This is a genomic window from Superficieibacter electus (assembly GCF_002915575.1).
Classification (GTDB): Bacteria; Pseudomonadota; Gammaproteobacteria; order Enterobacterales; family Enterobacteriaceae; genus Superficieibacter; species Superficieibacter electus.
In genome coordinates, this window is record NZ_PQGD01000007.1 from 113,878 (window position 1) to 229,220 (window position 115,343).

Here is a 115,343-nt window from a genome sequence, read left to right on the forward strand (position 1 = left end):
TGGCAATCCCTGTGCAAATCCAGATGATGACCCACTCTACCTGGCAGGTCGGGCTGTCCGTCACCTTAACCGGCAGCGCGATGTTTGTCGGGCTGATGGCAGGCGGCGTGCTGGCCGACCGCTATGAACGTAAAAAAGTGATCCTGCTGGCGCGGGGTACCTGCGGTATCGGCTTTATCGGCTTATGTCTGAACGCACTGTTGCCGGAGCCGTCACTGATCGCGATCTATTTATTAGGTTTATGGGATGGCTTCTTTGCGTCGCTTGGCGTGACGGCGCTGCTGGCGGCGACGCCCACGCTGGTCGGGCGCGAGAATCTGATGCAGGCCGGCGCGATTACCATGCTCACCGTGCGCCTGGGATCGGTGATTTCGCCGATGCTCGGCGGCATCTTACTGGCGGGCGGTGGCGTGGCGTGGAACTACGGACTGGCGGCGGCAGGCACTTTTATTACCCTGCTGCCGCTGCTGAGTCTGCCTGCGCTGCCGCCGCCGCCGCAGCCGCGTGAACACCCGCTGACCTCGCTGGTTGCCGGTTTTCAGTTTTTGCTGCGCAGCCCGCTCATCGGCGGTATTGCGCTGCTCGGCGGATTGTTAACGATGGCAAGCGCGGTACGAGTGTTGTACCCGGCGCTGGCTATCAACTGGCACATGTCTGCCACCCAGATTGGGATACTGTATGCCGCCATTCCGCTCGGTGCGGCGCTGGGGGCGCTGACCAGCGGTCGGCTGGCGCAGCGTGAACGACCGGGACTGATTATGCTCGCCACCACCGTCGGATCGTTTTTCGCTATCGGACTGTTTGCCCTGATGCCGATCTGGATAGCAGGTGCTTTATGTCTGGCGCTGTTTGGCTGGCTAAGTGCCATCAGTTCGCTGCTGCAATATACCCTGATCCAGACCCAGACGCCGGAAGCTATGCTGGGACGCATCAACGGATTGTGGACGGCGCAAAACGTCACCGGGGATGCGATTGGCGCGGCATTACTCGGGGGACTGGGAGCGGTTATGACGCCGGTAACGTCGGCCAGCGTCAGCGGATTTACGCTGGTGGCGGTGGGGGGCGTGCTGATGCTGGCGCTGAACGAACTGCGGCGCTTTCGCCAGCCGCCTCCTTCCGTGGAAGCGTGCGAAAACTAGCCGTTATTTGAACTGTGACGCCAGCCGTTGCAGGACCAGCATGGCGCTGTAGTAGTCGAGTCGGAAGGTTTCCGTGCCCAGCGCCCAGACCTGCTTATGCTGTACCGCTGGCAGGTGGGACAGTAGCGGATTGGCGTAGATCGCTTCAACATCGTTCTGGTCGCCGGCAAACAGGAACAGCGACTGACCGTTAAGCCCGGCTGCAAGGTTTTCACCGCCGAGCTGGATAATATCGTGGCGCTTACCCTGGCTCTGACTGGTGTGCAGCCCGGCAGGCAATGTTGCCAGGGTAAAGCCGAGTTGCTCCAGCAGCTTGCCTTGCGCTGAGTCGGCGGTCCACAGGTTAGCGCTGTGGGCGGCGGACGTATAAACCAGCGCGCTGACCGGTTGCGGCGGCAGTGTCATCTGCTGCTTCACGGTCGCAAGCTGGCGATCGAAGTCGGCAATGCGTGCCGCCGCCTGTTTTTCCTGACCGGTAATGTTGCCGAGTTCAGTTAACAGCGCCTGCCAGCTTTTATCGTCGTAATTAATGACCAGCGTCGGGGCAATGGCCGAGAGCTGATCGTAAAGTGCCAGCGCCGAGTCGCCGCCGGTCGCGCTGATCAAAATGAGATCCGGCATTTGCGCCGCGACGGCTTCAGCGCTGGGTTCACCAATATACAGCCGGGCGAGCTGGCGTTGTTTTGCTATCTCGCCCCACTGGCGCAGGAATCCCTGGCCGTCGGCGACGCGGTTATTCGGGGTGGTGGCTCCGCTGGCAATCACCGGCGCGTCGATCGCCAGCAGTGAGCCGGTGAGGGTGACGCTGGTAGACACAATACGCAGCGGTTTGTGATCCAGCGTCTGCGTGCCGTGACTGTCGGTTACCTGGCGTGGCCAGTCTGCCGCCAGCGCTGAGGTTACTCCGAAAAGAAAAAGGCACAGCGTCAGAAGCGCGTTGCGGCGTAAAGAGAGAAAATTCACGGAGTGGTATCCTGTATTATTGTGGTGAATGCTTCTCATTTTCAGCTTTGCATCACGTGGATGCAAGCCTTACCCGCACAAGATGCTATCCCCGGCGGTTGACACAGGGCAGTTTTGCTTTTAGGTTAGCGAGCCAAAATATAATGATAATTATTATCTTTATGGTTTTTGGAGAGGAATATGGAAACGTCACTGGCTGAAGAGCTTCAGCAGGAAAAGGCAACGCTGAGTGCCGATCGCTTTCTTTTTATGTCGCCGTTCCGCAGCTTTACGACGGCAGGCTGTGTTGCGCGGGTAAGTGAGCCTGCCGACGGGGGCGACCAGCCAGACAGCGCATTTCAGCAGGCGCTGAAGGACGCGTTTGCCAGTGCTAAGACGGCGGGAATTGAAAAACCGGTACTGGTCGGGGCGATCCCGTTTGATACCACGCAGCCGAGCGAGTTGTTCATTCCCGAGCGATACGAGAGTTTCTCCCGCAAAGAGAAACAGCACTCCGCGCGTTACGTGACGCCGCAGCAGGCGCTGAACGTGACCGATCGCCGTGAGATCCCGGAGCAGGAGGCATTTATGGCGATGGTGGCCCGCGCCGCCGCCCTGACCGCCACGCCGGAGGTGGATAAAGTCGTCTTATCCCGCCTGATTGACATTGCCACCGACGCGCCGGTGGACAGCGGCGAATTACTGGAGCGACTGATCGCCCAGAATCCGGCCAGCTATAACTTCCACCTGCCGTTGAGCGATGGCGGCGTATTGTTAGGTGCCAGTCCGGAACTGCTGCTGCGTAAAGAAGGCACGCAGTTCAGCTCGCTGCCGCTGGCGGGGTCGGCGCGCCGCCAGCCGGATGACGTGCTGGATCGCGAAGCGGGCAACAAACTGCTGGCCTCGGAAAAAGATCGCCATGAGCATGATCTGGTAACGCAGGCGATGAAAACCGTGCTGGCACCGCGCAGTCGCCATTTGACGCTCCCGGGGTCCCCGCAACTGATCACTACGCCGACGCTATGGCATCTGGGCACACCGATTACCGGCGAGTGCGACACCCGGGAAAATGCGCTGTCGCTGGCCTGTCTGCTACACCCGACTCCTGCGCTGAGCGGGTTCCCGCATCAGGTAGCAAAAAAAATCATTGCTGAGCTTGAGCCATTTAACCGTGAACTGTTTGGCGGCATCGTCGGCTGGTGTGACGATGAGGGCAACGGCGAGTGGGTCGTCACTATTCGCTGCGCCCGCCTGCATCAAAATCATATCCGTTTGTTTGCCGGGGCCGGTATTGTTCCCGCCTCGTCTCCCGTGGCGGAGTGGCGTGAAACCGGCACCAAACTGTCCACCATGCTGAACGTCTTTGGCTTACAGTAAGGAGCGATGATGAGCATTCCCTTTACCCGCTGGCCTGAAGATTTCGCCCGCCGCTATCGCGAGAAAGGCTACTGGCAGGATCTGCCGCTGACCGACATTCTGACCCGCCATGCGCACAGCGATCGCATTGCGGTCATCGACGGCGAGCGTCATGTCAGCTATCGCGAACTGAATCAGGCTTCCGATAATCTGGCCGCAGCACTCCAGGAGCAGGGGATCAAGCCGGGAGAAACCGCGCTGGTGCAGCTTGGCAACGTGGTGGAACTTTATATCACCTTCTTTGCGCTACTGAAGCTGGGCGTGGCACCGGTCATGGCCCTGTTCAGCCATCAGCGTTCGGAACTGACCGCTTACGCCGCGCAAATCAAACCGGCACTGATCGTGGCCGACCGCGAGCATGCGCTGTTTGCCAGCGAGGAATTTCTCAATCAGTTTGTAGCCGCACACGGCTCGGTTCGCGTCGTGCTGCTGCGTCAGCATCAGGGTGAGCACGATCTTAACGCGGCGATTTCTCGCCAGGCGGAAGGATTTATCGCCACGCCATCGCCTGCCGATGAGGTAGCGTATTTCCAGCTCTCCGGCGGCACCACCGGTACGCCGAAACTCATTCCGCGCACTCATAACGACTACTACTACAGCGTGCGACGCAGTAATGAGATTTGTCAGTTTAGCGAACGCACCCGCTTTTTGTGCGCGCTTCCGGCCGCGCATAACTACGCCATCAGCTCTCCTGGCGCGCTTGGCGTGTTTCTGGCGCAGGGGACCGTGGTGCTTGCCGCCGATCCCAGCGCCACGCTGTGTTTTCCGCTGATTGAAAAGCATCAGGTAACGGTTGCGCCGCTGGTGCCGCCAGCGGTGAGCCTGTGGCTACAGGCGCTTCAGGAAGGCGGCAGTAAAGCGCAGCTTGCCTCGCTGGAACTGCTTCAGGTCGGCGGCGCACGTCTGCCTTCAACCCTTGCTGCGCGCATTCCTCAGGAAATCGGCTGTCAGCTCCAGCAGGTTTTCGGCATGGCGGAAGGACTGGTCAATTATACCCGGCTGGACGATCCGCTGGATCGCATTCTTCACACCCAGGGCCGCCCGATGTGCCCGGATGACGAAGTATGGGTGGCGGATGCCGACGGCAACCCGTTGCCGCGTGGCGAAGTGGGACGGCTGATGACGCGCGGCCCGTATACCTTTCGCGGCTATTTTAACAGCCCGGAGCACAATGCCAGCGCGTTTGATGAGAACGGCTTTTACTGTTCAGGCGATTTAATCACCATTGATGATCAGGGCTACATTACCGTGCAGGGCCGGGAAAAAGATCAGATCAATCGTGGCGGTGAAAAAATCGCGGCGGAAGAGATTGAGAACCTGTTGCTGCGCCACGAGTCGGTGATCCAGGCGGCGCTGGTCAGTATGGAAGACGAATTGATGGGCGAAAAAAGCTGCGCGTGGCTGGTGGTCAACGCGCCGCTGCGGGCGGTACAGGTCCGCCGCTTCCTGCGCGAGCAGGGCGTTGCCGAATATAAACTGCCGGATCGTGTGGAGTGCATTGAAGCGCTACCGCTCACCCCGGTTGGTAAAGTCGATAAAAAACAGTTGCGTCAATGGCTGGCGTCCCGTTCGCCGGTGTGAAGGAGAAAGAAATGGCAATCCCAAAATTACAGGCCTACGCGCTGCCCACCGCCAGCGACATGCCGGATAATAAAGTTTCCTGGACCGTCGATCCCGCGCGTGCCGCGCTGCTGATCCACGATATGCAGGACTATTTCATCGGCTTCTGGGGCGAAAACTGCCCGATGATGGAGCAGGTGATCGCGAACATCGCCGCCCTGCGCCAGTACTGCAAACAGCATAATATTCCGGTGTATTACACCGCGCAGCCGAAAGAGCAAAGCGATGACGATCGCGCCTTACTCAACGATATGTGGGGGCCGGGCTTAACCCGCTCTCCGGAACAGCAAAAAATTGTCGACGCCCTTACGCCGGATGAAAGCGATACCGTGCTGGTAAAATGGCGCTACAGCGCGTTTCACCGCTCGCCGCTGGAAGAACAGCTTAAGGCCACAGGTCGCAACCAGCTCATCATTACCGGCGTTTATGCCCACATCGGCTGTATGACCACCGCTACCGATGCGTTTATGCGCGATATTCAGCCGTTTATGGTGGCCGATGCGCTGGCGGATTTCAGCCGTGAAGAGCATCTGATGGCGCTCAACTACGTCGCGGGTCGTTCAGGACGGGTCGTAATGACCGAAGAACTGCTACCTGCACCGGTGCCGAAAAGCAAAGATGCGCTGCGGGCGCTGATCCTGCCGCTACTGGATGAATCCGATGAACCGCTGGATGATGAAAACCTGATCGACTACGGCCTGGATTCTGTACGCATGATGGCGCTGGCGGCCCGCTGGCGCAAAGTGCACGGCGATATTGATTTTGTGATGCTGGCGAAAAACCCGACCCTGGATGCCTGGTGGACGCTGCTTTCCCGCGAGGTGAAGTGATGTCTGGTTTCGACTTTCACGGTAAAACGGTGTGGGTCACCGGGGCAGGCAAGGGCATTGGTTATGCCACCGCGCAGGCGTTTGTTGAGGCTGGCGCGACAGTGACCGGTTTTGACGTGGCGTTTGCGCGGGATGAGTATCCCTTTGCCACGGAAATACTGGACGTGGCGGAGGCGACGCAGGTGGCGGAGGTTTGTCAGCGTCTGCTTGCCACTCATCAGCGGCTGGACGTCCTGGTGAATGCGGCGGGTATTTTGCGCATGGGGGCCACGGAGGCGCTCAGCATTGAAGACTGGCAACAGACGTTCGCAGTCAACGTCGGCGGCGCGTTTAACTTTTTCCAGCAGACCATACCGCAGTTTCGCCGTCAGCAGGGCGGGGCCATCGTCACCGTAGCGTCGGATGCCGCTCACACGCCGCGCCTCGGCATGAGCGCCTACGGTGCCTCGAAAGCCGCGCTGAAAAGCCTGGCCCTGACGGTCGGGCTGGAGCTGGCGGCAAGCGGTGTACGTTGTAACATTGTCTCGCCAGGCTCCACCGACACCGATATGCAGCGTACGCTATGGACGAGCGACGATGCGGAAAAGCAGCGCATTCGTGGATTTGGCGAGCAGTTCAAGCTTGGTATCCCGCTGGGCAAAATTGCCCGCCCGCAGGACATCGCCAGTACTATTCTCTTTCTCGCCTCCGATCACGCCTGTCATATCACGCTTCAGGATATCGTGGTAGACGGCGGTTCAACCCTGGGAGCCTGAGGATGATCTGGAAACGCCATTTGAGCCTGGATGAACTCAACGCCACCAGTCAGAACACGATGGTGGCCCATCTCGGCATCATCTATACCCGCCTCGGCGATGATATTCTGGAAGCCGAAATGCCGGTCGACGCCCGCACTCACCAGCCGTTTGGCCTGCTGCACGGCGGAGCGTCAGCGGCGCTGGCGGAAACGCTGGGGTCGATGGCGGGATATCTGATGCCACGCGACGGTCAGTGCGTGGTCGGGATGGAGCTTAACGCCTCCCACCACCGGGCAGTGTCGCAGGGGAAGGTACGCGGGGTTTGTCAGCCTCTGCACCTCGGCCGCCAGAATCAGAGCTGGGAAATCGTGGTCTTCGATGAGCAGGGAAGACGCTGCTGCACCTGCCGGTTAAGTACGGCGGTGCTGGGGTAGGAGACTGTCGTCTTCAGGAAAACCACCCTCACCCTGGTCCTCTCCCTGAGGGAGAGGGGGAAGGGCGGAGCCGGGTTGTGCGCTTTTGCTTGATGCGGGCGTGGATTTCTCCTTCACCCCGGCCCTCTCCCTGAGGGAACGGGCGGTGAGCGGAGCCGGACTTGTGCGCTTTCGTGATGCTAACGAGGGTGAACGGCCTCTTTCCCGACGGTGGACTACCCCCTCTCCCTCTGGGAGAGGGCTGGGGTGAGGGGGAGCCGCGCGAACACAGCCTGACCCAGACTCCCCCCTCAATTTCACGCCGTTACCGTCCTAAAGTGATCCCCTTAACATTGTCATGTAAAAAAACGGTTCTACCTCCGATCTGCAAAGTTTCTTAGTTGTTAAATTCCCTCCAATGCTCTAGAAACAAAATGTAACATCTCTCTGGCTGAGGCAGCGGAATCCAATTATGAATAATTCAGGGAAATACATCATCTGGGCAGTGCTCTGCGTCGTAGCGGCATTTGCGCTGGGCTTCATCGCCCTCAATCGCGGTGAACAGATTAACGCGCTGTGGATTGTCGTCGCGTCCGTATGCATTTATCTGATCGCTTATCGTTTTTACGGCCTATACATTGCCAGAAAGGTGCTGGCGGTAGACCCTACGCGTATGACGCCTGCAGTGCGGCATAACGACGGGCTGGACTATGTACCAACAGATAAAAAAGTGCTGTTTGGTCACCATTTTGCAGCCATAGCCGGTGCCGGCCCGCTGGTAGGACCGGTACTGGCGGCGCAAATGGGCTACCTGCCGGGAATGATTTGGATACTCGCGGGCGTGGTGCTGGCAGGAGCGGTGCAGGACTTTATGGTGCTGTTTGTGTCCACCCGCCGCGACGGACGTTCGTTGGGTGAACTGGTGAAAGAGGAAATGGGCGCAACGGCGGGAATTATCGCGCTGGTGGCCTGTTTTATGATCATGGTGATTATCCTCGCCGTGCTGGCGATGATTGTGGTTAAAGCCCTGACCCACAGCCCGTGGGGGACGTACACCGTCGCCTTTACCATTCCACTGGCGCTATTTATGGGCGTGTATATTCGTTATTTGCGCCCCGGTCGAATTGGCGAAGTCTCAATTATCGGCCTGTTTTTCCTTATTTTTGCCATTATCTCCGGCGGCTGGGTGGCTGAAAGCGAAACCTGGGCACCCTATTTCGATTTTACCGGAATTCAGCTCACCTGGATGCTGGTGGGCTATGGCTTCGTGGCGGCTGTACTGCCGGTCTGGCTGTTACTGGCTCCACGTGATTACCTCTCCACCTTTCTCAAAATCGGTACCATTATTGGCCTGGCAATCGGCATTTTAATTATGCGCCCGACGCTGACCATGCCTGCCATGACCAAATTCATTGACGGCACCGGCCCGGTATGGACAGGGAATCTGTTCCCGTTCCTGTTTATTACCATTGCCTGTGGCGCGGTATCAGGCTTCCACGCGCTGATTTCCTCCGGTACTACGCCGAAGATGCTGGCCAACGAAAGCCAGGCCTGTTTTATTGGCTATGGTGGAATGCTGATGGAGTCGTTTGTGGCGATCATGGCGCTGGTCTCCGCCTGTATTATCGATCCGGGCGTGTACTTCGCCATGAACAGTCCGATGGCGGTGCTGGCACCGGCAGGAACGGCGGATGTGGTGGCTTCTGCTGCACAGGTCGTTAGTAGCTGGGGCTTTAGTATTACCCCGGAAACGCTGGCGCATATTGCTAATGAGGTAGGGGAGCAGTCCATTATCTCCAGGGCAGGCGGAGCACCCACCCTGGCGGTGGGGATGGCCTATATTCTCCACGGCGCACTGGGTGGCCTGATGGATGTTTCCTTCTGGTATCATTTTGCTATTCTGTTTGAAGCGCTGTTTATTCTGACGGCGGTCGATGCGGGAACGCGCGCGGCACGTTTTATGTTGCAGGATTTGCTGGGGGTCGTGGCTCCGGGTCTGAAGCGTACCGATTCGCTTCCGGCCAACCTGCTGGCAACCGCGCTGTGCGTGCTGGCGTGGGGGTATTTCCTCCATCAGGGCGTGGTCGATCCGCTCGGTGGTATCAACACTCTGTGGCCACTGTTCGGTATTGCCAACCAGATGCTGGCCGGTATGGCATTGATGCTGTGCGCGGTAGTATTGTTTAAGATGAAGCGTCAGCGGTATGCCTGGGTGGCACTGGTGCCTACCGCGTGGCTGCTGATTTGTACCCTCACCGCAGGGTGGCAGAAATCTTTCAGTCCGGATGCAAAAGTCGGCTTCCTCGCCATCGCCAATAAATTCCAGGCAATGATAGACAGCGGTAATATCCCGTCGCAGTATACGGAATCGCAGCTGGCACAACTGGTGTTTAACAACCGCCTGGATGCAGGCCTGACCATCTTCTTTATGGTGGTGGTCGTGGTTCTGGCGCTGTTCTCCATCAAAACCGCCATGACGGCGCTGAGGCAGAATGGCGTGACGGCGAAAGAAACGCCATATCAGGCGATGCCGGACAATCTGGATCAGATTGTCGCGCAGTCAAAAGGCGCACACTGATTGCTTTTAAACAGTCCCTCCCTTACAAAAGGGAGGGACACATAATGGAATCGCTATGTTTGATACGCTTTCAAAAGCCGGGAAATACCTGGGGCAGGCAGCGAAGATGATGATCGGCGTGCCGGATTATGACAATTACGTTGAGCACATCCGTATCACGCACCCGGAGCAGACACCGATGACGTATGAAGAGTTTTTCCGCGAACGCCAGGACGCGCGTTATGGTGGGAAAGGCGGCATGAAGTGCTGCTAAATACGCAGGCTGATTTGCTCCTGAGTACAGCCATACAGGGCTGCCAGCTTTTCGCGGGTGCGCTTTTGTGGCCGGGAGTCCGGTGATTCAAGCTGAGAAACCGCAGACTGGCTGATGCCCAGCTTTTCTGCCACCTCTTGCTGCGACAGACCTTTATAAATACGCCAGGCGGCCTGTAAGCTCACTTTCTCTTCGCTCATCAACGTGATGATGTCATCGGGAATACCGACATCGTCATATTTATCATGTTCATACGGAATATCTTCCCAGCCTTCCGCCTCGCTTTGCGTTTCGGTCTCTGCGCTGTGCAGACGCATTTGAAAATAAACATCGTAGGGGATCACCACGTACTGCGGGTTTCCTTTCTCGTCTTTAATATATTGAATGCTCATAGGGTGCACATTCCTCATGCAAATAAGTGGTGGACGTTCTGCGCTTAACCGCCACGACACATAAAATTCAAGTCGACCTCCACTGTACGCGCTGTCATGATATAAGTAAATAATAAGATAATTAGATTTTTTAACTTATCTTATGCCGGACAAGCGTAGAGCGGATCGATTGCCACAAAAAGCAGCAAAAGCAGGTTTTACGAGCAGGATCGCACCGGCCTCCGTCCCGTGACAGAGGCAGGCAAAAAACGTGGATTAATGGCCGAAAAACTCGACTTTTTCGATGGCGGCGCGCAGGGTTTCTGGCGTGAGAGTGACGGGCAGGAAGTGAATGGATTCCCCCGGGCGCAGGGTATGCGTTATCACCCGCGCGAGTTCTTCATGATTATTAATATCCACGTCAAGCTCAGCCAGACGGGTGGGCAGATGAAAACGCTGATAGGCGGCATTAAGCTGCGCCAGCACCTCATCCTGGCCGAGCAGGGCACTCTGTACCAGAATGCCGTAAGCGACTTTAGTGCCATGAAGGAATTTTTCAGTTTGCGGCAGCACCGTCAGGCCGTTATGTACGGAGTGCGCTGCGGCGACGCGGGTATAGCGCTCGCCCAGTCCGCCCACCATGCCGCCACCGGCAATAATGGCGTCCACAACGTCACGAAAATCCTGGGTTAGCTCACCACGTTGCTGATCGACCAGCGCCTGTTCGCTTTGCGCCAGTAGCACGTCGCGAATGGCCAGCGCGCCGTTAATGCCAAGACGCACCGTCAGCGGCAGTTCCTCCGGGCGCGGGGCCAGTACGACCGCTTCATACCACTTCGCCAGCGTATCGCCGATGCCCGCCAGCAGGTATTCCGCCGGGGCATTAAGGATAATCTGCGGCTCGACCAGCACCAGAAAATTGGCATCGTCGAAAATCTCAAAATGCAGTGCCTGCCCGGCGTCGTTGTACCACACCGACAGCGGCGTCCAGGCCGCGCAGGTGGCAGCAATGGTGGGGATGGCGACAAAAGGCAGGCCAAGGCGGCGGGCCAGCGCTTTTGCGGTATCCAGCAGCGCGCCGCCGCCAACACCAATCACCACCGCGCGATCGTCGCCTGCGCGTTGCGCCAGCTCGGCTACGTCCGTTTCGCTACAGTGACCGGTAAACAGGCAGTGTTTCGCGCCAGCGGCATTAAACGCCTCCGGCAGAAACGGACGTGCACCGGCGATGGCCCGCTCCCCGTAAACCCATATCGCCCGTGAAAGTTGTTCAGCGCTGTAGAAATCCGCCAGCCGCGCAAGGCTTCCGCTGTGGGAGTAGTAGTTGGCCGGGCCGGGCACAACGCGAATATCGGTATTGCTCATGTGTGTTGTCCTTATGCGTAATCGCTAACCCGATGTTATGTCTGGACATCCGGATGGCTAATAATATTTTGTTTTATGTTATGCCTTTTCTGTCGTTGCCAGTCAAGGTGTTCACAGGAAATATACGCTAAATCAAAACATTAATATCAGGAGGCCGCAGCCGATGAAAGCCAATCGCCTTGAGATGCGCGGGATTGGGCTGGCCTTTGCAGGCGTTAAGGCACTCAGCCAGGTGAATTTCAGCCTGACAGGAGGATCGGTTCATGCCTTAACCGGTGCCAACGGTGCGGGCAAGTCGACGCTGATGGCGGTGCTGTCGGGGACGTTCGATCATTATGAGGGCGAGATCGCCATTAATAACTCGGTAGTGACGATTCGCTCGCCGCTGGAGGCAAAGCGGCTGGGTATTCACCTGGTGCAGCAGGAAGTGGATGTGGCACTGGTTCCCGGCCTGAGCATTGCGGAAAATATTATGCTGGATGCGCTGGCAGAGCCAGGGCATCGCTATCGCTGGGGCGAGATCCGCCGTCAGGCGCGCGCGGCGCTGGCGCAGCTTGATGTGATGATGGACGTCCGACGTTCCATTGACCGCTGTACGCTGGCGGAAAAACAGCAAATTCTGCTGGCGCGTGCGCTTTCCCACCACTGTCGCTTTTTAATTCTTGATGAGCCAACCGCGCCGCTGGACCGTCATGAAAGCGAACGGCTTTTTACCGTGGTCAGACGTTTACAGCAGCAGGGAATTGCGGTGGTGTTTATTTCCCATCGTATCCACGAACTCAAAGCGATTTGTGACACCCTCACCGTGCTACGCGACGGCAAACTGATTGAGAGCGGGCCAATGGCGGCACTCAGCGCGGATGCCATCGTCGAGAAAATGCTCGGCCATGAGCTTAACGATATTTATCCGCCGCGCCGTCCGCCGTGTGGTGAGGAAATCCTGCTGAGCGTCGATGGTCTGCATGATGCCACACGGTTAAATGATATCTCGCTGCGTCTGCGCAAAGGGGAAATTCTCGGCATTGCAGGTCTTGCGGGAGCCGGAAAAACCGAACTGTGTAAGGCGCTGTTTGGGGCAACAAAAAGCCGTAGCGAGCGGGGCGAACTCAACGGCCAGCCCTGGCGTCCTCGCGATCCGGCAGATTCGGTGACGCGCGGCCTGGCGCTGGTGCCGGAGGAACGGCGCAAAGAAGGCATCTTTATTGATGAATCCATTGCCATGAATTTGGCCGTCAGCGCGGATAACAGCTTCTCGCGCTGGAGCCTGTTTGGGCATCGTCAGGCGTGGCGCTGGGCGCAGGAAACCATTGCCCGTGTCGGGGTGCGCACCACCGGGCCGGGGCAGCAGTTACGCCGTCTGTCCGGCGGCAACCAGCAAAAAGTGGCCATCGGAAAATGGCTGCGCGGCAACGCCAGCGTGCTGATTTTTGACGAGCCGACCAAGGGGGTGGACGTCAAAGCGAAAACCGAGCTTTTCCAGCTTATCGACGGTCTGGCGCGCGAAGGTCGGGGCGTAATTTACGCCTCAGGCGAATTTAGCGAACTGGTCGGCCTGTGCGATCGCATTTGCGTGCTGTGGGACGGGCGCATTGTGGCGGAAATTCAGGGTGAGGATGCCCGCGAAGAGACCTTACTTTATTACTCGACCGGAGGAACGGCGGCGTGAGCAAAGCCCTTTCAGTAAACGCGACGGCTTCACCCCGTCAGCACTTTTTCGATTTTCTTTACAAGTGGGGCATGCTGCTGACCGTGGTGGCGCTGATCGCCATTTTTGGTCTGGCGTCAGATAATTTCCTCGACCCCTTTAACATCATCAATATTCTGCGCTCCATTGCGATTGTCACGGTGATTGCGGTTGGCGTGTCCATCTCGCTGACCGTCGGCGGCTTCGATCTCTCGGTCGGTTCAACGGCCTCGCTGGCAAACTCGCTGGTCATTTCGCTGTTTGTCTGGCACGGCTTCGGCACCAGCGAAGCGATCCTGTTGACGCTGGCGCTGTGTCTGCTGGTGGGGCTGTTTAACGCCTTTCTGATTGTGGTGCTGCGCATTCCTGACATGCTCGCCACCCTCGGCAGTCTGTTTGTCATTCAGGGCGTGGCGATGACCTATAGCTACGGGGGGTCTATCACCGAAAACATGGTGCTGCCGAGCGGAGAGATGGCGGAAGGCACCATCCCGGCCGCGTTTAGTCTGCTCGGGCAGGTGCCGACCATCGTGATCATTATGCTGGTGGTAACGGTACTGGCGCAGCTTGGCCTGTCGTTGACCACCCACGGGCGGCGGATGTACGCGATTGGCGGCAATGCCGAAGCGGCACGCCTGTCAGGCATTCGTACCACGCGCTATAAAGTGGCGGCGTATCTGATTGCCTCCTTACTCGCAGGGCTGGGCGGTATTCTGCTGGCTTCTCGCATTGGCTCCTCGCAGGTCAACGCCGGGGGCGGTTATTTGATGGACGCCGTGGCCGCCGCGTGGATTGGCTTCTCGCTCGCCGGGTCCGGCAAACCTAACGCGCTGGGCACGCTGGTGGGGGCGGTCATTCTGGGTGTGCTTTCCAACGGGCTGGTGATGCTTTCCGTACCGTATTACGCCATGGACATTATTAAGGGGCTGGTGCTGGCTGGTGCGCTTGCTTTGACTTACTTCCAGCGACGTTAACTCTTCAGGGGAACAGAAATATGAAAAAAATGACGCTTTCACTGCTGGCGCTGGGGTTGCTCAGCGCGATCCCGGGCTATGCCGCCACGCCTGCGCCAGTTCCGGCGGCGATTGCTGAGCATCAGGGGCCGATCCGTATTGCGATTATCCGCAACCTCGGGTCGGATGATAACACCACGCAGTTTGTCTCCGGGGCCATTCTTGAAGGCAAAAAGCTCGGTTTTAAAGTCAGCACCTTTCTGAGTAATGGTGACGACGCGAAATTTCAGGATTTTGTGAATCAGGCGATCAGCCAGAAATATGACGGCATCATCCTTTCGCAGGGGCGCGATCCGTACTCCACGGCGCTGGTGAAAAAAGCGGTCGATGCCGGAATTAAAGTGTCGGTGTTTGATACAGCGGTTAACGGCGAGATCCCGGGCGTAACGGTGACGCAGCAGGACGATAAATCGCTGACGAATTTGTCGTTTGGTGAACTGGTGAAAGATTTCAACGGCAAGGCGAATATCATCAAGCTGTGGGTTGCGGGCTTCCCGCCGATGGAGCGGCGTCAGGCGGCCTACAAAGAACTGCTGAAACAGAATCCGGGCATTAAAGAGCTGGAATCGATTGGCGCGGTGTCCTCTGACGTTCAGGGCGATACGGCCAATAAAGTTGGCGCGGTGCTGGCGAAGTATCCGAAAGGGCAGATTGACGCTATCTGGGGAACCTGGGATGCGTTCAGCCAGGGCGCGTATAAAGCGCTGAAGGAGAATGGCCGCACCGAAATCAAACTCTACAGCATTGATATCTCCAATCAGGATCTGCAATTGATGCGTGAATCAGGCAGCCCCTGGAAGGTCAGCGTGGCGGTCGATCCGAAACTGATAGGGGCCACTAACGTGCGCCTGATTGCCAATAAAATCGCCGGGGAGCAGACGCCTGCCACCTATGATTTTAAAGCGGCAACCATTCCGCAGGCGCTGCTGGCAAGCCAGCCGGGCGCAGTGAATGTCGCAGGCTTAGGTAAGATCATTCCGGGATGGGGGCAGACCCAGGACTTTATCGCCCCGTGGTTTGCGACGCTGGAAGCGAAGAATAAATAACCTCCGGCAGATGCGCTGGCCGGACAGCCAGGCCGGGCAAGGCGAAGCGACCGCCCGGCAGGTGGAACACCGTTGTCAAAAGGAGCCTCTATGGCAAATACGTTACCCCGTCCCGATTACAGCCGTAACATGCGGCTTATCGGCCATAGCGATCAGGGCGGGCGTCCTGACGGTGTGCAGCTTATGGTGCATCGTGGCTTTGCGTACATCGGTCATATGGTGTCGCAGGGATTTTCGATAGTCGATGTGCGTGATCCCAAAAATCCGCAGGCGGTGGGCTATATCCCCGCGCCGCCGGGTACCTGGAATGTGCATCTTCAGGCGCATGACGATTTGCTGTTGGTCATTAACGCCCGCGACCTGTTCGCCGATGCCCGCTTTGCCGATGAAAAGGTCTACTACACCCGTCAGGTAGGCGAAACGGTCAGCGACGTGCAGGACAAAGGCTGGAGCGCCGGGCTGCGGGTGTTTGATATTTCTGTGCCGGATAAACCCCGTGAGATAGGCTTCCTGTCACTCAACGGTATCGGCATTCACCGTATCTGGTACGTTGGCGGGCGGTGGGCCTACGTCTCTGCGCTGATTGATGGTTTTACCGATTATATCTTTCTCACCATCGATCTGGCCGATCCGCGTAAGCCGGAAGTGGCCGGGCGCTGGTGGTTACCCGGTATGAATCAGGCGGCCGGTGAGCAACCCGCGTGGCCGGAAGGCAAACGCTATGCTCTCCATCATGCGATCATCGCAGGCGATACCGCCTATGGGAGCTGGCGCGATGGCGGACTGACGCTGCTGGATGTGAAAGATCGCACCCGGCCGACGCTGATTAGCCACCGTAACTGGAGCCCACCGTTTGGCGGTGGAACGCATACAGCATTGCCGCTACCGGACCGCAACCTGCTGGTGGTGCTGGATGAAGCGGTGCTGGATAATCAGGAAGATGGCGAGAAACTGATCTGGCTGTTTGATATCCGCGATCCGTCGAATCCGGTGAGTATTTCCACCTTTCCACAGCCGAAGGAAGCCGATTACGTGGCGAAGGGGGCGCATTTCGGTCCGCATAATCTGCATGAAAACCGGCCCGGCAGTTTTATCAGCTCGACGCTGATTTTTGCCACGTATCAAAATGCGGGCGTGCGGGCATATGATATTTCCGATCCGTATCATCCGGTGGAAACCGGGGCATTGGTGCCTGCCGCACCTGAGAGGATGATGGATACCCGGCCCGGCAGACCACAGATTATTCAGTCCTGCGATGTGTTTGTGGATGCCCAGGGGATCATCTACAGCACGGACTATAACGGCGGGTTGTCGGTGATCGAATACCGGGGGTAAACCACCCTCACCCTAACCCTCTCCCTGAGGGAGAGGGAACCGTCCGGCGACCGGCGCTGACAGGCGGAGTGCAGGATAAATCGCGTGCGGGGAAGAGTATAAAGCCAGACACTGTGGCGGGTTTGCTCCCTCCCTGAGGTAACCGTCCGGCGACCGGCGCTGACTGGGGGCGAGCAGGATAAGGAGAAAGAGAACTCACACTGGCGCAAACTGATATAGGGTGCGGGGAAGAACATAAAGCCAGACACCGTGGCGGGTTTGCTCCCTCTCCCTGAGGGAGAGGGCTGGGGTGAGGGGGGAGGGCGTACCCAAATCAGCTGTACTGCCTCACGCGCGCAATCAGCGCATCGACATTCTCAATCCGATCGGCAATCACAATCAGTGCTTTCCCGAGCGTAATGGCATGACGCAGACAGGCGTGACGCATTTCCTCATCGGGGATGGTATCAATATCTGCAACATGAGATAATCCAACGCTGCGACGAATGAGCTCGGTGCCGCAAAAGCCCACCGCATCGTGCCAGATTTTTTGCAGAAACTGTGAAATATAACCGGGATAACCCAGCGCGGCATCCTGTGTTTTCTCCGCCGCCAGCGCCTGAAAACGCTCGGCGAAGGTCGTCCATACTTCACGAATATCCGCCAGTCGCTGTTCGCGTGCGGCGGCGGCATCGCGAATGCCTAAGTGGCCTGGCGCGCCGCAGAAATTAAGCAGCAGATTGCCCAGTGCGGTGCCAACATCAAAACCAATAGGGCCAAAAAAGCCAAACTCAGCGTCAATCGCCTTCAGGCTTCCTTCGGCAACAAAAATTGAGCCACTATGGATATCACCGTGCAGCAGGGCTTCAGCATGGGAGAAAAAGCGGTGCTTTAACGCGGCGACGGCGAGCTTCAGTTGCGCATCGTCGCGCAGGGCGGCGACCTCCTGCTCAAGCGTGGCCGGATAATTATTTCGTTCGTGAATTTGGTAGGGATCGTTAAAGAATAAATCCTCGGTGATCTCACACATTTCCGGGTTAATAAAGCTGGCCACCTGCGCCTTTTTTTGCTGCGGTTGTAGCCAGAAATCACTGGTATGGAACAGCACCTGTGCCAGATATTCGCCCAGTTGACGGGGAGCCTGCGGATAGCTCACATTGTTGATAAGCTCGCCGCGCCAGATCCGGTGATCGGAAAGATCCTCCATCACCATGACCGCCAGCGCCGGGTCAAAATGTAGAATATTCACCGTATGTTGCGGGCAGTGCTGATAATGCTCGCGCAGCGTTTGCGCCTCCAGCCTTGCGCGGTCGAGGGTCAGCGGCCAGGATTCACCTACGCAACGCACATAAGGCAGTGCCTGTTTAACGACAATGCGGCTGACGCCCTGAGTATCAAAAATTTTAAACACCAGATTGAGGTTACCGTCGCCCACTTCCTGCGCCCTGACCAGCACTGACGGATTATCCAGCCCGCCAAATTTCTGTGCCCAGGCCACGGCATCTTCGGCGGTGAACGTTCGGTATTGCGACATTGCCTCACTCCTTCATTCTTTTCAATTAAAGCCATTCAGACGTCTATACATCTGTGATTCATCCTGACACAATGTGATACATCAACGCAACAGAGATTTAACGAGATGCAGACACTACAGACAACCAGCCTGCGGGTTAGCCAGAATCAACTTTTTATCCTTGACCAGCAGGCACTACCGCAGCAGAAAATCTGGCTGCCCGCCGACAGTGTTGAGGCGCTGGTTGACCACATCCATGCGCTTCGCGTGCGTGGTGCGCCGCTGATCGGTCTGTCAGCCAGCCTGCTGCTGGCATTGCTGGCGGAGAACGGGGCCGGGCGGGATGAACTGTCTGACGCGCTTCGCACGCTGCGCGCTTCGCGCCCGACGGCCGTTAACCTGATGAATAATCTCGATCGTATGAAACAGGCCCTGACGCAGGAGGATTTTGCCCCGGCGCTGGTCGCTGAAGCAGTACGGCTGGTTGCGGAGGATAAACAACTTTGCGAACGTATTGCCTGCGCCGGCAGTGCACTGGTAAAGCCGCAAAGCCGATTGCTGACGCACTGCAACACAGGGGGACTGGCGACCGCAGGCGTAGGCACTGCGCTGGGGGTTATTGCGCGGGCGCACGAGGCGGGAAAGGTAGTAAATGTGTGGGTTGATGAGACGCGTCCGCTGCTGCAGGGCGGGCGGCTCACCGCGTGGGAGTTGGGTGAACTGGGTATTCCTTATCAGTTGATTACCGACTCGATGGCTGCCAGCCTGATGGCACAAGGTCAGGTTGACGCCGTATGGGTCGGCGCGGATCGTATTGCAGCGAATGGCGATGTAGCGAACAAAATTGGGACTTATTCACTGGCAGTACTGGCGAAATATCATGGTATTCCCTTTTACGTCGCCGCGCCGCACACTACGCTGGACAGGTACTGTGCTGATGGTAACGCCATTCCCATTGAACAGCGAGCAGCCAGCGAAGTAACCGGCGTGGCGGGCAGTTTTGGCGCAGTACAATGGGCCGCGCAGGATGCCAAAGTCTATAATCCGGCGTTTGACGTAACGCCTGCCGCGCTGATTAGCGGCTGGGTACTGGATACCGGCGTTGTCACATCACAGGCCGTTAAAGCGGGTGTCTTCAGGCCGACAGCGTAGGCTGCCTCTGAAATATGTCTGGACGTCTAAGCGTCTTGATTGCTAAATGATGTTGGCATGTTATAGTGGCTTTAATCGTCTATGAAAAGCGGATACAAAGCATGAGCAGCAATCCATTGATCCCACAAAGTAAATTGCCAAATCTTGGCACCACAATCTTCACGCAAATGAGCGCGCTGGCGCAACAGCATCAGGCGATCAATTTGTCACAGGGGTTTCCTGACTTTGACGGTCCGCGTTATTTGCAGGAGCGGCTGGCGTATCATGTTGCGCAGGGCGCGAACCAGTACGCCCCGATGACCGGCGCTCTGGCGCTGCGCGAAGCCATTGCTGATAAAACCGCTGAGCTTTATGACTATCGTGTGAATGTGGACAGCGATATTACCGTAACGGCTGGTGCGACTGAGGCGCTGTACGCGGCGATAACCGCCCTGGTGCGCGAAGGCGATGAGGTTATTTGCTTCGATCCCAGCTATGACAGTTATGCCCCGGCGGTTGCGTTGTCCGGCGGGGTGGTTAAACGCCTGGCACTGCAACCGCCGCATTTTCGCGTGGACTGGCAGGCATTCGCCGGTTTACTCACTGAACGCACCCGGCTGGTGATCCTGAATACGCCGCATAATCCTTCGGCGACTGTCTGGCGCAATGACGATTTTAGCGCGCTGTGGCAGGCGATTCACGATCGGGAAATTTATGTCGTCAGTGATGAAGTTTATGAGCATATCTGTTTTGCCCGTGAAGGACATGCCAGCGTGCTGACGCACCCGCAGTTGCGTGAACGCGCCATTGCCGTGTCGTCATTTGGTAAAACCTACCATATGACCGGATGGAAAATTGGTTATTGCGTCGCTCCGGCAGCCATTAGTGCGGAGTTACGTAAGGTGCATCAGTACTTAACTTTCGCCGTAAACACGCCGGCGCAGTTGGCACTGGCTGACATGTTGCGTGCCGAACCTGAGCATTATCGTTATCTGCCGGAGTTTTACCGTCAGCGGCGCGATGTATTTATTAACGCGTTGAGTGACAGTCGTCTGGAGCTTCTGCCCTGCGAAGGAACTTATTTTCTGCTGGCTGATTATAGCGCGATCTCCGATCTGGATGATGTTAGCTTCTGTCGCTGGCTGACGACCGACGTCGGCGTTGCGGCAATTCCTCTGTCGGTATTTTGCGCCGATCCTTTCCCGCATAAGCTAATTCGCCTGTGCTTTGCGAAGCAGGAATCGACGCTGCTGGCCGCCGCAGAGCGGCTATGTAAACTGTAATTACTTAACGGTCCAGCCTTCGGAGTATTGACGGTCGCTAAACAGTTCCAGCAGACCATTTACCTGTTTCAGGCGCAGTACTTCGTCGGCATCCATTCCCAGCTCTTTGCCTATTTTTATATTATCCCAGCCCAGCTGTACCAGCTCGCGGACAATTTCCGACATCGCATTAATTTGATGGCGGCCCCTGGCACGATTATGACGTATAGTGGACGCCATGCGGGAAGAACGTTTGTCTGCGCTCTCCTTCAGGCGTGCAATGGGCAGGTACCCTTTGAGCTTTCGCACCAGCGAGCTTTTACATTGCGCCAGCTGCTGGCGATGAAAACCATCGATGATTTCATAGCCGCCGCGCTCGCTCTCAGCAACCACGACGGGTTGGGTAAAACCATCCGCTTCAAGAGAACGCAAGAGAAGCCGGTTTTCTGGTGGCGCGACATTATTGGGGTTGTAATTATTAGCGGCGAGCTTCTCATTTTTTACCCATAATACACAGTCGACAGGGTTGTCATTAAAAGGGCTAAACTCGTGTAACACCCGGCGAAAATTATTGATTGCTTCAATACGTTCTGCCTCTGGCAACTTGTCCAGATAACAAGCCAGAACCAACATTATTCGCTCTTGCATAAAATATTCCACTCCTTGCGTTTATTTTTTATCCGTTCATTGTAGCGGTGGTAATGCGCTGGTTTATTTGGGCTAAATGATAGCATTCGACACCAGTAGTCGTTATTGAGTAAAACCTTGCATATACGTCGCCAGGAGGGGATATCTTTTGAACCAATATCTCCCGCCTGAGTATCTGGAATATCCGCCATCCCCTTATTTTGGTACCAGCGCAAATAAACGGCAATTTTATTGCGATAATGTTCAGCGGTCTTCTGCGGCATGCTCTCAAGCAACAATAGTGCGTAGCTTTTCCAGGTGTGATTATTCGGCTTCATCAACTGGCGATGGCCGTAGAATTTACTGTCCTGGCCGGCATAAATCCCGCCGCTGTGCACCCCGCTCACACGCTGACACATACGGCCCCAACGCTCAGGCTCCAGCACATGATACAGCCAGAGCCCCTGACGCTGCTCGGGGCCAAAAGGTTCACAAATGCGCATATAGCGTGGCGGCACTCCCGCCTGATACATCAAATTATACAAAGGATTATAGGGTTTATTGCTTTTAGCAAACCATGTCCAGATATCTGCGGTCTTCCAGTCATAGATAGGATACACATACCAGGTATGAGCGCCCGGGGCGAGCGTGGTCCAGGGTTTGTCATCAGAAAAACGATGTTTACTGCGCGAGGCGATACTGAGAAACCGATTGTAGGATTCATCAGCGCGGATACCAATCATCACCGCCGCCGGACGCTGCTGTGAGAACCATTCAGCAAATTCCTGAACAAACACCTCAAACGACATGCCATGTTGATAAAAGGGAAAAAATTCGGGATCGGTAATCGCATCCTCCGGCGGCTGCCGCACCCATTCTGTACCCGGCTCCCAGCATTGCCATTCAGGGTTAAACTGCGTTAACGAATTCTGCGTGGTGAGCGGCAGGGCTACCCAGTAAAACGTATCAATGACATCCTGATAATAATCACGCAGGTATTCACAATGCGAGATGGTACAGGAGAATTGGGCTTCCCAGTCAATAAAAAGAACGCTGATTTTTTTTCCTGATTCACGCGCCAACTGGGCGGCGAGATGAAGCATTAACGTTGAATCTTTGCCCCCGGAAAAAGAAATACATACGCGAGTGAAATTTTGCAGCGTCCATTGGATACGCTCCCGACTGGCTTCCAGAACATTCTGGACCAGGGGTAATTTATGTAGAGACATTTTACTACCTTATTTTAAATGTTCAAAAGGTTAAAGTAAATTCTCAGGGAGATAAACCCCGTGCTGTTAATTTCGGGGTTATTATTACGCATCTTTTTAAAGTAGTAAATTAATTTGTTTTATTAGTCAGGTGAATAATATTTTTGGGGGCAATATTAATTTTCGGTGATCGTATTAATGAATTCTGAAAAGGTCTGATTGTTAAGCGAGGCCCGATTATACATAATGTAGATATTAAAGGGCGAGAATGTGATGGGAAGTGTGATTTTTTTCAGATTAAGAGAGTGCTTAAAAGCCTCATAAGTATTCTCTGTCATTAAACCTACCAGGTCGGAGGCACTGAGTATATTCATAATGCTAATAAATGAATCACTGCGAAAAGCAATTTTTCGTCCAGGGAGTAAGGCTTCTACTTCTGCCTGGAACTGACGTAAACCAGGGTCTTTGTTATCAAGGAAAGTGAAATCTTCATTAAGTAACGCTTCGAGGTTACTACTGTTACCCAGCCGGGGATGATCTTTACGGCATACCGCGACGACCGGTAGCTGCTTGTAAAGTGAGCAGCAAATGGAACGATTTGCGGTAGGGGAAACCGAAAAAATAAGATCGGCTTTGCGGTAGGCCAGCAGATCTTCAGCTGACTCAGACGACATCAGCAGATCGTGGTGCTCAATTTCGAACTGGGTGCTGCGCAGTAATAGTTGCAGGGGGTTGATTAACCCGGCCGTGAGCAATAATTGTGGACAGTAAATAACGAAATGTTTGCGCAGCGACGAACTGTGGGTGATGTTGATGGTTTGTTCAATTTGGTTAAGGTTTTGTTCCAGATGGAGATGCAGGTTAATGCCCACGGTGGTGGGGGTAATGCCTTTGCCGGATCGGATAAACAAAGGATCGTCCAGTTGAACACGCAGACGTTGTAACGACTGGCTAACCGCTGATGGGGTAATATATAGGGTGGCCGCTGCTTTACTGATACTCAAATGTTGATAGATGCACTCAAAAATAACCAGTAAATTGAGATCGAACTTTTTAAGGTCATAGAGATTAGCCATAACTCAGCCTTATGTATTGCGGTTTGTCCAGGAATGTTATATAGATTATAACAATGGTTTTTTCGTATTCATTCACAAACCGCGTGATCAATTATATCTACTAACGATTTGACTTAAAATAAAGATATCATAAAAAGCAAGCATTAACCAGACGATTTATGATAGTGATATGGATGACAACGATTACTTACATTTCTGGCATGAATTCACTTTTCAGGCATGAGAGAAATCTGTAGCAATGCCAAATAAATTAATTATTCATGTAATTAATGAAAATAAGTATCGGTTACACAGGGAAGCTAATTTACCGGCAGCGGACAGTCATCTTAATTGATAGTCTTAGTGATTAAATGGTGTAGGCTATCAGAGCCATAGGCAGGGCCTCTTAAATCCTGATTGCCCTTTTAACTATAGGGTGATGTAATCCCGCACGCTGGGACCCGGTCATTACTCGTCAGTCCATCGCTTCAGGCAGTATTGAGTCTGTTAACTTGTTCTTAACATTTATTGTGACTCTCTGCTACACGATTGCATTTATGCCCGGAGTTCACAACATCGTCATACGATGGTTGTTAGCTAACGCTTATTGATTTGATAATGGAAACGCATTAGCCGAATCACAAAAATTTCGTTAACTTACACCTCAACGAAAACACGGAGGAAGTATAGATGTCCTTGATTAACACTAAAATCAAACCTTTTAAAAACCAGGCGTTCAAAAACGGTGAATTCATCGAAGTTACCGAAAAAGATACCGAAGGCCGCTGGAGCGTCTTCTTCTTCTATCCGGCAGACTTCACCTTCGTCTGCCCGACTGAACTGGGTGACGTAGCGGATCACTACGACGAACTGCAGAAACTGGGCGTGGACGTTTACTCCGTTTCCACTGACACCCATTTCACCCATAAAGCATGGCACAGCAGCTCTGAAACTATCGCCAAAATCAAATACGCGATGATCGGCGACCCGACCGCTGCGCTGGCACGCAACTTTGAAGTGCTGCGTGAAGATGAAGGCCTGGCTGACCGTGGTACTTTCATCGTTGACCCGCAGGGCATCATCCAGGCAGTTGAAGTGACCGCTGAAGGTATTGGCCGCGATGCGTCTGACCTGCTGCGTAAAATCAAAGCCGCTCAGTATGTTGCTTCCCACCCAGGCGAAGTGTGCCCGGCTAAGTGGAAAGAAGGCGAAGCGACCCTGGCTCCTTCCCTCGACCTGGTCGGCAAAATCTAAATTTCCGTCGTCTTTCACGCCATAGCGGCGTTGGCGTCGCCTGCTCACCCCGGTCACTTACTCATGTAAGCTCCCGGGGATTCACAGGCTAGCCGCCTTGCTCTGACGCGAAATACTCAGGAAATTACTTCGGAACGGGTGCGTTGTGCCCGTTTCTTTTCTAACACCATGATTCAAGTTGCATTCAGGTAGCCTCACAAGGCGGCTTGCATGATGATGTTTTAAGCCCAGGAGATATCCATGCTCGACACAAACATGAAAACCCAGCTCAAGGCCTATCTTGAGAAGCTGACAAAACCTGTTGAGCTGATTGCCACGCTGGACGACAGCGCCAAATCGGCAGAAATCAAGGAATTGCTGGCTGAAATTTCAACGCTGTCAGAAAAAGTTTCATATAAAGAAGACAACACACTGGCGGTGCGTAAACCTTCTTTCCTGATCACTAATCCGGGCTCTGCGCATGGTCCGCGCTTTGCTGGCTCACCGTTAGGGCATGAGTTTACCTCACTGGTACTGGCGCTGCTGTGGACTGGCGGTCATCCCTCGAAAGAAGCGCAGGCGCTGCTGGAGCAGATCCGCGATCTGGACGGCGATTTTGAGTTTGAAACCTATTATTCACTCTCCTGCCATAACTGCCCGGATGTCGTGCAGGCGCTGAACCTGATGGCAGTACTGAATCCGCGTGTCAAACACACGGCTATCGACGGCGGCACGTTCCAGAACGAGATCACCGATCGCAATGTAATGGGCGTCCCGGCAGTATTCGTCAACGGTAAAGAGTTCGGTCAGGGCCGGATGACGCTGGCTGAAATCGTCGCCAAAGTGGACAGCGGCGCAGAAAAACGCGCGGCACAGGAGCTGAATGCGCGTGAAGCCTATGATGTGCTGATTGTTGGCTCCGGCCCGGCGGGCGCGGCGGCGGCAGTGTACTCGGCGCGTAAAGGTATTCGTACTGGCCTGATGGGCGAACGCTTCGGCGGTCAGGTGCTGGACACCGTGGATATTGAAAACTACATTTCCGTGCCGAAGACCGAAGGTCAGAAGCTGGCGGGTGCATTAAAAGCGCACGTTAGTGAGTACGCGGTGGATGTGATTGATTCGCAAAGCGCCTCCCGTCTGGTGCCTGCGGCGCAGGAAGGTGGCTTACACCAGATTGAAACGGCCTCTGGTGCCGTCTTAAAAGCGCGTAGCGTGATCATTGCGACCGGCGCGAAATGGCGCAATATGAACGTGCCGGGTGAAGATCAGTACCGTACCAAAGGGGTGACTTACTGCCCACACTGCGACGGCCCGCTGTTCAAAGGGAAACGCGTTGCGGTGATCGGTGGCGGTAACTCCGGTGTGGAAGCGGCTATCGATCTCGCGGGTATTGTTGAGCACGTCACCCTGCTGGAATTTGCACCTGAAATGAAAGCGGATCAGGTTCTGCAGGATAAAGTGCGCAGCCTGAAGAATGTTGACATCATCCTCAACGCGCAGACCACCGAGGTGAAAGGCGACGGTGCAAAACTGACCGGCCTGGAATACCGCGACCGCGTCAGCGGCGATGTTCATCACGTTGAACTCGCGGGTATTTTTGTGCAGATTGGCCTGCTGCCGAACACGACCTGGCTGGAAGGCGCAATTGAGCGTAACCGGATGGGCGAAATCATTATTGATGCGAAGTGTGAAACCAGCGTTAAAGGTGTTTTCGCTGCGGGCGACTGCACTACCGTGCCGTACAAGCAGATCATCATTGCTACCGGTGAAGGGGCAAAAGCTTCGCTCAGCGCGTTCGACCATTTGATCCGCACTAAAACCGCATAATTAAAAAGTAAGATAATACCTGCACTGTGAGCGGGCCACCTTAGGGTGGCCCTTTTTATTGGCCGCGATTAACGCACGACCAGTACCGGAATGGTCGCGTGCCGGATGACGTTTGAGGCATTGGACCCCAGCAGATGGGTGGCAATAGACGGGTTACGCGATCCGATCACCACGACATCGGCGTTTAACTCTTCGGCCAGTTCATTCACCGCATCGCGCACGCTGCCCATTCGGACATGTACCTTAATCCGCGAAGGATCGAGGGTGAAATGTTCAACCATGGTTTTTAAACGGGCTTCAGCTTCCTGCTGTAAATGCTCCTCAAAGCGACGTAAATCGGCAGCAAAACGCTGCATCGTCATGCTCGCAGAGCCTGGAAGGACATGCAGCAGATGAATGATCCCTTTCTGCTGCGCCAGAAATTCGGCATGGCGCACGGCTTTATCGCTCAGCGCCATTTCAAAAACGTCAACCGGCATAATGATGGTGTTATACATATCCATTCCTCCTTGTGATCATTGCTGATATCAAAGCATATTTTACTCCGGAGAGATGTTTGCAGGTTCGCAAAAATGGGTTGCTGGCGCGTGAGGAGGTGTAAAGTTTTGTATCCGAAGAAGGCGGAAAGAGGATGCGAATACATCCTCTGAAAAGCGACGGTGCGCTTAAGGCAGAAAGTTAACGCTGATAGTCACCGGCAGCTTCAGGCTGGTATAACAGCTCCAACACCTCAAGGTGTGCCGAGGTGCCGCCGGGCAATTCCCAGTGGATTGAACTGCCTACTTCAAGACCCAGTAGCGCCGCGCCTACCGGGGCGAGGACAGAAAGTTGAGTGCTGCTGTCGGTCATCTGCGCCGGGAACACCAGCGTTCTTGTACGTTCTTCACCGGTGGTCAAATCGCGAAATTTGACCGTGCTGTTCATACTCACCACATTACCTGGCAGTGATTCAGGAGGGCACATCTGCGCACGATCCAGTTCTGCATTCAGCGCGTCGGCAACCGGCAGCGCGGCATAAGCAGGTTTCTCCAGCAGACGGTCAATTCGCTCGGCATCAAACTCATTGATGATAATCGCAGGTCTGGACATTTTTTACTCCGTGTTATTGTTGAAAGCTATACGCTGCAAAATCCAAAAGAAAACCCCCACCTTCAGAGGTGAGGGTTAGCAGACCCCATCATACTGAGAGTTGGCCCGACTTTGAAGTGACCTGGCGCACAGAAGTCAGCGCCTGTGTCGCAGGCATTTTTTGCGACGGCCATCGCTTTTCATCATTCTGGCTTATGCTTTTAAACATCGTTGCATAGTGCAGCGCCCGGACACAACAGGAGTGCTCATGAGTCATTTTGATAAACTTACCCTGAAAGATGGCAGTTACCTTTATTTTAAAGACTGGGGAAGCGGTCAACCTGTCGTGTTCAGCCACGGCTGGCCGTTAACGGCGGATGCCTTTGAAGATCAGATGCTTTATCTGGCCTCGAAAGGGTTTCGCGTTATCGCGCACGATCGTCGGGGTCACGGTCGCTCCGCGCAGCCCTGGGAGGGGCATAACATGGATCAGTATGCCGATGACCTGGCAGAACTGACTGCGCACCTTAATTTACAGAACGCCGTTCATGTCGGACATTCGACCGGCGGGGGCGAAGTGGCGCGTTATATTGGCCGCCACGGCGCAGATCGTGTCGCCAAAGCCGTACTGATTGGGGCAGTGACGCCAATTATGATCAAGACGGATTTCAACCCGGATGGCGTTGAGAAGGCGGTTTTTGACGGCATCCGCGAAGGCGTGATTAACGATCGGGCGGCATTTTTCTACGAACTGACAAAAGCGTTTTACGGCTATAACCGCTTCGGTACAAAAGAATCAAAAGAAGTGCGCCGCAACTTTGTCCGTCAGGGGTTGCAGGGGTCGATCAAAGCGCTTTATGACTGTGTCTCCGCCTTTTCAGAAACCGATTTTCGCCAGGATCTTCAGAAAATGACCATGCCTGTGCTGGTGATCCACGGCGATGACGACCAGATTGTGCCATTTGAGACCTGTGGCAAGGCGGCAGCGGAACTATTGCCGAATGCTGAACTGAAAGTCTATAAAGGCGGTTCGCACGGGATTTGCACTACCCATAAGCAGGATATTAATGTCGATCTGCTGACGTTTATTCAGTCTTAATATTCGGCCCGGCGTCACAGGATGGTCGCCGGGGCAAAAATCAGGGCAATTCCAGGGTAATATAGAGCATCTGTTTTTACCGGAATGCTCCCCATGCCTGTGCTGTCGCTGCCTGCCGATCAACAATTTTTTGCCGATCTACTCAGTGGTCTGGTGCTCAATCCACAGCGGCTGGGGCATGTCTGGTTTGCCGGCGCGCCAAAAATGGCAGCGGGAGAGCTGTTTATTGATTTTCCGCGCCTGGAAGTCGTGCTGCGCGGCGAATATGGCAACCGCCTGGAGCCAGACCAGCGGCGTATCGGGCAGGGGGAAATGCTGTTTATTCCTCCGCGTGCCGCCAATGCGCCATGCTTTGACAAGCCGGTGATGGTGCTGAGTCTGGTATTCGCCACGGCCTGGCTGGGTCTGGCGTTTTATGATAACCGCAGCGGCATAACCCCTGTTCCGCTGCGCAAAATTGAACTACCTCATCTCCAGCGTGGTGAGGGCGAGGCGATCCTGACCGCGCTTACCCTGCTCAGCCGTTCCCCGCAGGATCAGGATATCATCCGGCCATTGACCCTGAGTCTGCTGCACTTATGCCGAAAGGTCGTCAATACCGAGCCGGAGCGCACCCAGTCGCGTCCGGCGTTTTTATACCAGAGCATCTGTAACTGGTTACAGGAGAATTACGCTGAGCCGTTAACCCGCACCAGCGTGGCAGAATTTTTCACCATTACGCCAAATCATCTTTCCCGTCTGTTCAGCGAGCAGGGGACTATGAGCTTTGTCGATTATCTGCGCTGGGTGAGGATGGCGAAGGCGCGGATCATGTTGCAGAAGTATTCGTTTACGGTGGGAGAGGTGGCGCGGCGCTGCGGCTATCCGGACAGCGACTATTTTTGTCGGCTGTTCCGGCGTCAGTTTGGGCTGACGCCGGGAGAGTACCAGGCGCGCTTCCAGTAACGGTCAGAACGTCAGTTCTGCGTTGAGCAAATCAAGAATCGCCTGCGCGTCGCGCGCCGAGAACAGCGACTCGCGAAAGGCTTTATTAACCAGCTTACGCGCCAGTTGCGAAAATACTTTTACGTGATTGATCGCTTCATGTTCACCCAGGGTCAGCATAATCACCAGTTCGACCTCACCCATCTCCGACTCCCAGTCGATTGGGGCGGGCAGGCGGGCAATGCTGATGCTGGAATGGCGTATCCACGGCGATTTCGTATGCGGGATCGCCACGCCAAAACCGACGCCGGTGGTAACGATTTCTTCCCGCTGCCAGATATCCTCCTCCAGCTCAACCGGCCGGTCGGTGCGCCCGTTAACGGCCAGATTGCCGCACAGATACTGAATCACCTGCTCCTTGCGCGTGAGATTATCCAAAAAGCAGATATTTTCCAGTGCCAGCAGCGGACGCGCATCTTCCTGCGGGGCAAAATCCGCCAGCAGCGTTTCAATGTCGTCGGCACTGCGGCATTCACAGGCGTTATCGGCCAGTTGACGACAGGCCTGGCTATCAAGCTGGCGCAGCAGACTTTTAATTGCCGGAATGCGCGGGCCGCTCATGCTAAGCTCATCCAGCTCCATGCCGAGCAGCAGCGGCAGATAACGCGGTTCACCGCCCAGCTCGCCGCAGATGCCCACCCATTTGCCGTGGCGATGAGCCACGCTTACGATCTGGCGCAGCATGCGTAGGAAGGAAGGGGTAATCGGGTTGTACAGCGGTGAGACGCGCGGATTATTGCGATCGACCGCGTACAAATACTGCGTCATGTCGTTTGAGCCGATGCTGAAAAAATCCACCTCGTCACAGAAATGGTCGATGATATAGCAGACCGACGGCACCTCAACCATGATCCCCAGTGGCAGGCTGGCGGCGTAGCGTAGCCCCTGCGACTGGAGCTGGGCACGCACCCGCTCCAGCTCCTGTTTCACCCACAGGATCTGATCCAGGCTGTGCACCATCGGGATCATCAGCAGCGCATTGCCAAATGCCCCGGCACGCAGAATCGCCCGCAGTTGTGTGCGGAAAAGATCGGCAAATTCCGGATAAATACGCACCGCCCGATAGCCGAGGAAGGGATTCTCTTCCTGCGGAATGTTCAGGTAAGGAAGCGGTTTGTCTCCACCGATATCCATGGTGCGGAAAATTACCGGTTTGCCGTTTGCGGCCAGCAGTACCTGCTGGTAGGCTTCAAACTGCTCCTGTTCATCCGGCGCTCGTTCCCTGTCCATATACAGCATTTCGCTGCGAAACAGCCCCACGCCCTCCGCGCCGAGCGAAAATGCCCCCGGTGCTTCCAGTGCGCTACCGATATTGGCCGCGACTTCGAGACGTTTGCCGTCGAGAGAAAGCGCCGGAAGGGCGGCCGCCTGTGCCTGCTGACGGGCCTGATTGTCGGCAAGCTGACGCGCAATGGCATAATAGCCTTTGATTGCTTCGTCAGGCTGCATGACCAGCACGCCGCACTGACCATCAAGTACCGCTTCACGGCCTGCCAGCGGGGCAAGTTGCGCCACGCTGATACCGCTGAGCACTGGCACCGAGGAGGCGCGCGCCAGAATTAAGGTGTGTGACGTGCGCCCGGTTTTTTCCAGTACCATGCCGTTGAGCTGGCTAAGGTCAAGACTTAAAAACTGGCTTGGCGTCAGGTCTTCGGCAATCAGCAGCGTTGGCCGGGTCAGCGTCTGGCTGACCTTCTTGCACCGATCCGGCCAGGTGATATGCAGGAGCTGTTCGCTAATATCACGGATGTCACTTACCCGCTCGCGCAGATATTCACTGCTGGAGGCGGAGAGTTTTTCGCTGATCTGCTCCATGTTAACGATAATGGCCGCTGCCAGCCCCAGCCTGCTTTCCCGCATCAGACGACGAATGTTGCTGGCAAACTCTTCGTCCTGAATTAGCGACAAATGGGCGCTGACGATAGTTTTACTTTCGCCGCCTAACACCTGAAGCTGCTGGTTGAACTGCTCGGCGAGCGCGGCGAGGCTGTGCTCAAGCCGGGTATTGTCTTCCGGGCTGGCGGCGATGGCGCGGTAACTTTCAAGGCTGTCGCTTTGCCAGAGGGTCAGGACGCCGCTGCCAATCCCGCCAGCGAGGACGTTACCGACGAGAAGATCGGGATTGAGCCGTGAGAGCGAACGGGGCAGCGGCTGGACGAGCGGGGCGGCATTAACTGGCTGCTCGCTGTCACTGTCAATAAACCGGTGTTCAAGATAGTTTTCCAGCGCCCGGCGCGCCTGTTCTTCATCGCTGCCAGTGATTTCAAGGCTACAGCTATCGTTAAAGAGCGTACCGGTACCAATCAGCGCCAGCGAGCTTTTCGCATCCGCCTGACTGTTCAGCCGGTGGTTAATAAAGCGGATATCGCTCTGCCACTGGCTGCACTGCTCTTTCAGTTCCCAGGCGGGACGCGCATGCAAACCGTTCGGCAACGGGCAGAGAAATGGGATAGTTAACATAACGGCTCCTGTAAACGCAAAATCAGCATCTGAAATCCGTCAGATGCGCTACGGTTTCGGCGTTAATGTGAGTAAGCAGCGCCACCAGAAGCTGGTGGGTAAGGGCAATATCATTACCGTCGGCAATTGAGGCGGCGCAGTGGCCGTGTCGCGTCGGCGTGCCAAGCACGATGGTTGGCACGCCGGTGCCGCTCAGATGCACTGCGCCGCCATCGGTGCCGCCGTTGCTGAACATATCGTGCTGAAGCGGTATGGCTGCGCCAGCGGCAATATCGTCTACCCAGGCGGCCAGTTTCGGCGGGGCCATCATGGATTTATCATGCAGCACCAGCATCGGCCCTGCGCCGGTTTGACGGTGGTTATCACGCCCGTAGTCAAAATTCTTCGCCCAGCAGGCGGTGTCGAGAACAATCGCCAGGTCCGGGTTAACTTTGCGGGTGGCGGTGTGGCCCCCGCGCAGACCGACCTCCTCACTGGAGCTGGCGACCAGCCAGATTTCCGCATCCAGCAGGGTGTGGTGTAATTCGCGCAGCAGTGATATCAACAGATAACAGCCGAGGCGGTCGTCAAACGCTTTACCCAGAAACTGATTGCGCGGCAGGGCGCTGAAGGCGGTGGCGAAAGTAACGCGATCGCCAGGCGCAATGCCGGCATTTTCCACCTCTTCAGCGCTGCGCGCGCCAATATCCACGCGCAGTTTTCCAACCTCATTACCCTGACGTTCTCCTTCCAGTAGCCCGCTGATTTTTTGGCCGTCGTGGGTGGTGATACGTACCGTCTGTAGCTCGCGTGCGGCCATGCGAACGTTGCCAACAGGCAGAACATCAATGGCTCCGGTGCCGGAAATACTGCGCACAATAAAGCCCACTTCATCCATATGTGCGCAGACCATCACCTTCGGCCCGCGGCTTTCATTCAGACGAATAAGTACCGAACCCAGGCCGTCAAACAGCACCTCTTTGCCGTGCTTATCTGCTTCGGCGAGGATAATTTGCCGCACTTCCTGCTCGGCGGCGGCAATGGCGTCCGCCTCGCTTAATGCTTTGAGTAATGCTACATCCATGATCCTTCTCCTGTCGGCAGCAGCGTTTTGGGCAGGGTGTAAAGTACCTCCGCGCCGTCTGCCGTAACCAGTACAACATCTTCTATGCGCACGCCGCCTTCACCCGCAAGATAAATACCTGGCTCCACTGTCAATAGCATGCCGGGCTGTAAGCGCGTGGCGTCAGTGGGTGAGAACCGGGGATTTTCATGCACATCAATACCAATGGCATGGCCAGTGTTATGGCCGAATTGCGGACCATAGCCTGCCGTGGTAATGACATTGCGCGCGGCGGCATCAACCTCGCAGCAGGCAACGCCGGGACGGATGGCGGCAATTGCCGCCAGTTGCGCGGCAAGCACGGTGTGATAAACCGACCAGAGCGGCATGTTTTCCGGGTCGGAATAGCGCCCCGCCACCAGAAACGTGCGCGTCATATCAGAACAATACCCCTGGTATTGGGCACCAAAATCGAGCGTTATCAGTTCACCTGCCACGATAACCTTCTCTGAGGCTTTACCGTGTGGCAGCGCACCACGCGGGCCGCTGGCAACGATGGTATCAAAGGACGGTTTTTCCGCCCCCTGTTGTTTCATAAACCATTCCAGCTCGGCGGCGACCTCGCGCTCGCGCATTCCCGGCTGGATAAAGCGGCGGATATGGTCGGCGCTGCAATCGGCAATCCGGCAGGCTTCGCGGATGACCGCGATTTCCTGCGGCGTTTTGACCTGCCGGAGTGCATCCAGCGAGACGGTGACCAGCGTGGCATTGAGCAGTTGTTGCCATTGACTGCCGGTTTGCCAGCTGACCTGCTCGCCTTCAAAACCCACCCGCAAAAGATTTTCTCTAGCAATAACCTGATTAACGATCGCCGGCATCGGCTTACTGCTTTCCATCAGATGCAACTGATAGCCGCTGGTCTGCTCCGCTACCTGCGCGTAGTAGCGAAAATCCGCCAGGATATGCGCCGTGTGCCGGGTGACCAGCACATAGCCTGAGCTGGTGGCAAAACCCAAATGCGGCTGCTTGTTTTGCCTTGATGAGATCAGTACCGCATCAAGCTGTTGTGCTTCAAGCCAGGCGCGAAGTGTCGCGAGCAGCGTCATGCTATGTCTCCTTATCTTACAGCGAGTCGATCAGCAGCTTGCCCTGGCGATAGCGCATATTGCGCAGGAAAATGACCATCAGTGCGGTGATCAGCGCGCCAATTAAAATGCCGAGCATATAGACCCCAAGGTTGGTGACTAATGGCCACGCCCAGATGGCGGATTCCGGGAACCACTGTACCGCCCCGAGCCACACTGCGGTGGTCGAACCGACTATTGCGCCAGTCATATAGGATGGAATAGCGGTGATTGGGCTTTCCAGCGCAAACGGGATTGCCCCTTCGCTGATCCCCATAAAGGCGAGGAACATGGCGGTTTTACCCTGCGGATAAAGCTGGGCATTGAACAGACGTTTGCCGGTTAAGCGGCGATCGAGGATCGTTGCCAGACCCAGGCCAATGGGCGGGATCACAATCGCAATAGAGCGCGCAGTGACGGGCAACACATGATCGGTTGTAAAGCTGAAGGCAACGAAACCGGCGGCTTTATTAATCGGGCCACCGAGGTCGATGGCTGTCGCGGCAGAGATACCGGCGGCATACATTAACACGCCTTTCTCTCCGGCGGCGGTAAGCAGGGTGCGAATACCGCCGTTGATCCAGCCGCCAAACGGCGTGATGACATAATACATTGCCAGCATCACAAAAATAGCGGAAAGGATGGGTAGCAGAAAAGTCGTTTTAAAAGCCAGCAGGAAATCCGGCAACTGGATTTTCTGGTTCATCCACTTCACCAGATAGCCCGCTACGATGGAGATAATCAGCGCGCCGATAAACGTCGAAGGCACGGGTGCCGTGGTGACCCATTGCAACGTTGAAGGATCGAAATTGAGCACCTGGGTCGGCTGGGTGGACATCAGGCCGCCAATAAATCCGGCCGGGAAGGCCAGCTTGCCGCCGATGGAGTTCGCCACAAATGCCGCAAACATGGGAATGGCAAAGCCGAACAGCACACCGCCAAACGACTGCGACAGCCAGGCAAATTTCAGCAGTGACAGGTCAAAGCCAGTGAATTTGCCTGAGTTAAGCGCGTCCATGATGCCGGTGTCAGCCGGAATATGCAGCCAGCTGTAAGCAATAAGCTGTGAAAATGCGAGGATTACCCCACCCATGATCAGGGTGGGAACCATCCGCGAAATACCCGACATCACATGCTGGGGCAGTTCGCCCCAGAAACTCGTGCGGGTGGCCGACGTGTTTTTAATTGCCGCAGCCCCGGAGGAGCCGGGGGCTACGGTGGCACTGCGTTTTTTAATGGCCATAGAGGTATCCCTGGAAACGATTATTGTTGTTCAGCGGCAATTAATTCTTCGATTTCTTTAATAATGCCCGCCGCGTTTTTAATGGCGTCCTGAAGGGTGATTTCATAAACGTCACGGGTCTCAAAACGTTCGTTATCTTCCGGGGTGACGGCGACGGAGTGGATGATAATATCGGCCTCGGCAATATCCTGTGCCGTTAGCCGATTCTGAATACCGTCCGCGCCCTGAGTTTCAATTTTGATCTCATCGTAACCCGCTTCCTGCGCGGCCTCTTCAAGCGCCTGAGCTGCCATAAATGTGTGTGCAAGGCCCATGGGACAGGCGCACAGTGCAATAAATTTCTTAGCCATGATGAACTCCTTTTAATAAAGACTGAGCGGATTATGGTCAGGAAAAAGGAGGTGAGTTAGCGGACAAATGATGCATTCACTGTAAAATTAATGCACAAAATCTGAAATGTGACGTGCATCCGCTTATAAGCAAACAGCATGAAAACCCGCCGAGCGGAACGCCAGCGGGAGAACGGTCAGTAACCGACAGCGTCGAGAACGAACGATTGACTACAGTTGCCGGGATGCGGCTGCGGCAGAAAAGAGGTGGCGCTGAGCGGGGCGTTGATGGCGGACGATTTAATGGTTATTTGAATTTCTGTCAAATAAGCCGGATTACCGTTACAGGTGAGCTTAAAGGCATTGACATTCCTGACACCCCAGGCGCGGGCAATAGCGTAATTAAACGTCGCCCGGTCAATCGTTTTTCCGTAGTTTTCTGCGATAAACGCGCCCAGTGGGCTTTGTCTGACCTCCTGATTAAGGCGCACCATCGTGGCGACCCAGGCATCGGGATCGAAACCAAAGCAGACGCCGTGTTTGGCATACTCATAACGTTCCAGGCAGGAGGTACCGCCCGCGCCTGGCATGACGCCGTTAAGTTTATCGGCCATTTCCAGCGAAATGCCGGTCTCAGCCGCCTGGCATTTACGGTTAGCTCTGGCTTCCGGCATGTTCGGGACGGGGCGTGAAGCGCAGCCAAACCGCATCCAGCGCCGGTCGTCAACGCCGCGCGAGGCTATTGATTTGGGCAGGCCCGGCCACAGGCCGTGAACGGTAAGAAACGTGGCTTTATCGTCACTCTCTTTTTGCAAACGACACTCGTCAGGCTCGTTACGCTGCCTGTCGTGCTGGCTCTGACAAAAGCCGGTCTGCCAGGAAAGCGCCAGTACGTAGCGGTCAAAATCAGCATAGCGGGTGGCGACAAGCGGTGTTGCACCCGCGCTGGCCGCGCACAGCAGCGTGACACAGGCGATACTCTTCCTGAACATTTGTGATCCTGATGGTCTGACTCAATTAATTTCTGAAGATTATTAAAGCACAAAATGACGGCATAAGGCGTGCCGGGAGGGAAAAAGCCCGGCGACGTGCGCCGCCGGGCAAACAATCAGGGCGTGGGCAAACCGGGAACGAGGATTTCTGTGGCCACAATCACCACAATCAGACCGACGATAACCGGCACAGACGTGCGTTTCACCACTTCAAAAGGTGAAATTTTCGCCATCCCGGCCACCGCAACCACGACGCCGGAAACCGGGGAAATGGTGCGCCCGAGGTTAGATGCCTGCAGCATCGGAATCGACAGGTACGCCGGGTTGATGCCTGACTGGTGCGCCAGTTTGGGGATCATCTCTACAAAGGCGTAAAAAGGCGCGTTACCGGAGCCAGTGGTCATGGCCGCCAGCATGGTGAGTACCACCAGTACCAGCATCAGGATAATACTGGCTGAACCAAAGGAGGTGGCAATGGAGATCAGACTCTGAATAAAGCCGATAGTGCTCAGCCCCTGTGCAAACACGCCCGCAGCGACCAGCAGCATGACCACGCTGGCAAAGGCATCCGCCATACCGCGCCAGGCAACATCCAGCCCGGAGAAGACCTTCTGAATATTAAAGCCGCGCAGGAATTCCAGTACCGCCGCCAGCAGCATGCAGATCACCAGAATGGCGATAATATGCAGTTCCGGCCCCCATTTACCGTCGAAAATCAGTACGCCGATAATCGGTGTAAACGGCAGAATGGCGTAGAAGGACGGGGCGGTGGTGGTAATTTCGTTGACATCAAGCATCTCGTGAGTGATGTGCTCTTTCTTATCCAGATAACGCTGCCAGAAGAAATGGGCAATCGCCATACTGATAATGGCAGCGATCGAAATAGGAAGCGTGGTTTTAAAGGCAAAATCAATCAGCGGCATTTCGGCGGCTTTTGCCGCCAGTACTACGTCACCCGAGGTCGGAGAGAGAATAATCGCGGCCGGAGAGGCGCAAATAGCGGCGGCAGCACCGCGGCTAATGCCAACGTTGACCATCACCGGGAACAGTGTTGCCATCAGCAGCACACCCAGCCCGGTGGCAGAGGAGACGGCAAGCGACATCAGGCAGGCAACGAAATAGGCGGCAATCATTAAAATATAGGGGGAGTTGATATAGCGTAGCGGTTTAGAGGCCAGCTTAACCACCATATCATTGGCACCAATATGCGTCATGTAGGCGGCAAATCCGCACAGCATCATGATCATCATCCCGAGGTCGCCACCCCGGCTCATCAACAGGATTTTGATATATTCGACGATATCGGTAGCGGAATAGCCCGTGCTGGGATTAGCTGCGGGTAAAATTTGATGTCCCAGAATGGCGCTGAGGATCAGCAACAACAGGCCACCGACAAACAGTACGCCGGTAGCAGAATAACCTTTGATGATGTATCGGGCGACGCCGACAATCACCACTACTCCGATAAGGAGTTCAATAAACGTTAACATTATTATCACCTGTGACGTGGTAACCCAGAGAAAATCCTGCCTGAACAGTAATATGTAAATAATCTGCGGGAAATGTGCCGAAAAAATGGACGAAATGTGCTGATAAAAATCAATAAACGCGTGATTAGAAAGCGCGGTGAGTATAATTCATTCGTGTCGTCAGTGGCAGATGAAATATTCATTTTGTGAATATGCATATGCTGCAAATATGATATTGATATGCTAAATAAAAGTTAATATTGGTTGAAATGTGGTCTTAATTAAATCGAAACGTAAATAAGCTAAAAATTGCTTTAATTTAAAAAAGCAGGCTGCGTATACTCGCCTCACCATTCATTGATTTGTGAAATGATATGCACGCCTGCTGGAGCAACCGTCTGCGCTTTGTGAAAAAGCATCTGCTGATGCTTTTACTGGCGTTTGGCTGGCTGCTGCTCCAGAGCCAGATGGCGCTTGCATCACATGATTGTGCCATTACCCCACAGGGTGAAACGGTCATGATGCAGCATCTTGATCACCAGATGACGCATTCCCAGGTCGCGAAAGCACCGCTGTGTGATAAACATTGCATTCCTGACACGGCGCAAAAAATCGATCATCCGCCGCTGGTTGCGCTGCCAGTCGCGATCGTGCTTGCGGTGACACCGCTGCCGTGTCAGACCGCGCCGTACGGCGAGTGGTCGTTAACGCCACCCGCGGTTGGTCCTCCCGCCACCATCCGTTTCTGCCGCTTTAGAGAGTAAGCAACTGATAACACGTAATTTTTTATCTTAAATTCACGATTATCAGGAGTTGCTATGTCTATTTTTTTCCGCGCGCTGGCTGGCGTGCTGCTCGGTTTGTCCCTTCTCAGTGCGCAGGCGCACGATCATCAGCATGCCGCCGCCGCAGGTCCGGTGTATCACGCCCAGGGCATCATCAAAAAAATTACCCCTCAAACGGTGACTATCGCGCATCAGGCGATTACCGATCTTCACTGGCCGCCCATGACCATGCAGTTTGCCCTGCCGTCCAGTGGCGAAGGTACCTCACTGCATCCCGGTGATAACGTCGATTTCACTTTTGTGCAGGGTGAGGCATGCTACCAGATTGTTTCACTGACCGCGCTGCGCTGATCCGGAGGCCATATGAAAATCCCTGCGCTGAGCCTGTGGCTCGGCGGGGTCTTGCTCGGTCTGGTTCACGTCACTGCCCTGGCAGAGTCGTGGACCCTCGCGCAAACCCAGGCCGCTGCCCGGCGCGATTATGCCGGACTTTCCGCCAGTCATAACGAAGCCCGCGCGCTGACGTCGATGGCGACTTCTGCCCGCGAATTGCCGGACCCTAAGCTGAAATTTGGTATTGAAAACCTGCCCGTGCAGGGCAGTAACGATCGCCGCTTTACCCGCGAAGGCATGACGATGCAGCGCATTGGTGTGATGCAGCGCTATGTCAGCAGCGAGAAGCGTGAACGCAAGGCGCTGACCCTGGAGGCGCAGGCGCAAAGCGTGACGGCCCAGTCAGCGGCGATTGAGGCAGCGCTTCAGCGCGACGCTGCCCGGGCGTGGCTGGATCTGGCGCTGTCAGAAAAGGCATTGGCGACGGCGCAGCGGGTGGTGGCGGAAACTACCCGCCAGCAGTCGGCGCAAACGGTGAGCGTCGGTACCGGTGGCGCGATGCCCGATAGCGTACCGGCGCTACAAATGACGCTCAGTGCGATGCGCGATGAGGTCACGCTGGCGGAACGCGACGTGCAGCTTGCCCGCGCCCAATTAGTGCAGCTCACCGGCGAGCCGGTGACGGCCATCGCCGGGGCGCTCCCGCCTTATCAGCGTTTACCCGCCGATGAAAAATCGCTTCTGGAGGGCATTACGCTGCATCCGGAAGTGATCGCCGCCGCCCGCGAGGCGGATACCGCCACATCACGCTCGGCACAGTCGGCGATTGCGGCTATTCCGGATGTCGAGGTGGAGCTGTACTACGCCCACCGTGCCGAAGGATACGACGATATGGCCGGAGTGATGTTTACCGTGGACCTGCCGTTGTTCCAGTCGCGCCGTCAGGATAACGATCATGCCGCAGATGTGGCGCTTTCGATGCAAGCGAACGATCGCATGGCGCAGACCGTGCGGGAACATACCGCCCAACTTAGCGCGCTGATTGCCGGGTATCAGGCGGCGCAAACCCTCTGGTTGCGCCAGCGTGATGACATTCTCCCCTTACAGCAGCGCCGGCTGGCGTTGTTAACCGCACAGTATCACGCCGGGCAATCATCGCTTTCTGCACTGCTGTCAGCGCGTCGCGACCTGCTTACCAGCGAACTGGCCGCCAATAAAGCGGAAAAAGAGGTTGCCCGTAACTGGGCGGCGATCCGCTGGTTGATCCCTCAGGAGATAACACAATGAAAAAAGGAATACTGGCGGCGCTAATCCTCGCCGCTTTCGCCTCCGGCGCGGGATATTACGCAGGGAAAAAAGCATCACCCTCTGATGCGCAACCCGCAGCGCAGACAGAACGAAAAGTGCTCTACTGGTACGATCCTATGGTTCCCGACCGACGTTTTGATAAACCCGGCAAGTCGCCGTTTATGGATATGCCGCTGGTGGCCCGCTATGCCGATGAAGCCCCCGCCGAAGGCGGCGTGACGATCAGCGCCCAGCAGCAGCAGAATCTCGGTATGAAAGTCGCGATGGTCGAAAAACGGCAACTAACGGCGGATTTCTCCGCGTTTGCCACCGTCACCACCGACGAACGTAGTCTGCGTATCATCCCGTCCCCCGCCTCCGGGGTGGTGGAAAAACTGTATGTGCGTGCGCCGCAACAGTGGGTAAAAGCGGGCGAGCCGCTGGCACGGTTGTGGATACCAGACTGGACGGTGGCGCAGCAGGAATATCTGGCGATACGGCAGCTTGGCGATGCCGCCCTGACCCGCGCCGCGCGCGAGCGGCTGGGTTTGCAGTTTATGCCTGCGGCCATTATTCGTGAGCTGGAACGCAGCGGCCAGCCGCAAACGCGCATGACCCTGCGCGCAGAGCGGGCCGGTTTTGTGGCAAAACTGGAAACCCGTGAAGGCGCACAGGTCACCGCTACTGCGCCACTGTTTGAACTGGCTTCGCTCGATCCGGTATGGCTGATTGTTGATTACCCACAACATCAGGCTGCCTTGCTAACGCCGGGACGCGAGGTTATTGCAGTTTCTGATAGCTGGCCCGGCGAGCAATTTCACGGAAAAGTGAGTGAACTGTTGCCCCAGCTTGAAACCACCACCCGCACGTTGCGGGCGCGTATCGTGCTGGAGAATCCGCAGCAAAAACTCAAACCCGGCATGTTTTTAACCGTCAAGGGTGAATCCGCGACGCGGGGATCAGCCGTGCTGGCGGTACCGGAGGAGTCGATTATTGCCACCGGGAAGACGACCCGCGTGCTGCTGGCCGATGATAAAGGACACTTCAGGCCCGTGAGTGTCACCGTCGGTACCACCGCCGATGGCTGGACGGAGATCGTAGACGGTCTGCAGGAAGGCCAACGGGTGGTCACCTCCGGCCAGTTCCTGATCGATTCTGAAGCCAGCCTGCGTAGTGCGCTACCGGAACAGGCTGCGGTTAAAACCTATGAAACCACGGGCGTTGTTCAGGCGCTGGACGGCAACACCATTACCCTTGCACATCAGCCGGTGCCTGAACTCAACTGGAGGGCGATGACCATGGACTTTACGCTTAGTCAGCCCGCCACCGCGATCAGGGTGGGTGACAGCGTGATGTTTAGTTTTACGCTGGATGATGCGCAGGGCGCAACGATCGTCCACCTGATGCCGGCCGGGGAGGGGATGAAATGATTGCTGCCGTTATTCGTGCCTCGCTGCGCAACCGCCTGCTGGTCATCCTCGCCGCCATTGGGATGGCTATCTGGGGATTATGGGCAGTCCAGCGCGCGCCGCTGGATGCGCTACCGGATCTCTCGGATGTTCAGGTCATTGTGCGCGCCAGCTATCCGGGCAAAGCGCCGCAGATTATTGAAGATCAGGTGACATGGCCGTTGACCACCTCAATGCTGTCGGTGCCGGGGGCAAAAACCGTGCGCGGCTATTCCATGTTTGGCGATGCTTATGTTTACGTGCTGTTTGCGGATGGGGTTGATGTGTACTGGGCGCGCTCGCGGGTGCTGGAATACTTAAGCCAGATTCAGTCGCAACTGCCGGAAGGTGTATCAGTGACGCTGGGACCGGATGCTACCGGTGTTGGATGGATATATGAATATACGCTGGTGGATAGCACAGGTGCTCACAGCCTGGCCGAGTTACGTGCGCTTCAGGACTGGACGCTGCGCTACGAATTAAAAACGGTACCCAACGTTTCTGAAGTGGCAAGCGTGGGCGGGATGGTGAAACAGTATCAGGTGATCCCCGATCCGACGCGAATGCGGGCACTGAATATTACCCATCAACAACTGATTGACGCACTGAAAGCGGCGAATCAGGAGAGCGGTGGCGCACTGCTGGAGATGGGCGAAGCTGAGTATATGGTACGAACCACCGGTTATCTGCAAAGCATGCAGGCGTTCCGCCAGGTCGTGATCGCCAGTCGGGAGGGGGTGCCAGTGATGCTCTCTGATGTAGCAGATGTGCGTACTGGTCCGGAGATTCGCCGTGGCGTGGCGGAATTAAACGGCGAGGGCGAAGTGGCGGGCGGGATTATCGTTATGCGCTACGGGCAGAACGCACTGGAGACGATCCGCGCAGTAAAAAGTAAACTTAAGTCGCTGCAGCAAACGTTACCGGCCGGGGTAAAAATCGTGCCGGTTTACGATCGCTCGACGCTGATTGAGCACGCCGTTGAGACCCTCAGTCATAAACTGCTCGAAGAGTTCATCGTGGTAGCTGCCGTCTGTACGCTGTTTCTGTTTCACTTCCGCTCGGCGCTGGTGGCCATCGTCTCACTGCCGTTGGGTGTCCTTGGCGCATTTGTGGTAATGCATTATCAGGGAGTAAACGCCAATATTATGTCGCTTGGCGGCATTGCCATAGCCATTGGCGCGATGGTGGATGCGGCGATTGTAATGATCGAAAACATGCATAAGACGCTGGAGCAATGGCGGCACGATAATCCCGGCCGTCAGCCGGATAGCGCCGACTACTGGCGCATTTCAGAGCAGGCGGCAGTGGAAGTTGGTCCGGCGCTGTTTTGTAGTTTGCTGATTATTACGCTGTCGTTTATTCCGGTTTTCTCCCTTGAGGCCCAGGAAGGAAAAATGTTTTCGCCGCTGGCGTTTACCAAAACCTGGTCAATGGCGGTGGCCGCCGGGCTTGGCATCACCCTGGTGCCGGTGCTGATGGGCTATTTTATTCGCGGTAAGATCCCCGATGAAAAAGCCAATCCGCTTAACCGCTGGCTGATCCGCGCCTATGAACCGCTGTTGGATCGCGTTCTTCAGTGGCCGAAAGCCACGCTGGCACTGGCCTTTGTTCTGCTGATTGTCACCCTCTGGCCGCTCAGCCGCCTCGGCAGTGAATTTATGCCGCCGCTGGACGAAGGGGATTTGCTTTATATGCCCTCAACGCTGCCGGGGATTTCTGTGCGCGAGGCGACGCGGCTGTTGCAGCAGACCGACAGGCTGATTAAAAGCGTGCCGGAAGTGGAAAGCGTGTTCGGTAAGGCCGGACGCGCGGAATCGGCTACCGACCCTGCGCCGTTAACGATGCTGGAAACCACGATTCGTTTTAAACCCCGCGACCAGTGGCGTAGCGGTATGACGCCCGACAAGCTGGTGGCTGAGCTTGATCGCACGGTGACTATTCCGGGCATTGCCAACGTCTGGGTGCCGCCGATCCGTAACCGTCTCGACATGCTGGCGACGGGGATCAAAAGCCCGGTAGGTATTAAGGTGAACGGCAATAATATCGCTGATATTGAGCGTGTCGCCCGGCAGATTGAGGGCGTGGTAAAAGGGGTGCCTGGCGTGACATCGGCGCTGGCCGAGCGGTTATCCGGCGGACGCTATGTGGATATTAACATCAACCGTCTGGCGGCGGCACGCTATGGCGTCTCGGTACAGGAGTTGCAATCGCTGGTGGCTACGCTTGTAGGCGGCGATAATATCGGACAAACCATTGAAGGGCGCGAGCGTTATCCCATCAATGTACGCTATCCGCGTGAGCTGCGTGATAACGTTGATAAACTCCGTAACCTGCCGGTGCTTACCGCCAGCGGCGGACAAATCGCGCTGGGTGAGCTGGCAGAGATTGCGATCAACGAAGGCCCGCCAATGCTGAAAAGCGAAAATGCCCGTTTGTCGAACTGGATCTATGTTGATCTACGTGGGCGGGATTTAAAATCAGCCGTCGATGAGATGCAGCAGCAGGTGGCCCGGCAAGTCAAACTTCCTCAGGGGGTCTCACTTTCCTGGTCGGGGCAGTTTGAATATCTGGAGCGCGCCACCGCGAAGCTGAAAATAGTCCTTCCGGTGACGCTAATGATTATTTTCGTGCTGTTATGGCTGACGTTCAGACGTATTTCCGACGTTCTGCTAATAATGGGCACGCTACCCTTTTCACTTATTGGCGGAGTCTGGTTACTGTGGCTGCTGGGGTATAATCTGTCGGTGGCCGGGGCGGTCGGGTTTATTGCGCTGGCAGGGGTGGCTGCGGAATTCGGCGTCATTATGGTGCTGTATCTGAATCATGCTATTGAGAAATATCGGCGTCTTGAACCTGGTGGAGGAAATACCACGCTGTTGCGTGCCATCCATGAAGGCGCGGTATTGCGGGTACGCCCCAAGGTGATGACGGTCGCCACTATTATGACCGGTTTACTGCCGGTCATGTGGGGCAGCGGCGCAGGCTCAGAGGTAATGAGCCGCATCGCCGCGCCGATGATTGGTGGCATGATCACCGCGCCATTGCTTTCTATGTTGGTGATCCCGGCAGTATATAAATTGCTGCATCGGGCGAAATAAACTGTGTGCGCTCGTGAGGGCGCACTATAGTAATAATTAGAGAACTATCTGCTTTCGTTAAACCTTTATTTAGCTATCTTGTGTTAGTTTGCCGGGCAATTGAATAGAGTGATTATTAACGTGAAATATTTTAAAAATCTTGTTTTTATCCTGTTTTTTATCCTGCCGGTGGCTTCGGCAGCACCCATCGGCGCTATGATGCGCGATGGGTATAATATCCTCAGCGATAACGTTGCCACCACCTGGCAAGAGCCGCAGCATTACGATCTGTATATTCCGGCGATCACCTGGCATGCGCGTTTTGCCTATGACAAAGAGAAAACCGATCGTTATAACGAACGTCCCTGGGGGGCGGGGTTTGGCCAGTCACGCTGGGACGAGAAGGGCAACTGGCACGGCCTCTATTTTATGGCATTCAAAGATTCGAATAACAAGATTGAACCTATCGGCGGCTACGGCTGGGAGAAAACCTGGCGACCACTGACGGATGATAACTTCAGGCTGGGGTTGGGCTATACCGTGGGGGCGACGGCGCGCGATAACTGGTATTACATTCCCGTACCGGTGCTGCTGCCGCTGGCATCGGTCGGCTATGGCCCGGCGACCTTCCAGATGACGTATATTCCCGGCACCTACAATAACGGCAATGTCTACTTTGCGTGGCTGCGTTTTCAGTTTTAAGTTCGGTAAAAATTGTTAACCACGTGTGTAATCGTGTTACTGAGCGAAAAAGGGCGAATTATGTGATGCGCTTAAAAAAGTTAGCGCTTTTTATCACTTTTTCGCATGCCTGGACTGGACAAATGGCATCACAATTGTTGTACTGGTAGCCGACACAGCATTTGTGTCCTTTTTTCATGTAAAGGTAATTTTGATGTCTAAGATTAAAGGTAACGTTAAGTGGTTTAATGAGTCCAAAGGATTCGGTTTCATTACTCCTGAAGATGGTAGCAAAGATGTGTTCGTACACTTCTCCGCTATCCAGACCAATGGTTTCAAAACTCTGGCTGAAGGTCAGCGTGTAGAGTTCGAAATCACTAACGGTGCCAAAGGCCCTTCTGCTGCAAACGTAACTGCTCTGTAAGTTCAACGACAGCACGAATTCAAAACCCGCTCATGAGCGGGTTTTTTTCATTCTGCGAATCTCAGCGGCTTGCTACCGTGGAAAACAACCAGAAAGCCAGAGCAGTCATAGCAAAAGAACCCAGCAGGTTGACGGCTATGTTTACCAGCGCCCAGCTCAGGCGTCCTTCCTGAAGCAGAAAAACGACTTCGGCAGAAAACGTCGAAAAGGTCGTCAGGCCACCGCAAAAGCCAGTGGTAATAAGTAGTTTCCAGACCGGGTCAATATCCGTCAGACGATTAAACCATGCCAGCCCTGCACCTATAATGAACGCTCCCAGCAGGTTTGCTGTTAGCGTACCCAGTGGAATAGCATGATGCAGCGGGTTAAATTTCATTCCCAGCCACCAGCGCAGTACGCTGCCGGTGCCCCCGCCAATAAATACCGCTATCAGGACTTGTAACACGGTGATTACCTGCTATTTCATAATAAAGACGATAGTGTAACGTTAGCGTTGCGTTACCGGAATAACCGGAGTGTATATGATTATTGCCGCAGGACAATTTGCCGTTACGCCTCATCCTGAAACTAATGCGCGCGTGTGCGTGAATTTAATGGCGCAGGCAGCCGGGAAGGGCGCGGCGCTGCTGGTATTACCCGAGGCTCTGCTGGCACGGCATGATGACGATCCGGATTTGTCGGTGAAATCCGCACAGCCGCTGGACGGCACGTTTCTGGCCCTGCTGCGCGCTGAAAGTCGAAACAACACCATGACGACCGTTCTGACGTTGCACGTTCCCTCCGGGCCGGGCAGAGCCGTGAATACGCTGGTCGCACTGCGAGGCGGGGACATTGTGGCCCGCTACGCCAAACTGCATCTTTACGATGCTTTTAGCATTCAGGAGTCGCGCAGGGTGGACGCAGGCAGCATTATACCGTCACTCATTGAGGTGGCGGGGATGAGGGTCGGGCTAATGACCTGCTACGACCTGCGCTTTCCTGAGCTGGCTATCGCCCATGCCTTACAGGGAGCGGAGATCCTGGTCCTGCCAGCCGCCTGGGTACGTGGCCCGCTGAAGGAACATCACTGGGCAACGTTATTGGCCGCGAGAGCGCTGGATACAACCTGTTATATCGTGGCGGCCGGTGAGTGCGGTAACAAAAACATCGGCCAGAGTCGAATCATCAGCCCCTCCGGCATGACACTCGCGGGGGCCGACGATACTCCTCAGCTCATCATGGCGGAGGCAGACCCGGCTGCGCTGCAACAGTTTCGCGAAAAACTTCCGGTATTACGCAACCGTAAATTTGCGCCGCCGCAACTATTGTGACGTTTTTTTAAACAATGCTTGATTCACCTTGTTACAGATTGCTATTGTGTCTGCGCTGCAAATGTCCGTTAATAGACTCTGGTTTTTGTGGCGTATTATGCAGCCTGTTTTTTTGAAGAAGGTATCTATGGGTGAGATAAGTATTACCAAACTGCTGGTCGTGGCAGCACTGATTATTCTGGTGTTTGGTACGAAGAAACTACGTACGCTGGGCGGCGACCTGGGCACGGCAATCAAGGGCTTCAAGAAAGCCATGAATGACGACGATGCTGCTGCGAAGAAAAGCGCGGAAAGTGATATTCCGGCAGAACGGATCACGCATAAAGAGTAACGGCAACGCGAAGACTTGCAAAAAAACCGGCACATCAGATGGCCGGTTTTTTTATGGCAAATGTAAGCGGTTGTATCTCGCTTATTTCACTTCAATCCCTTTCGCCTGCAGATCAGCGTGGTAGGACGAACGAACAAACGGACCACAGGCGGCATGGGTAAAGCCCATTGCCAGCGCTTCGGCTTTCATCTCATCAAATTCATCGGGGCTCACATAACGCTGCACCGGCAGGTGATGACGGCTGGGCTGCAGATATTGACCCAGCGTCAGCATAGTGACCCCGTGGCGACGTAAATCGCGCATGACCTCAATAATTTCGGCATTGGTTTCACCAAGACCAACCATCAGGCCGGATTTAGTCGGGATTTCCGGGTGCGCTTCTTTAAAACGCTCCAGCAGCTTCAGTGACCAGTTGTAATCCGCGCCGGGACGTACCTGGCGATACACGCGCGGCACGTTTTCCAGATTATGGTTGAACACATCCGGCGGCGTGGCGTTGAGGATCTCCAGCGCACGATCCATACGGCCACGGAAATCCGGAACCAGCGTTTCGATACGAATAGAGGGGCTTTTTTCACGGATAGCCGTAATGCAATCGGCAAAGTGTTGAGCACCACCATCGCGCAAATCATCACGATCCACCGAGGTGATCACCACATAACGCAGCGCCATATCGGCAATCGTCTGCGCCAGTTTCTGCGGTTCACCCGCATCCGGCGTGACCGGACGACCGTGAGCCACGTCGCAGAATGGACAACGACGGGTACAGATTGCACCGAGGATCATAAAGGTGGCGGTACCGTGGTTGAAACATTCCGCCAGGTTAGGGCAGGAGGCCTCTTCGCAGACGGAATGTAAACCGTTTTTGCGCATTGCCGCTTTGATACCCTGGATGCGGGAGGAGTCAGCCGGAAGCTTAATTTTCATCCATTCCGGTTTTCTCAACATCTCCGTGCGCTCGGTAGCGACGTTTTTAACCGGGATAAGGGCCATTTTATCGGCGTCGCGGTACTTAACGCCGCGTTCCATCACAATGGGTTTACTCATAGCATGCGTGTTCCAGTTGCGGATAACGGGGGAAAGCGTTTCTATTCAATGAAATGTCGTATTTATCAACTATTTTTGAATGAACTCCACGCAGTATACCATTGATGAAGGGAGGAAAGCAGCCTGCCAGGACAGCTATTTGTGAAATAGTTGTTGTTTTTGTTCACATGCCCTGGCGAAACTTGACGATGTTTTTTAACCAAGAAAGATCAGAATGCCTGACGAATCACTTTAATCACGTTCTGCAAAACAGGATCGCGCAGGCTCAGTTTATTGTAGTGTAATGAAAAATCAATGAGCTCCTCATTTAGCGGCGGGTAATCCAGCGTACAGAGTGGCCAGCAGGAAGCGAATAGCGCATGAATACGCGCCGGCATCAGACCAATAAGGTCGCTGTCAGCAAGCAGTGCCGCGATAGTGAACAAATTATAACTGCTAAAACTGACTTGCCGGTCCGGAAAGAGTTCAAAAATGCGTTTACGCAGGTCGCTGTGACTCTGACCATCTACCATCAGCAGTGTATGCTCGTATTGCCGTAGCGTATCGGCATTCAATGGCTGCGCCAGCGCCGGATGCCCCTTGCGGCAGACTAAAACCAGTTTGTCAGTGTAAAGCACATGGTGAGCCAGAGCGCGGGCAGTGATCACGTAGCTGTCGATAACCAGGTCTGCCTGAAACTGACTGAGTTTATTGATGGCGTCGGTCACCGGAATGTTGCGCAGTAGCAACTGAGGAAATTCGTCCCGCACCGCTTTATAAATGGTCGGCATGACCAGCGCGCCTACAGAAGAGGAGGTGGCTATGGTAATGGTGCGCTGTTTATCATAGCTGCCGGTTAAATCGAGTGCCCCCAGAATCGACTCCATGCCCTGACTAATATACTCATGAAGATGGCTGGCATAAGCGGTCGGCGTGACGCCCTGACCTTTACGAATAAAAAGCGGGTCGGGAAATATCGCTCTCAGCTTCTGAATCGACTGGCTAATAGCCGAAGGCGTCAGGTTCAGAATTTTGGCTGCGTTAACAATCCCTTTATGCACATAAACTGCCTCAAAAATAGTCAATAAATTGAGGTCAATATTGCGGAGCGTGCGAAAAATTTGCGGGTTATCGTCCTCACGCAATGGTTTTATTCGTTTTTCTGGCAGATCGTTGTAATCCACGCTTAGGCTCCATTTTTCATCCACAATATGAATGATAGTTGATGCAAATTTTTTGTTATTATCGTCTCAATTATCGCGAGGGAGAATGATCTTTATCTTAATTATTAAAAAGTTACCTTCGTTTCAGTACGACACATCTTCCCCGCGTAAAAAAATCGCCGCGCTCTTCTCTTTGCCAACTCATTCATAATTAAAGCAAAACAAGCGAAATGAAAATATAGAAAGTTCAGGAGGTTGTAAAGAAAAAAGGGGATAAAGCGGGGGCGGACGCCAAATTAACGCCCCGCCGCGCTTAACCAGTTAAGTAGGAATATATTCATGCTGCGGATTGTTTAGCAGCGCTAAAAAATGGCTGACTAATACGGGCGAAATAGAATCAGTGCTGGCATCCTTCACCCACTCACACATTTGCGTCATTTCCATCCCGGCGTAGCCACAAGGGTTTATGCGTAAAAAAGGCGAGAGATCCATGGCAATATTCAGCGCGAGGCCATGAAATGAACAGCCTTTACGTATGCGCAGACCGAGCGAGCAAATCTTTTTCTCGCCAACGTACACCCCTGGCGCATCGGCGCGGGCATGGGCCTCAATGGCAAATTGCGCCAGCGTATTAACCACCGTTTGCTCAAGTAACGTCACCAGTTCGCGCACACCTGTCTTGCGGCGCTTCAGGTTGAGCAGAACGTACATGATTTGTTGCCCTGGCCCGTGATAGGTCACCTGGCCGCCTCTGTCGCTCTGGATCACCGGAATATCACCGGGCACCAGCAGATGTTCAGCTTTACCAGCCTGACCCTGGGTAAAAACCGGAAAATGTTCAACCAGCCAGATCTCATCCGGCGTGTTTTCATCACGGGTATCGGTAAACTCGTGCATCGCCCGGGAGACAGCTTCATAAGGCTGTAAACCGAGGCGGCGAATAAGGATGGTGTCCTGAGACAAAACGGGATCTCCGGGAAAAGCAGTGTCGGGATGCCGGGGATTATATCATAGCGAGGAATGAGTTACCCGACGGACGTCGGGTAACTGAATGACTTACAGCACCATTCTAACAATGTCGATATTGCCCAGTTCTTCGTACAGCGTTTCGACCTGCTCAATATGAGTGGCGGTAATGGTGATGGATACCGAGTGGTAATTGCCTTTGCTGCTCGGTTTTATCTGCGGAGAGTAGTCACCAGGCGCATGGCGCTGTACCACTTCGACCACCTGATCAACCAGCTCCGGTTTCGCCAGGCCCATCACCTTGTAGGTAAAAGGCGTTGGGAATTCCAGCAGTTCGTTCAGTTTGGTTTTCATGTCAGCTCCGGCGTTACAAAAAAGAATAACTCCCACCGTAATGGGAGTTATCAGGATGAATAGTATATGGGGATGCAATCCCGATTTTCAATAGGCTAAATATTAACCAAACCAGTGATGGAACATTAGCTTGATGTAATCAATGATTTTACCGAAGAAATTGCCTTCCGGGATCTCCTGAAGCACCACCAGCGGACGCTGTTCAATGATCTTACCGTCCAGCTGGAAATTGATGGTGCCGACAACCTGATTCTTTTGCATTGGTGCATGCAGTTCAGGCGTCGTTAACACATAGCTGGCTTTCAGATCTTTCATCCGCCCGCGGGGAATGGTCAGATACACGTCTTTATCAACGCCGAGAGAGGCGCGATCGCTGTCGCCAAACCAGGCCGGTTCTGAGGCAAACTCTTTACCGGCTTTCAGCGGGTTAACCGTTTCAAAGAAGCGGAAGCCCCAGGTCAGCAGTTTTTTGCTTTCCGTTTCGCGACCTTTAAAGGTCCGGCCGCCCATCACGGCAGAAATTAAACGCATCTGACCTTCGGTAGCCGAGGCGACGAGGTTATAGCCCGCTTTATCAGTATGGCCGGTTTTAATGCCGTCAACGTTCAGGCTATTATCCCACAGCAGGCCATTACGGTTAGTCTGGCGAATGCCGTTGAAGGTGAATTCTTTTTCTTTATAGATGCTGTATTCATTCGGTACGTCACGAATCAGCGCCTGGCCGATCAGTGCCATATCACGCGCGGAGCTGTACTGCCCGTCGGCATCCAGGCCATGAACGGTCTGGAAGTGGGTATTTTTCAGACCCAGCGCTCCAACATAGCTGTTCATCAGACCGACAAAAGCGTCCTGACTACCCGCGGCAAAATCGGCCATGGCCACGCAGGCATCGTTACCTGACTGTAGGTTGATCCCACGGATAAGCTGTGAAACCGGCACCTGCATACCGGGTTTCAGGAACATCAGGGAAGACCCTTTAAATACCGGGTTTCCAGTCGCCCACGCGTCATTATTGATGGTGACCAGATCGCTCTCTTTGAACTTACCGGCTTTCATCGCCTGTCCAATAACGTAGCTGGTCATCATTTTGGTCAGACTTGCCGGATCGCGGCGGGCATCTGCGTTTTGTTCTGCCAGGACCTTACCGGAGTTGTAATCGATCAGGATGTAGGATTCAGCGTCAATCTGCGGAACACCCGGGATCATGGTTTTAATATTCAGATCTTCAGCATGCGCGGCAGAGGTGAGCGTGGCAATGGACAGAACTGAGGTGAGCGCCAGGCGCTGCACGGAACGAACGGAAAAAGTGGTCTTCATGGTCAGAAAAACGACATCCGTGATGGAGTTAAAAAAGTGCCCTACTATAGCAAAAGCTATACGGACCGGCATCTGACATTGCGCATGACTTTGTTAATGTCATTTACATAAGCTGACAAAGTCAGATGCCACTGAAATTAATTCGCGCCAGCGATAAACGACTGAAGCTGTGCTTCATTCTGCAAACGCTGCTGTAGGGCGCTGGCCTCGGCCTTACTACTAAAGGGGCCAAGTTGAATACGCCATACGGCACCGTTTTGCACCACCCGACCCGGCACGGAAAACTGCTGGCCCAGACGCTGCTGATACTGCTGTGCACGGCCCTGATCGCTGACTGCGCCTACCTGCACGACATAATTGCCGTTGGCAGCAGCGGATGGCGCAGCGGCCGCTGGAGCCGGTGTGGCTGGTGTTGCGACATTACCAGGCGCGCTAACCGGTGCCGTCTGCGTGGCAGGGGCGGCGGCTGGCGGGGCGCTGACCGGCTGAGCCGCCGGTTCGCTGCTCTCCAGCACGCCGGAACTTAGAGTGGTTGGCGCGCCGATGAAGCCGCTACTTTTTACCGGCGCACCGGCAGCACCGTCTTCCGGCTGCAAGGTATCGTTACTGATAGCGCGCACATCGCCGTCTGACGGCTGCATAGCCTGCGGCGCACCAGAGGCGCTGCCCATGCCACCACTAAGATCGGGGCGATCGGGAAGGGCGTAGGTTTGTTTCGCCACGGTAGTACAGGCCATGCCTGGACCCGAAAGCGAACCATCCTGGGCGACGATGATCGGATCGATGCGCACTTTGGTATTATTTGAGGTATTCAGGCGGTCGGCCGCTGCGCGAGAAAGCGAAATGACCCGATCGTTACCATAGGGGCCACGATCGTTAATACGCACTACGATCATCCGGCCATTGGCCATATTAGTAATGCGCGCATAGCTGGGCACAGGAAGCGTCGGGTGCGCCGCCGTGAGCTGCATGGGGTCAAATTCTTCCCCCGAGGCGGTCAGATTACTGCCCGGTTCGGCGTCATAAATGGCGGCCAGACCCACCTGGCTAAAGCGTGAGGGATCCTGAACGATTTGGTATTTTTTGCCGTCGCGTTCATAGTCCTGATTGACCGTGGCGTTCAGCGGTTCATAGCGCGGATCGGCCCCGCTAATCTCTGTTGTCGGCCCATTACAGACCGCTGGCTGCGGCGCAGCGACATTTTGCTGCTGCTGATTACTTGTATCCGTACAGGCCGCCAGTAGTCCTGCTGCTATGCAGATCCCAAGCCATTGCTTACGCATTGCGCACCCCTTAAACGCTTTTTGACAACATTTTTCTGTGAGTATGGATCGACATAACGATACCAAACCCGGCCATGAGTACAATCAGGGCAGACCCCCCATAGCTCACCAGCGGCAGCGGAACGCCTACTACCGGTAAGATACCACTCACCATACCAATATTTACAAACACATATACGAATAAAATCAGCATCAGCCCACCGGCCATAACCCGGCCAAAAGTGGTTTGCGCCCGTGCGGCAATCCACAGCCCACGCATGATCAGCAGGACATAGAGCGCCAGCAGGACCAGGAAACCCACCAGGCCCAGCTCTTCGGCCAGCACCGCAAAGATAAAGTCGGTGTGACGCTCGGGCAGAAACTCAAGCTGGGACTGAGTACCGTGCAGCCAGCCTTTCCCGCGCAGCCCGCCGGAGCCGATAGCAATTTTCGACTGTATAATATGATAGCCTGCGCCGAGTGGATCGGTTTCCGGATCGAGCAGCATCATTACGCGCTGGCGCTGATAATCATGCATCAGGAAGAACCACAGGATCGGGATAAATGCCGCAATCAGCAGCACGGCAATGCCAATCAGCCGCCAGCTTAAACCGGACAGGAACAACACAAACAGGCCGGAGAGGGCAATAAGAATGGAGGTTCCGAGATCGGGCTGCGCCGCCACCAGTAAGGTGGGCATAAAAATAAGCACCAGCGCGATAGCGGTGTTCTTCAGCGACGGCGGACACACATCGCGGTTGATAAAGCGGGCTACCATCAGCGGTACGGCGATTTTGGCGATTTCCGACGGCTGAAAACGCACTACGCCTAAATCCAGCCAGCGCTGTGCCCCTTTAGAAATCGCGCCGAAAGCATCGACCGCGACCAGTAAAATAACGCAAAAGATATAGAGATAAGGTGCCCAGCCTTCGTAAACGCGGGGCGGGATCTGCGCCATCACCACCATCATTACCAGACCCATGGCGATCTGGCCGATTTTTCGCTCCATCATGCCGATGTCCTGACCGCTGGCGCTCCAGATAACGAGTGAGCTGTAAACCAGTAGGGCCAGGATGATTAGCATCATTGCCGGATCGATATGGATTTTATCCCAGAAGGACTTTTTATTTGGATTGTCGGTCATGATTACTGGTCCTCCGCCGCCGCTGACGCCGGGTTTTCTGCTGGCAGATCGGTGTTATTATCACCAAGCATAATATGGTCGAGGATCTGGCGCATAATCGTCCCGACAGCCGGGCCTGCGCCACCGTTTTCAAGGATCATCGCCACCGCCACACGGGGATTATCATACGGTGCGAAGGCTGTCATGAGCTTGTGGTCACGCAGGCGCTCCGCAATTTTGTGCGCGTTATAGGTTTCATTTGCCTTCAGGCCGAAGACCTGTGCAGTCCCGGATTTTGCTGCCACCTTATAAGGCGCGCCCATAAAGTATTTGTGGCCGGTGCCGTTAGGCCGGTTGGCAACACCGTACATGCCGTCTTTAGCAATTTCCCAATAGCCGGAATGAATATCGCCTACCGGCGGTTGTTGTGGCTGGACCCACGGAACCTGCTTACCGTTCTCCATCGTGCTCATCAGAAAGTGGGGCACTTTCACTACGCCGTCATTAATCAGGATCATCATGGCTTTGTTCATCTGGATTGGTGTCGCCGTCCAGTAACCCTGACCGATACCGACCGGAATGGTGTCACCCTGATACCACGGTTTTTTGAAACGCTTCATTTTCCATTCGCGGGTGGGCATATTCCCCGAGCGTTCTTCCGCGAGATCGATACCGGTGTAATGGCCATAACCAAATTTGCCCATCCATTCTGACAGACGATCGATGCCCATGTCATAGGCCACCTGATAGAAGAAGGTATCCGCCGATTCTTCCAGCGATTTAGTGACGTTCAGGCGGCCGTGGCCCCATTTTTTCCAGTCACGATAGCGTTTCTCCGAGCCGGGTAACTGCCACCAGCCGGGGTCGAAAAGCGAGGTATTACGCGTAATGACGCCCGCGCTTAGCGCTGATACCGCCACATACGGTTTTACCGTTGAGGCTGGAGGGTAAACCCCTTGCGTGGCGCGGTTCACCAGCGGCGTATTAGGATCGTTGAGCAGCGAGGTGTAGTCTTTGCTGGAAATGCCGTCAACAAACAGGTTCGGGTTGTAGCTTGGCGTGGAAACCAGCGCCAGAATATCGCCGTTGCGTGGATCGGTCACCACCACCGCTGCGCGGCTGCCCGCCAGCAGGGTTTCGATGTAGCTTTGTAGTTTAAGGTCAATGGTCAGATAGATATCATGCCCGGCCTGCGGCGACACTTCTTTAAGCTGGCGGATCACACGGCCACGGTTGTTAACCTCAACCTCTTCATAGCCGGTCTGGCCGTGCAGCACGTCTTCATAGTAACGCTCAATGCCGAGCTTGCCGATATCGTGCGTGGCGGCGTAGTTCGCCAGTTTGTCTTCTTTATCCAGCCGTTCAACGTCTTTATCGTTAATTTTCGACACGTAGCCAATAACATGCGTCAGCGCGGAGCCGTAGGGATAGTAGCGACGTTTATAGCCTTTTACCTCTACACCCGGGAAGCGATACTGATTGACCGCGAAACGCGCAACCTGAACTTCCGTCAGGTTAGTTTTCACCGGAATAGAGGTAAAACGATGCGAGCGGCTGCGCTCTTTTTTAAAGTTAGCGATATCTTCATCGTTCAGATCGACCACCTCGCGCAACGCATCCAGCGTCTGCTGCACGTTGTCGACTTTTTCCGGCATCATCTCAATCTGATAAATGGTGCGGTTCAGCGCCAGCGGGGTGCCGTTGCGATCGTAAATAATGCCGCGGCTGGGCGCGATAGGCACCAGCTTAATGCGGTTTTCGTTGGAACGAGTCTGATAATCGGTAAACCGATTAATTTGTAGATTATAGAGATTGGCAACCAGCACGCCGGAAAGCAGCAAAATCCCCGTAAAGGCGACCAGCGCCCGGCGCACAAACAGCGCGGACTCAGCCGAATAGTCGCGAAAAGAATTCTGTAATTTCATTCGCTGCTTAGTCTACCCTTATCATCATTACTCGCGGTGGTAGGGGTGGTTGGTGGTAATGCTCCACGCCCGATAAAGGCTCTCAGCGACCAGTACCCGAACCAGGGGATGGGGCAGGGTCAGTGCAGAGAGGGACCAGCTCTGTTCCGCCGCCGCTTTACAGGCGGGAGACAGACCTTCCGGCCCGCCGATCAACAGGCTGACGTCGCGACCATCCTGCTTCCAGCGTTCAAGCTCCACGGCTAACTGTGGCGTATCCCAGGGCTTGCCGGGAATATCAAGCGTCACGATGCGATTTTTGCCCGCCGCCGCCAGCATCAGCTCGCCCTCTTTATCGAGGATACGCTTGATATCAGCATTTTTGCCGCGTTTACCGGCGGGGATCTCCACCAGTTCAAACGGCATATCTTTCGGGAAGCGGCGAAGATATTCTGTAAATCCGGCCTGCACCCAGTCCGGCATTTTGGTGCCGACGGCTACCAGTTGCAGCTTCACCCATTAACCCCAGAGTTTTTCCAGTTCATACAGGCGACGGCTCTCTTCCTGCATCACGTGGACAATCACATCGCCCAGATCAACCACAATCCAGTCGGCGGAGTTTTCGCCTTCGACACCCAGCGGCAGCATGCCAGCCGCGCGCGATTCCTGCACCACGTGGTCGGCGATCGACATCACGTGACGGCTGGAGGTGCCGGTACAAATAATCATGCAATCCGTAATACTGGATTTACCCTGAACATCCAGTGAAAGGATGTCCTGACCTTTAAGGTCGTCAATTTTATCGATGACAAAATCCTGAAGTGCTTTACCCTGCAAGAGTTCCCCCTGGGGTTGAAATAGTAAACAATAATAAACAGCCTGCCAGTATACCTGAAACGCAGACATAATCGGGACAAATGTCGCCGGGCAGACTTTTGAAAGTGGGCTATCATCCCACCCCTTGCACGGGAATGCATCGCCATTTTTGTAAAACAATTTTCAGGCGGGCGTGAGGGCAGGAAAAGTCTGGCGCGGAGAATAGCAGTCTGCGGTAGTGTGTCAATGGGCAGGTTGCTGAGAACACAGAAAAATTACTGGTACAGGCCCTGCTGCTGGATATACTCCTCCACCGCAAACGGCAGGAGATCGTGGCAGGATTGCTGACGCGCCAGCCGTTCACGGATCTGGGTGGAAGAAATGTCATACCACGGCGTTTCTGCCAGATAGATTTTTCCGCCAGGGAGACTATGCAGCGCTTCAGGATCGTGGGTCAGGTGGCGCTCAAGCCATGCCTGACGATCGGGGTCAGGCAGGGTGGAGGGATAGCCAGGACGTCGGCAGACCAGCACATGGGCGTAGTCGAGGATGGTTTCGTAGCGATGCCAGGTATGAAAGGTCAACAAAGAATCCTGACCAATAATAAATGCCAGCGGTTTATCTGCGCCTTGCTCCTCGCGCCATTCCTGCAAGGTTTGCGACGTCCATGAGGGCGTATCACGGCGCAGTTCCCGCTCATCAAGGCCAAACAGCGGTTTATCGGCAATCGCCAGTTCGAGCATTTTTTTGCGTTGCGCGCTGCTGGCAACAGGCTGCGGGCGATGCGGCGGAACATTATTAGGCATCAAAATGGTACGATCCAGCCCCACCAGATTAGCCAGCGTTTCCACCGGTTTTAGATGCCCGTAATGGACAGGATCGAACGTGCCGCCAAATAAGGCCTGTAATCGGGTCATATCACTCGTCAATGAAAACGTCTGCCAGGGCTTTATGACAGAGTAGCAGAGAAAGGCTTTCCAGGTGGGTCCACACCGACTGGTTATAGTCTTGCTTAAGCGTTAACTCGGCACGGCTTAACAAAGTAACGGCCTGGCGCAGTTGGCTCTCGCTAAGGCGGTTAAGCGCCTCGCCGACCATCGCGCGGCGGTTTTGCCAGACGCGATACTTATCAAACAGTGAACGCAGCGGCGTATGCGCCATCTGCCGTTTGAGGTTGACCAGCATCAGCAGTTCCCGTTGCAGCGTTCGCAAAAGGATCGCCGGTTCGCTGCCTTCAAGCTGAAGCTGATGCAAAATATGCAGCGCGCGTTTACTTTTGCCCGCCAGTAGCGCATCAACCCAGTGAAAAGGGGTAAAATGTGCGGCATCATTCACCGCCTGCTCAACCCGGGGCAGGGTGAGTTTTCCGTCCGGCCACAGCAATGCAAGCCGCTCCAGCGCCTGCGCCAGCGCCAGTAAATTGCCTTCATAGCAGTAACACAGTAGCTGGCTGGCCGCATCGTCTATCTGCACATTATTCTGTTTAGCGCGCGCAGCAAGCCAGCGCGGTAGCTGGGCCTGCTCCGGCGTCTGACAGGTTACCATGACCGAACGGTTTGCCAGCGCCGCAATCCACGGGGCATTCTCCTGAGCTTTGGTGAGTTTGTTCCCGCGTACAACCAGCAGCAGATCGTCGTGTAACAGGCTGATCAGGGTAGATAACGGCTCATTAAACGGTGCACCAGGACCATTTTCCGGCAGCAGCAGCGTCAGAGTCTGACGGCTGGCAAACAGGCTCATGGCCTGGCAGAGTGAATAAAGGGCGTTCCAGTCAGTGCTGGCGTCCAGGGTGAAGGTATGATGTTCTTCAAATCCTTGCGCCACAGCGGCCTGGCGCACGGCGTCCTGGCTTTCCTGCAGCAGCAGCGGATCGTTTCCAAGCAGCAGATACGCCGCGCGCAGCCCTTCAGAGAGCTGCGCGCGGAGTTGTTCAGGGTACAACCGAATCATCAGTTGCTCAGCGTGGTGCTGACGCGGCCTGACGCCGGGGCGGCAGACGTAGCAGAAGCCTCATTCTCCTGCTCATCGGCCGCCTTGACGCTTGGCAGCTTACGAATCAGCTGTTCAGCGGCTTTATCGTACATTTCATTGATAATCATGCTCTGCTCGGCATCTTTCGCCAGCGCGCGCTGTGGGTTGTCAAAGAATGAACGATAAACCCGGGTGTTGATAGGATAAATATCATGGCCCGGGATCAGCACCGAAGCACTAACCTCCATTACCATCTGATACTCTGCCGTTTGACCGTTCTGGAATACCGACGCGGTATCCTGTGAAACAGACGCCGCTCCCAGACGCAGAGACGGTATATCTTTCCGCGTTGTTTCTTTTTGCTCCACAACTTCAATACCGTTCAGGCGTAATTGATTACGTACCGCACGGCTTAGCGGACCGTTCGGATCGCCTGAGTCCAGGATCATCGTTTTCATCGTGGTGGGGACCTGCGTCGTACTACGCAGGTGCCAGCCACAACCGGCGGTAACAAGTACCGCCAAAGATAACAACAGAGTAACCAGATGTCGCACGCTTCCTCCCGCGTTTAACCCACAACCAAATTGAGCAGTTTACCCGGCACGTAAATCACTTTACGCACGGTGACGCCGTCAAGGTATTTTGCGACCAGATGTTCCTGACCCGCACGTTCACGAACCTGTTCTTCGGTAGCATCTACCGCAACAGTAATTTTACCGCGGACTTTGCCGTTCACCTGCACGACAACCAGGGTGCTGTTTTCAACCATGGCTTTTTCATCAGCCACCGGCCACGGCGCGTTATCAATGTCGCCTTCGCCTTTCAGCTCCTGCCACAGGGTAAAGCACATATGCGGGGTGAATGGGTTAAGCATACGCACCACCGCCAGCAGCGCTTCCTGCATCAGGGCGCGATCCTGGTCATCTTCCAGCGGGGCTTTCGCCAGCTTGTTCATCAGCTCCATAATTGCCGCAATGGCGGTATTGAAGGTCTGACGACGGCCGATATCATCCGTCACTTTGGCGATAGTTTTATGTACGTCACGGCGCAGCGTCTGTTGATCGTCGCTCAGTGCATCAACGTTCAACGCGGCAGCCTCACCTTTTGCAGTGTGTTCGTACACCAGACGCCAGACGCGTTTCAGGAAGCGGTTCGCGCCTTCTACGCCGGATTCTTGCCATTCCAGGGTCATATCTGCCGGTGAGGCAAACATCATAAACAGGCGCACGGTATCTGCGCCGTAGCGCTCAACCATTTCCTGTGGGTCAATGCCGTTGTTTTTCGACTTCGACATTTTGCTCATGCCGGTATACACCAGCTCATGACCCGCCGCATCTTTGGCTTTCACAATGCGGCCTTTCTCGTCACGCTCAACAATGGCGTCTTTCGGCGATACCCAGTTGCGCTCGCCGTTTTCGCCGGTGTAGTAGAACGCATCAGCCAGCACCATGCCCTGACACAGCAGCTGCTTCGCGGGCTCGTCAGAGTTGACCATACCCGCGTCGCGCATCAGCTTGTGGAAGAAGCGGAAGTAAAGCAGGTGCATAATGGCGTGTTCAATACCGCCGATGTAAATGTCTACTGGCAGCCAGTAGTTGGCGGCTTCCGGGTCCAGCATGCCGTCGTTGTACTGCGGGCAGGTATAACGCGCGTAATACCAGGAAGACTCCATAAAGGTGTCGAAGGTGTCGGTTTCACGCAGCGCGGGCTGGCCGTTGATGGTGGTCTTCGCCCACTCAGGGTCGGCTTTGATTGGGCTGGTGATACCGTCCATGACGACGTCTTCCGGCAGGATCACCGGCAGTTGATCTTCCGGCGTCGGCAGTACGGTGCCGTCTTCCAGCGTGACCATCGGGATCGGCGCGCCCCAGTAGCGCTGACGCGATACACCCCAGTCGCGCAGGCGATAGTTGATTTTACGCACGCCAACGCCTTTAGCGGCCAGCTTGTCAGCAATCGCGTTAAACGCATCTTCAAACGGCAGGCCGTCAAATTCACCGGAGTTAAACAACACGCCTTTATCGGTCAGCGCCTGCTCAGACAGATCTGGCTCAGTTCCGTCAGCGGCCAGGATCACCGGTTTGATGGTCAAACCGTATTTAGTGGCAAATTCGTAGTCACGCTGATCGTGGCCCGGCACGGCCATCACGGCACCGGTACCGTATTCCATCAGCACGAAGTTTGCTGCCCAGACCGGGATTTCCTCGCCGGTTAACGGGTGAACGGCTTTATAACCGGTATCGACGCCTTTTTTCTCCATCGTCGCCATATCGGCTTCGGCAACTTTAGTGTTGCGGCATTCGTCGATAAACGCAGCCAGTTGCGGGTTGTTCGCCGCCGCTTTTTGCGCCAGCGGATGACCTGCTGCCACGGCAAGGTAGGTAGCCCCCATAAAGGTGTCCGGGCGAGTAGTGTAAACGGTCAGCGTGTTGTCATCGCCAGTCACGTCGAAGGTGATTTCTACACCTTCAGAACGACCGATCCAGTTACGCTGCATGGTTTTCACGGTATCCGGCCACTGATCCATATGATCCAGATCGTTAAGCAGCTCGTCAGCGTAGGCGGTGATTTTAATAAACCACTGCGGGATCTCTTTACGCTCGACTTTGGTGTCACAGCGCCAGCAGCAGCCGTCAATCACCTGTTCGTTTGCCAGCACCGTCTGGTCGTTCGGGCACCAGTTCACCGCTGAGGTTTTTTTGTATACCAGGCCTTTTTTATACAGCTCGGTAAAGAATTTCTGCTCCCAGCGGTAATATTCCGGGGTGCAAGTCGCAATTTCACGACTCCAGTCATAGCCAAAACCCAGCGTTTTCAACTGGTTTTTCATGTACGCGATATTTTCGTAGGTCCACGGTGCAGGCGCAGTATTGTTTTTCACCGCCGCGCCTTCGGCTGGCAGACCGAAGGCGTCCCAGCCAATCGGCTGAAGCACATTTTTACCCAGCATGCGCTGGTAACGGGAGATCACATCACCAATGGTGTAGTTACGCACGTGGCCCATATGTAGTCGGCCAGAAGGATAGGGAAGCATCGACAGGCAGTAATACTTCTCTTTACTTGCGTCTTCGGTCACTTCAAATGTGCGCTTCTCTTCCCAGTGAAGCTGTACGTTGGATTCTATCTCTTCCGGGCGATATTGCTCTTGCATGGCAGCCAGTGGTCCTGTTTTGCTAATAGCTACAACGGTAGCCGTTTGATGTGATAATTCAGATCCGCATAGCATAGCCCAAACGCCCGCGCCAAAACAGCCTTTCACACATCAGCAGGGCGCAAAAAGCTTGCACGAATTTACACACTCTGTGGGAAGCGCAACAAAGCGATACGTAAATAACGTCTATTATTATAGGTAGTTAACGGCCCAGGAGACGAAATGATGAACAAGGTTGCTCAATTTTATCGCGAGCTGGTGGCGACATTAACGGAACGGCTGCGCAACGGCGACCGTGATATTGATGCGCTGGTCGAGCAGGCGCGCTTGCGGGTGACGCAAACCGGGGAGTTAACGCGAACCGAAATCGAGGAGTTGACCCGTGCGGTGCGTCGCGACCTGGAAGAGTTTGCGATGAGCTATGAGGAAAGCCAGAACGAGGTCACTGACAGCGTTTTCCTGCGCGTAATTAAGGAAAGTGTCTGGCAGCAACTGGCGGATATCACCGACAAAACGCAGCTCGAATGGCGCGAGGTTTTCCAGGATCTTAACCACCACGGGGTATATCACAGCGGTGAGGTCGTAGGGCTGGGTAATCTGGTGTGTGAGAAGTGCCATTATCATCTGGCGGTCTATACCCCGGATGTTTTGCCGCTGTGTCCGAAATGCGGACACGATCAGTTTCAGCGACGGCCGTTTGAGCCGTAAAACCTGCATGACGCCGGCGCAGGATGCCCTTTATACTGTGCTGGCGCGTTAGCACCCTCAGGGATGATTGACTGCGCTGATAATCGAATTGCCAGGGACTGAACACGATGAACAACGCTTTTCTACGCCTTAACCGCAGCATCGCGGCGATGCTGCTATGCCTGGGGGCATGCTCTGCTCACGCCAATCTCACGTTAACCTCCTCTGATGAGCAACAAATTAATACGCTGGTGGATAGCTGGGACCATGCACTTAACCGGGGGGATAGTGCCCGCTTACTGCCACTGTACGCTGAACAGGTTGAATGGTTTGGCCAGACGCTATCTTCGCAGCAGGTCATTGCCAACCATCAGGCCTTTTTGGCGAAAAACAAGGAATATGGTCAGCGCATTGTCAGTACGCTGAATATTCAGCCGGCAGAAGGGAGTGACGATCGCGTGATGGTGCGCTTTGTGAAATCTGCCGGGCTGGAGGCATTCAAGGAAAAAAACTATCCGGCAGAGCTACAGTTGAAAAAAGTCGCCGCAGGCTGGCGGATTGTCAGCGAAACGGATGCCATCACCCGGTCTAATCAACATAAAGACGTTTATGCTGGGGTGATTAAAGGCAAATTTGACGGTAAACAGGTGAGTTACGCCTGGATGAGTGAGGCCGATCCGCGTACTGGCAGCGCGTGTACAGAAGAAACCGATTGTGACTGTACGTTGTGGAACAGCGATCCTGACATCCTGCCGATCAAGATCCCCCAGTGCCTGGTGGGGCGTATGGAAGTACTCTCCGGGCTGGATGATAGCGGCCGCGATCGGGTGGTTGCCTTTCCTGAATGGTGGACCAGCGCCATGCGCGTGGTATATGTCTATGATATTCAGCAGAAGCAGTGGATTAAGGCCATGCCATCCTTTTCTATGAATATTAATTTACAGGAAACCGATACGGCGGCGGATCTGATAAAACGCGATCCGCAACAGCCGGGGATGGTCAACGTCAAGCAGTCAACGTTTGACGAGGTGGCTGAAGAAGCGACGACAGAAGTCGTCAGTCAAACCTTATTGACGTTGAAATAAATAGCCGTTCATTTCGACCTCACAATATATCTGCGAGAGTAACGCGTGGTTACGCTGGTTTAAATGGCACCTAAGTAAAATTCACTCTGGCGTAAGCCGGAGTCTGGCCCTATATAAAGGTAGTTTTCAGAAGCTTATGTGTCGATTATAGTGAAAATGATTATGCCATTATTTTGGTTCTGAAAAATAAGGATTAATTTTGAGCAAAAAATTTTACACTGGGTTCTTGCTATTTTATCTGGTGGCAGCCGTTATTTTTGGGGTTGGCATCATTTTATCTTTACTGGGGGTGAGCAATCCCTGGTTTGAAAGCTATAACCATTATTATACTATTGCAGTAAATACCGGTGCCTCCCTGGTGATGGTTGTTGTTGGTGGGTTGATAGGATGGGCCTTTTGGGATGATGAAATAATAAAATACAGAGTTTCTGAGGTGTGTGGGATCATAGGTATTATACTATTCCTGTTATCGGCAGGGCTGTTAATGATTTGGCCCGTGTTCGTTTGGTTTTTTATGATTGCAGGATTGCTATGCTCCTACTCTGTTATAGCGTATGTTTTTAATATGATTAACGACAGAATCAGAGTGAGCAATTGGGAAAGAGCTGTGATCGGTGCTGTCTTTACTTTTGTTTTTCTTTATTTTATAGGATATAAAAGTAATGTTCGCATTAATAAGGTTTTTGCGGTTGATCCCAAACACTTTCCCTTTACTAAAACGTTGGCAGGGATCGTTGAATTATCACCCTATATGGCTATTGCCAGTTTGCTTATGCTCTTTTGTTTTCTGTTCGCGTTGCGCCCTAAGAAGGAAAGTAATAGTGAAGTGCCTCAAGTGAGCTTAAATCAAGAACCAGGTGAAAATAATTCAGGGAAAAACCTTTTCTTCATTTATAATGGTGTGTTTGCGTCCATCGGTATGTTTGTTTTTAGTTTAGCTCTAATCCATGCTGGGGATGCATTTATTAAAAACGCAGCATCCGTGCTGGATTTTAACAGTGAATCCATTTGTCGTAATATAAGTGAAAAGACAGGCATAATCTATCTTGACAATAAGTATGAGCTTATTCTCGTCGATCAACCTGTGGAGAAGCAGCATATTTATAAAGTACAGAAATGCGTTTTATAGTGAAGGTAGAGTGGGGCGTAGCGCTGCAATTAGGTACGTTTGATGATGCGCGCTACCGTCAATATAAAACGATGGCAGCCTGAAGAATGGCGCACACGATAGTGCGCGCCACATCATCAATGCAGGATTTTCGCCAGGAAGTCCTTCGCCCGATCGGATGTCGGATTAGCAAAAAATGCTTCTTTCGCCGAATCCTCAACAATTTTCCCTTCATCCATAAAAATCACCCGGTGTGCGACTTTGCGTGCGAAGCCCATCTCATGCGTCACCACCATCATGGTCATCCCTTCGTTCGCCAGTTCGACCATGACGTCCAGCACTTCGTTGATCATCTCCGGATCGAGAGCGGAAGTGGGTTCGTCAAACAGCATCGCTACCGGGTCCATGCACAGCGCGCGGGCAATCGCCACGCGCTGTTGCTGGCCACCGGAAAGCTGTGCCGGAAACTTATTGGCATGCGCGGACAATCCGACGCGCTCCAGCAGTTTCAACCCTTTCTCACGCGCAGCTGCTTTGTTGCGCTTCAGCACTTTGACCTGCGCCAGCGTCAGGTTTTCAATAATCGACAGATGCGGGAAAAGCTCGAAATGCTGAAATACCATCCCCACATGCGAACGCAGTTCGGCAAGGTTGGTTTTTTTATCGTTAACTTTGGTGCCGTTAACCACAATATCGCCTTTTTGCACCGGCTCAAGCCCATTAACGGTCTTGATCAGGGTCGATTTACCGGAACCGGAAGGGCCACATACGACGACCACTTCGCCTTTTTTTACTTCGGTTGAGCAATCGGTCAGCACCTGAAAGTGACCATACCATTTAGAAACGTTTTTCAGGGAAATCATGATACTGTCCTTTTCTTCAAGTAACTAACCAACAACGACGCACTCAGGCTAATAACGAAATATACCGCACCGGCAAAGAGGATCATCTCAACCTGCGTGCCGTCACGCTCGCCAATGGTAGACGCAGTACGGAAAAAGTCGGCGAGGCTTAGTACGTAAACCAGCGAGGTATCCTGAAACAGTACAATGCCCTGGGTAAGTAGCAACGGCACCATCGCGCGAAAAGCCTGCGGCAGAATGATGAGTTTCATCGACTGCCAGTGGGTCATCCCCAGCGCCAGCGCGGCGCTCGACTGGCCGCGGGAAATACTTTGAATACCCGCGCGAATAATTTCCGAGTAATAGGCCGCTTCAAACATGGAGAACGCCACCATCGCCGAGATAAGGCGAATATCGGTTTTTGGCGACAGTCCCAGCACGTTTTGCAGGAAGCCGGGAACAATCAGGTAAAACCACAGCAGCACCATCACCAGCGGAATGGAGCGGAACACGTTGACATAGGCTTTGGCAAACCAGGCTACCGGCGTAAAGCTCGACAGCCGCATGACGGCAAGAAGGGTTCCCCAGACAATACCAATTACCACCGCCGTTACGGTAATTTTCAGCGTTACTACCAGCCCGGCCAGCAGATACGGCAGGGAAGGGACAACAGAACTCCAGTCAAATTCGTACATTATTTGCCTCCCATATTGCCAGGCAGGCGAATTTTACGTTCTACCAGCGTCATCACCAGCATGATAACGGCGTTGATCAGTACGTAGGCAAGGGTGATGGCGGTGAAGGATTCCCAGGCGTGTGCGGAGTAATCCAGTAATTTTCCTGCCTGTGCCGCCATATCAACCAGACCGATGGTGGAGGCAATGGCCGAGTTTTTCACCAGATTCATCATCTCCGAGGTCATTGGCGGAACGATTACCCGGTAGGCATTGGGCAACAGCACATAGCGATAGGCTTGCGGCAGGGTCAGGCCCATTGCCAGCGCCGCGTTCTTTTGCCCGCGCGGCAGCGACTGAATCGCGGCGCGCACCTGCTCGCAAACGCGCGCGGCAGTAAATAGGCCAAGACAAATCATTGAGGAAAGGAAGAACTGGATATTCGGGTCCAGCTCAGCTTTAAACCACATGCCGAGATCTTCAGGCAATAACTCTGGCACCACCAGATACCAGGTAAAAAACTGCACAATCAGCGGAACGTTACGGAACAGCTCGACATACAGCGTCCCGATGCCGGATAAAAAACGGTTGGGCACGGTGCGCAAAATGCCAAACAGGGAGCCTACCAAAAACGCGATAATCCAGGCGGTAATCGACAACGCGACGGTGACCTGGAAGCCGTTCCACAGCCAGCCCAGATAAGTTGTGTTGCCGAAGGGGGCCTGCTGTAAAAAAATACCCCAGTTCCAGTCTATGGACATACATCTACTCCAGAAAAAAAAGGGTAGCAGCGCTACCCCCGAAGATTATTGAACAGCGTACTGCGGTTTTCGCGTCGGGTGGGGAACGACCCCCCGGCGTATAGTCTGTCCGTACTGTTCAGCAATCGTGAGGGCAGGAAAACCCGCCCCTGGTTCTTTTTAATTAATTCAGAGCCTTATCATTCGGTTCTTTGAACAGCGCTTTCATCTCATCTGACAGTTCAAAGTTCATATTCAGGTTTTTCGGTGGGATCGGGTTTTTGAACCACTTATCAAACCATTTTTCCGCTTCGCCCGAGGTTTGCGCCTGGGCGATGGTGTCATCCATCAGCTTTTTAAACTGCGCATCGTCTTTACGCAGCATACAGCCATAGGCTTCCTGAGACTGCGGCTTGCCAACAATCTCCCAGTTATCTGGTTTTTTGGCTTTCGCGCGTTCACCTGCCAGCAGGGCATCATCCATCATAAAGGCGACGGCACGACCGCTTTCCAGGGTACGGAAGGAGTCACCGTGGTCTTTAGCGCTGATAATGCGCATATCCATTTTTTGTTCATCATTAAGCTTATGCAGCAACACTTCCGACGTGGTGCCGGACGTCACGACCACCGCTTTACCTTTCAGATCCGGGAAGTCTTTAACGTTGCCGCCTTTTTTCGCCAGCAGGCGGGTGCCGACCACAAAAATGGTGTCGGAGAACGCCGCCTGTTTCTGACGCTCAAGGTTGTTAGTGGTAGAACCACACTCGAAATCAAAGGTGCCGTTTTGCAGCAGCGGAATACGGTTCTGGGAAGTAATGGGGATAAGCTTCACTTGCAAATCCGGTTTGTTGAGCTTTTTCTTCACCGCTTCAACGATGGCGTTAGAGTAGTCCTGCGAGTAGCCGACCACTTTTTGCTGATTATCGTAGTAGGAGAACGGCACGGAGGATTCACGGTGACCGACAACGATGACGCCGTTTTTGGCGATTTTATCCAGCGTGCTGCCCGCCGCCGGTGCGGCATCTTCTGCATGAACCACACCCGCTGAAACGCCCATTACCAGCATTGCCGTGGCCAGTTTACGTAATTGCATATCCAACTCCTTTTTATCGTCAGCGCCGGAGACGCCGTTGATACCCATTGTGAGTGTTGTGTTGTTATGTTCTGCGACTTAAGCGTGCAGTGTTATGGCTATTTGTTAACATTTAGTCTGGCTTAATGTAAAGATTTTGCTGCGTTATTGTTTATTTTTGCGAAGTGCCCCGCACCATTTAGAGGCAAAAATAGGGCTTTGCACTTTCAGGGTGCTACCGATGCGCCACTGTGGTGCGACCGGGTTGCGCTTTATACGTATTTCGCAGCCTGCAATAAATAATAAGCAAAGGGTGTGCCAGGATGGGGGAATGAAAGAGGGACAGCGATCTCATTCCCCGCCATGACCTTTAAGAAGAGACTAGTGGGCCACAACTTGCGATCCTTCAAGACGTTCTTTTTCCACAAGCTGTTTTTCATACACTTTGAAGAAGGGATACCAAATGCCGAAATCCAGCACCATCAGAAAGATAACGCAAAGCGCTGCCCGATAGTCCCAGGCACTCGAGATAAGGGCCCCAAGCGGTGCGGGCGTGGTCCAGGGGGACATGACAACCATCATTGAAATGACGTGCGTTTGCATCAGGACCCAGGCAATGATGGCATTCAGGACAGGAACGATCATCAGCGGCAAAAATAAAACCGGATTCATGACCACGGGCGAACCGAAAAGCACCGGTTCATTGATGTTAAAGAGCGAGGGAACAATACTCAGTCGTCCCATGGTTTTCAGATGTACCGAGCGGCTTCTGAGATACATTATGCATAACACCAGCGTTGAGCCTGAGCCACCCAGGCACACAAAAAACGACCAGTATGGCACGCTTAAAATCTGTGTCGGTTCGCTACCCTGCACAATCGGTGCCGCATTCGTCGCAATATTGGCCATGCATAACGGATTAATGAGGCCTGTCACAATACTGTCACCGTGAATGCCCGAAAACCAAAGAAGATTAGACAGCAAGATGGCAATAATAATAGCCGGGAGTGAATCGCTGACGGAAATAATCGGTTGGAAAATATACATAACTGCTTCAGGAAGCAAAATGTGAAACTCTCCCTGAATAATTAAACTGACCGGATAGACAGTGATAAAGATCCCTGCGACGGGTAAAAGTAATTCGAATGAGCGGGCTATTGCCGGTGGAACTTGTTCCGGCATTTTTACAGTAATATGATATTTTTTTAATAGCCGTATGAGTTCCACGGACCAGATGGCGCAAATCAAGGCGGTAAAAACCCCTTCACCACCGAGAAAATCCAGCGACATTTTGCCCTCTATTTGCGGTGAGGCAGCGACCAGGAATGCCATCAACGAGAGCAATCCAGCAGTCAAACCGTCCGACTGATAAGATTGCGCCAGACTATATGCGGTGGCGATAGCAACAAACACACTCATCAGGCCCATGCTCATATAATAGGGCTGGGTAATAAGCGTAAAATGCGCTTTCGCAAAATGTAGCCATGCCAGCCCAGGCGCAAACGTTGTATTTTCTTCAAAAGGCGGGTTTGCGACGATGAGTAAAATACTCCCGACAATAATAAAAGGCATAGCGGCAATAAATCCATCGCGGATGGCTAATATATGGCGTTGCGAACCAACCCGCCCCGCCAGCGGGGCGATATGGTTTTCAACTATTCTCAACATTGATGTATAAAAGCTCATAAATTTCCTCCATGAATTAAACAGACCGTCTGAATTATTATTGAAGGGTTAACTGTTCAACGGCACTGGAATAATTAAAGAGTACGTTATTGGGCAGAAAAAAATATGACCGTTCTAACGTTTTCCGCACCGATTGACCGAAGAATAAAAAAATCCCCCACCTGAGCCTGGCGGGGGAAGAGGATCATCAGGAAATATTAGCGACGCTTACGAAGACTCATTACCAACGCACCAAAACCGAACAGGGCGGTCATGATCCACAGCGGCCAGTTGCCGGTACGGGCATAAGGCGTCAGGCCGGTGGTTGGCGTTACAGTAGTAGTTAGTACCTGGCGGGTAAATTGCGGGATCATCGCCTGAACGTCGCCGTCAGCGCCAATCACCGCCGTGATACCGTTGTTGGTACTGCGCAGCAGCGGACGCGCCAGTTCCAGCGCACGCATCCGCGCCATCTGGAAATGCTGCCACGGACCGATGGACTTACCAAACCACGCGTCGTTGGATATGGTCAGCAGGAAATCATTTTCGGCACGGAAGTTATCGCGTACCTGCTCGCCAAGGATGATTTCATAGCAGATGGCTGCCGTCAGCTTATAGCCGTCTACTAACAGCGGAGGCTGGACGTAGGGTCCACGGCTGAAGGATGACATCGGCAGGTCAAAGAACGGTGCCAGCGGGCGCAGGATGGTTTCCAGCGGCACAAATTCGCCAAACGGCACCAGATGGTTTTTATTGTAGCGATCGGCGGAATTATAGCTGTACGGCGATCCCTTACCCAGCGTGATAATGGTGTTGTAGGTATCGTAGCGGTTTTGCTTATTCAGCCGCGCGTCAACGATGCCGGTGATAAGCGAACTGCCTTTCTCGCGCAGCATACTGTCCATTTCACCCAGCAACGGTTGCTGATTAATCTCCAGATCGGTGATGGCAGATTCCGGCCAGATTATCAGCGAGGATTTGCCCATCAGCGGCTTTGTGGCATCGATGTAAATTTTCAGCGTAGCAAGAAGCTGACCTTCATCCCATTTCAGCGACTGCGGGATATTGCCCTGCACCAGCGAAACCTGAGTCGTCTTTTCCGGCTCCGGTTGGTACCACTGGATATAGCGTAGCGGGAACGGCAGGGCAAACAGTACCAGCGCCGCCACCAGCGGTCGCCAGCTGCGCGCCACGGCGGCCAGCACCAGCAGGCCGCTGATCATCATCAGCAGGAAGTTGATGGTTTCAACGCCCGCCACCGGGGCGAGGCCCTTCAGCGGGCCGTCAATCTGACTGTAGCCGAACTGGAGCCAGGGAAAGCCGGTCAATACCCAGCCGCGCAGGAATTCGCTAATCTGCCAGATCGCGGGTGCAGCAATGGCAACGCGTATCCAGTCGGTTTTCGGCCATAGCCGCGCCAGAATACCGCCAAACAGACCGGTATAAAGCGACATGTAGGCTGCCAGCAGCACCACCAGGAAGACGTTTACCGGTCCGGGCATGCCGCCAAATTGCGCGATGCTGACGTACACCCAGTTAATGCCGGTACCAAACAGGCCAAAGCCCCAGAAGAAGCCAATGGCCGCCGCCTGTAACGGACGGCGATTGAGCGTCAGTCCCTGAAGCCCCACCAGCGAAACCAGGGCTGCAGGCCAGATGTCATAAGGAGAAAAAGCCAGCGTTCCGCTGGCTCCCAAAAGTAACGCCAGCAGCAGGCGCACGCGCTGGCGTTCAAACAGTGAGGCAAATGCCATTTACATTACTCGTCCAGTTTAGGTTGCGCGGAGTCTTCCGGTAATTTGACGTGAACCTGAATAATTCGGCGGCTGTCGGCCATCGCGACCTTGAACTGGTAGCCATCGATGTCGATGGTTTCGCCGCGTGCGGGAAGATGACCAAATGCCTGCATCACCAGACCGCCAATGGTATCCACTTCATCATCGCTGAAATGCGTGCCAAAGGTTTCGTTAAAATCTTCAATGGAAGCCAGCGCACGTAAGGTCCAGGTATGACGGCTCAACTGACGGAAGTCGATATCCTCTTCTTCGTCATATTCGTCTTCAATTTCGCCAACGATCAGTTCGAGAATGTCTTCAATGGTCACCAGACCCGAGACGCCGCCAAACTCGTCGATGACGATGGCCATATGATAACGCTGAGAACGGAACTCCTTGAGCATCCGGTCAACGCGTTTGCTCTCAGGGACAACCACCGCCTGACGTAACACTTTTTCCATGCTAAAGGCTTCGGCATCGCTACGCATAAACGGCAGCAGATCTTTCGCCATCAGAATCCCTTCGACGTGATCTTTATCTTCGCTGATGACCGGGAAACGCGAGTGGGCGGATTCGATGATCACATCGAGGCATTCGTCCAGGCTTTGATTGCGTTTCAGGGTAACCATCTGCGAGCGGGGGATCATGATATCGCGAACACGCTGGTCGGCAATATCCATTACCCCTTCGAGCATGTCGCGCGTATCTTCATCGATAAGCTCGTTCTGCCCGGAATCACGGATCAGCGCCAGCAGTTCATCCCGGTTTTTCGGTTCGCCGTGAAAGAGCTGGCTTAATAACAGGGAGAAAAATCCCTTCTTACTCGTTATTGTGTCACTACTGTGTGAATTGTCGTCGCTCATGGCGTCGTATGGGTTCTCATGTTAATAAAATAATCCCCCAGCGCGCAGCCTCAGCGCCGGGTGTGATGCCTGTACGCCAGTGAACTGGCGCGCAGGTTACTCCTTCTCGGCAATGTACGGGTCCTCGTAGCCCAGAGCAAGCATTATCTCTGTTTCGAGCGACTCCATCTCTTCTGCTTCATCGTCTTCAATATGATCGTAACCCAGCAGATGCAAACTGCCGTGAATGACCATATGCGCCCAGTGGGCCTCCAGCGGTTTCTGTTGCTCTTTAGCTTCCTGTTCAACCACCTGGCGGCAGATGATTAAATCGCCCAGCAACGGCATCTCAATGCCCGGCGGTGCTTCAAAAGGAAAAGAGAGTACATTCGTGGATTTATCCTTGCCGCGATAGGTCAGATTCAGCTCGTGGCTTTCTGCCTCATCCACCAGCCGGATCGTCACTTCTGATTCTTCCTGAAACTGGGGAATAACGGCATCCAGCCATGTCTGAAACTGGCTTTCTTCCGGCAGGCCGGCGTTGTTTTCGCAGGCCAGTTGAAGGTCGAGGATAACCGCACTCATTTTTGCTCCTGCGCGTCGCGCTTACGTTCTTCGGCCAGTTCTGCACGTCGTTTTTGATCGGCTTCTTCCCAGGCTTCATAGGCGGTAACGATGCGGGCAACAACCGGGTGACGCACCACGTCTTCGCTGTGGAAAAAGTTAAAGCTGATTTCTTCGACATTTGCCAGCACTTCAATAGCATGGCGCAGACCGGATTTGGTGCTGCGTGGCAGGTCGACCTGGGTGATGTCACCGGTGATCACCGCTTTGGAGTTAAAGCCAATACGGGTCAGGAACATTTTCATCTGCTCGATGGTGGTGTTCTGGCTCTCATCCAGAATGATGAAGGCATCGTTCAGGGTACGACCGCGCATGTAGGCCAGCGGTGCCACTTCAATCACGTTACGCTCCATCAGCTTCTCGACTTTTTCGAAGCCGAGCATTTCAAACAGGGCGTCGTACAGCGGGCGCAGGTACGGGTCGACCTTCTGGCTGAGATCGCCGGGCAGGAAGCCCAGTTTTTCTCCGGCTTCTACCGCCGGACGAGTCAGCAAAATACGGCGGATTTCCTGGCGCTCAAGGGCATCCACCGCTGCGGCCACCGCCAGATACGTTTTACCCGTCCCGGCAGGACCTATGCCAAAGGTAATGTCGTGGTCAAGAATATTGGCGATGTACTGGGCCTGATTCGGCGTCCGCGGTTTGATCACCCCGCGTTTGGTCTTGATATGAATCGCTTTACCGTATTCCGGCACGCTCTCGGCGCTCTGCTCCAGCACCCGCGCTTCTTTAATCGCGAGGTGGATCTGCTCCGGTTCGATATCCTGGATTTGCCCGCGCATCGGCGCGGTGTCAACGTACAGCGTGCGCAGGATATCGGCAGCGGCATTGACGCAAATAGGGCGACCCGTAAGGGTAAAGTGGTAATCGTGACGGTTGATTTCGATGCCTAACCGGCGCTCCAGATGTTTGATGTTGTCATCAAACGGTCCGCACAAACTTAGCAGACGGGCATTATCGGCAGGTTCAAGGGTAATTTCACGAGATTCTGTATTCAAACTGTTCCTCTTTTACCGTGTAGCCGGATCGCGAGTCAAAGGCAGGGATCGGCAGAATGGAGTGAGTGTTAAGCAAATTATTCACGCAACAGAAAAAGGCGCAAGCAATGGAGTCAATATGGGGGACGAGAAAGGGGAAAACAAGGCCTGCCGATAAGGCAGGCCGGGGAGATTATGGCTGATACATACCGACGCCAATCTCGTTTTCTTTACGGGTACGGGCAATCACCGATGCCGGGGATTCATTAATGCGCAGACCCATCTCATCTTCAGTGCGCACCAGCTTGCCGCGCAGGGAGTTCGGATAGACGTCGGTAATTTCAACATCCACGAACTTACCGATCATCTCCGGCGACCCTTCGAAGTTCACCACACGGTTATTTTCGGTACGGCCCGATAGCTCCATAATGCTTTTGCGCGAGGTGCCTTCAACCAGAATACGCTGGGTGGTGCCGAGCATCCGGCGGCTCCAGGCCATCGCCTGTTGGTTAATACGCTCTTGCAGAATATATAAACGCTGTTTCTTTTCTTCTTCCGGAACGTCATCGACCATATCGGCGGCTGGGGTACCCGGACGGGCAGAGAAAATAAAGCTGTAGCTCATATCAAAATTAACATCGGCAATCAGCTTCATGGTCTTTTCAAAATCGTCGGTAGTTTCACCGGGGAAGCCGACGATAAAGTCAGAACTGACCTGAATATCCGGACGCGCGGCACGCAGTTTGCGGATAATCGCTTTGTACTCCAGCGCGGTATGGGTGCGGCTCATCAGGTTCAATACGCGGTCGGAACCGCTTTGTACCGGCAGGTGCAGGAAGCTGACCAGTTCCGGCGTGTCGCGATACACCTCAATGATGTCATCGGTAAATTCAATCGGATGGCTGGTGGTGAAGCGCACGCGGTCAATACCGTCAATGGCGGCGACCAGACGCAGCAGCTCAGCGAACGAGCCAGTGGTCCCGTCATAGTTCTCACCCCGCCAGGCGTTAACGTTCTGGCCAAGCAGGTTGACTTCACGCACGCCCTGCGCCGCAAGCTGGGCGATTTCAAACAGAATGTCGTCGCACGGACGGCTGACTTCTTCACCACGAGTATACGGCACCACACAGTACGTACAGTATTTGTTGCAGCCTTCCATAATCGAAACGAACGCGGTCGGGCCGTCGGCGCGCGGTTCAGGCAGACGGTCGAATTTTTCGATTTCCGGGAAGCTGATGTCGACCACCGGGCTGCGATCGCCGCGCACGGCGTTGATCATTTCCGGCAGGCGATGCAGGGTCTGCGGGCCAAAAATAATATCGACATAATTGGCGCGCTGACGAATATGATCGCCTTCCTGAGATGCGACGCAGCCGCCAACACCGATGATCAGGTCCGGATTTTTTTCCTTTAATAATCTCCAGCGACCTAACTGATGGAAGACCTTCTCCTGCGCCTTCTCACGAATCGAGCAGGTATTCAGCAGCAGAACATCTGCCTCTTCCGCGACCTCGGTGAGTTGGTAGCCATGCGTGGCATCCAGCAGATCGGCCATCTTCGATGAATCGTATTCGTTCATCTGACAGCCCCAGGTTTTAATGTGGAGTTTTTTTGTCATCGACTTGCTCTTGCGAAATAGGACCAGGAATGCAGGGCGCGTATTGTAATGCTTTGGCGCGGTTGTGACCATAGTTCATCTTCCGGCCAAATAAAAGTGAAAATCCTGTAAACTTAAAGGATTCTCTCAAAAGGACGGGTGACCATGAAAAATCAAGCGGGTGAAGTGGCGGTGATCGGCGGTGGAATGGTCGGTGGCGCGCTGGCGCTGGGACTGGCACAGCACGGTTTTACCGTGACGGTGATTGAGTGCGCCGCGCCGCCCGCGTTTGATGCTGGTGCGCAACCTGACGTGCGTATTTCAGCCATCAGCGCCGCCTCGGTTTCACTGCTCCAAAGCCTTGGCGTCTGGGATGCGGTGCAAAAGATGCGCGCCCATCCGTATCGTCGGCTTGAAACCTGGGAATGGCAGAGCGCGCATGTTGTCTTTGATGCCGCCGAGCTTAAGCTGCCGTATCTGGGTTATATGGTCGAAAATAATGTGCTCCAGTCAGCGCTCTGGCAGGCGCTGGAGGCGCATCCGCAGGTATCATTGCGCGTGCCTGCCAGTGTGAAATCACTGCGGCATGATGGCGAAAGGCAGGTGCTGGAGCTGGATGACGGCGATACGCTGACGGTGAAGCTGGTGGTGGGCGCAGACGGCGCAAATTCGCAGGTGCGGCAGATGGCGGGTATTGGCATTCATGCGTGGCACTATCAGCAGGCGTGTATGTTGATTTCCGTCGAGTGCGAAAACGCGCCGGGCGACAGCACCTGGCAGCATTTTACCCCCGCCGGTCCGCGTGCGTTTCTGCCGCTATTTGATAACCGGGCGTCGCTGGTGTGGTATGACACGCCTGCACGCATCCGTCAGCTTAGCACGCTGAGCATGCCGCAGCTTGCACGCGAAATCACGCAGCATTTCCCGGCACGGCTGGGTGACGTTACGCCGGTTGCCGCAGGCGCGTTTCCGCTGACCCGCCGCCACGCGCTGAAATACGTACTGCCAGGTCTCGCGCTGGTGGGCGATGCGGCGCATACCATTCATCCGCTGGCGGGGCAGGGCGTCAATCTTGGCTATCGTGACGTGGATGCGCTGCTGGATGTGCTGGCAGGCGCGCGCAGTTATGGTGAAGACTGGGCCAGTCATCCGGTGCTGAAGCGCTACCAGCGGCGGCGGATGGCGGATAATTTCATCATGCAGTCCGGGATGGATCTGTTTTGCGCCGGTTTCAGTAACGATCTCGGGCCGCTGCGCGTGCTGCGCAATGTCGGTTTAATGGCAGCCCAGCGGGCAGGCGTGCTGAAGCGTCAGGCGCTGAAGTATGCTCTGGGGTTGTGAACGTGAAGCCTGTATGCGGCCACGGGTGACGATTTGCCTGGCGGCGCTGCGCTTGCACAGGCCTATGATGATTGCCTAATCTATTGATATATAACATGTTGTAGGCCGGGTAAGCGAAGCGCCACCCGGCACAGTTGACGCTCAGGCTTAAAGCCAGTTAAACATCGGCTCTCGTCCCCGTTTCGTTAATATAAACCCCTGATACCAGATACTGCCCGTGCTGGTGGTCAACGTCTCGCTTTCCCAGCGGTTATTGATTAGCCGGGCTAACAACCACAAATTCTTGCCCATTACATACAGCAAGCCTGATAAAACGATACACGCTAACGCCAGCGGAACCGGCTCGTTTTTTGGGTACAGAAATTCATGAGCAAGAATGCCCATCCCTGTCAGCACCATCATGATCTTGCCGACAACGCAGCGAATAAAAAATTGCCGTAGCCGGTTAACTGAATAAAAACACGGGTTTTTAAGCACCGCGCGCTGCTCCTGCGCCGGAAAGCCATGAATATAAACCATCCACTGCGTATTCTCAGTTAACGTCAGCGCACTGCCGATCTCATTAAGCCGGTGCAGGCGCATTGATACCCCGATTGGAAAGAGTAATGCGGACAGAATGAAATAACAGAAAGGCGCGGACAGACCGTAAAAAATGAGGCCGAGGAAAACCACGAACAACAGCAGGTAGCTGACGCGGGTGAAAAAGGGGGAGAGGAGCGAGTAGTTCATCACAACGTCCTTATTGTGTAGCTATAAATGCATTACAGCATCATGCGGTTCCACGATTTTATAAAACAAAAAAGCCCGCCGAAGCGAGCTTTTTTGAATTGGCTGGGGTACGAGGATTCGAACCTCGGAATGCCGGAATCAGAATCCGGTGCCTTACCGCTTGGCGATACCCCAATGGTCTGGTACTGCGTTGCCGGATGCGACTCCAGCAAGTGCGTTCAATACGATGAACGTCTTTAAAATTGGCTGGGGTACGAGGATTCGAACCTCGGAATGCCGGAATCAGAATCCGGTGCCTTACCGCTTGGCGATACCCCAATGGTCTGGTACTGCGTTGCCGGATGCGACTCCAGCAAGTGCGTTCAATACGATGAACGTCTTTAAAATTGGCTGGGGTACGAGGATTCGAACCTCGGAATGCCGGAATCAGAATCCGGTGCCTTACCGCTTGGCGATACCCCAACAAATTGTTCGGAAATAACAGGCTTAATCTGCTACATCCTGTAATTGGTGGCTACGACGGGATTCGAACCTGTGACCCCATCATTATGAGTGATGTGCTCTAACCAACTGAGCTACGTAGCCATTTTTCTCTTTTGACTGGCTGGGGTACCTGGATTCGAACCAGGGAATGCCGGTATCAAAAACCGGTGCCTTACCGCTTGGCGATACCCCAATGCCTGTAGCGGCAAACCCGCATATGTCAAAAAAGTATGGCTGGGGTACCTGGATTCGAACCAGGGAATGCCGGTATCAAAAACCGGTGCCTTACCGCTTGGCGATACCCCATCCGTGCAACGCTTACGGGTGAATGGTGCGGGAGGCGAGACTTGAACTCGCACACCTTGCGGCGCCAGAACCTAAATCTGGTGCGTCTACCAATTTCGCCACTCCCGCAAAAAAAAGATGGTGGCTACGACGGGATTCGAACCTGTGACCCCATCATTATGAGTGATGTGCTCTAACCAACTGAGCTACGTAGCCCTCTTTTTTCACTCTACCTTATCGGCGTTGCGGGGCGCATTATGCGTATTGGGCCCTGAAGCGTCAACACCTTTTTCACTGAAAGTGGCCCGAAAGTGACTGTCTGGTTAGGTTGCGAACAGCGTGATGGATTATTCAGCAATAATTGATGGCTTCAGGTTTTTATCTACGGCATGAAGTTGTTATTTCAACTAAAGAATAAAATTCGGAATTCAACAATGGTGCTATGAAATTACGCTGTGAAATACTCATGCTGCCAAATTTGTCAGGGGAGCCATGCTCTCCCTCCAGGTTTGGCATAACTCATAGGGGAAACCCTATCGCTACATTATTGAGGGAATAGTATGTTGCGCGTGATGACAGTTTTTTTAGGTGTTTTTTTTCTGATGCAGTCTGCGTTTGCTGAAACGGTGCGGCCTGAAATTGGTAAGTATGTACAGGGGTATCAGGGACAGGAGGGCGCTATCGTATGGTTAATGCGCATTGGCCCGCGGGCGGCAAACGAAGCGTTAGTGCAGATTTCGCATGTTGATAACGACGTCGATGGCCGGATTTTCCGCTGCAAAGTTCAAATGGTACGCGACGGCGAGAAAAGCTATACCACAGAAATTAACGGTAAGTCGTTTGAACTGCTGCGCATGAAAGATGGCAATGGCAATCTTTATATGCCAGACGAGCCATCTTCCTGGTGGATTAACTATAACGACGATTTATCCAAAAGCGATGTCGCAAACCCCGACCATTTCCTGACGGCATATCTGGAGCAGGATGCAAAAAAACAGTAATAAAAAGCCCCGGCGTTGGCCGGGGCGGTCGTCTGCAATTATTTATACGCAGACTGGTGTACACCTACCGCACGGCCTGACGGATCGTTCATGGTTTTGAACGCTTCATCCCATTCAATCGCTTTTGCTGATGAACAGGCCACGGATGGTCCGCCAGGCACGCATTCTGCGGCACTCGGGACCGGAAACAGCTCTTCAAAGATTTCACGATACAAATACGCTTCTTTTGACGACGGCGTGTTGTACGGGAAGCGGAAACTGGCGGTTTCCAGTTGTTGATCGGAGACCTGTTTTGCGGCCACTTCTTTGAGTGTATCGATCCAGCTGTAACCGACGCCGTCAGAGAACTGCTCTTTCTGACGCCATGCTACGCTTGCCGGCAGGTAGGATTCGAAACATTCGCGCAGGATATGTTTTTCCATTTTGCCATTGCCGCACATTTTGTCCTGCGGGTTGATCCGCATAGCCACGTCAAGGAATTTTTTATCGAGGAACGGCACGCGCGCTTCCACGCCCCAGGCTGACATCGCCTTGTTAGCGCGGGCACAGTCGAACATGTGCAGAGCCTGAAGCTTACGTACGGTCTCTTCATGTAGTTCTTTGGCATCTGGCGCTTTATGGAAATACAGGTAGCCACCAAACACCTCATCGGAACCTTCACCAGACAGCACCATTTTAATGCCCATCGCTTTAATTTTGCGCGACATCAGGTACATCGGCGTTGATGCCCGGATGGTGGTAACGTCATAGGTCTCAATGTGGTAAATCACATCACGAATGGCGTCCAGACCTTCCTGGACGGTGAAGTGAATCTCATGATGGACGGTGCCAAGATGATTCGCCACTTCCTGCGCAGCTTTCAGATCGGGCGCACCTTCCAGGCCGACGGCAAAAGAGTGCAGCTGTGGCCACCAGGCTTCGGAGCGCTCCTGATCTTCCACCCGGCGGGCGGCAAATTTTTTGGTGATGGCGGAGATTACTGACGAGTCCAGACCGCCCGAGAGCAGAACGCCATACGGCACATCAGACATCAGGTGGCTTTTGACGGATTCTTCCAGCGCCTGGCGCAGGGCGTTTTTGTCTGTCACATTGTCTTTCACCGCCTCGTAGCTGAACCAGTCACGATGATAATACGGACGAATTTCACCGTCCTGGCTCCACAGGTAGCTGCCAGCCGGGAACTCTTTAATGGTCCGGCACACCGGCACCAGCGCTTTCATTTCGGAGGCGATATACAGGTTGCCGTGCTCGTCGTGGCCCATATACAGCGGGATGATACCGATATGGTCGCGGCCAATCAGATATGCGTCTTTTTCGCTGTCGTAAAGGACGAAAGCGAACATCCCCTGTAACTCATCCAGGAATTCCGGACCTTTTTCCTGATACAGCGCGAGAATGACTTCACAGTCGGAGCCGGTCTGGAAGTGATAGCGATCGCCATATTCCGCACGCAGTGCCTGATGGTTGTAGATTTCACCGTTAACGGCCAGCGCGTGGGTTTTTTTATCGTTATAGAGTGGCTGGGCACCGGCATTGACGTCGACAATAGACAGACGTTCATGCGCCAGAATGGCGTTGTCGCTTGCGTAAACGCCGGACCAGTCCGGGCCACGATGGCGCATCAGACGTGATAACTCCAGCGCTTTTTTACGCAGCTCAGCCGCGTCAGTTTTAATATCCAGTACGCCAAAAATAGAACACATAACCTTCTCCGTTAACCCTGTGATGTTGCTTGTTAATGAAAATGCCGCAATGTCAGGGCGTAGGCAAGTGTTTTGGTTGTGCAATCACAAAAAATTCAATAGTGATTAATGAATAATGAAAAAGTGGTGCCTTGAGCATAGATATATTGACGAATATGCAATTTTAAAGCATTTTCATTGAATGGTGTAATTATGGGATTAAACAAAAAACCACGTCCGTAGACGTGGCCTTTTTCAGAAAACATCAATTTCAGCGACGGAGGGGTATATCCAGGAAGGCCGGAACGGCATGCTGTCTATATCATCAAGCGTCGAGACGCCAGAAAGCACCAGAATGGTTTCCAGTCCGGCCTGAAAACCGGCCAGAATATCGGTGCGCAGATTATCGCCGACAATTACTGTCTGTTCAGAATGCGCCTGCATTGTGTTCAGTGCCGCACGGATGATCCATGGGCTTGGTTTACCCACACAAAACGGTTTACGTCCGGAGATTTTCTCAATGCCCGCGCATAGCGCGCCGCAGGCCGGATAAAAGCCACGACCGTGAGTATCCGGATTTGTGGCGATAAACCGCGCGCCGTTCGCCACAAAGAAAGCAGCCTTGTGCATCATTTCCCAGTTGTAGGAGCGGGTCTCGCCGACAATAACAAAGTCCGGATTGACGTCAGTTATGGTAAAACCCGCTTTGTACAACTCATGAATTAACGCGCCTTCCCCAACCACATACGCTTTTTTACCTTCCTGTTTACGCAGAAAGTCGGCTGTTGCCATAGCAGAGGTATAGAAAACACTGTCGGGTACGTTGATGCCAGCAGTCGCGAAACGATTAGCCAGATCCTGTCCGGTCTGCGAAGGATAGTTGGTCAGCAGCACCAGCGGCAGGCCCTTTTCCAGAATGCGGGTGACAAATTCCGCAGCGCCCGGTACGGCAACGTTATCGTGCATCAGCACGCCGTCAATATCACAAATGATGTTCTGAATGGTCATGGAAAACCCGGTTCTAAAAATGAGGCCACACTATAAGATGACGTTAACTTTCCAGCAAACGTTGCAGTAAAATTCCGTTTAGCATGGCGCGTTTGACCAGCGCAAAAGCGCCAATCGCGGAGCGGTGATCCAGCGTCGAACGTACCACTGGCAGGTTTTCACGAAAGGCCTGAAGTGCCTGAGCGTTGATGCAGCTTTCGATAGCGGGTAAAAGAATTTTTTCTGCTTCAACAATTTCTCCGGCAATCACCACTTTTTGCGGATTAAAAAGGTTGATGGCGATGGCGATGGTCTTACCAAGGTGACGTCCTACCTGTTCAATCACATCACTGGCGAGCGGATCGCCCTTGTTAGCCGCTTTACAGATCGCTTTAATATTACAGTCATCTGGTTTTACCCGGCTCGGATGGCCCTTCTCCAGCAATTTACGGACGCGTTGTTCAATAGCGGCATTCGCCGCAACGGTTTCAAGACAGCCAAAATTACCGCAGTGACAGCGCTCGCCCAGCGGATCAACCTGAATATGGCCAATCTCACCAACATTACCATTGCGGCCGATGAAAATACGACCATTGGAAATGATCCCTGCGCCGGTCCCGCGGTGGACGCGCACCAGAATTGAATCCTCACAGTCCTGACTGGCCCCGAAGTAGTGTTCCGCCAGCGCCAGGCTGCGGATATCGTGACCGACAAAGCAAGTGACGTTGAAGCGTTTTTCCAGCGCCTCTACCAGCGGCCAATTTTCAACCTGAATATGCGGCATATAACGAATTACGCCGCTTTGCGGATCAACCAATCCCGGCAGAATCACCGAAATGGCAATCAGCTCGCGGATTTTACGCTGGCAGGCATCAATAAAATGGGCAATGGTATTGAGCAGCGCATGCTCCAGCGTCTGCTGGGTGCGTTCTGGCAGCGGGTAGTGCTCCTCTGCCAGCACTTTACTGCTGAGATCGTACAGGGTAAGGGTGGTATCGTAGCGGCCCAGTCGCACGCCGATGGCGTGAAAGTGGCGGGTCTCTGTGACGATAGAGATAGCCCGGCGGCCGCCCGTTGAGGCTTGTTGATCCACTTCTTTGATCAACCCGCGCTCAATAAGCTGACGGGTGATTTTTGTCACGCTGGCCGGTGCGAGCTGGCTCTGCTCGGCAATCTGAATGCGTGAGATAGGCCCGTGCTGATCAATCAGGCGGTAGACAGCCGCACCGTTGAGCTGTTTAACGAGATCAACATTACCAATCTGAGCTTGTCCGCCTGATGTCATACTTTCTCTTTACCCGTTGACGACCTCGTTACCATTAACGATGGTCTTGATAATCTTATAATCGCGCGTGAAAGCGGTCAGGTTGGCGACCATTCCCGGTGCAATACTGCCCAACTGCTTATCTACGCCAATCGCCCGTGCCGGATAAAGGGTTGCCATCCGCAGCGCTTCATCCAGAGCGAGGTTCACGTGTTCAACCAGATTGCGAACGCCCTCAATCATGGTCAGCGACGAGCCGCTCAGCGTGCCGTTTTCGTCCACGCACAGTCCATTACGGTAGTATATTGTTTTACCAGCAAAAATGAACTGATCAATATCTGCCCCGGCAGGAGCCGTTGCGTCTGTTACCAGACAAAGTTTATCGCCTTTCAGGCGTTTAGCGTTACGAATATTCACATAATCAACGTGAAGTCCGTCAGCAATAATGCCACACCAGATATCCGGCTCGTCAAAAATAGCGCCAATCAGACCCGGCTCGCGGCCGCTGATGTAGGGCATGGCGTTATACAGATGGGTCGCGAAGGTGATACCGGCACGAAAACCTCTTTTTGCCTCTTTAACCGTGGCATTCGAGTGCCCGGCGGAAACGACGATGCCCGCGGCTGCCAGTTTTGTTATTATCTCAGGCGCAACCTGCTCTGGCGCAAGGGTGAGTTTGGTGATGACATCAGCGTTTTCGCACAGGAAATCGACCAGCTTGTCATCCGGCGTGCGGACAAACTGCGGGTTATGGGTGCCTTTTTTGACGATGTTTAACCACGGTCCTTCCAGATGCAGGCCCAGCGCCTGGTGCGGGTGTTTTGCCAGGTACTCACGCATCACGCGCACGCCCTGTTTCATCAGATCGTCACTGGTAGTGATGAGCGTTGGCAGATAGCTGGTGCAGCCGGATTTTTCATTCGCACGCTGCATGATTTCCAGCGTCTCAACGCTGACTGCCTCGGCAGTATCATTGAACTGCACGCCGCCGCAGCCATTTAACTGGACATCAATAAAACCGGGGGAGACGATGGCCCCGTGTAGCGAGCGCTGCTCAATATCAGCGGGCAGCTCTGCCAGCGGACAAAGCCGTTCGATAAGCCCATTGGCGATAACGATCGCATGGTCATCAAGGATTTCGTGACCGGTATAAATCCGGCCGTGGGTTAATGCATACATTTTGACCCCCGGTGGCAAAAATAACCGTCCTGCATACTGACTCAGGACGGTAGGATATTACAGACCTTTGATATTTTCAGCTTCTAACTCGTTGAAGTATTTCAGCGTTTTTACTTTTAGTTCCATGGTGGAAGGTTCGTCACACACCACAATGGCTTTAGGATGTAACTGCAGACAGCTAATGGTCCACATGTGGTTAACATTACCTTCAACCGCCGCTTGCAGCGCCTGCGCTTTTACGCCGCCCAGCACCAGGATCATCACTTCTTCAGCATCCAGCAGCGTGCCAACGCCGACGGTCAGGGCATATTTTGGCACCTGATTAACGTCATTATCAAAGAAACGAGAGTTTGCCACACGGGTGTCATGGGTCAGCGTTTTAATACGGGTGCGCGATGCCAGCGAGGAAGCCGGTTCGTTAAAGGCGATATGTCCGTCATTGCCTACGCCGCCCATAAACAGGTGGATTTTACCGTAGGAACGAATTTTATCTTCATAGCGGCGGCATTCTGCGTCAATATCTGGCGCGTTACCATTCAGCAGGTTGATGTTTTCAGCCGGGATATCAACGTGATCGAAAAAGTTATGGTGCATAAAGCTGTAATAGCTTTCCGGATGTTCTTTCGGCAGGCCAACGTATTCATCCATGTTGAAGGTCACGACATGTTTGAAACTCACTTCGCCTGCTTTATGCATCTCAACCAGCGCTTTATAGGCGGTCAGCGGAGTACCACCCGTCGGCAGACCAAGAATGAATGGACGATCCGCGGTCGGTTTAAAAGCATTGATGCGGTTTACGATATGGCGTGCTGCCCATTTTCCGACCTGCTCTGCAGTTGCCAGTGGAATCAGTCTCATTGTTCACCTCTAAGTATAAGAAAAAAGTGTGCAGATTGAGCGTCTGTGCAGTGATAAGAGTAATGCACTTTGCCACTGACCGGGATAAATCTGCCTTGATTTTTTGAATGATAAAATAAGTTTTATTGCATGGCCAGCATTATGCCGTGTTGCAAACGATATTTGGTGATTAAAATCACAAAAAATACGGATTTAATTTGCGATACGAATTAATTTTGCAGAGAATCATAATTCATATGAATGAAATCGATGATCGTAGCATCTGTCTCACAATAAAAAGGCTGTCTTAAACGAGCCTTATCAGGGTTACTCAGGGGGAATGACATGAACGTTTTAGGCTTTTTTCAGCGGCTGGGCAGGGCGTTACAGCTGCCTATCGCTGTACTACCGGTTGCAGCGCTCTTATTGCGATTCGGGCAACCCGATCTGCTGAATGTGCCGTTCATCGCGCAGGCGGGTGGCGCGATTTTTGATAACCTGGCGCTAATTTTTGCTATCGGTGTCGCATCCAGCTGGTCGAAAGACAGTGCGGGTGCGGCTGCACTGGCAGGTGCGGTAGGATATTTTGTGCTGACCAAAGCAATGGTCACGATTAACCCGGAAATTAATATGGGCGTGCTGGCCGGTATTATCACCGGTCTGGTGGGGGGCGCAGTGTACAACCGCTGGGCGGATATCAAGCTTCCTGACTTCCTGAGTTTCTTTGGTGGCAAGCGATTTGTGCCGATTGCTACCGGTTTCTTCTGCCTGATCCTGGCCGCGATTTTCGGCTACGTCTGGCCACCGGTGCAACACGCGATTCATTCTGGTGGCGAATGGATTGTCTCAGCGGGTGCGCTGGGTTCCGGTATTTTCGGCTTTATTAACCGTCTGCTGATCCCAACCGGGCTGCATCAGGTACTTAATACCATCGCCTGGTTCCAGATCGGTGAATTCACTAATGCCGCAGGCGTGGTCTTCCATGGCGATATTAACCGCTTCTATGCCGGTGACGGCACTGCCGGGATGTTTATGTCCGGCTTCTTCCCAATCATGATGTTCGGTTTGCCGGGTGCTGCGCTGGCGATGTACTTTGCCGCGCCGAAAGCCCGTCGTCCGATGGTGGGTGGGATGCTGCTGTCAGTGGCTATCACCGCCTTCCTGACCGGCGTGACCGAGCCGCTGGAATTCCTGTTCATGTTCCTCGCGCCGCTGCTCTATCTCCTGCACGCGCTGTTGACCGGGATCAGTCTGTTTGTGGCGACCGCCCTGAACATTCACGCCGGGTTCTCCTTCTCCGCCGGTGCCATCGACTATGCGTTGATGTATAACCTGCCGGCCGCCAGCAGCAACGTCTGGATGCTGGTGGTGATGGGGCTGATTTTCTTCGCAATCTACTTTGTGGTCTTCAGCTTTGTGATCCGCATGTTCAACCTGAAAACGCCGGGCCGTGAAGATGAGGAAGCAGACATCGTTAAAGAAGAGGCTAACAGCAATACCGAAGAGGGGCTGACTCAACTGGCCACCAACTATGTTGCTGCCGTCGGTGGAACCGATAACCTGAAAGCTATTGATGCCTGTATTACCCGTCTGCGTCTGACTGTTGCCGATGCTGCGCTGGTGAACGATGCCATGTGCAAACGTCTGGGTGCCTCTGGCGTGGTGAAACTGAATAAACAGACCATTCAGGTCATTGTGGGCGCGAAAGCGGAATCGATTGGTGACGTCATGAAACGCGTGGTGGCGCGCGGTCCGGTCCCGGCAGCCTCGACGACTAGCGCGCCAACGGCGGTTGCACCCGCTGCGGCAAAACCGCAGGCCAGGTTGAATAACAGCGTGATCGCCGCACTGGTATCGCCTGTCACCGGTGAGATTGTGGCGCTGGATGCGGTGCCTGATGAAGCCTTCGCCAGCAAAGCGGTAGGGGACGGTGTGGCGGTGAAACCGACGGAAAAAACCGTGGTTGCTCCGGCGGCAGGTACCATCGTTAAGATCTTCAATACCAACCATGCTTTCTGTCTGGAGACCGAAAACGGCGCGGAAATCGTGGTACACATGGGGATCGATACTGTGGCGCTCAATGGCCAGGGCTTCACGCGGCTGGTGGAAGAGGGGGCGAAAGTGGTGGCGGGTCAGCCGGTGCTTGAGCTGGATCTGGACTTCCTCAATGCTAACGCCCGCTCGATGATAAGCCCGGTGGTGTGCAGCAACAGCGATGATTTTAGTGCGCTGGTGGTTCAGGCGACGGGGCATGTGGTAGCCGGTCAAACGCCACTTTACGAGATCAGAAGTAAATAATTACAGCCACTTCTGTGATGACTACCGCGGCGGGGGATTGACCTCCGCTGCTTTTTTTGCCGTTAAATTCTGCAGAATTCTCCTCCTGTGCGTAATTTCCGTAACTAATGGTTGTCTCCGGGACTGGCTTATAAGATCATACGCCGTTATCTGTTGTTTACGCTTTGAGGAACCCACGATGAGTGAGGCAGAAGCCCGCCCGACTAACTTTATTCGCCAGATCATTGATGAAGATTTGGCCAGTGGTAAGCATACTACCGTTCATACCCGTTTCCCGCCGGAGCCAAACGGCTACCTGCACATTGGGCATGCAAAATCGATTTGCCTGAATTTTGGCATCGCTCAGGATTACCAGGGACAGTGTAACCTGCGTTTTGATGACACCAACCCGGCAAAAGAAGACATCGAATACGTAGAGTCGATTAAAAATGACGTGCAGTGGTTAGGCTTTCACTGGTCGGGCGACATCTGCTATTCCTCGAACTATTTTGACCAGCTCCATCAGTATGCTATTGAGCTGATTAACAAAGGTCTGGCCTATGTCGATGAGCTTTCGCCGGACGAAATCCGCGAATATCGCGGCACGCTGAAAGCGCCCGGCACCAATAGCCCGTATCGCGATCGCAGCGTAGAAGAGAACCTCGCGCTGTTTGAAAAAATGCGCAGCGGCGGTTTTGAAGAAGGTAAAGCTTGTCTGCGTGCCAAAATCGATATGGCCTCGCCGTTTATCGTCATGCGCGATCCGGTTATCTACCGCATTAAATTTGCCGATCATCACCAGACCGGCAGCAAGTGGTGCATCTATCCGATGTACGACTTTACTCACTGCATCAGCGATGCGCTGGAAGGCATTACCCATTCGCTGTGTACCCTTGAGTTCCAGGACAACCGTCGTTTATACGACTGGGTGCTGGATAACATCACGATCCCCGTTCACCCGCGTCAGTACGAATTCTCGCGTCTGAATCTGGAATACACCGTGATGTCCAAGCGTAAGCTGAATCTGCTGGTGACTGACAAGCACGTGGAAGGCTGGGACGATCCGCGTATGCCGACCATCTCCGGTCTGCGTCGTCGCGGCTATACTGCCGCTTCCATTCGTGAGTTCTGTAAGCGCATCGGCGTGACTAAACAGGACAACACCATTGAAATGGCCTCGCTGGAATCCTGCATTCGTGAAGATCTGAATGAAAACGCGCCGCGTGCGATGGCGGTGATCGATCCGGTGAAACTGGTCATCGAAAACTACCCGCAGGGCGAAAGCGAAATGGTTACTATGCCTAACCATCCGAACAAACCGGAAATGGGGACTCGTGACGTCCCGTTTAGCGGTGAGATCTGGATCGATCGCGCGGACTTCCGTGAAGAAGCTAATAAGCAATATAAGCGTCTGGTGCTGGGTAAAGAAGTTCGCCTGCGTAATGCTTATGTCATCAAGGCAGAACGTGTAGAAAAAGATGCGGAAGGTAACATCACTACCATCATTTGTTCTTATGACGCTGACACGCTGAGCAAAGATCCGGCTGATGGCCGTAAGGTGAAAGGGGTGATCCACTGGGTAAGCGCCACGCACGCGCTACCGGTTGAAATTCGTCTGTATGACCGTCTGTTCAGCGTGCCTAACCCGGGCGCTGCGGACGATTTCCTGACGGTTATCAACCCGGAATCGCTGGTTATCCGGCAGGGCTTTGCCGAGCCTTCTCTGAAGAATGCCATGGCGGGTAACGCGTTCCAGTTTGAGAGGGAAGGGTACTTCTGCCTGGACAGCCGCTACGCTAGCGCGGAAAAGCCAGTGTTTAACCGCACCGTTGGCTTACGTGATACCTGGGCTAAAATCGGCGAGTAATCCGGATGGCTGGCTGTAAAGCGTCGCGTCGTGGAATGATGCCTGGCGGCGCTTCGCTTGCACAGATCTTCGATACGGATGTCATATGTTGATGTATCTGTATTTAGCAGCCGGGTAAGCGCAGCGCCACCCGATTAACAAGCCAACATAGCCCACTCACGCCGCGTAATGCGGCGTTTTTTTATCCGTTAACCAGGCCAGACGATGCAGTAGAATCTATTCGCGTCGCGAATTAATTACTGGGTTTCTGCCGTTACGCATAAACTTCATTAATAACAATCATATAAATAACTTATTGTTTTGACATCAATCATTGCGTAAATCAGTGCGCTTCCACCCTTTTTAAAGTGTTACAAAATAAGATGAATTATGTGCGCTTTATCATAGTCCTGTATTTTCCCCGCTAAAAAAGATTGATAATTCGCGACGCGAAAAATATTCTACCTTCCAGTATCCGGTCACATTTTTAGCTGGCTACTTTTTAATTTTATTTTTATCGCCGCGTAAGTCGGCGTTTTTAAAGTCAAAGAGGATCACCCATGCGTACGTTCAGTGGCAAACGTAGTACGCTGGCGCTGGCTATTGCCGGCGTCACCGCAATGTCTGGCTTTATGGCTTCTCCGCAGGCCAAAGCTGAAGGTTTTTTCGACGATTCAACCCTAACCGGTGGTATCTATTACTGGCAGCGTGAACGTGACCGTAAAGATGTGACCGAAGATGATAAATACAAAGTTAACCTTTCCCATGCCACCTGGAACGCCAACCTAGATTTCCAGTCCGGCTACGCTGCCGATATGTTCGGCCTCGATATTGCCGCCTTTACAGCCATCGAAATGGCTGAAAACGGTGATAGCGCACACCCGAACGAAATTGCGTTTTCGAAAAGTAACAAAGCCTATGATGAAGACTGGTCCGGCGATAAAAGCGGAATAAGTCTGTATAAGGCGGCGGCAAAATTCAAATATGGCCCGGCCTGGGCGCGGGCAGGCTATATTCAGCCGACCGGACAAACGCTACTGGCTCCGCACTGGAGCTTTATGCCTGGTACTTACCAGGGCGCTGAAGCCGGAGCGAATTTCGACTATGGCGATGCCGGCGCGCTCAGTTTTTCGTATATGTGGACCAACGAATACAAATCCCCATGGCATCTGGAGATGGATCATTTCTATCAGAATGACCAGAAGACCAATGTCGATTACCTGCATTCTATCGGCGCAAAATACGATTTTAAAAATAACTTCGTACTGGAAGCCGCTTTCGGACAGGCTGAGGGCTATATTGATCAGTACTTTGCTAAAGCCAGCTATCAATTCGACGTAGCGGGTGGGCCTCTTACCACCAGTTATCAGTTCTACGGAACGCGCGACAAAGTTGACGATCATGGTACCAACGATATTTACGATGGTACGGCCTGGTTGCAGGCGCTGACGTTCGGCTATAAGGCCGCTGAGGTAGTTGATTTGCGCCTGGAAGGTACCTGGGTAAAAGCAGATGGCCAGCAGGGATATTTCCTGCAACGTATGACGCCGACCTATGCGTCATCTAACGGGCGGCTTGATATCTGGTGGGATAACCGTTCTGACTTTAATGCCAACGGCGAAAAAGCCGTCTTTTTTGGTGCAATGTACGATTTAAAGAACTGGGATCTGCCCGGCTGGAACGTGGGCGCTTCTTATGTTTACGCCTGGGATGCGAAGCCATCAACCTGGCAGCTTAACCCGGATGCTTACTACGATAAAGACAGAACGATTGAAGAGTCCTCTTACAGCCTTGATGCGGTGTACACCCTTCAGGATGGCCGGGCTAAAGGGACCATGTTCAAGCTTCACTTCACCGAATATGACAACCATTCCGATATTCCAAGCTACTCGGGCGGATACGGTAATATCTTCCAGGACGAGCGCGATGTGAAATTTATGGTCATCGCGCCATTTACTATCTTTTGATGTTGGCAATGATGACTATGCCCGGCAGCACGTGTTGCCGGGCTTTTTAATGGATATCAGGAAGAAAATTGATGCGGCCGAGCTTGCCTTTCACAACCTCAATCGCCTTTTGTTGACGTAATAACGCCATTGATTTCATCACCATACTGCGTGACAGCTTCGTCGATTTCACTACAAAATCAGCCACATTAGTGTTATCCCTGATGAGCGGTTCTGACTGGTCAAGCAGATGTATTGCACCCTGAACGCAGACCTGGCTGCTGTGACCCAATAGCAACTCTTCTCGCTGATATTGCCATGTGATGTGCTCCAGCAAGAGGGTATACACGTCGTGGTATGCCTGCTGATCGGCAATCTTATTAAAAAAATCTTCATTACTGACAAGTTGATAATGGCAATCGCCATTTGCCCGGATGGTGATAAATTGGCCGATCGTACCAGGTAATATCAGGCCGACGATGCATGGCGCTAACGCTCTGGTCACCAGCAACTCATCACGGCGTCGTAGCAACGAATAATCTCCAGAGTAAAGCAGACAAACGGTATCCGCCTGGAATGTCAGATGGTTACGCCGCATCAAAAGGCGCTTATCAATGTCATTATCAAAAATAGCCAGAATATGGGCTAATGCCGTCTGGGGAGCGGGGAGTTGCAACATGACGCGATCCTTGTCAATTTACTGGCAAAATGACGCCATCTGAGACGGCTTGGGCAGGGTAATGTTAGCAGGCAAAAAAAAGAAAAATATTGATGAATTCTGAATATCAGAGAAGAGGAAAAAATAAAAAGCCAGCCTGAAAGGCTGGCTTCGGTATGGCTACTTACTTACGCCTTCGTGAGCGTTTTCATCTTCACGGCAGTCGCCTTCAGCGCAATGGCCATAGAGATAAAGACTATGGTTGGTAAGACGAATACCGTGTTTTGCAGCAATTTCACGCTGGCGGGACTCGATAGAATCATCACTGAACTCAATGACTTTACCGCAATCGAGGCAAATCAGGTGATCGTGATGATGTTGTTGAGTCAGTTCGAAAACGGACTTTCCACCCTCAAAATTATGCCGGGTCACAATACCCGCATCGTCAAACTGGTTCAGTACGCGGTAAACAGTGGCAAGGCCAATTTCTTCGCCCATGTCAATGAGGCGTTTGTATAAGTCTTCCGCGCTGACATGATGATTGTCAGGTCCCTGAAGCACTTCCAGGATTTTCAACCGGGGAAGCGTGACTTTCAGGCCTGCTTTCTTTAATGCGGTATTGTTGTCAGTCATGCGGAATCTGTCCTGTCGCTATAAGATTCACTCCCCTCAGGGAAGTATTTAGAGAGAGTGCATCGGTCATAATGCCTCTCATTATAGAACTGCCGTGCCTGAATGAAAACTGCAAGTATCAGACAAAGTTAGCGTTTAAAACGAGGTGGAAGGCGCAAAGCACCAGCCGACCTCGTTAAATCAGTGGCTATTGTACAGATATGTACTGAAAAGTTAAAAAATTGTAGCAATTATTTTGATTGCTTATACCTATCAATAGGACGCAACCATTAGGTTACGTCATCGAGGCATCAGGCATTGATAATATCGTTCAGGTGCAGCTCTTCAGAAACCTGTTTTACCCACTGCTCCACGCGTTCTGCAGTCAGCTCCGGCTGGCGATCTTCATCGATGGCCAGACCGACGAAATGATCGTCATCGACCAGACCTTTGGAGGCTTCAAAATGATAACCGGCTGTCGGCCAGTGGCCGACAATCGTTGCGCCGCGCGGCTCAATGATATCGCGAATGGTGCCCAGGGCATCGCAGAAATACTCTGCGTAATCTTCCTGGTCGCCACAACCAAACAACGCTACCAGCTTACCATTAAAGTCTACCTCTTCCAGCGTCGGGAAGAAGTCGTCCCAGTCACATTGTGCTTCACCGTAGTACCAGGTGGGAATGCCCAGCAGCAGAATATCGTAGCCAGCGAGATCCTCTTTGCTGCTTTTAGCAATGTCATGGACATCGGCGACATCCTTGCCTAGCTGCTTTTGAATCATCTTCGCGATATTTTCGGTATTACCGGTATCACTGCCGAAAAAGATGCCTGTGATTGCCATGAGTAAAATAACCTCTTGATACTTATTGATATGGTGGTGGCGTATTGCACACGGATAAGGGCAATGATAGCAGAACAGAGAAGTACGCGGAAATAGCAATCATGCCCGACTGCACTCTGTGCTACATGAAAAGGGTGTTCAGGCTATTTTTTAGACAGTGCCTTGTCCGCGTAACTGCGCAAGCTGGTTCAACAAGATTTCTTCAATAAGCTCGCTGCGGCTGATCTGGCGAGCATCCGCCAGTTCATTTAGTGCGTCCACCGCGTCAGCATTGAGTTTCAGTTCAACACGCTTCAGGCCGCGTACTTTGTCACGTTTCAACTGATTACGCTTATTGATGCGTAACTGTTCATCACGCGCAAGGGGATTGGTTTTCGGTCTTCCCGGGCGACGCTCATTCGCGAACAGATCTAATGTCGTACGGTCCGTTTGTTCTTTTGCCATGATTAAGAGTGACTTCGGGAGAAACAAGCAGCCGGGCTATTGCCCGGTTGGGTAGCGCGCCATCATACATCAGTGCAGGGAGCACGCCAACGTCCACAGGCAATCTGGCGCGCAGACGTTGTATTTTTAATCAGCGGAGCGTTCCGCCAGGTAACGACGGATGGCACGCAGTACCGCTTCTGGCTTTTCGGCATGAACCCAGTGTCCCGCTCCGGCAATGACATGCGCCTTCGCCTGCGGGAACTGCGCCAGCAGCGGTTCACGGTATGCTTCGGTGACATAAGGCGAATTGCCGCCAGGAATAAACAGTGCCGGATGCGTCCATGCCGGAACGGTGTCCCAGCCGACAATGTGCCAGTATTGCTCCCACAGCACTGGCACGTTGAAACGCCATTCGCCGTCAACAAAAGACTTCAGCAAAAACTGAATCACGCCTTCTTCATTAAGATGAGTGCGCATCACCGTGGCCGCCTGTTGGCGAGTGCTGCAGCCAGCATCGGTCACGGCGTTGATCGCGCTAAAAATTTCATCGTGGCGACGTATTGCATAATCTACCGGGGCAATATCTATCGCCACCAGGCCATCAATACGTTCTGCCGCCAGCGCCGTCAGGGCCATCACCGCCTTACCGCCCATCGAATGACCAATAAAGGTGGCTTTTTCAATTCCCTGTTCATCCAGGGTATCCAGCAGATCCTGCGCCATCGCCGGATACGTCATTTCCGGCGAGCGGGGCGAGAGACCATGGTTGCGCATATCGACCTGGAGAATATCGTAATCGCTCACCAGGTCGCGGGCGAGAACACCCAGATTATCCAGGCTGCCAAACAGCCCGTGGACGAGAACAATAGGCGATGATGCAGACGAATGTTGTGCAGATTGCGTGCGGGTGTTTAATTTCATGGTAAAGATCTTTTTTTCACTCAGGCAGGTTAAGGTATTATGGTGAACATTCTGCCGCCCGGCTGCAAGCTTTCAGAAGTTTCCGGACTTTTGCGGTCATCCAGGCTTGACGCTATCCGCAGTTGAGATTTGCCCTTATAATCTCAATAACTTGTACTCAAAAATATCGTACTGGATCAAGATGAAAACGATCGAAGTTGATGACGAGCTCTATCGCTATATTGCCAGCCATACTCAACACATTGGTGAGAGCGCGTCCGACATTTTACGGCGCATACTGAAATTTTCTGCCGCATCACAGCCTGTCTCTCCGGTAAATAAAGAGGCGAGTGTACCTGCTCCCGTGGTCGAGAAAAAACCGGTTAATACCCCTAAAGATAACGTTCGCGCGGTACGTGAATTGCTGTTGTCTGACGAATACGCAGAACAACGTAAGGCGGTAAACCGCTTCATGTTAATCCTGTCTACACTCTATTCACTGGACAACGCCGCGTTTGCCGAAGCGACTGAGTCGCTACATGGGCGCACCCGCGTTTACTTTGCGGCTGACGAACAAACGCTGTTACAAAACGGTAATCAGACGAAACCGAAACAGGTGCCGAATACCCCTTACTGGGTGATTACCAATACCAATACAGGTCGTAAATGCGGCATGGTTGAACATATCATGCAATCAATGCAGTTCCCGACGGAGCTGATTGAAAAGGTTTGCGGCACTATTTAACCCTTGCATCAGAAGGACCAGGCAATGGCAGTTCACAATCGTGCGGGTCAGCCTGCACAACAACGTGATTTGATCAACGTCGCTCAGTTGACGTCTCAGTACTACGTGCTGAAGCCGGAAGCGGGCAACCCGGAACATGCCGTTAAATTCGGTACTTCCGGCCATCGTGGTAGCGCAGGGCGTCACAGCTTTAACGAGCCGCATATTCTGGCGATCGCCCAGGCCATCGCGGAAGAGCGAGTGAAAAACGGGATTACCGGTCCTTGTTACGTCGGTAAAGATACCCACGCGTTATCGGAGCCAGCGTTTATCTCCGTGCTGGAAGTCCTTGCCGCTAACGGCGTGGACATGATCATCCAGGAAAACAACGGTTTTACGCCAACGCCTGCCATTTCAAACGCGATTCTTGAACATAACAAAAAAGGCGGCGCGCAGGCTGACGGCATCGTCATTACCCCATCGCATAACCCGCCAGAAGATGGTGGGATCAAATACAACCCGCCAAACGGTGGCCCGGCAGACACCAACGTTACCAAAGTGGTGGAAGATCGGGCAAACGCATTGCTGGCGGACGGTCTGAAAGGCGTTAAACGCCTGGCTCTGGACGCGGCGCTGGCGTCGGGGCACGTTAAAGAGCAGGACCTGGTACAGCCGTTCGTTGAAGGACTGGCGGAGATTGTCGATATGGCGGCGATCCAGAAAGCGGGCCTGACGCTGGGCGTCGATCCGCTGGGTGGTTCCGGTATCGAATACTGGAAACGGATCGCAGAACATTACAAACTCAACCTGACTATTGTTAACGATCACGTCGATCAGACGTTCCGCTTTATGCACCTGGATAAAGACGAAGTGATCCGTATGGATTGCTCCTCAGAATCCGCAATGGCGGGCCTGCTGGCGCTGCGTGATAAATTCGATCTGGCCTTTGCCAATGACCCGGACTATGACCGTCACGGCATCGTCACGCCAGCCGGTTTGATGAATCCGAATCACTACCTGGCGGTAGCGATCAACTATCTGTTCCAGCACCGTCCGCAGTGGGGCAAAGAGGTCGCGGTAGGTAAAACGCTGGTCTCCTCCGCCATGATTGACCGGGTGGTTAACGATCTGGGACGCAAGCTGGTGGAAGTGCCGGTCGGCTTTAAATGGTTCGTGGACGGTCTGTTTGATGGCAGCTTCGGCTTTGGTGGCGAAGAGAGTGCGGGGGCGTCTTTCCTGCGTTTTGACGGTACGCCGTGGTCTACGGATAAAGACGGCATCATCATGTGCCTGCTGGCAGCGGAAATCACGGCTGTGACCGGCAAAAACCCGCAGCAGCATTATGATGAACTGGCCGCACGCTTTGGCGCGCCAAGCTACAACCGTCTGGGCGCAAGCGCCACCACTGCGCAGAAAGCCGCCTTATCTAAACTTTCCCCGGAAATGGTCAGCGCCGATACGCTGGCAGGCGACCCGATCACCGCGCGTTTAACCGCAGCGCCCGGTAACGGCGCAGCGATTGGCGGTCTTAAAGTGATGACTGACAACGGCTGGTTTGCTGCCCGTCCATCGGGCACGGAAGATGCGTATAAAATTTATTGTGAAAGCTTCCTCGGGGAAGAACACCGTAAGCGCATTGAAAAAGAAGCGGTTGAGATCGTCAGTGAAGTGCTGAAAAACGCCTGACCGAAACGCAATCCATTCACGCCTCCTTCGGGAGGCGTTTTACATTATGAGATGTGATAGTTTTTCTGCCTGAGCCTGACATGTTTTTTAATTCGTCAGAAAACCGCGCCTTTACGGTGAAAAGTCACAACCCGGTCATAATCGGGCATGGTGATGATGACCGGGTATGACCGTCTTCCTGTCCGGGTTTCGTCTTCAGTGGAATAAATACGCACAAATACGTGACTGACATCACGAAAAATAGCGTATTTATATCCTGTTCATCTACAAAATATGATTACCCTCTAATAAATTTTTTTTAGCAATGCCGTCACTGTATTGTATGAAGTCAGTCACTTAACAAAAAGAGCATTTTGGGTATCATAGCGTCATGTCGAAATAATAACTGAGAATAAAAATGCTCCAGGCAAAACGTCATTTATTAATATTCAGGTATATAAAAGAGAATGACTGTGCCAGGGTAAAAGAACTGTCAGATATGTTTTCCGTATCGCAGGAAACCATCCGCCGGGACTTAGCCATATTGGCTAAAAGTAAGAAAATAGTTCGTAGTTTTGGTGGTGCGGCATTACTTGAAAATAATAATGCTTACCTTGAAGTGGAACAAAAAGCCGTGTCGGAAAATTTTGTGGATACGGCCGAATCATTTATTAAAAGAACCCGCGAACGTACTGATGCTAAAACCCGGATTGCCAAAGCCGCTCTGCCGTTTATTAAAGAGCATGACTGCATCATAATGGATAACAGCAGCACCTGTTGGTTTTTAGCGCGGCAACTGCCGGATATCAATTTAACGGTGATTACTAATTCCTTAAATATTGTTCAGACACTGGCCTGTCGTAAGAAAATACGCATTATTAGTGTAGGTGGCGAGTATTCTGAGCGGCATGGAGATTTTCACGGCCCGGTCGCGGAGTTGACCATCAAAAGTTTTAAAGTTAGCAAATTTTTCTTTTCATGCCAGGGCATTGCGCCAGAGTATGACATCAGGGACGGTAGCGAGTTAAATGTACGGCTTAAGCAGGAAATGCTTAATGTTTCTGATAAAAAAATACTGCTCGCTGACTCTATGAAGTTTGATCAGTACTCATTATATAAAATTTGTAATCTGGAAGGTGTCGATGTACTGATCACCAATAAATTGCCTTGCGAAGAATATCGTTGCAGCAAAATTCAGACGATTGAAACCGACTGATATATCACTGTATTAAGTAATATCATATTACTCCAGCTATTTTAATTCATTCAACGACATTTTAAATGTCATCAGTGAACAAGAGGTTTGCTATGGAACAACTGCCTGAAAATATGAAAGCCGTGGTCTGTCATGGGCCAAAAGATTATCGTTTTGAAAAAATTACTCGGCCGGTCGCTAAAGAAAGAGAAGTCGTTATCAAGGTTGATGGTTGTGGTATTTGTGCGGGCGATTGCAAAGCCAGTGATGGCGCACCAATGTTTTGGGGAGACAATCCATGGGTAAAAACACCGGTAGTGCCAGGGCATGAGTTTTACGGCCGGGTAGCGGAATTAGGTCCGGGCTCTGCGGAAAAATATAAATTGAAAATTGGTGACCGTATCCTGGCTGAGCAAATTGTTCCTTGTCATGAGTGCCGATTCTGCAAGACCGGGAAATACTGGATGTGTGAAACCCATGATATTTATGGTTTCCAGAAAGATGTTGCTGACGGTGGTATGGCAGAATATATGCGTTTCTCGGAAAGGGCGATTATTCACAAAATTCCGGACTCACTCTCAGAAGAAGACGCAGCACTGATTGAACCGATGGCCTGCGCTATCCATACGGTCCGCCGTGGCGATATTGATTTGAACGATGTTGTTGTGATTGCGGGAGCCGGGCCATTAGGGCTATGCATGATACAAGTCGCTCATCTTAAAACGCCGAAGAAACTGATCGTTATCGATACAATGGAAGATCGCCTGGCGCTGGCGAAAACTTTCGGCGCTGATGTGGTCATTAATGCGGCAAAAGAAGATGCGGTGGCCATCGTTAAATCAATGACCGAGGGCTATGGCTGCGACGTATATATCGAAGCGACCGGCGCGCCAATTGGGGTAACGCAGGGTCTGGAGATGATCCGCAAGCTGGGGCGGTTTGTTGAGTTCAGCGTGTTTGGCAAAGAAACTACGGTTGACTGGTCCATTATTGGCGACCGTAAAGAGCTTGATATTCGCGGCGCACATTTGGGGCCATATAGCTATGACGTCGCCATCGATCTGTTCAGTCGCGGGCTAATTACCGCCAAAGGTATTGTGACTCACTTTTATTCTATTGATGACTGGAAAGAAGCGTTTGATATGGCCAAAACGCTGGACTCCATCAAAGTCGTTATCAAACCTTAAGCTGCACCGGGATCGTTTACCCATTACCACTCGGTCCCCGCCAGCAAAATAAGGTGAAAGTAGATGTTTGCCAACACCGTTCATAATAATGAGAAGGAGAGTTCACATGTCTGGAAGTCTGAAATATAAAACATTGCTGGTCGGCTTATTATCCCTGGGACTCATGGCGGGTGCCAGCGCCAAACAACTCACCGTAGGAATGTCGTTTCAGGAGTTAAATAACGAATACTTCGTTACCATGAAACAATCTGTTGAGGACGCTACAAAAGATATCAATGCCAAATTATATACCGCCGATGCTGCTCATGACGTTTCCAAACAGATCAGCGATATAGAAGATATGATCCAGAAGAAAATTGATATTTTGCTGATCAACCCGGCAGACAGTGTGGGGGCCGAAGCCGCGGTGCTGGCAGCGAAAAAAGCTGGAGTGGTGGTCGTTGCCATTGACGCACAGGCCAACGGTCCACTGGATTCTTTTGTCGGATCGAAAAACTACGATGCGGGCCTGATTGCCGGTGAAAATCTGGCAAAAGCGCTGGGTAATAAAGGTAATGTAGCGATCCTGGATGGTATTCCGGTGGTACCCATCCTTGAACGTGTACGCGGTTTTGAAGATGCGATGAAAAAACATCCGGATATCAAAATTGTGACCAAACTCAACGGCAAACAGGAACGCGATACCGCGATGAGCGTGACGGAAAATATGCTGCAATCGAACCCGACGCTCAATGGTATCTTCAGCGTCAACGATGTCGGTTCGCTGGGTGCGTTGGCCGCTATTCAATCCTCGGGGCGCGATGTGAAGCTGGTGAGTGTTGATGGTTCGCCGGAGGCGGTTGCGGAAATTGCTAAAGGCAACACGCCATTCATCGCTACGGCGGCACAGTTCCCACGCGATCAGGTCCGCATCGGTTTAGGGATTGCGCTGGCGAAATACTGGGGTGCCAATGTGCCCGCTTCGGTTCCGGTAGACGTCAAATTAATTGATAAAAATAACGCCAAAGATTTCCACTGGTAATTCATTCCGCTTCAAATTATTTGCGCATAAGGTTGTGCGATCCCGCACAACCTTATTCGGGAACCTTTTATCGTTCGCAGTCTGGCTGGGTTTTGTTTTAATGGAGTGATACGCATCATGAATTTACTGGAGATTAAGCATGTCAGTAAAACGTTTCCCGGTGTAAAAGCACTTGATGATATCAATATAACGTTACAAAGCGGCGAGGTTCATGCTCTGCTCGGTGAAAATGGTGCGGGTAAATCCACACTAATGAAAGTGCTGTGCGGAATTTATCAGCCTGATACCGGTGGTATTTATATTAATGATCAGCTACAGCACTTTCAGACCTATCGTGATGCTATTCGCGCAGGTATTGGCATTATTTTCCAGGAGTTTTCGCTGATCCCTTATTTAAATGCGTTCGAAAACATTTTTCTCAACCGGGAATTAACAAACAGCGTAGGACTACTCGATCGAAAAAAAATGCGCCATGAGGCGATGAGAATATTTAACGAACTGGGTGTTAAACTCGACCCGGATGAGCAAATTTGCCACCTTAGTGTTGCCGAACAGCAATTCGTTGAAATAGCCAAAGCATTGTCGCTGGAGGCGCGGATTCTGGTGCTCGACGAACCGACGGCAACGCTGACCCCGGGAGAAGCTGAGCATCTTTTCCGGGTGATGCGTGACCTGAAGGCCAAAGGGGTAGGGATGTTTTTCATCTCCCACCATCTTGAAGAAATTTATGAAATTTGCGACAGCCTGAGTATTTTGCGTGACGGTAAATATATTGGATCAGCAAAAGTCGATGATGTCGAAATCTCTACCATGATCCAAATGATGGTCGGGCGTGAAGTGGAGAATATCTACCCGGCAAAACGCACGCTGGGACAGCGAGAGGAGATACTGAACGCCAGTATTCAATTAACTGAAGCCAGCCCATGTAATCGCCTGACGTTGCGTAAAGGCGAAATACTGGGATTATCCGGTTTAGTGGGGTCCGGACGTACTGAAACCATTCTGGCCATGACCGGGGCTGAGAAATGTTTCAAAAAAAATATCACCCTCTTTGGTAAACCAGTGAGGCTTAATGCGACTTCTCAGGCATTGAAGGCAGGTATTGGTTTACTGCCTGAAAGCCGTAAAACGCAGGGGCTGGTACTGCCTTTTTCTGTCAAAGATAATATCTGGCTGAACAAACACTCGTTACGCCATCTGTTTATAAATGATGGAGACGAATTAACCACCACCAATAGTTTGATTGCTAAAGTTGGCGTAAAAACGCCGGATGCCTGGACGGCAGTCGGTACGCTCAGTGGTGGAAATCAGCAAAAAGTGGTTATCTCACGCTGGCTCAATCACGATGTGAATATCCTCATTTTTGATGAGCCAACTCGTGGCATAGATGTCGGTGCGAAGTCAGAAATTTATCAAATAATGCGCCGTCTTACCGAGCAAGGTATTTCAATTATTATGATTTCGTCTGAATTGCCGGAGATTATTGGCGTCAGCGATCGCGTCATGGTGTTTCGCGATGGTGGTATTGTTGCCGAGTTAGAGGGCGATGATATTAATTCGACGGATATTATGTTGCATGCCGCAGGTAATATTATTTAGGGGGTTCCCAATGAGCAATGCCAATGTTTCTGCTGCACCAGTTGCTAAAACTGAAAAGGGTACTGGAATGATGTCCCGATTAATGAAAACACCGGCCTTTTTACCGTTTATTGGCCTGGTGCTACTATTCGGCTGTATGTCAATATTTAACGATTATTTTCTGACGGTGGAAAATTTATCAACCGTCGCCAGACAGGTTTCAATTAACGCTATTATTGCAATTGGAATGACGTTTGCCATTCTGACGGGTGGGATCGATCTTTCGGTGGGCGCGGTGATGGCGCTGTGCGGTACCCTGATGGCCGGACTGATGAAATTCTACGGGCTGGACCCGTGGATGGCGATAACGCTTGGCTTACTGGCGGGCGTTGCCTTTGGTCTGCTAAACGGTTTTTTAACTGCCTACGGCAAAATGCCGCCGATTATCGTGACGCTGGGTGCGATGATCATCGCCAAGGGACTGGCGTTAATTTATACCGGGGGCTACCCCATCTCTGGATTACCTGATTCATTTTCCTTCTGGGGGCGCGATTATATTTTCGGCATTCAGGTCCCGATTTTATTAATGGCACTGCTGTACCTTATTTTTTATATCGTACTCAACCATATGCCTTTTGGCCGCTATGTCTATTCTCTTGGTGGAAATGAAGAGGCGGCACGACTCAGCGGATTGCGGGTTAAATATTATAAGTTATTGGTGTATGTAATCAGCGGTTTTACCGCCGGATTTGCCGGTCTTATTTTCACTTCCCGGGTCATGAGCGGACAACCCAATGCCGGTGTTGGGTTTGAACTGGATGCTATTGCCGCTGTGGTATTAGGTGGCGCATCCATTGCTGGTGGGCGTGGAATGATCATCGGGAGCTCATCGGCGCAATGATGTTAGGAGTATTAAACAACGGGCTCAATTTATTAGGCATTTCACCGTATGTTCAATATCTGGTGAAAGGCCTGATCATTTGGGGGGCGACATTTATTAGTTCGGCCAGACGATAGTCTTTTTTTCCTGATCCCTATTAACCAAGGAGAGTGTCATGAATTTTATCGGGATAGACATTGGCGGAACGGTCACCAAGGCAGGTATTTATGACGCGCAGGGCAATGAAATACATGTTGCCTCACGCAACGCCGAGGTACTGGCCGAACAGCCCGGCTTTAGTGAACGTAATATGGATGAGCTGTGGGAGACCGTTTGCCGCGTTGTAAAGCAGGCGATTTATGAAAGCCAGGTCCCACCACTCAGTATCAAAGGCGTCAGCTTTTCTTCCCATGGCAAAGGGTTATATGCCATCGACAAAAAAGGTAAACCGGTACGTAATGGTATTATTTCATCCGATACCCGGGCGCTGGACTATGTCAAACGCTGGTATCACGATGGCATTGATAAACAGGCCTATCATAAAGGTTTACAGCAATTATGGACCGGACACCCGGTTTCTTTACTGGCGTGGTTAAAAGATCATGAGCCGGATAATTATGCCCGGATTGATGCAATATTGATGGTGCATGACTATATTCGCTTCAAGTTTACCGGCGAGATCCATGCCGAAATCACCAATATTTCGGGTAGCAATTTTTATAACCAATTCACTTCATGTTATGACAACGAAATGATGGCGCTTTTTGGCATCCCCGAGGTGGCGGATAAAACCGCCCCGGTTGTGAACTCAACCGATCGGATAGGGGTTATCACGCCGCAGGCAGCACTGGATTGCGGACTATGCCCGGGAACGCCGGTATTTGGCGGCTTTTTTGACGTGGTTTCCAGCGCCGTAACCTCCGGAATCGACAATGAAAAAACGCTGAGTGCCGTAGCCGGAACCTGGAGTATTGCGACGTCTGTCACTGACCATATTATTACCAGCGATTTTCCTTATATCTGGGGGAAATATTGTGTGCCGGGCAAATATTTCGTTCATGAAGGCAGCCCAACTTCAGCCAGTAATTTGACGTGGTTTATTAAGCAATTCTTTCAGGATGAAGCGCAGTGCTACCAAAATTTTGAACAATGGATCGCCCAAAGTTGCGACGAGCAGCTTGTCTTCCTGCCTTATCTATTTGGTTCAAATCTGGAAATGGATTTGCAGGGCGGATTGATTGGTCTTTCGGGCCATCACACTAAAAAAGATGTGATTGCAGCGATTTATCGCGGCATTGTTTTTTCCCATCTGGTGCACCAGGACCGCATTATTTCCCTCAACCCGGCGATTGAAAAAATTCGCTTTACCGGTGGGCCGAGTCGATCGCGACAGTGGACGCAGATGTATGCTGACGCGGCCAATTTGCCGCTGGAAGTGGTTGATATTGAACAGGCTGGATGCCGGGCAGCGGCACTTTGTGCGGCAACAGGGGCTGGCGTATATTCCAGTTTTAGTGAGGCCATGGCGCAAACTCAGCCTGCGGTCGTGGTGTTTGAACCTGACGAGCAGCGCCACCAGCATTTACGCGAAGGATACGCACGTTATCTCAACGTTGCCCATGCCCTGTCACCGCGGGTAAATGCCAAATGAAACCAACCATAGGGATTTATGAAAAGGCGCTGCCGAATGCGCTGAGCTGGGCGGAGCGCTTTGATCTGGCTGCGCAACTGGGCTTCAGCTTTATTGAGATGTCGGTGGACGAAGATCCGGTGCGGCAAGCGCGTTTACAGTGGAATCGCGCCGAACGCCTCGACTTTGTCGCGGGGAAAATCAACAGCGGGGTTGATGTACCGAGTATGTGTTTATCTGCCCATCGTGCCTTTCCGTTTGGCAGCCTGAAACGCGAGACTCGTGATAAAGCGTACGATCTAATGCAGGATGCGCTGGCCCTGGCGGGGCAGGTGGGCATCCGCAATATTCAACTGGCAGGCTATGATGTCTATTATGAGTCTTCTTCTGCACAAACCCGTGAACTTTTCATTGAGGGGATAAGCTGGGCGGTTTCGCAGGCAGCCAAAGCACAAATTATGCTCTCCATGGAAATTATGGATACGGCGTTTATGAGCAATATTTCGCGCTGGTTGGATCTGGAGCGCAAAATATGCAGCCCGTGGTTTTGCGTCTACCCCGATGTCGGCAATCTCAGTGCCTGGCATAATGATGTGCCGGTGGAATTGAGTAAAGGCATCCACAAAATCTCGGCCATCCACTTAAAAGATACCCGGCAAATCTCCCCCTTTTCGCTGGGACAGTTTCGCGATGTGCCGTTCGGCACCGGCTGCGTGAATTTTGATGAAGTCTTTCGCACGCTCTCAACCCTGAATTATCGCGGCGCATGGTTGATGGAAATGTGGGCTAAAAACGATGGCGCAGATGTGCAACGTATTGCTGAAGCCAAAAGCTGGATTGAAGATAAATATCAGCACGCTTTTTTGAATTGATAGCCTGAATTTTTCTGACTCTGGAGTTAATTATGTTGGACGAACTTAAAAATTCGGTGTTTGCGGCAAATCTGGCGCTGCCGGAATATCAACTCGTAACATTTACCTGGGGAAACGTCAGCGGTATTGATCGTCAGCAGGGGCTGGTGGCGATTAAACCATCCGGCGTTGACTATGCGCTGATGACGGTTGAGGACATCGTCATCGTCGAACTTGAAAGCGGCAGGGTGGTTGAAGGTAAAAACAAACCGTCATCGGATACCGCTACCCATCTGGCGCTTTACCGCGCTTTTGAATCGCTGGGCGGTATTGTGCACACTCACTCCCGGCATGCGACGATCTGGGCGCAGGCCGCTAAGCCGCTCAAGGCAATGGGAACAACCCACGCGGATTATTTTTACGGTGAAATCCCCTGTACGCGCCCGCTAACCAGCGAAGAAATCCGCGAGGATTATGAAGCGAATACCGGGCGGGTGATTATTGAAACGTTGCATAACCATAATATCGATCCGTTAAGCATTCCCGCTACGCTGGTACATGGTCATGGGCCTTTTGCCTGGGGAAAAGACGCGGATAACGCAGTGCATAACGCCGTCGTGCTGGAGGAAATTGCTTACATGAATATGTGTACTCTGCAGTTAGCGCATCAGCAACCGCCGGTATCACAGGAATTACTGGATAAACATTATTTACGTAAGCACGGCAGCAATGCCTATTACGGCCAGTGATAATAAAGGCTAAATCTGAAAGGCTCCTTGCGGAGCCTTGAACCTTTTATCCGTGTTTATTCTTCAGTTCAAACCGGGGCGATACCAGACCATACAGCGTCCAGCCCATAAAGGTGACTATCGCGCCATACAGCATGGCTTCTTCACCCGAGGAATACAGCGCATAAAAACTGTAAACCGCGCCGATAAACGCCACCACGTTTGCCGCTTTGGCCTTACCTGGCTCGACTTTCGCGACCTTCTGAATAATCACCAGTGCCGCCATCGACAGAATATACGGAATGATGTTGGTCACCACCGCCAGATTCACCAGCACGTTAAACTGGCTATTGAGCGACGGACTGATGGTCATCAACGACAACCCGCTCTGGAAAATCACAATGGCCAGCATGCCCTGAATCGGCGCGTCGGCTTTACTCAGGCGTGAGAAGATTTTCGGGAAATAGCCTTCATCGGCGGAGGATTTAAACACCTGGGCAATCGTAAACTGCCAGCCGAGCAGTGAGCCACAGCAGGACATCACCATCAGCCCCATGATGATTTTCCCCACGCCCGGGGTAAACATCTGCGTGAAGGCAACGCCAAACGGCGCGGTGGAGTGAGCGAGATCCAGATTCGGCACAATCCCGGCAATCACGTTAGTCGAGACAATATAAATGACCGCCGCGCCAAGCGTGCCGCCAAGCACCGCGATGGGAACGTTACGCTCCGGGTTTTCCACCACATCGGTATTGGCGCAGGCCGACTCCAGGCCAAGAAACGCCCACAGCGTCATCGCAATGGACGATCCTACCGCGCCAAAGAACGGCACGTTGTGTGGATTCCACGATGCGACGTACAGCGACGGGCTGAACCAGAACCAGCCGATAAGGCACAATCCCACCACCGGAATAATGACTCCCCAGACGGTGACACTGCTGATCTGCCCGGTGATCCGCGCGCCGCCAAAGTTTGCCACGGTGCAAATCCACAGCACGCCAATGGTCGCCAGACCAATCTGCAGCGGGCTGAGCTGCAGCCCCAGCAGTTCGGTGCCATAGCCGACCGCCGAAATGGCAATCGCCACGTTAGCTATTAGCAGCGACACGCCGTAGGTGTAGTTCGCCATAAAGTTGCCGGATTTGCCGAAGGCATACTCCGCGTAGCCACCCATCCCGCCGGATTTACGACTGAACATGCCGCATTTAGCGAAAGCCCACGCCAGCGCCATAGAGCCGACGGCGGTTACCAGCCAGGAGATAATCGAAATGGTGCCCACTTCAGCAAGTTTGGTCGGTAGCATGATGATCCCGGAACCCATCATATTCACCATCGTCAGAATGGTAAGCTGGACCACGCCCATTTTATTGGATTTGCTCATAACGGTTCTCCTTGTAGCAGCGCAGAGGACGTATCCAGGGGGTTAACGACGTTGCACCACACCTGTTTGCGACCATCGTGTTCTTCGATATACACACCCTGTAATTCCGGGGCGAAACCCGGCAGAAGATTAATTCCTTCTTCAAGGGCGCTGAAATAGCGCAGCACCGCGCCGCCCCAGACTTCTCCGGGCACCACGCACAATACGCCCGGCGGGTAGGGTAGCGCGCCCTCCGCCGCAATACGGCCCTCCGCATCCTGTAAGCGCACCAGCTCCACCTGGCCACGGAGCAAGGCATAGTTGGCTTCCTGCGGGTTAAGACAAACGCGGGGGAAATGCGCTTTACGAAACATCTCTTTTTGCAGCTGTTTCACATTATGCCGGGCATACAGATCGTGCATTTCCTGGCACAGCCGACGCAGCGTATAACCGGCATAACGATCCTGATACTGGCGGTACAGTGACGGCAGCACCTCTTTTAACGGCGCGTCGACGTCGAGTAATTTTTCAAAACGCACCAGTAAGGCTACCAGCTGTTGCAGCTTCGCCATGTCCTCTGCGGGGGTCAGCAGGAAAAGAATAGAGTTCAGATCGCATTTTTCCGGGACCACGCCGTTTTCACGCAGGAAATGGGCAAGAATGGTCGCCGGTACGCCGAAGGACTCATATTCGCCGCTGGCGGTGTCAATGCCGGGCGTGGTCAGCAGCAGCTTGCAGGGATCGACAAAATATTGATGTTCAGCGTATCCTTCAAAGGCGTGCCAGTGCTCTCCCGGCACAAAGTGGAAAAAGCGCAGATCGCTGGCGATATCAGCGGTCGGCCAGCGCTGCCAGGCTTTTCCGTCAACCTCGTCAGGCACAAACGGGCGAATATGCTGGCAGTTATCAAGGATCAACTTGCGGGCCTCAATGCCGTTTATCACGCAGTCCATCCACATATTGCGTCCGCACACGCCCTCATGCATCTGCGCATTAATATCCAGCGCGGCAAAAAGCGGATAAAACGGGCTGGTGGAGGCATGCATCATAAAGGCATTGTTCAAACGCTTATGCGGCACATAGCGCGACTGGCCTTTAATGTGGCGGTCTTTTTTATGGATTTGCGAGGTCTGCGAAAAACCGGCCTGCTGTTTATGCACTGACTGGGTTACCAGAATGCCAGGATCGTTTGCATTCAGTTCCAGCAGTAGCGGCGAGCAGTCCGCCATCATCGGAATGAATTGTTCATAACCGACCCAGGCTGAATCAAACAGAATGTAGTCGCACAGATGTCCGATGTTATCCACGACCTGGCGGGCGTTATACATCGTGCCGTCATAGGTGCCAAGCTGGATCACCGCCAGACGGAACGGTCGCGCGTCGCGGGCGCGCTGCGGCGCAACCTCAGCAATCAGCTCGCGTAAATAACGTTCTTCAAAGCAATGGGCATCAATACCACCAATAAAACCATACGGATTACGCGCCGTTTCAAGATACACCGGCGTTGCGCCCGCCTGAAGCAGCGCACCGTGATGGTTTGATTTATGGTTATTACGATCGAACAATACCAAATCGCCCGGCGTTAATAGCGCATTCAGCACGACTTTATTGGCCGACGAGGTACCGTTGAGGACAAAATACGTTTTATCGGCATTAAAAACTTTTGCGGCGTGCTGCTGGGCGGTACAGGGCGCGCCCTCGTGGATTAATAAATCTCCCATCGCCACATCGGCGTTACACAAATCCGAGCGGAACAGGGTTTCGCCAAAGAATTCGACAAACTGATTGCCAGCCGGATGGCGGCGGAAAAATTCCCCGCCCTGATGTCCGGGACAGTCAAAAGCGCTATTACCCTGATTGACGTAATCCACCAGCGCACGGAAAAAAGGCGGCCGCAGTTGGCTTTCATATTTATATGCGGCAGCTTCCAGTTGGCGGCCATAATACTCCCTGCGGCTGTCGTCGAATTCAAACACGCCCTGAGTGCGGGAAAGATACTCAGCGGGAACCCGCTGGTCATCAGCCAGCGCAACAAAGACCGGCAGATGATAGCCGGTCGCGTCGATCTCATCGAGTTTGCCGTTTTCCATCTCATCAAGAGTTAATACAACGGCGGCAACGTTAATAAAATGCGTTTCGGCTGTACTGACGATATCGCGCTGAGTACAAAAACAGTCAGGGCAGGCACGGCTAACGGCAATTTTTAATTGAGACATAATCAACTCGTTATTTTAGATAATAGTTATCCCTCAATTTCCTGAAGTGGAAATTGATCGCGGCGGAAAAAAAGCAATAAAGATGCGCTGATAAAAATATCAGTAATATGCTTTTTTGAAATAGAATGAATCCTGCCAGTCCGTGGCTGGCAATGCAGGATTTATTCAGGGCGAGCGCGGTTTGCTACAGGCGTAACCTGTATTGCACAAAGTTCAGGGAATTCTGTATGCTGAAGCGCCCGAGGTCAAAAGACTATCGGGCATTAAAGAAGTGGAAGTCAAAACTATTGCGGTGGGCAAACATCATAATATGCGTGGTTCGCCTGATATGAGGCATTATTCTGTTATTGTTTTCCATCGTCACACCATTCATACGTTGATTGAAGGTATGCGTATTTTATCCGTAAAAATGCCATTAACTGTGAAGTTGATCACTTAAAAACGATCTTTTCAGAAATAATTATACACTGTTTATGCATATGTGCGGCGCAGCAATTGAATGTAATTTATTTGTGAATTATATGTAATTTCTTTTATTTTAAGAAAATCCTTTTTCTGCAGGGAATAATTGGTTGAAGAGAGGAAAATTAATCCGAATGGTATATGAATAGTTATTCAAATCATAAATCGGTAGCCAATGCCTGTTTCGGTTAATAAATGCCGGGGGCGAGCTGGATCGGCTTCTAATTTCTGGCGCAGATGTCCCATATAAATGCGTAAATAATGACTATGTTCTACGGCGTTGGGTCCCCAGACCTGGTTTAACAGTTGACGCTGAGTAAGTACTTTGCCTGAATTATTTAACAATACTGCCAGCAGACGAAATTCAATCGGCGTTAAATGAACCTCTTCACCATTACGTAAAATGCGCCGTGCCACCCGATCAACGGTTATCGTGCCAAATGTCACCACCGGTTCCGTTTTCTCCGTACTGGCGTGCCGGCGCATCGCCACCCGCAGGCGTGCCTGAAGTTCGCCGATGCCGAATGGCTTGCTGAGGTAATCATCGGCACCAGCATCAAGCGCATCAATTTTATCGGTTTCATCTGTACGCGCGGAGAGCACAATCACGGGCATTTGGCTCCACAGCCGCACTTCGCGAATAAAGTCGATGCCGTCGCCGTCCGGCAGGCCAAGGTCGAGGATAGTCAGATCCGGCTTACGGCTGGCGGCTTCAAGCAGACCGCGCTGGAGCGTATCGGCTTCATACACCCGTAGTCCGTCCGCTTCCAGTGCTGTGCGCAATAAGCGCCGAATTGCCTGTTCATCTTCAATAATCAGGATCGTAATCACAACGCGTCATTACCTTCTTCAAGCTCAGGGGGGGCATCCTGGGGTAGAGTAACACGAAAACAGGCCCCGCCCTGTGGCCGATTCACGGCGGTGAGCGTGCCGCCGTGAACGCTGACGATGGCCTGGCAAATCGCCAGACCTAAACCTACGCCGGGGATCGCCGACTCTTTCATGCCCCGGGCAAACTTCTCAAAAATAATCTTTTCCTGCCCCGCCGGGATGCCCGGCCCGCTGTCCCATACTTCCAGTACCAGTTGTTTATCCGCTATCCAGGCATTAAGACCAATTTGCGCCTGGCGTCCGGCATATTTAAGCGCGTTTTCCAGCAAATTGATTAATACACGCTCAAACAATGGGCCGTCGACATGGATGAGCTGTAATGGTTCGCCCAGCGCCAGCGTAACAGGTCGGCTGCCGGGCTCCAGGCTCTGCAATGCGCTGCCGACCACTTCCTCCAGCGTCAGCCACTCTTTCTTAAGATTAAAGCCACCGGATTGAATACGCGCCATATCCAGTAGATTATTCACCAGGCGCGTGGTATTCAGCACATGTTGACGAATTTCGCTGGCCTGCGGGGCGTGCTTTGATCCTTCACTCGCCAGATCGAGCGTCAAAATTTCCGCCTGACCAAATAGCACCGTCAATGGGGTGCGCAAATCATGAGACAGCGCGGCAAGCAGGGCGTTACGCACACTTTCGCGCTCGCTGGCCAGCCGTGCCTGTTGTTCACTGGCGGTGAGGGCCAGGCGCTCCAGCGCGCTGGCGATCAGTAACGTAAACGTTTCCAGTAGCCGCTGTTGCTCGGGGATCATCAACTGGCGCAGGCTGCCCGGCTCCACGACCACCAGTCCGTGAGTACGGGTTGCACTTTTCAACGGCAGGATTTGATAAGGGACGCCGGGCAGGGTATCCGTTCCTGCGCCGGCAGGCTGGCCGCGATCAAAACTCCAGCGGGCAATCGCCTCGTCCCACGGCGTCATGCCGGGCTGTTGATTAAGCGGCACCAGCCGGGCGCTGACGTCGGGAAGTAAAAGCTGACTGCGGGCATGAAAAGTGGACTGAATAAACTGCTCACCAATGGTAGCGATATCCTCAGCATTACGGCTGATCGCCAGGCGCTGCGACATCTCATACAGATGACGGGTACGCTGTTCGCGGTAACGGGCCACCCGCGCCTGGTAGCGCATTCCTGCCGTCAGATTACCGATCACCAGCCCGACAATCAGCATCACAATAAACGTCAGAATATACTGCACGTCCGACACGGCGAGGGTACCGTGCGGCGCAATGAAAAACAGATCGAAGCTGAGCACGTTGACAATGGTCGCCAGCACCGACGGCCATCGTCCGTAGCGCAGGGCTACCAGCACCACCGCCAACAGGTAAATCATGACCAGATTGGTGGGATCGAACGCCGTCAGCCACTGCATGGCCATCAGAGTTATCCCGGCGCACAGCGCGAGGGCAACCGCACAGCCTTCCAGTTGAACGCGCCAGCGCTCAAGCAGCGGGCGTGTGTCGCTGGCCCGCGGCGGCGACAGCGGAGGGTCATCAAGCGCCACAATCAATAAATCCAGATCCGGCGCATGACGTGCCAGACGTCCGGCAAAAGAATCGCCCTGCCACCAGCGACGCCTTGTCTGGCGTCCCAGCACGATTTTGCCGAGATTGTGCTCGCGCGCATAGCGCAGAACGGCGCGCTCCTGTGACGGATCGGCGAGAGTCGCGGTTTCCGCCCCCAGCTCCTGCGCCAGCCGCAGGGCATTGAGGATCGCCTGGCGCTGTGCGCGGGCGAGGCGGTGCAGGCGTGGCGTTTCGACATACACCGTGTGCCAGACGCTGCCGAGTTTTGCCGCCAGACGGGCGGCGGTGCGCACCAGTTTTTCGCTGCCGGTCTGATGGCCGATGCACAGCAGGATGGCGTCGCGGGTATGCCACACTTTCTCCTGGCCCTGATGCTCCCGCCAGACGCGCATCTGTTCATCCACCCGGTCGGCGGTACGCCTCAGCGCCAGTTCGCGCAGGGCATAAAGATTGCCTTTGCGGAAAAAATTTTCAATCGCTCGCTCGGCCTGTCCGGCAAGATAGACTTTCCCCTCGTGCAGGCGCTGGCGCAGGTCGTCGGGAGGAAGATCGACCAGCACCACGTCATCGGCGGCGTCAAATACCGGATCGGGCACCGTTTCGCGCACCTGAATACCGGTAACGCCGCTGACCACATCGTTCAGACTTTCCAGGTGCTGAACGTTAAGGGTAGTAAACACATCAATGCCTGCCTCAAGCAGTTCCTCAACGTCCTGCCAGCGGCGCGGATGACGTGAACCTGGGGCGTTACTGTGCGCCAGCTCGTCCATGAGGATCAGCGCCGGACGTCGCGCCAGCGCAGCATCCAGGTCAAACTCCTGCACTTTACGCCCACGATGGGTGAGGGTACGCGCAGCCAGCATTGTCAGCCCTTCAAGCATTGCCGCCGTCTCTTTACGGCCGTGGGTCTCCACCACGCCCGCCAGAATATCCAGCCCCTGCGCGCGCAGGCGCTGCGCTTCGGCCAGCATCGCCCAGGTTTTCCCCACCCCGGCACAGGCACCAAAAAATATCTTCAGCTTACCCCGGTGCGCGGTGGCGGCCTGCTCCAGCAGGCGATCGGGATCAGGGCGCTGCGGCTCGTCGGTCATTTATTTTCCTTTATGGCGTCGAGAGAAATATTCAGCTCAACAATATTTACCACAGGTTGACCGAGAAAGCTGAGAAGCGGTTTATGCGTGGCCTGGTCAATCAGCGGCATAATTTGTTCAACGGATAACTGACGTGCTTTGGCGACGCGCGGCAGTTGCCAGAGCACGGCCTGCGGCGTCAGGTTGTTGTCCAGACCACTGGCAGAGGCTGTTGCCAGCTCCACAGGAACTGAGCCGGACG

102 protein-coding genes, 8 tRNA genes and 1 pseudogene (2 of these 111 only partly in view) are annotated in these 115,343 nt (G+C 53.3%); 45 read left to right on the forward strand and 66 right to left on the reverse strand.

From position 1 onward, the window contains the following. Nucleotides 1-1,139, forward strand: partial view of an enterobactin transporter EntS gene (gene entS, locus CHU32_RS10255; RefSeq protein ID WP_103677142.1) — the 3' portion only. Its footprint begins 112 nt before the window's first position; 1,139 of the gene's 1,251 nt are visible here — the last part of the coding sequence; its start codon lies off the left edge, out of view; the stop codon is at nucleotides 1,137-1,139. A 3-nt stretch (nucleotides 1,140-1,142) separates the two neighbouring features. Here the strand turns inward: entS and fepB are convergent, their stop codons facing one another. Then, nucleotides 1,143-2,102, reverse strand: coding sequence for a Fe2+-enterobactin ABC transporter substrate-binding protein (fepB, locus tag CHU32_RS10260; protein ID WP_103677143.1), 960 nt, complete (start codon nucleotides 2,100-2,102; stop codon nucleotides 1,143-1,145). Nucleotides 2,103-2,282: 180 nt separating this feature from the next. Here fepB and entC point away from each other — a divergent pair, with 180 nt between their 5' ends. From entC to CHU32_RS10295, 7 genes are all read left to right on the forward strand, one after another. Further along, complete coding sequence (gene entC, locus CHU32_RS10265) at nucleotides 2,283-3,458, forward strand: isochorismate synthase EntC (RefSeq protein ID WP_103677144.1); 1,176 nt, start codon at nucleotides 2,283-2,285, stop codon at nucleotides 3,456-3,458. 9 nt (nucleotides 3,459-3,467) lie between these two features. Next, nucleotides 3,468-5,078 carry a (2,3-dihydroxybenzoyl)adenylate synthase EntE gene (gene entE, locus CHU32_RS10270; RefSeq protein WP_103677145.1) on the forward strand — a complete coding sequence of 537 codons (1,611 nt, stop codon included), beginning with the start codon at nucleotides 3,468-3,470 and terminating at the stop codon, nucleotides 5,076-5,078. 11 nt (nucleotides 5,079-5,089) lie between these two features. Then, complete coding sequence (locus tag CHU32_RS10275) at nucleotides 5,090-5,947, forward strand: isochorismatase (RefSeq protein WP_103677146.1); 858 nt, start codon at nucleotides 5,090-5,092, stop codon at nucleotides 5,945-5,947. Beyond that, nucleotides 5,947-6,702: a 2,3-dihydro-2,3-dihydroxybenzoate dehydrogenase EntA gene (gene entA, locus CHU32_RS10280; protein ID WP_103677147.1), complete on the forward strand. Its 756-nt coding sequence runs from the start codon at nucleotides 5,947-5,949 to the stop codon at nucleotides 6,700-6,702. Before CHU32_RS10275 ends, entA begins: the two co-directional genes overlap by 1 nt. Before the next feature lie 2 nt (nucleotides 6,703-6,704). Then, on the forward strand, nucleotides 6,705-7,118 hold the full coding sequence (gene entH / locus CHU32_RS10285; RefSeq protein WP_103750838.1) for a proofreading thioesterase EntH: 414 nt from the start codon (nucleotides 6,705-6,707) through the stop codon (nucleotides 7,116-7,118). Nucleotides 7,119-7,569: 451 nt separating this feature from the next. After that, nucleotides 7,570-9,675 carry a pyruvate/proton symporter CstA gene (gene cstA, locus CHU32_RS10290; RefSeq protein WP_103677149.1) on the forward strand — a complete coding sequence of 702 codons (2,106 nt, stop codon included), beginning with the start codon at nucleotides 7,570-7,572 and terminating at the stop codon, nucleotides 9,673-9,675. A gap of 55 nt (nucleotides 9,676-9,730) precedes the next feature. Next, nucleotides 9,731-9,928: a YbdD/YjiX family protein gene (locus CHU32_RS10295; RefSeq protein ID WP_103677150.1), complete on the forward strand. Its 198-nt coding sequence runs from the start codon at nucleotides 9,731-9,733 to the stop codon at nucleotides 9,926-9,928. On the opposite strand, the gene CHU32_RS10300 is transcribed toward CHU32_RS10295, so the two are convergent. Both CHU32_RS10300 and CHU32_RS10305 read right to left on the reverse strand, forming a co-directional pair. Further along, complete coding sequence (locus CHU32_RS10300; protein ID WP_103677151.1) at nucleotides 9,925-10,320, reverse strand: helix-turn-helix domain-containing protein; 396 nt, start codon at nucleotides 10,318-10,320, stop codon at nucleotides 9,925-9,927. The two genes, CHU32_RS10295 and CHU32_RS10300, sit on opposite strands and share 4 nt — an antisense overlap. A 255-nt stretch (nucleotides 10,321-10,575) precedes the next feature. Continuing rightward, nucleotides 10,576-11,664, reverse strand: a complete 1,089-nt coding sequence (locus tag CHU32_RS10305) for an oxidoreductase (protein WP_103677152.1) — start codon at nucleotides 11,662-11,664, stop codon at nucleotides 10,576-10,578. A gap of 163 nt (nucleotides 11,665-11,827) precedes the next feature. Between CHU32_RS10305 and CHU32_RS10310 the strand changes: the two genes are divergently transcribed. The 4 genes from CHU32_RS10310 (at nucleotide 11,828) to CHU32_RS10325 (ending at nucleotide 16,742) form a co-directional block, all read left to right on the forward strand. After that, entirely contained in the window at nucleotides 11,828-13,330 is a 1,503-nt protein-coding gene (locus tag CHU32_RS10310) for a sugar ABC transporter ATP-binding protein (RefSeq protein WP_103677153.1), read from the forward strand. Further along, complete coding sequence (locus tag CHU32_RS10315; RefSeq protein ID WP_103677154.1) at nucleotides 13,327-14,322, forward strand: ABC transporter permease; 996 nt, start codon at nucleotides 13,327-13,329, stop codon at nucleotides 14,320-14,322. Before CHU32_RS10310 ends, CHU32_RS10315 begins: the two co-directional genes overlap by 4 nt. 20 nt (nucleotides 14,323-14,342) lie before the next feature. Further along, the gene (locus CHU32_RS10320; RefSeq protein WP_103677155.1) at nucleotides 14,343-15,407 is read left to right on the forward strand and encodes a sugar ABC transporter substrate-binding protein; all 1,065 of its coding nucleotides are present in this window, start codon (nucleotides 14,343-14,345) and stop codon (nucleotides 15,405-15,407) included. 90 nt (nucleotides 15,408-15,497) lie between these two features. Beyond that, entirely contained in the window at nucleotides 15,498-16,742 is a 1,245-nt protein-coding gene (locus CHU32_RS10325; protein WP_103677156.1) for an LVIVD repeat-containing protein, read from the forward strand. A 313-nt stretch (nucleotides 16,743-17,055) separates the two neighbouring features. Here the strand turns inward: CHU32_RS10325 and mtnK are convergent, their stop codons facing one another. Continuing rightward, nucleotides 17,056-18,255 carry an S-methyl-5-thioribose kinase gene (mtnK, locus tag CHU32_RS10330; protein ID WP_103677157.1) on the reverse strand — a complete coding sequence of 400 codons (1,200 nt, stop codon included), beginning with the start codon at nucleotides 18,253-18,255 and terminating at the stop codon, nucleotides 17,056-17,058. Between the two features lie 105 nt (nucleotides 18,256-18,360). Here mtnK and mtnA point away from each other — a divergent pair, with 105 nt between their 5' ends. Together mtnA and CHU32_RS10340 are read left to right on the forward strand one after the other, a co-directional pair. After that, nucleotides 18,361-19,386, forward strand: a complete 1,026-nt coding sequence (mtnA, locus tag CHU32_RS10335) for an S-methyl-5-thioribose-1-phosphate isomerase (RefSeq protein ID WP_103677158.1) — start codon at nucleotides 18,361-18,363, stop codon at nucleotides 19,384-19,386. A gap of 101 nt (nucleotides 19,387-19,487) precedes the next feature. Further along, nucleotides 19,488-20,648 carry a pyridoxal phosphate-dependent aminotransferase gene (locus CHU32_RS10340; protein ID WP_103677159.1) on the forward strand — a complete coding sequence of 387 codons (1,161 nt, stop codon included), beginning with the start codon at nucleotides 19,488-19,490 and terminating at the stop codon, nucleotides 20,646-20,648. Here the strand turns inward: CHU32_RS10340 and CHU32_RS10345 are convergent, their stop codons facing one another. The 3 genes from CHU32_RS10345 to citR form a co-directional block, all read right to left on the reverse strand. Continuing rightward, nucleotides 20,649-21,275: an IbrB-like domain-containing protein gene (locus CHU32_RS10345; protein ID WP_103677160.1), complete on the reverse strand. Its 627-nt coding sequence runs from the start codon at nucleotides 21,273-21,275 to the stop codon at nucleotides 20,649-20,651. It abuts the gene before it with no gap. Continuing rightward, the gene (locus tag CHU32_RS10350) at nucleotides 21,260-22,483 is read right to left on the reverse strand and encodes a phosphoadenosine phosphosulfate reductase (RefSeq protein ID WP_103677161.1); all 1,224 of its coding nucleotides are present in this window, start codon (nucleotides 22,481-22,483) and stop codon (nucleotides 21,260-21,262) included. Before CHU32_RS10350 ends, CHU32_RS10345 begins: the two co-directional genes overlap by 16 nt. 155 nt (nucleotides 22,484-22,638) lie before the next feature. Continuing rightward, the gene (citR, locus tag CHU32_RS10355) at nucleotides 22,639-23,538 is read right to left on the reverse strand and encodes a DNA-binding transcriptional repressor CitR (RefSeq protein ID WP_103677162.1); all 900 of its coding nucleotides are present in this window, start codon (nucleotides 23,536-23,538) and stop codon (nucleotides 22,639-22,641) included. 669 nt (nucleotides 23,539-24,207) lie between these two features. Between citR and ahpC the strand changes: the two genes are divergently transcribed. Both ahpC and ahpF read left to right on the forward strand, forming a co-directional pair. Beyond that, nucleotides 24,208-24,771, forward strand: coding sequence for an alkyl hydroperoxide reductase subunit C (ahpC, locus tag CHU32_RS10360; RefSeq protein WP_103677163.1), 564 nt, complete (start codon nucleotides 24,208-24,210; stop codon nucleotides 24,769-24,771). Between the two features lie 240 nt (nucleotides 24,772-25,011). Continuing rightward, nucleotides 25,012-26,577, forward strand: a complete 1,566-nt coding sequence (gene ahpF / locus CHU32_RS10365; protein WP_103677164.1) for an alkyl hydroperoxide reductase subunit F — start codon at nucleotides 25,012-25,014, stop codon at nucleotides 26,575-26,577. Nucleotides 26,578-26,645: 68 nt separating this feature from the next. Here ahpF and uspG read toward each other — a convergent pair whose 3' ends face one another. Beyond that, nucleotides 26,646-27,074, reverse strand: coding sequence for a universal stress protein UspG (gene uspG, locus CHU32_RS10370; protein WP_103677165.1), 429 nt, complete (start codon nucleotides 27,072-27,074; stop codon nucleotides 26,646-26,648). A 181-nt stretch (nucleotides 27,075-27,255) separates the two neighbouring features. After that, nucleotides 27,256-27,666: a nucleoside diphosphate kinase regulator gene (gene rnk, locus CHU32_RS10375; RefSeq protein ID WP_103677166.1), complete on the reverse strand. Its 411-nt coding sequence runs from the start codon at nucleotides 27,664-27,666 to the stop codon at nucleotides 27,256-27,258. 247 nt (nucleotides 27,667-27,913) lie between these two features. Here rnk and CHU32_RS10380 point away from each other — a divergent pair, with 247 nt between their 5' ends. Continuing rightward, on the forward strand, nucleotides 27,914-28,744 hold the full coding sequence (locus tag CHU32_RS10380; RefSeq protein WP_103677167.1) for an alpha/beta fold hydrolase: 831 nt from the start codon (nucleotides 27,914-27,916) through the stop codon (nucleotides 28,742-28,744). 93 nt (nucleotides 28,745-28,837) lie between these two features. Further along, nucleotides 28,838-29,689 (forward strand): helix-turn-helix transcriptional regulator, encoded by an 852-nt coding sequence (locus CHU32_RS10385; protein ID WP_103677168.1) that lies wholly within the window; start codon nucleotides 28,838-28,840, stop codon nucleotides 29,687-29,689. 3 nt (nucleotides 29,690-29,692) lie between these two features. Here the strand turns inward: CHU32_RS10385 and ptsP are convergent, their stop codons facing one another. The 7 genes from ptsP to dcuC form a co-directional block, all read right to left on the reverse strand. Continuing rightward, nucleotides 29,693-32,188: a phosphoenolpyruvate--protein phosphotransferase gene (gene ptsP, locus CHU32_RS10390; RefSeq protein WP_103677169.1), complete on the reverse strand. Its 2,496-nt coding sequence runs from the start codon at nucleotides 32,186-32,188 to the stop codon at nucleotides 29,693-29,695. 22 nt (nucleotides 32,189-32,210) lie between these two features. After that, complete coding sequence (ypdE, locus tag CHU32_RS10395) at nucleotides 32,211-33,251, reverse strand: aminopeptidase (RefSeq protein WP_103750839.1); 1,041 nt, start codon at nucleotides 33,249-33,251, stop codon at nucleotides 32,211-32,213. Beyond that, nucleotides 33,242-34,336, reverse strand: a complete 1,095-nt coding sequence (gene ypdF, locus CHU32_RS10400) for an aminopeptidase (protein WP_103677412.1) — start codon at nucleotides 34,334-34,336, stop codon at nucleotides 33,242-33,244. The genes ypdE and ypdF overlap by 10 nt, the downstream gene beginning before the upstream one ends. 16 nt (nucleotides 34,337-34,352) lie before the next feature. Further along, nucleotides 34,353-35,597, reverse strand: coding sequence for a PTS fructose transporter subunit IIC (locus CHU32_RS10405; RefSeq protein WP_103677413.1), 1,245 nt, complete (start codon nucleotides 35,595-35,597; stop codon nucleotides 34,353-34,355). Nucleotides 35,598-35,617: 20 nt separating this feature from the next. Then, complete coding sequence (locus tag CHU32_RS10410) at nucleotides 35,618-35,947, reverse strand: PTS fructose transporter subunit IIB (RefSeq protein ID WP_103677414.1); 330 nt, start codon at nucleotides 35,945-35,947, stop codon at nucleotides 35,618-35,620. 176 nt (nucleotides 35,948-36,123) lie between these two features. Further along, on the reverse strand, nucleotides 36,124-36,918 hold the full coding sequence (gene rna / locus CHU32_RS10415) for a ribonuclease I (RefSeq protein ID WP_103677415.1): 795 nt from the start codon (nucleotides 36,916-36,918) through the stop codon (nucleotides 36,124-36,126). A 116-nt stretch (nucleotides 36,919-37,034) separates the two neighbouring features. After that, nucleotides 37,035-38,408, reverse strand: a complete 1,374-nt coding sequence (gene dcuC, locus CHU32_RS10420; protein ID WP_103677416.1) for an anaerobic C4-dicarboxylate transporter DcuC — start codon at nucleotides 38,406-38,408, stop codon at nucleotides 37,035-37,037. Nucleotides 38,409-38,761: 353 nt separating this feature from the next. On the opposite strand from dcuC, the gene CHU32_RS10425 reads away from it, so the two are divergent. The 7 genes from CHU32_RS10425 to cspE all read left to right on the forward strand — a co-directional run bounded on the left by CHU32_RS10425 (nucleotide 38,762) and on the right by cspE (nucleotide 46,422). Next, complete coding sequence (locus CHU32_RS10425; protein WP_103677417.1) at nucleotides 38,762-39,151, forward strand: hypothetical protein; 390 nt, start codon at nucleotides 38,762-38,764, stop codon at nucleotides 39,149-39,151. A 54-nt stretch (nucleotides 39,152-39,205) separates the two neighbouring features. Next, nucleotides 39,206-39,523 carry a copper-binding protein gene (locus CHU32_RS10430; protein ID WP_103677418.1) on the forward strand — a complete coding sequence of 106 codons (318 nt, stop codon included), beginning with the start codon at nucleotides 39,206-39,208 and terminating at the stop codon, nucleotides 39,521-39,523. Nucleotides 39,524-39,535: 12 nt separating this feature from the next. Then, on the forward strand, nucleotides 39,536-40,792 hold the full coding sequence (locus tag CHU32_RS10435; protein ID WP_103750840.1) for a TolC family protein: 1,257 nt from the start codon (nucleotides 39,536-39,538) through the stop codon (nucleotides 40,790-40,792). Beyond that, complete coding sequence (locus tag CHU32_RS10440) at nucleotides 40,789-42,222, forward strand: efflux RND transporter periplasmic adaptor subunit (protein ID WP_103677420.1); 1,434 nt, start codon at nucleotides 40,789-40,791, stop codon at nucleotides 42,220-42,222. Before CHU32_RS10435 ends, CHU32_RS10440 begins: the two co-directional genes overlap by 4 nt. After that, nucleotides 42,219-45,338 carry an efflux RND transporter permease subunit gene (locus tag CHU32_RS10445; protein ID WP_103677421.1) on the forward strand — a complete coding sequence of 1,040 codons (3,120 nt, stop codon included), beginning with the start codon at nucleotides 42,219-42,221 and terminating at the stop codon, nucleotides 45,336-45,338. Before CHU32_RS10440 ends, CHU32_RS10445 begins: the two co-directional genes overlap by 4 nt. 162 nt (nucleotides 45,339-45,500) lie before the next feature. Then, the gene (pagP, locus tag CHU32_RS10450) at nucleotides 45,501-46,019 is read left to right on the forward strand and encodes a lipid IV(A) palmitoyltransferase PagP (protein WP_425444888.1); all 519 of its coding nucleotides are present in this window, start codon (nucleotides 45,501-45,503) and stop codon (nucleotides 46,017-46,019) included. Between the two features lie 193 nt (nucleotides 46,020-46,212). Continuing rightward, the gene (gene cspE / locus CHU32_RS10455) at nucleotides 46,213-46,422 is read left to right on the forward strand and encodes a transcription antiterminator/RNA stability regulator CspE (protein WP_000034826.1); all 210 of its coding nucleotides are present in this window, start codon (nucleotides 46,213-46,215) and stop codon (nucleotides 46,420-46,422) included. A 61-nt stretch (nucleotides 46,423-46,483) separates the two neighbouring features. On the opposite strand, the gene crcB is transcribed toward cspE, so the two are convergent. Continuing rightward, nucleotides 46,484-46,867 (reverse strand): fluoride efflux transporter CrcB, encoded by a 384-nt coding sequence (gene crcB, locus CHU32_RS10460; protein ID WP_103677423.1) that lies wholly within the window; start codon nucleotides 46,865-46,867, stop codon nucleotides 46,484-46,486. A 76-nt stretch (nucleotides 46,868-46,943) separates the two neighbouring features. On the opposite strand from crcB, the gene CHU32_RS10465 reads away from it, so the two are divergent. Both CHU32_RS10465 and tatE read left to right on the forward strand, forming a co-directional pair. Continuing rightward, on the forward strand, nucleotides 46,944-47,732 hold the full coding sequence (locus tag CHU32_RS10465; RefSeq protein ID WP_103677424.1) for a deaminated glutathione amidase: 789 nt from the start codon (nucleotides 46,944-46,946) through the stop codon (nucleotides 47,730-47,732). Nucleotides 47,733-47,859: 127 nt separating this feature from the next. Further along, nucleotides 47,860-48,063 carry a twin-arginine translocase subunit TatE gene (gene tatE / locus CHU32_RS10470; protein WP_103677425.1) on the forward strand — a complete coding sequence of 68 codons (204 nt, stop codon included), beginning with the start codon at nucleotides 47,860-47,862 and terminating at the stop codon, nucleotides 48,061-48,063. A gap of 81 nt (nucleotides 48,064-48,144) precedes the next feature. Here tatE and lipA read toward each other — a convergent pair whose 3' ends face one another. The 14 genes from lipA to leuS form a co-directional block, all read right to left on the reverse strand. Continuing rightward, a complete protein-coding gene (gene lipA, locus CHU32_RS10475; RefSeq protein WP_103677426.1) occupies nucleotides 48,145-49,110 on the reverse strand; it encodes a lipoyl synthase in 966 nt (321 codons plus the stop codon). Nucleotides 49,111-49,319: 209 nt separating this feature from the next. After that, nucleotides 49,320-50,273: a YbeF family transcriptional regulator gene (locus CHU32_RS10480; RefSeq protein WP_103677427.1), complete on the reverse strand. Its 954-nt coding sequence runs from the start codon at nucleotides 50,271-50,273 to the stop codon at nucleotides 49,320-49,322. Nucleotides 50,274-50,573: 300 nt separating this feature from the next. After that, complete coding sequence (gene lipB / locus CHU32_RS10485) at nucleotides 50,574-51,215, reverse strand: lipoyl(octanoyl) transferase LipB (protein WP_103677428.1); 642 nt, start codon at nucleotides 51,213-51,215, stop codon at nucleotides 50,574-50,576. A gap of 93 nt (nucleotides 51,216-51,308) precedes the next feature. After that, nucleotides 51,309-51,572: a DUF493 family protein YbeD gene (ybeD, locus tag CHU32_RS10490; RefSeq protein ID WP_103677429.1), complete on the reverse strand. Its 264-nt coding sequence runs from the start codon at nucleotides 51,570-51,572 to the stop codon at nucleotides 51,309-51,311. Nucleotides 51,573-51,674: 102 nt separating this feature from the next. Further along, nucleotides 51,675-52,889, reverse strand: coding sequence for a D-alanyl-D-alanine carboxypeptidase DacA (gene dacA, locus CHU32_RS10495; RefSeq protein ID WP_103677516.1), 1,215 nt, complete (start codon nucleotides 52,887-52,889; stop codon nucleotides 51,675-51,677). 137 nt (nucleotides 52,890-53,026) lie between these two features. Beyond that, entirely contained in the window at nucleotides 53,027-54,172 is a 1,146-nt protein-coding gene (rlpA, locus tag CHU32_RS10500) for an endolytic peptidoglycan transglycosylase RlpA (RefSeq protein ID WP_103677430.1), read from the reverse strand. A 10-nt stretch (nucleotides 54,173-54,182) separates the two neighbouring features. Next, nucleotides 54,183-55,295: a peptidoglycan glycosyltransferase MrdB gene (gene mrdB / locus CHU32_RS10505; protein WP_103677431.1), complete on the reverse strand. Its 1,113-nt coding sequence runs from the start codon at nucleotides 55,293-55,295 to the stop codon at nucleotides 54,183-54,185. 2 nt (nucleotides 55,296-55,297) lie between these two features. Continuing rightward, nucleotides 55,298-57,199, reverse strand: coding sequence for a peptidoglycan DD-transpeptidase MrdA (gene mrdA, locus CHU32_RS10510; protein WP_103677432.1), 1,902 nt, complete (start codon nucleotides 57,197-57,199; stop codon nucleotides 55,298-55,300). A gap of 27 nt (nucleotides 57,200-57,226) precedes the next feature. Further along, a complete protein-coding gene (rlmH, locus tag CHU32_RS10515; protein ID WP_103677433.1) occupies nucleotides 57,227-57,694 on the reverse strand; it encodes a 23S rRNA (pseudouridine(1915)-N(3))-methyltransferase RlmH in 468 nt (155 codons plus the stop codon). 3 nt (nucleotides 57,695-57,697) lie between these two features. After that, nucleotides 57,698-58,015: a ribosome silencing factor gene (rsfS, locus tag CHU32_RS10520; RefSeq protein ID WP_103677434.1), complete on the reverse strand. Its 318-nt coding sequence runs from the start codon at nucleotides 58,013-58,015 to the stop codon at nucleotides 57,698-57,700. Between the two features lie 254 nt (nucleotides 58,016-58,269). After that, nucleotides 58,270-58,911, reverse strand: coding sequence for a nicotinate-nucleotide adenylyltransferase (gene nadD, locus CHU32_RS10525; RefSeq protein ID WP_103677435.1), 642 nt, complete (start codon nucleotides 58,909-58,911; stop codon nucleotides 58,270-58,272). 1 nt (nucleotide 58,912) lies between these two features. Next, nucleotides 58,913-59,944, reverse strand: coding sequence for a DNA polymerase III subunit delta (gene holA / locus CHU32_RS10530; RefSeq protein ID WP_103677436.1), 1,032 nt, complete (start codon nucleotides 59,942-59,944; stop codon nucleotides 58,913-58,915). Next, on the reverse strand, nucleotides 59,944-60,519 hold the full coding sequence (gene lptE / locus CHU32_RS10535) for an LPS assembly lipoprotein LptE (protein ID WP_103677437.1): 576 nt from the start codon (nucleotides 60,517-60,519) through the stop codon (nucleotides 59,944-59,946). Before lptE ends, holA begins: the two co-directional genes overlap by 1 nt. A 14-nt stretch (nucleotides 60,520-60,533) precedes the next feature. Next, nucleotides 60,534-63,116 (reverse strand): leucine--tRNA ligase, encoded by a 2,583-nt coding sequence (gene leuS / locus CHU32_RS10540; protein ID WP_103677438.1) that lies wholly within the window; start codon nucleotides 63,114-63,116, stop codon nucleotides 60,534-60,536. A gap of 225 nt (nucleotides 63,117-63,341) precedes the next feature. Here leuS and CHU32_RS10545 point away from each other — a divergent pair, with 225 nt between their 5' ends. The 3 genes from CHU32_RS10545 to CHU32_RS10555 all read left to right on the forward strand — a co-directional run bounded on the left by CHU32_RS10545 (nucleotide 63,342) and on the right by CHU32_RS10555 (nucleotide 66,017). Continuing rightward, nucleotides 63,342-63,824 carry a zinc ribbon-containing protein gene (locus CHU32_RS10545; protein ID WP_103677517.1) on the forward strand — a complete coding sequence of 161 codons (483 nt, stop codon included), beginning with the start codon at nucleotides 63,342-63,344 and terminating at the stop codon, nucleotides 63,822-63,824. Between the two features lie 107 nt (nucleotides 63,825-63,931). Beyond that, entirely contained in the window at nucleotides 63,932-64,888 is a 957-nt protein-coding gene (locus tag CHU32_RS10550) for a Cif family virulence factor (RefSeq protein WP_245880206.1), read from the forward strand. Between the two features lie 199 nt (nucleotides 64,889-65,087). Next, entirely contained in the window at nucleotides 65,088-66,017 is a 930-nt protein-coding gene (locus CHU32_RS10555) for a hypothetical protein (RefSeq protein WP_103677439.1), read from the forward strand. Nucleotides 66,018-66,133: 116 nt separating this feature from the next. Here CHU32_RS10555 and CHU32_RS10560 read toward each other — a convergent pair whose 3' ends face one another. The 10 genes from CHU32_RS10560 to miaB form a co-directional block, all read right to left on the reverse strand. Beyond that, complete coding sequence (locus CHU32_RS10560; protein WP_103677440.1) at nucleotides 66,134-66,859, reverse strand: amino acid ABC transporter ATP-binding protein; 726 nt, start codon at nucleotides 66,857-66,859, stop codon at nucleotides 66,134-66,136. Then, nucleotides 66,856-67,533 carry a glutamate/aspartate ABC transporter permease GltK gene (gltK, locus tag CHU32_RS10565; RefSeq protein ID WP_103677441.1) on the reverse strand — a complete coding sequence of 226 codons (678 nt, stop codon included), beginning with the start codon at nucleotides 67,531-67,533 and terminating at the stop codon, nucleotides 66,856-66,858. The genes CHU32_RS10560 and gltK overlap by 4 nt, the downstream gene beginning before the upstream one ends. Continuing rightward, entirely contained in the window at nucleotides 67,533-68,273 is a 741-nt protein-coding gene (gene gltJ, locus CHU32_RS10570; RefSeq protein ID WP_103677442.1) for a glutamate/aspartate ABC transporter permease GltJ, read from the reverse strand. Before gltJ ends, gltK begins: the two co-directional genes overlap by 1 nt. 163 nt (nucleotides 68,274-68,436) lie before the next feature. Beyond that, nucleotides 68,437-69,345, reverse strand: a complete 909-nt coding sequence (locus CHU32_RS10575; RefSeq protein ID WP_176691688.1) for an amino acid ABC transporter substrate-binding protein — start codon at nucleotides 69,343-69,345, stop codon at nucleotides 68,437-68,439. Between the two features lie 360 nt (nucleotides 69,346-69,705). After that, on the reverse strand, nucleotides 69,706-71,010 hold the full coding sequence (locus CHU32_RS10585) for a PTS sugar transporter subunit IIC (protein ID WP_103677445.1): 1,305 nt from the start codon (nucleotides 71,008-71,010) through the stop codon (nucleotides 69,706-69,708). 197 nt (nucleotides 71,011-71,207) lie between these two features. Continuing rightward, a complete protein-coding gene (gene lnt, locus CHU32_RS10590; protein ID WP_103677446.1) occupies nucleotides 71,208-72,743 on the reverse strand; it encodes an apolipoprotein N-acyltransferase in 1,536 nt (511 codons plus the stop codon). Between the two features lie 5 nt (nucleotides 72,744-72,748). Continuing rightward, on the reverse strand, nucleotides 72,749-73,627 hold the full coding sequence (corC, locus tag CHU32_RS10595; RefSeq protein WP_103677447.1) for a CNNM family magnesium/cobalt transport protein CorC: 879 nt from the start codon (nucleotides 73,625-73,627) through the stop codon (nucleotides 72,749-72,751). Between the two features lie 96 nt (nucleotides 73,628-73,723). Next, a complete protein-coding gene (gene ybeY / locus CHU32_RS10600; RefSeq protein ID WP_103677448.1) occupies nucleotides 73,724-74,191 on the reverse strand; it encodes an rRNA maturation RNase YbeY in 468 nt (155 codons plus the stop codon). Further along, nucleotides 74,188-75,228: a PhoH family protein gene (locus CHU32_RS10605; RefSeq protein WP_103677449.1), complete on the reverse strand. Its 1,041-nt coding sequence runs from the start codon at nucleotides 75,226-75,228 to the stop codon at nucleotides 74,188-74,190. The genes ybeY and CHU32_RS10605 overlap by 4 nt, the downstream gene beginning before the upstream one ends. A 172-nt stretch (nucleotides 75,229-75,400) precedes the next feature. Continuing rightward, entirely contained in the window at nucleotides 75,401-76,825 is a 1,425-nt protein-coding gene (gene miaB / locus CHU32_RS10610) for a tRNA (N6-isopentenyl adenosine(37)-C2)-methylthiotransferase MiaB (protein WP_103750845.1), read from the reverse strand. A 144-nt stretch (nucleotides 76,826-76,969) separates the two neighbouring features. Here miaB and ubiF point away from each other — a divergent pair, with 144 nt between their 5' ends. Next, nucleotides 76,970-78,145, forward strand: a complete 1,176-nt coding sequence (gene ubiF / locus CHU32_RS10615) for a 3-demethoxyubiquinol 3-hydroxylase (protein ID WP_103677450.1) — start codon at nucleotides 76,970-76,972, stop codon at nucleotides 78,143-78,145. Nucleotides 78,146-78,292: 147 nt separating this feature from the next. On the opposite strand, the gene CHU32_RS10620 is transcribed toward ubiF, so the two are convergent. The 9 genes from CHU32_RS10620 to CHU32_RS10660 form a co-directional block, all read right to left on the reverse strand. Continuing rightward, on the reverse strand, nucleotides 78,293-78,874 hold the full coding sequence (locus CHU32_RS10620) for a hypothetical protein (RefSeq protein WP_103677451.1): 582 nt from the start codon (nucleotides 78,872-78,874) through the stop codon (nucleotides 78,293-78,295). Nucleotides 78,875-78,973: 99 nt separating this feature from the next. Continuing rightward, nucleotides 78,974-79,048, reverse strand: a tRNA-Gln gene (locus CHU32_RS10625). Nucleotides 79,049-79,117: 69 nt separating this feature from the next. Continuing rightward, nucleotides 79,118-79,192 (reverse strand) — tRNA-Gln (locus tag CHU32_RS10630). Nucleotides 79,193-79,261: 69 nt separating this feature from the next. Further along, nucleotides 79,262-79,336: transfer RNA gene (locus CHU32_RS10635), tRNA-Gln, on the reverse strand. A 46-nt stretch (nucleotides 79,337-79,382) separates the two neighbouring features. Beyond that, nucleotides 79,383-79,459 (reverse strand) — tRNA-Met (locus CHU32_RS10640). A 16-nt stretch (nucleotides 79,460-79,475) separates the two neighbouring features. Then, nucleotides 79,476-79,550, reverse strand: a tRNA-Gln gene (locus CHU32_RS10645). A 38-nt stretch (nucleotides 79,551-79,588) separates the two neighbouring features. Further along, nucleotides 79,589-79,663: transfer RNA gene (locus CHU32_RS10650), tRNA-Gln, on the reverse strand. A gap of 23 nt (nucleotides 79,664-79,686) precedes the next feature. After that, nucleotides 79,687-79,771: transfer RNA gene (locus tag CHU32_RS10655), tRNA-Leu, on the reverse strand. A gap of 10 nt (nucleotides 79,772-79,781) precedes the next feature. Beyond that, nucleotides 79,782-79,858, reverse strand: a tRNA-Met gene (locus CHU32_RS10660). Between the two features lie 344 nt (nucleotides 79,859-80,202). Between CHU32_RS10660 and CHU32_RS10665 the strand changes: the two genes are divergently transcribed. Continuing rightward, entirely contained in the window at nucleotides 80,203-80,643 is a 441-nt protein-coding gene (locus tag CHU32_RS10665) for a hypothetical protein (RefSeq protein ID WP_103677452.1), read from the forward strand. A 38-nt stretch (nucleotides 80,644-80,681) separates the two neighbouring features. Here CHU32_RS10665 and asnB read toward each other — a convergent pair whose 3' ends face one another. From asnB to nagB, 5 genes are all read right to left on the reverse strand, one after another. After that, complete coding sequence (asnB, locus tag CHU32_RS10670; protein ID WP_103677453.1) at nucleotides 80,682-82,346, reverse strand: asparagine synthase B; 1,665 nt, start codon at nucleotides 82,344-82,346, stop codon at nucleotides 80,682-80,684. A gap of 234 nt (nucleotides 82,347-82,580) precedes the next feature. Then, the gene (locus CHU32_RS10675) at nucleotides 82,581-83,333 is read right to left on the reverse strand and encodes an HAD-IIA family hydrolase (RefSeq protein ID WP_103677454.1); all 753 of its coding nucleotides are present in this window, start codon (nucleotides 83,331-83,333) and stop codon (nucleotides 82,581-82,583) included. A 43-nt stretch (nucleotides 83,334-83,376) separates the two neighbouring features. Beyond that, nucleotides 83,377-84,597, reverse strand: coding sequence for a DNA-binding transcriptional regulator NagC (gene nagC / locus CHU32_RS10680; protein ID WP_103677455.1), 1,221 nt, complete (start codon nucleotides 84,595-84,597; stop codon nucleotides 83,377-83,379). 9 nt (nucleotides 84,598-84,606) lie between these two features. Further along, on the reverse strand, nucleotides 84,607-85,755 hold the full coding sequence (gene nagA, locus CHU32_RS10685) for an N-acetylglucosamine-6-phosphate deacetylase (RefSeq protein WP_103677456.1): 1,149 nt from the start codon (nucleotides 85,753-85,755) through the stop codon (nucleotides 84,607-84,609). A gap of 57 nt (nucleotides 85,756-85,812) precedes the next feature. Further along, entirely contained in the window at nucleotides 85,813-86,613 is an 801-nt protein-coding gene (gene nagB / locus CHU32_RS10690) for a glucosamine-6-phosphate deaminase (RefSeq protein ID WP_103677457.1), read from the reverse strand. A gap of 324 nt (nucleotides 86,614-86,937) precedes the next feature. Here nagB and nagE point away from each other — a divergent pair, with 324 nt between their 5' ends. The 3 genes from nagE to chiP all read left to right on the forward strand — a co-directional run bounded on the left by nagE (nucleotide 86,938) and on the right by chiP (nucleotide 92,682). Next, nucleotides 86,938-88,890 carry a PTS N-acetyl glucosamine transporter subunit IIABC gene (nagE, locus tag CHU32_RS10695; protein WP_103677458.1) on the forward strand — a complete coding sequence of 651 codons (1,953 nt, stop codon included), beginning with the start codon at nucleotides 86,938-86,940 and terminating at the stop codon, nucleotides 88,888-88,890. Nucleotides 88,891-89,068: 178 nt separating this feature from the next. Further along, entirely contained in the window at nucleotides 89,069-90,736 is a 1,668-nt protein-coding gene (glnS, locus tag CHU32_RS10700) for a glutamine--tRNA ligase (RefSeq protein ID WP_103677459.1), read from the forward strand. Between the two features lie 539 nt (nucleotides 90,737-91,275). Beyond that, nucleotides 91,276-92,682, forward strand: a complete 1,407-nt coding sequence (chiP, locus tag CHU32_RS10705) for a chitoporin ChiP (RefSeq protein WP_103677460.1) — start codon at nucleotides 91,276-91,278, stop codon at nucleotides 92,680-92,682. Between the two features lie 46 nt (nucleotides 92,683-92,728). Here chiP and CHU32_RS10710 read toward each other — a convergent pair whose 3' ends face one another. From CHU32_RS10710 to ybfF, 5 genes are all read right to left on the reverse strand, one after another. Further along, entirely contained in the window at nucleotides 92,729-93,340 is a 612-nt protein-coding gene (locus CHU32_RS10710; RefSeq protein ID WP_103677461.1) for a helix-turn-helix domain-containing protein, read from the reverse strand. Nucleotides 93,341-93,499: 159 nt separating this feature from the next. After that, nucleotides 93,500-93,952 carry a ferric iron uptake transcriptional regulator gene (gene fur / locus CHU32_RS10715; protein WP_103677462.1) on the reverse strand — a complete coding sequence of 151 codons (453 nt, stop codon included), beginning with the start codon at nucleotides 93,950-93,952 and terminating at the stop codon, nucleotides 93,500-93,502. A 290-nt stretch (nucleotides 93,953-94,242) separates the two neighbouring features. Further along, nucleotides 94,243-94,773: a flavodoxin FldA gene (gene fldA / locus CHU32_RS10720; protein WP_176691689.1), complete on the reverse strand. Its 531-nt coding sequence runs from the start codon at nucleotides 94,771-94,773 to the stop codon at nucleotides 94,243-94,245. Nucleotides 94,774-94,923: 150 nt separating this feature from the next. Beyond that, nucleotides 94,924-95,217 (reverse strand): LexA regulated protein, encoded by a 294-nt coding sequence (gene ybfE, locus CHU32_RS10725; RefSeq protein ID WP_103677464.1) that lies wholly within the window; start codon nucleotides 95,215-95,217, stop codon nucleotides 94,924-94,926. A 126-nt stretch (nucleotides 95,218-95,343) separates the two neighbouring features. Then, nucleotides 95,344-96,120 carry an esterase gene (ybfF, locus tag CHU32_RS10735; protein ID WP_103677466.1) on the reverse strand — a complete coding sequence of 259 codons (777 nt, stop codon included), beginning with the start codon at nucleotides 96,118-96,120 and terminating at the stop codon, nucleotides 95,344-95,346. Nucleotides 96,121-96,301: 181 nt separating this feature from the next. On the opposite strand from ybfF, the gene seqA reads away from it, so the two are divergent. From seqA to araD, 10 genes and pseudogenes are all read left to right on the forward strand, one after another. Then, nucleotides 96,302-96,844 (forward strand): replication initiation negative regulator SeqA, encoded by a 543-nt coding sequence (seqA, locus tag CHU32_RS10740; protein WP_103677467.1) that lies wholly within the window; start codon nucleotides 96,302-96,304, stop codon nucleotides 96,842-96,844. Nucleotides 96,845-96,868: 24 nt separating this feature from the next. Beyond that, nucleotides 96,869-98,509, forward strand: a complete 1,641-nt coding sequence (gene pgm / locus CHU32_RS10745) for a phosphoglucomutase (alpha-D-glucose-1,6-bisphosphate-dependent) (RefSeq protein ID WP_103677468.1) — start codon at nucleotides 96,869-96,871, stop codon at nucleotides 98,507-98,509. Between the two features lie 397 nt (nucleotides 98,510-98,906). Continuing rightward, nucleotides 98,907-99,704: a DeoR/GlpR family DNA-binding transcription regulator gene (locus CHU32_RS10750; protein WP_103677469.1), complete on the forward strand. Its 798-nt coding sequence runs from the start codon at nucleotides 98,907-98,909 to the stop codon at nucleotides 99,702-99,704. Between the two features lie 92 nt (nucleotides 99,705-99,796). After that, nucleotides 99,797-100,870, forward strand: a complete 1,074-nt coding sequence (locus CHU32_RS10755) for a zinc-binding dehydrogenase (protein WP_103677470.1) — start codon at nucleotides 99,797-99,799, stop codon at nucleotides 100,868-100,870. 163 nt (nucleotides 100,871-101,033) lie between these two features. Next, entirely contained in the window at nucleotides 101,034-101,891 is an 858-nt protein-coding gene (locus CHU32_RS10760) for an ABC transporter substrate-binding protein (protein ID WP_245880210.1), read from the forward strand. A 114-nt stretch (nucleotides 101,892-102,005) separates the two neighbouring features. Next, nucleotides 102,006-103,490, forward strand: a complete 1,485-nt coding sequence (locus CHU32_RS10765) for a sugar ABC transporter ATP-binding protein (RefSeq protein ID WP_103677520.1) — start codon at nucleotides 102,006-102,008, stop codon at nucleotides 103,488-103,490. A 67-nt stretch (nucleotides 103,491-103,557) separates the two neighbouring features. Then, a pseudogene (locus CHU32_RS10770) lies at nucleotides 103,558-104,486 on the forward strand (ABC transporter permease). 38 nt (nucleotides 104,487-104,524) lie between these two features. Next, nucleotides 104,525-106,000 carry an FGGY-family carbohydrate kinase gene (locus CHU32_RS10775; RefSeq protein WP_103677472.1) on the forward strand — a complete coding sequence of 492 codons (1,476 nt, stop codon included), beginning with the start codon at nucleotides 104,525-104,527 and terminating at the stop codon, nucleotides 105,998-106,000. After that, nucleotides 105,997-106,851, forward strand: coding sequence for an L-ribulose-5-phosphate 3-epimerase (locus CHU32_RS10780; RefSeq protein ID WP_103677473.1), 855 nt, complete (start codon nucleotides 105,997-105,999; stop codon nucleotides 106,849-106,851). The genes CHU32_RS10775 and CHU32_RS10780 overlap by 4 nt, the downstream gene beginning before the upstream one ends. A 32-nt stretch (nucleotides 106,852-106,883) precedes the next feature. After that, nucleotides 106,884-107,579 (forward strand): L-ribulose-5-phosphate 4-epimerase, encoded by a 696-nt coding sequence (araD, locus tag CHU32_RS10785; RefSeq protein ID WP_103677474.1) that lies wholly within the window; start codon nucleotides 106,884-106,886, stop codon nucleotides 107,577-107,579. Between the two features lie 46 nt (nucleotides 107,580-107,625). On the opposite strand, the gene potE is transcribed toward araD, so the two are convergent. From potE to kdpC, 6 genes are all read right to left on the reverse strand, one after another. After that, nucleotides 107,626-108,939 carry a putrescine-ornithine antiporter gene (gene potE, locus CHU32_RS10790; RefSeq protein ID WP_103677475.1) on the reverse strand — a complete coding sequence of 438 codons (1,314 nt, stop codon included), beginning with the start codon at nucleotides 108,937-108,939 and terminating at the stop codon, nucleotides 107,626-107,628. Then, complete coding sequence (gene speF / locus CHU32_RS10795; RefSeq protein ID WP_103677521.1) at nucleotides 108,936-111,134, reverse strand: ornithine decarboxylase SpeF; 2,199 nt, start codon at nucleotides 111,132-111,134, stop codon at nucleotides 108,936-108,938. Before speF ends, potE begins: the two co-directional genes overlap by 4 nt. A 253-nt stretch (nucleotides 111,135-111,387) precedes the next feature. Then, complete coding sequence (gene speFL, locus CHU32_RS27950) at nucleotides 111,388-111,492, reverse strand: leader peptide SpeFL (RefSeq protein ID WP_116480921.1); 105 nt, start codon at nucleotides 111,490-111,492, stop codon at nucleotides 111,388-111,390. 257 nt (nucleotides 111,493-111,749) lie between these two features. Further along, nucleotides 111,750-112,427 carry a two-component system response regulator KdpE gene (gene kdpE / locus CHU32_RS10800; RefSeq protein WP_103677476.1) on the reverse strand — a complete coding sequence of 226 codons (678 nt, stop codon included), beginning with the start codon at nucleotides 112,425-112,427 and terminating at the stop codon, nucleotides 111,750-111,752. Further along, nucleotides 112,424-115,102, reverse strand: coding sequence for a two-component system sensor histidine kinase KdpD (gene kdpD, locus CHU32_RS10805; RefSeq protein ID WP_103677477.1), 2,679 nt, complete (start codon nucleotides 115,100-115,102; stop codon nucleotides 112,424-112,426). Before kdpD ends, kdpE begins: the two co-directional genes overlap by 4 nt. After that, nucleotides 115,099-115,343 carry the final stretch of a potassium-transporting ATPase subunit KdpC gene (gene kdpC / locus CHU32_RS10810; RefSeq protein WP_103677522.1) on the reverse strand. 334 nt of this gene lie beyond the right edge of the window, so 245 of the gene's 579 nt are visible here — the last part of the coding sequence; the start codon falls outside the window, past its right edge; it ends in the stop codon at nucleotides 115,099-115,101. Before kdpC ends, kdpD begins: the two co-directional genes overlap by 4 nt.

Bases quoted from the DNA above. Each gene is read 5' to 3' on its own strand.
- entC (WP_103677144.1), top strand. From the start codon at position 2,283: ATGGAAACGTCACTGGCTGAAGAGCTTCAGCAGGAAAAGGCAACGCTG.
- entE (WP_103677145.1), top strand. From the start codon at position 3,468: ATGAGCATTCCCTTTACCCGCTGGCCTGAAGATTTCGCCCGCCGCTAT.
- CHU32_RS10275 (WP_103677146.1), top strand. From the start codon at position 5,090: ATGGCAATCCCAAAATTACAGGCCTACGCGCTGCCCACCGCCAGCGAC.
- entA (WP_103677147.1), top strand. From the start codon at position 5,947: ATGTCTGGTTTCGACTTTCACGGTAAAACGGTGTGGGTCACCGGGGCA.
- entH (WP_103750838.1), top strand. From the start codon at position 6,705: ATGATCTGGAAACGCCATTTGAGCCTGGATGAACTCAACGCCACCAGT.
- cstA (WP_103677149.1), top strand. From the start codon at position 7,570: ATGAATAATTCAGGGAAATACATCATCTGGGCAGTGCTCTGCGTCGTA.
- CHU32_RS10295 (WP_103677150.1), top strand. From the start codon at position 9,731: ATGTTTGATACGCTTTCAAAAGCCGGGAAATACCTGGGGCAGGCAGCG.
- CHU32_RS10300 (WP_103677151.1), bottom strand. From the start codon at position 10,320: ATGAGCATTCAATATATTAAAGACGAGAAAGGAAACCCGCAGTACGTG.
- CHU32_RS10305 (WP_103677152.1), bottom strand. From the start codon at position 11,664: ATGAGCAATACCGATATTCGCGTTGTGCCCGGCCCGGCCAACTACTAC.
- CHU32_RS10310 (WP_103677153.1), top strand. From the start codon at position 11,828: ATGAAAGCCAATCGCCTTGAGATGCGCGGGATTGGGCTGGCCTTTGCA.
- CHU32_RS10320 (WP_103677155.1), top strand. From the start codon at position 14,343: ATGAAAAAAATGACGCTTTCACTGCTGGCGCTGGGGTTGCTCAGCGCG.
- CHU32_RS10325 (WP_103677156.1), top strand. From the start codon at position 15,498: ATGGCAAATACGTTACCCCGTCCCGATTACAGCCGTAACATGCGGCTT.
- mtnK (WP_103677157.1), bottom strand. From the start codon at position 18,255: ATGTCGCAATACCGAACGTTCACCGCCGAAGATGCCGTGGCCTGGGCA.
- mtnA (WP_103677158.1), top strand. From the start codon at position 18,361: ATGCAGACACTACAGACAACCAGCCTGCGGGTTAGCCAGAATCAACTT.
- CHU32_RS10340 (WP_103677159.1), top strand. From the start codon at position 19,488: ATGAGCAGCAATCCATTGATCCCACAAAGTAAATTGCCAAATCTTGGC.
- CHU32_RS10345 (WP_103677160.1), bottom strand. From the start codon at position 21,275: ATGCAAGAGCGAATAATGTTGGTTCTGGCTTGTTATCTGGACAAGTTG.
- CHU32_RS10350 (WP_103677161.1), bottom strand. From the start codon at position 22,483: ATGTCTCTACATAAATTACCCCTGGTCCAGAATGTTCTGGAAGCCAGT.
- citR (WP_103677162.1), bottom strand. From the start codon at position 23,538: ATGGCTAATCTCTATGACCTTAAAAAGTTCGATCTCAATTTACTGGTT.
- ahpC (WP_103677163.1), top strand. From the start codon at position 24,208: ATGTCCTTGATTAACACTAAAATCAAACCTTTTAAAAACCAGGCGTTC.
- ahpF (WP_103677164.1), top strand. From the start codon at position 25,012: ATGCTCGACACAAACATGAAAACCCAGCTCAAGGCCTATCTTGAGAAG.
- uspG (WP_103677165.1), bottom strand. From the start codon at position 27,074: ATGTATAACACCATCATTATGCCGGTTGACGTTTTTGAAATGGCGCTG.
- rnk (WP_103677166.1), bottom strand. From the start codon at position 27,666: ATGTCCAGACCTGCGATTATCATCAATGAGTTTGATGCCGAGCGAATT.
- CHU32_RS10380 (WP_103677167.1), top strand. From the start codon at position 27,914: ATGAGTCATTTTGATAAACTTACCCTGAAAGATGGCAGTTACCTTTAT.
- CHU32_RS10385 (WP_103677168.1), top strand. From the start codon at position 28,838: ATGCCTGTGCTGTCGCTGCCTGCCGATCAACAATTTTTTGCCGATCTA.
- ptsP (WP_103677169.1), bottom strand. From the start codon at position 32,188: ATGTTAACTATCCCATTTCTCTGCCCGTTGCCGAACGGTTTGCATGCG.
- ypdE (WP_103750839.1), bottom strand. From the start codon at position 33,251: ATGGATGTAGCATTACTCAAAGCATTAAGCGAGGCGGACGCCATTGCC.
- ypdF (WP_103677412.1), bottom strand. From the start codon at position 34,336: ATGACGCTGCTCGCGACACTTCGCGCCTGGCTTGAAGCACAACAGCTT.
- CHU32_RS10405 (WP_103677413.1), bottom strand. From the start codon at position 35,597: ATGGCCATTAAAAAACGCAGTGCCACCGTAGCCCCCGGCTCCTCCGGG.
- CHU32_RS10410 (WP_103677414.1), bottom strand. From the start codon at position 35,947: ATGGCTAAGAAATTTATTGCACTGTGCGCCTGTCCCATGGGCCTTGCA.
- rna (WP_103677415.1), bottom strand. From the start codon at position 36,918: ATGTTCAGGAAGAGTATCGCCTGTGTCACGCTGCTGTGCGCGGCCAGC.
- dcuC (WP_103677416.1), bottom strand. From the start codon at position 38,408: ATGTTAACGTTTATTGAACTCCTTATCGGAGTAGTGGTGATTGTCGGC.
- CHU32_RS10425 (WP_103677417.1), top strand. From the start codon at position 38,762: ATGCACGCCTGCTGGAGCAACCGTCTGCGCTTTGTGAAAAAGCATCTG.
- CHU32_RS10430 (WP_103677418.1), top strand. From the start codon at position 39,206: ATGTCTATTTTTTTCCGCGCGCTGGCTGGCGTGCTGCTCGGTTTGTCC.
- CHU32_RS10435 (WP_103750840.1), top strand. From the start codon at position 39,536: ATGAAAATCCCTGCGCTGAGCCTGTGGCTCGGCGGGGTCTTGCTCGGT.
- CHU32_RS10440 (WP_103677420.1), top strand. From the start codon at position 40,789: ATGAAAAAAGGAATACTGGCGGCGCTAATCCTCGCCGCTTTCGCCTCC.
- CHU32_RS10445 (WP_103677421.1), top strand. From the start codon at position 42,219: ATGATTGCTGCCGTTATTCGTGCCTCGCTGCGCAACCGCCTGCTGGTC.
- cspE (WP_000034826.1), top strand. From the start codon at position 46,213: ATGTCTAAGATTAAAGGTAACGTTAAGTGGTTTAATGAGTCCAAAGGA.
- CHU32_RS10465 (WP_103677424.1), top strand. From the start codon at position 46,944: ATGATTATTGCCGCAGGACAATTTGCCGTTACGCCTCATCCTGAAACT.
- tatE (WP_103677425.1), top strand. From the start codon at position 47,860: ATGGGTGAGATAAGTATTACCAAACTGCTGGTCGTGGCAGCACTGATT.
- lipA (WP_103677426.1), bottom strand. From the start codon at position 49,110: ATGAGTAAACCCATTGTGATGGAACGCGGCGTTAAGTACCGCGACGCC.
- ybeD (WP_103677429.1), bottom strand. From the start codon at position 51,572: ATGAAAACCAAACTGAACGAACTGCTGGAATTCCCAACGCCTTTTACC.
- dacA (WP_103677516.1), bottom strand. From the start codon at position 52,889: ATGAAGACCACTTTTTCCGTTCGTTCCGTGCAGCGCCTGGCGCTCACC.
- rlpA (WP_103677430.1), bottom strand. From the start codon at position 54,172: ATGCGTAAGCAATGGCTTGGGATCTGCATAGCAGCAGGACTACTGGCG.
- mrdB (WP_103677431.1), bottom strand. From the start codon at position 55,295: ATGACCGACAATCCAAATAAAAAGTCCTTCTGGGATAAAATCCATATC.
- mrdA (WP_103677432.1), bottom strand. From the start codon at position 57,199: ATGAAATTACAGAATTCTTTTCGCGACTATTCGGCTGAGTCCGCGCTG.
- nadD (WP_103677435.1), bottom strand. From the start codon at position 58,911: ATGACCCGATTACAGGCCTTATTTGGCGGCACGTTCGATCCTGTCCAT.
- holA (WP_103677436.1), bottom strand. From the start codon at position 59,944: ATGATTCGGTTGTACCCTGAACAACTCCGCGCGCAGCTCTCTGAAGGG.
- leuS (WP_103677438.1), bottom strand. From the start codon at position 63,116: ATGCAAGAGCAATATCGCCCGGAAGAGATAGAATCCAACGTACAGCTT.
- CHU32_RS10545 (WP_103677517.1), top strand. From the start codon at position 63,342: ATGAACAAGGTTGCTCAATTTTATCGCGAGCTGGTGGCGACATTAACG.
- CHU32_RS10550 (WP_245880206.1), top strand. From the start codon at position 63,932: ATGAACAACGCTTTTCTACGCCTTAACCGCAGCATCGCGGCGATGCTG.
- CHU32_RS10560 (WP_103677440.1), bottom strand. From the start codon at position 66,859: ATGATTTCCCTGAAAAACGTTTCTAAATGGTATGGTCACTTTCAGGTG.
- gltK (WP_103677441.1), bottom strand. From the start codon at position 67,533: ATGTACGAATTTGACTGGAGTTCTGTTGTCCCTTCCCTGCCGTATCTG.
- gltJ (WP_103677442.1), bottom strand. From the start codon at position 68,273: ATGTCCATAGACTGGAACTGGGGTATTTTTTTACAGCAGGCCCCCTTC.
- CHU32_RS10575 (WP_176691688.1), bottom strand. From the start codon at position 69,345: ATGCAATTACGTAAACTGGCCACGGCAATGCTGGTAATGGGCGTTTCA.
- CHU32_RS10585 (WP_103677445.1), bottom strand. From the start codon at position 71,010: ATGAGCTTTTATACATCAATGTTGAGAATAGTTGAAAACCATATCGCC.
- lnt (WP_103677446.1), bottom strand. From the start codon at position 72,743: ATGGCATTTGCCTCACTGTTTGAACGCCAGCGCGTGCGCCTGCTGCTG.
- corC (WP_103677447.1), bottom strand. From the start codon at position 73,627: ATGAGCGACGACAATTCACACAGTAGTGACACAATAACGAGTAAGAAG.
- ybeY (WP_103677448.1), bottom strand. From the start codon at position 74,191: ATGAGTGCGGTTATCCTCGACCTTCAACTGGCCTGCGAAAACAACGCC.
- miaB (WP_103750845.1), bottom strand. From the start codon at position 76,825: ATGACAAAAAAACTCCACATTAAAACCTGGGGCTGTCAGATGAACGAA.
- ubiF (WP_103677450.1), top strand. From the start codon at position 76,970: ATGAAAAATCAAGCGGGTGAAGTGGCGGTGATCGGCGGTGGAATGGTC.
- CHU32_RS10620 (WP_103677451.1), bottom strand. From the start codon at position 78,874: ATGAACTACTCGCTCCTCTCCCCCTTTTTCACCCGCGTCAGCTACCTG.
- CHU32_RS10665 (WP_103677452.1), top strand. From the start codon at position 80,203: ATGTTGCGCGTGATGACAGTTTTTTTAGGTGTTTTTTTTCTGATGCAG.
- asnB (WP_103677453.1), bottom strand. From the start codon at position 82,346: ATGTGTTCTATTTTTGGCGTACTGGATATTAAAACTGACGCGGCTGAG.
- CHU32_RS10675 (WP_103677454.1), bottom strand. From the start codon at position 83,333: ATGACCATTCAGAACATCATTTGTGATATTGACGGCGTGCTGATGCAC.
- nagC (WP_103677455.1), bottom strand. From the start codon at position 84,597: ATGACATCAGGCGGACAAGCTCAGATTGGTAATGTTGATCTCGTTAAA.
- nagA (WP_103677456.1), bottom strand. From the start codon at position 85,755: ATGTATGCATTAACCCACGGCCGGATTTATACCGGTCACGAAATCCTT.
- nagB (WP_103677457.1), bottom strand. From the start codon at position 86,613: ATGAGACTGATTCCACTGGCAACTGCAGAGCAGGTCGGAAAATGGGCA.
- nagE (WP_103677458.1), top strand. From the start codon at position 86,938: ATGAACGTTTTAGGCTTTTTTCAGCGGCTGGGCAGGGCGTTACAGCTG.
- glnS (WP_103677459.1), top strand. From the start codon at position 89,069: ATGAGTGAGGCAGAAGCCCGCCCGACTAACTTTATTCGCCAGATCATT.
- chiP (WP_103677460.1), top strand. From the start codon at position 91,276: ATGCGTACGTTCAGTGGCAAACGTAGTACGCTGGCGCTGGCTATTGCC.
- CHU32_RS10710 (WP_103677461.1), bottom strand. From the start codon at position 93,340: ATGTTGCAACTCCCCGCTCCCCAGACGGCATTAGCCCATATTCTGGCT.
- fur (WP_103677462.1), bottom strand. From the start codon at position 93,952: ATGACTGACAACAATACCGCATTAAAGAAAGCAGGCCTGAAAGTCACG.
- fldA (WP_176691689.1), bottom strand. From the start codon at position 94,773: ATGGCAATCACAGGCATCTTTTTCGGCAGTGATACCGGTAATACCGAA.
- ybfE (WP_103677464.1), bottom strand. From the start codon at position 95,217: ATGGCAAAAGAACAAACGGACCGTACGACATTAGATCTGTTCGCGAAT.
- ybfF (WP_103677466.1), bottom strand. From the start codon at position 96,120: ATGAAATTAAACACCCGCACGCAATCTGCACAACATTCGTCTGCATCA.
- seqA (WP_103677467.1), top strand. From the start codon at position 96,302: ATGAAAACGATCGAAGTTGATGACGAGCTCTATCGCTATATTGCCAGC.
- pgm (WP_103677468.1), top strand. From the start codon at position 96,869: ATGGCAGTTCACAATCGTGCGGGTCAGCCTGCACAACAACGTGATTTG.
- CHU32_RS10750 (WP_103677469.1), top strand. From the start codon at position 98,907: ATGCTCCAGGCAAAACGTCATTTATTAATATTCAGGTATATAAAAGAG.
- CHU32_RS10755 (WP_103677470.1), top strand. From the start codon at position 99,797: ATGGAACAACTGCCTGAAAATATGAAAGCCGTGGTCTGTCATGGGCCA.
- CHU32_RS10760 (WP_245880210.1), top strand. From the start codon at position 101,034: ATGGCGGGTGCCAGCGCCAAACAACTCACCGTAGGAATGTCGTTTCAG.
- CHU32_RS10775 (WP_103677472.1), top strand. From the start codon at position 104,525: ATGAATTTTATCGGGATAGACATTGGCGGAACGGTCACCAAGGCAGGT.
- CHU32_RS10780 (WP_103677473.1), top strand. From the start codon at position 105,997: ATGAAACCAACCATAGGGATTTATGAAAAGGCGCTGCCGAATGCGCTG.
- araD (WP_103677474.1), top strand. From the start codon at position 106,884: ATGTTGGACGAACTTAAAAATTCGGTGTTTGCGGCAAATCTGGCGCTG.
- potE (WP_103677475.1), bottom strand. From the start codon at position 108,939: ATGAGCAAATCCAATAAAATGGGCGTGGTCCAGCTTACCATTCTGACG.
- speF (WP_103677521.1), bottom strand. From the start codon at position 111,134: ATGTCTCAATTAAAAATTGCCGTTAGCCGTGCCTGCCCTGACTGTTTT.
- speFL (WP_116480921.1), bottom strand. From the start codon at position 111,492: ATGGAAAACAATAACAGAATAATGCCTCATATCAGGCGAACCACGCAT.
- kdpD (WP_103677477.1), bottom strand. From the start codon at position 115,102: ATGACCGACGAGCCGCAGCGCCCTGATCCCGATCGCCTGCTGGAGCAG.